Here is a 115,343-nt window from a genome sequence, read left to right as displayed (position 1 = left end):
ATAAGTCTTTCAGCTTAACTGAAATTGTCTGACTCGCATTATAATTATACACTTTTGTATTATAATCATAGTTCTTGTTAAGACTTACATACTCCGTTTGAACTTGGTTCTGCGGAATATTTTTCTTTAGAAGAAAATCCAGTACTTTATCTACAGCCTTATCATTTTCAGATTTTACGGCAGCCGCATCTTTCCCCTGAGTCTGAACTCCCAAACTAATAGTTACTTCATCGGGTACAACAATAACTTTACCTTCACCTGTTACTCCAACGGTTGGTTCTATTTGCTGCGCATGTGCTAATGTGGTCATAGCCGTAATAGCTAGAATTAAAATAGTTCTCATAATTGATAGTTTTTTTGTTCGTAATCATATAGGCAAGAGGTATGCCATTATAGCTTCCCGGTTTTGTTAAGAATAAATAAAATAATTATAGGAATAGCTAATAATCCCACCATCAATGTATTAGCCGGCAACAATATCGGAAGCATTAACAAAGTAATAACATAACCACCTACAGCTCCGCCAAAATGTGCATCGTGGCCTATATTATCATTGTTGGCCCGCATCCCATAAATTGAATACAACAAATACCCTATTCCAAAAATATAAGCTGGTATAGGAATAGGTATAAAAAACATATACAAACTCATATCTGGATTGAGCAGAATAGCAGAATATAAAATTCCAGATACTGCCCCACTAGCTCCAACAGCCGTATAATGGTATTCATCTTTATGAAAATAGTAGGATAAAAGATTACCTAAAATAAGACTACCCAAGTATATAATTATAAACTGAAAATTACCTAATAGACCTATAACTATAGGAGCAAAAAAATAGAGTGTAAGCATATTGAAAAACAAATGCGAATTGGTCACATGTAAAAAACCCGAAGACAGTATGCGTATATGCTCCCCCCTACGTACTGCACCCGTATTAAATTTGTACTTTTCAAAGAACGTGAAGTCTTTAAAGCCCTTCATAGAAATCAAAACATTCACTGCGATTACGGCAACTGTAACCAAATTCAAATCACCCATATTTTCCCTTATTTAGCCTCAAATATACCTATATTTGCGCAAAATTTACCGCTCATGCAATGGCTTATATTTTGGCTTGTTTACCCGCTTTTGTGGCTGTTATCGCGTCTACCTTTTTGGTTATTTTATAAGGTTTCTGATTTAGTTTATATACTTATCTATTACATCGTAGGTTATAGAAAGAAAACTGTTCGATTTAATCTTAAAACCGCATTTCCTGATAAATCTGAAGCCGACTTAAAACAAATAGAGAAGAAATTTTATAAGCATATGGTCGATATGTTTTTAGAAATGATCAAATCTATATCTATATCTGCCGCTGAACTTAAAAAGCGCTTTGAATTACCAGATTTGGCTATTATAGATAAGCTGGCTAAAGAACGCCGAAGCTCTATTATTGTAATGGGCCATTATGCAAGTTATGAATGGCTTACTGCACTTCAATTTTATTTTGACCATAGCGGGTACGGCATATACAAACGAATTAAGAATAAATACTTTGATAAACTAATTAGAGACATTCGGGGAAAGTGGAATTCTGAATTACTAGCTAACAAGGAAGCTACTTTCATAATTAAGAAGCAACAGCGCGCAGGTAAAATGGCTACGTATGCATTTATTGCAGATCAATCGCCAAAAAGCAGAAAAAATCAATATTGCACCTCGTTTTTAGGTCAAAATGTACCATTTTTTACAGGTATTGAACGTTTGGCAAAAGCTGAAAATATGCCTGTGCTGTATCTTGCGGTAGATAAAGTTAAACGTGGTCACTATAAAGCCGTATTTAAAGTAATCACCGAAGACCCGCAATCTCTCCCTGATTACACAATTACCGATTCTTTCATAAAAAACCTTGAGGAGCAAATATATAATGCTCCAGAATATTACTTATGGACGCACAAACGCTTTAAGCATGCGCAATAAAAAAATCTCAATCACTACACTTGTAATGATTGAGATTATAAATTTTTAATTCAGATTATTAAATAGATGCTACCTTCTTAATCTCTGCGATCATATCATCAGCAACTTTATCTGCATCAACTTGTGATGAAGCTTCTGTGTAGATACGAATAATAGGTTCTGTATTTGATTTTCTTAAATGCACCCAATGCTTTTCAAAATCTATTTTCACACCATCTATCGTATTTACATCTTCATTTTTATAAGTCTCACTTATAGTTTTTAAAATTGCATCTACATTTAATTCTGGCGTTAATTCTATCTTTTTCTTACTCATATAATAAGCAGGATAGCTTGCTCTAAGCTCACTTACTTTTATTTTCTTTTTGGCAAGATGCGTTAGAAACAATGCTACGCCTACCAAAGCATCTCGACCATAATGTGATTCTGGATAAATAATTCCACCATTACCTTCTCCACCTATTACAGCTCCTACTTCCTTCATTTTTGTAACTACATTTACTTCTCCCACTGCAGCAGCGTGATAGTTACCACCGTGCTTTTCTGTAATATCTCGCAGTGCTCTTGACGAACTTAAATTAGATACCGTATCGCCAGACTTTTCACTTAAAACATAGTCAGCGCACGCAACAAGTGTATACTCCTCACCAAACATCTCACCAGTTTCATCTATAAAAGCTAAGCGATCTACATCTGGATCAACTACAATTCCCAAATCGGCTGTTTCTTCTTTTACTAAAGCACAAATATCTCCCAGATGCTCTTTTAGAGGCTCTGGATTATGCGGAAAATGACCATTAGGATCACAATATAATTTAACCGTATGAACTCCTAATCGGTCTAAAAGTAAGGGAATTGCGATACCTCCTGTCGAGTTAACTCCATCTACCACAATTTTAAAATTGGCAGCTTTAATAGCTTCTTCATCAACTAGTTCTAAATCCAGAACCTCATCGATATGAATATCAATGTATGCGTCATTTTTATGTATTTCTCCCAGATGATCCACATCAATGTACTCGAGATCTGCAGATTCAGATAGTTTTAAAATTTCTGCACCCGCTTCTGCGTTCAAAAATTCTCCATTACTATCTAGCAACTTCAGAGCATTCCATTGTTTTGGATTATGCGAGGCAGTCAAAATAATTCCGCCGTCTGCATGTTCTAGTTTTACCGCTACTTCTACTGTAGGTGTAGTAGATAAATCAAGATCAATTACATCAATACCCATACCTACCAATGTTTGCATAACCAACTGCTGTAACATTTCTCCACTTAAGCGTGCATCTCGACCCACAACTACTCTATGAGTTTCTTTATTACGTTGATTTTTAATAAAGGTGCCATAAGCTGATGCAAATTTTACTGCATCGATAGGAGTAAGATTTTCACCCGGCTTCCCTCCTATGGTTCCGCGAATGCCAGAAATTGATTTTATAAGTGTCATATATTTTAATTCAGAATTTTAAACCTATTTAAGTAACGTTACGGGTTAAACAGTAAACAAATATAGCCATTCACATCGCTACCGTAACTTGATAATTTGTAATTTAAGCCTGTGAATTATTTAGCGCATATTTATTTATCTGGAGATGATCCCCTTATAACAATGGGTAATTTTATGGCCGATGGTATAAAAGGGAAACAATACAAAACTTATTTACCTCAGCTTCAAAAAGGTATTTTGCTTCATCGCAGTATAGATAGCTTTACAGATTCTCACCCTATTGTTAAACAAAGTACAAAACGACTTCATAAAAAGTATAGTCATTATAGCGGTGTAATTGTAGATATTCTATATGATCACTTTCTGGCAAAAAATTGGAAAAACTATTCTGAAAAACCTTTAGCAGGCTTTATTGAGCATTTTTATGATAGTCTAGATGAGCATTTTGAATTACTTACTCCCGGGATACAGCGTATGGTTCCTCATATGATTGCAGATAACTGGTTGTTGAGTTACAAAGATATTAGCGGCATAGGCACCGTATTATATAATATGAATAGACGAACTCGTAATATTAGCGGGATGGATCGTGCCGTTGAAGATTTACAGTTGCATTATCATGATTTTGAAGATGAGTTCACGCGCTTTTTTGAAGAACTGAGAGCCTTTTGTATTCAAAAAATAATAGAATTAAATACTGTTTTCAGTATAAAATAATTTCTTTATGATTAAAAAATATTCTTATAAAATTTATAAATCTCAAATCCTCTTTTTAGGATTTGTTTTAGTTATAGCCTCTATTAGTTGTAAGTCTGAAAAAATAGTTAACCGAACAATTAATCGTGGTAAAATCGCAGATAGTATTATGGTGGTGTCTGCCAGAGAGGAAGCTTCACGTATAGGTGCTGAGATTTTAAAAAATGGCGGTAACGCTTTTGACGCACTAATTGCTGTAGATATGGCTCTTAATGTAGCTTACCCTTTTGCAGGAAGTATAGGCGGTGGTGGTTTTATGGTTTATAGAAAAGCTAATGGCGAAACGGGTAGTATAGATTACAGGGAAAAAGCTCCAATGGCGGCTACCTCTACCATGTATCTGGATGCTGCCGGTAATCCCATAGATTCTTTAAGTAGACAGGGACCGCTTGCGGTAGGTGTACCCGGTGGAATCGCAGGAATGTTTGCTATACATCAAAAATTAGGTTCTATGCCTATGGAAGAAATACTTAAGCCTGTTATTGAATTAGCTGAAAACGGATTTACAATTACTGAAAATCAATTAGGTCGATTTAATGCATACGCTTCTCTATTTGAACACGTAAATGGTAAAGAAATTTTATTTTCTAAAGGATTTCGTCCTAGTGATTCTATAAAAATTAAAGCCAATACTTTATTTAAAAATTCGGCGTTAGCAGCCACTTTAAAACGAATTTCAAAAAATGGTGAATCAGAATTTTATGATGGGGAAACCGCTCAAATATTGGTTGATTTTATTCAAAAACATAATGGAATTATCACTTTAGAAGACCTTAAAAGCTATGATGCCGTTTGGCGGGATCCTATTGTTGCAAACTATAAAGATCTTAAGCTAATAGGTATGCCTCCGCCTTCTAGTGGTGGTATTGCATTAGCGCAAATATTAAAGATGATTGAGCCTTATTCTATAGCTCAGTATAAGCACAATTCATTAGAAAGTATACAGTTAATTACAGAAGCTGAACGTCGTGCGTACGCTGATCGTAGCTTTTATTTAGGAGATCCAGATTTTAATACTATCCCTGTTGACAGTCTCTTAAGCGACCGGTATAATTTAAAACGTATGGAGAGTTTTAGCTTTAATGAAGCAACACCATCTTTAGAGGTTGAACGTGGGGAATTATCGGGTTATGAATCTATGGAAACAACACATTTTTCTCTTGTAGATCAATTCGGAAATGCGGTGGCTCTCACAACTACGCTTAATGGGGCTTATGGCTCAAAGTTGTATGTAGACGAATTAGGTTTCTTTCTCAATAATGAAATGGATGACTTTAGCGCTAAACCCGGCGTACCTAATATGTTTGGACTCATAGGTGCAGAGGCTAATAAAATAGAGCCACAAAAGAGAATGCTAAGTTCGATGACTCCTACGATTGTCGAAAAAAATGGGAAATTATGGATGACAGTAGGAACTCCCGGAGGTTCTACGATTATAACTTCGGTATTGCAAACAATTTTAAATGTAAGTGATTTTAATATGGGTATGCAAGAGGCCGTAGATGCTCCCCGATTTCATCATCAATGGCTACCTGATGTTGTAACATTTGAGCCCAATGCTTTTGGTTCAGACTTATTGAAGCAGCTTGAAAATAAAGGATATATTATTCAGCAGGAAAACAGTGTGATTTTAGGTAAGGTTGACGGAGTTCTTGTACTACCAGACGGTCGCCTAGAAGGTGGTGCAGACCGTCGTGGTGACGATACAGCAGTAGGTTTTTAAACTAAATAATAACATTAAAAGTATATAATTTATATTATAACCTAAATAGTATATATTTTATATTATCATTTAATTAGTATATATTTGATCAAATTTAATTTGTTTAATGCGCGCAGTACTCACAGGAGATATTATAAATTCTCAATCTAATAATGATTGGCAACCCCTCTTGAAAAAGGTTTTGTCACATTATGGAGAAGAACCAACGCAGTGGGAACTGTATCGGGGAGATAGTTTTCAATTAGAACTTAATCCAGATTCAGCATTAGTTGCAGCAATACATATAAAAGCTGCTATAAAAACGTTTTCAACTCTCGACGTGAGAATAGCGATAGGTTTAGGAGATAAAAAACATCATGCTAAAAAAGTCACCCAAGCAAATGGTACTGCATTTGTAAATTCAGGTACTGCGTTTGATGCTATTAAAAAAAACACGCTAGTTCTAAAGTCTAATGACCTGCAATTTGATAGTATTATAAATCTAATGCTAAGTCTTGCTACTTTAACTATGGACATATGGCCACCGGTAACAGCATCCATAGTTAAAACTCAATTAGAAAATCCACAGGCTAATCAAACCGAATTAAGTTCTTTACTAGGTAAATCTCAAAGCGCTATTAGTAAAGCTCTTAATCGCGCCGGTTATTCAGAAATTAGCGGATTGCTTCAATACTACTCACAAATTGTAAAACAGCACAAATGTTAACACTTGCTATAAAGCTAATTCTCGCACACATAGTAGGTGATTTTGTATTGCAACCTACAAAATGGGTTAACCATAAAATAAAATATGGTTATAAGTCAAAATATTTGTTTGCACACATAGCAGTTCATTTGGCTGCCCTTCTCATAGTACTTCAATTTAACCTCAAGTATATAATAGGCATAATTGCTATACTAATAACTCATTATATAATAGATGCATTAAAAATAAAATTCACTACAAAGAAAAATAGCAGCAAGCTCTTTATAGCAGATCAGCTGGCACATCTGGCAGTAATTTGTAGTGTTGTATATGCTTACCATCCATTTGTAATCGATCTTGATTTCATTTATAAACCAGAACTTTTACTATTAGTTACATTAGCTTTTTTTGTTACGTATGTCACAGGAATTTTGATGCGCTTATTTCTCAAACCCTGGCAAGATGCTATTGACCCGCAAAATAAATCAAAGTCCAATACAATAAAAAACACCTCATTAGCCGGTGCAGGCAAAATAATAGGTATGCTAGAACGTCTCTTTGTGTTTGGTTTTATATTACTTAATGCGTGGTCTGCAATAGGTTTTTTAATAGCTGCAAAATCTGTTTTCAGATTTGGTGATCTCACCGAAGGAAAAAACAGACAACTTACCGAATACGTACTTATAGGGACTCTACTTAGTTTTGGTATTGCAATAGCAGCTGGCCTTCTGTATAATTATCTTACAAAAGGTATACTATATACGTAAGAAATAGACTTCATTTACGACTTATACCCAAGTAATTAAACCCTACTTCTACGTGGAAAAATATTTGAAAATAATTGAAGATTCATTTGTAGGATACTTTAATTATCTTTTAAATGAAATTACAAATCCGGGATGGACAAATTATTTATACTGGCTTATAGTTTTATCTCTACTTGTTTTTGCCTTAGAATTATTAATTCCGTGGCGCAAAAAACAACCCATTATACGCAAAGGGTTTTGGCTTGATACTTTTTACATCATATTCAATTTTTTTCTATTCTCACTAATAGGTTACAATGCCTTGTCTAATGTAGGAGTCGAACTCTTTAATGATTTTTTACGTCTATTTGGTATTCAAAATATAGTATCTATTGAAGTACAACATCTTCCTGTATGGGCTCAATTGCTTATTATGTTTATAGTTGCAGATTTTATACAATGGAATGTACACCGTATGCTACATCGAGTTCCTTGGTTATGGAAATTTCATCAGGTTCACCATAGTGTAAAAGAAATGGGTTTTGCCGCTCAATTTAGATTTCACTTTATGGAAACATTAGTCTACAAAAGTGTTCAATACATCCCATTAGCAATGATAGGATTTGGTATTGAGCAATTTTTTATTGTACATATGTTTTCTGTGTTTGTAGGGCACCTTAATCACGCAAATTTAGATTGGAGTTACGGAAAGTTTGGATATATATTTAATAATCCGCGTATGCATATATGGCATCATGCAAAGCAACTTCCTCCACAGCATAAATACGGTATGAACTTCGGACTCACATTAAGTATCTGGGATTATCTGTTTGGCACTGCCTATGTTCCCGAAAGTGGTAAAAATCTGGAAATCGGATTTAATGGGGATGAAAAATTTCCAAACGATTTTGCAAATCAGCTTACATTTCCTTTCAAAAAATCTAAAAACAATTAGCTTTCTTTTGCTTTAGGAAAGTAAAATAACTTTCTATTAGAAGTATTTGGCGCTTTGTATCAAAGGTTACATCAAATTTTAAAATCGTTCTTTATTTTTATAAAAAATAATAGATTATGATAGTTAAACAATTTGAATATAAGCCGCTTTCACATTTTTCATATGCACTATTATGTGGTAATGAAATTGCTCTAGTAGATCCAGAGCGTGATTCATCTATGTATTACAAATTTGCAGAAGAAAACAATGCAAAAATTGTTGCTGTATTTGAAACGCATCCTCACGCAGATTTTGTAAGCTCTCATTTACAAATCCACAAACAAACCGGTGCTATATTATATACTAGCAAACTGGTAGATGCAGACTATCCACATACTCCATTTGATGCAAATGACTCATTGCAAATAGGCAATGTAAATTTTAGTGCATTAAATACCCCGGGACATTCACCAGACAGCATAACGATTGTTGCTAAGTCAGAAAATAAAGTGGCTCTTTTTACAGGAGACACATTATTTATTGGAGATGTAGGGAGACCCGACCTTAGAGAAAAATCAGGAAATCAAAAGTCAAAGCGTTTAGATCTTGCTAAAGCTATGTACAATACCATACAGACGCAATTTACAGATTTTAGTGATGATGCTATTGTATATCCCGCTCACGGAGCAGGTTCTTTGTGCGGTAAAAATATGAGTTCTGAAGGTTCAAGTACCTTAGGAGAGCAACGCGAAACAAACTGGGCATTTAAGACACAATCACAAGATGCATTTGTTAATCACCTACTAGATTCTCAACCATTCATACCTCATTACTTTGGTTTTAATGTTGATTTAAATAAAGCTGGTGCTGAGAATTTGAATACTTCTATTTCCAATAAAGACGTAAAGCTTCAGGATGAAGAATTGGAAAGCAAAGAGCTAATCATAGATACACGTAACGAAGAGATATTTAAGAAAGGTCACAAATCAAATAGTATTAATATTATGGGGCTTGAGGAGGCTCATAAATTTGAAACCTTGTTAGGCTCTATTGTAAAACCCGAGGAACCCTTCAGTCTGGTTGCTACAAGTTTTAATCACGCAAAAGAATTACTCAGTCGTGTTTCGAAAATAGGTTACGAAAACCAACTTAAAAGTATTTTCACCTTAGGAGATACAACCTGGAATAAATTGGATAAAATAGATCTGCAAGATTTTAAATCGAATAAAAATGATTATACCATTGTAGATATCAGAAATCAAAGTGAAACAAATGAAGGCACTTTTTTTGAAAATGCTATTACAATTCCTCTGCATGAATTAAGAGAACGTGCTACAGAAATACCTACCGATAAACCTATTGTAGTTCACTGTGCCGGAGGATACCGTAGTGCTGCAGGAAGTAGTATTGTTGCTCGCGAATTAGATCAGGTTGCAGTTTATGATTTAGGAGAAGCAATAAACCAATTTAAATAAGGTAGAATTTCTCCTTTTAAATTTTCACAGCTTTTAAATCGTCAGCAAATTAAATCACACCTATGTAACTCGTGTTACGTAACGCAAATGCAAGTTTGACTTTATTTGCCGACTTACAATTTGAAATTATTCAAAATATAATCACTATGAATTTAATATATGAACCCTGGCCATGGTATGTTGCTGGTCCGCTCATTGCTCTTACCATGTTTATATTACTATATGTAGGTAAGCAATTTGGTCTGTCTTCAAACTTACGCACGCTCTGTTCTGCGTCAGGCGCTGGTAAAGCTTCAGATTTTTTTAAATTTAATTGGAAAGAAGAGCGCTGGAATTTGATCGTGATGATAGGAGCCGTAATTGGAGGGTTTATTGCCTCTCAATTTATGTCTAACAATACTGTAGAAATTGCACCTTCTGTAGTAGAAACACTAAATGGATATGGTATTTATAGTGCCGGGGAAGCCTATATGCCTACAGAAATTTTCAGCAATGAAGCGCTGTCAAATCCTCTAAACTGGTTGCTTTTAATAACCGGAGGGTTTCTAGTAGGTTTTGGAGCTCGATATGCGGGTGGTTGTACCAGTGGTCACGCAATTTCTGGGTTGAGTAATTTACAGTTGCCATCACTAATTGCTGTAATTGGTTTTTTTGCAGGAGGATTGATTATGATCCATTTTATTTACCCATTAATATTCATATCATGAAAACTATAGTTTATTTACTCATAGGTACCTTTTTCGGAATTATAATGTATAAATCTGAAGCTGCATCTTGGTTTCGTATTTATGAAATGTTTGAATTTGGTTCATTTCATATGTATGGCATTATAGGTTCTGCTTTAGTATTAGGCGTAATTGGTATTCAAATCATTAAGCGTTTTAATATAAAAGCAATTAATGGAAACGAAATGAATCTCAAACCGAAGAATAAAAGCGTAGCTCGATATGCAATTGGCGGCACCTTATTTGGTTTAGGTTGGGCATTGGCAGGAGCTTGCCCGGGACCTATGTACGTGCTAGCAGGAGCGGGATACTTGTCTATTCTAATCGTTATAGCAGGTGCCTTATTAGGTACATTTATCTACGGTATCATAAAACATAAACTGCCACACTAAAACTTTTGGCTATTAGCATTGTCTTCAACAAGCTCATAATTAATATAAAAGCATTTTCAAATCCCTATATGAAGATGCTTTTTTTTGTTCTTAAATAAGCAAATTTTAAGGATATGCTTAGTGGGTTAAGTTTCCTATTTTTGCGGTAAATCATATGTTATGCTTATTATAGGAATCGCCGGTGGTACCGGAAGTGGTAAAACCACTGTTGTTAATCAAATTGTACAAGAATTACCAGAAGGAGAAGTTACCGTTATATCACAGGATTCTTACTACCGCGATAATTCGCATCTGAGCTATGATGAGCGGGTAAAAATAAATTTTGATCACCCTAAGTCTATTGATTTTGAATTGCTTTGTGCGCATCTTGAATCGCTTAGAAGAGGAGAAACAATAGAGCAACCTGTTTATTCCTTCGTAAAGCATAATCGTACTAGTGACAAAGTTATTACGCACCCGCGTAAGGTGGTGATTGTAGAAGGAATTTTGATACTCACGCATCCCGAAATTAGAGATCTATTTGACATTAAAATCTATGTTCACGCAGATTCAGATGAGCGCCTTATACGTAGGCTAAAGCGGGATATAGCAGAACGCGGTCGTGATCTTGAAGAAGTGTTAAGTAGATATCAAACGACACTTAAACCTATGCATCAACAATTTATTGAACCTACTAAAGAATATGCAGATATTATCATACCTTATAATAGGTATAATAATGTAGCGATAGATATTGTGCGTAGTATCATTAATCAACGCTTGGTTTAATTAAATTTATTACCTGTGTCTAAACTCAAAGAACTTCGTCAGAAAAAGTGGTTTCGTGTTCTGGGAAATAAGTATATACTTATTCTTCTCATATTTACGGTATGGATGTTTTTCTTTGATACGAACTCCTGGTTCATTCATAAAGAATTAAATGACGAAATAGAAAAACTAGAGGGTAATAGAGCTTACTTTAAAGAGGAAATTAAAGCAGACAGAGAGCAGATTAATAAATTGAAAGATAGTCTGGAGTTAGAGCGCTTTGCACGTGAAGAATATTTTATGAAACGAGACAAAGAGGAAATCTTTATAATCGAATATGAAGACAGTCTTAAAACTGATACCAATAATGAATAAAAGTTTATTTTCAGAATTTGAACCGGTATCTGCTAAGGCATTTAAGCAGAAAATTCAATACGACTTATCTGGAGCAGATTATAACGAGACTTTATTATGGTCTAGTCCCGAAGGAATACATGTAAAGCCTTTTTATCATCGGGAAGATACTCAACCTGTAAGCATTCCCGGTCATCCAAAAAACTGGTCTATTCTTGAAGAAGTGTATATTTTAAATGCTAAATCTGCTGCCTTAAATGCTTCTTCATTACTTGATAAAGGAGTTGAAGCGCTAAGTTTTAAGGCTGATGCTAAATTTAATATTGAAGATTTACTTAATCACCTTCCGAAGAAAAAACTAACCTTAAATTTTTCATTTAGTTTTCTGGATCCTGATTTTATTAAGTCGCTTTCTATACAAACTCTAGAAATGGGTTATAATTCCCATTTTAATGTTGATATTATTAGCAATCTAGCTCACTCAGGTAACTGGTATATAGATCTTAAATCTGACCATAAAGCATTAGAAAACATTCTTTTAAACACGCATAACGATAACGTTATAGGTGTAGATATGTCTTTATTTCATAATGCGGGAGCTAATTGCATTCAGGAGTTGGCTTATGCCCTAGCCCAGACAAATGAATATTATACCTATCATTCTGAAAATCTGCGCAGTCAAACAATCAATTATAAAGTTGCAATAGGTTCAAATTATTTTTTTGAAATCGCAAAAATAAGAGCACTTCGATTATTACATGCTACTCTAGCCGATGCATATGGTTTAAATGAAAATTGCCACATTATCGCTCAACCGGCTACCCGCAATAAAGTTTTGTATGATTATAATACAAATATGTTACGCACGACTACGGAATGTATGAGCGCAATTCTTGGAGGTGCTGATGCTATTTGTAATCTTGCGTATGATTCAATTTACCACAAATCAAATGAATTTGGGCAACGTATAGCACGTAACCAACTGCTGTTATTAAAACACGAAAGTTATTTTGACCTAGTTTCTAATCCTGCTGATGGCACGTATTATATTGAAACTTTAACGAAGCAATTTGCAGAAAAAGCTCTCGATTTATTTAAAGAGATCGAAGCCGGTGATGGTTTTATAAGCCAACTCATAGCTGGGAAAATTCAAAAGAAGGTCAAGGCTACAGCTTTAAAAGAGCAAGAAGCATTTAATGTGGGCAAAAAAGTGCTAGTAGGTACTAATACATATATAAATTCTGAAGATCGTATGAAAGAAGATCTTGAATTGTACCCATTCTTAAAAATGAATCCTCGCAAAACCCTAATCGAGCCCATCATTCAAAAAAGACTTGCCGAAGAGGTTGAACAAAAAAGATTACAGGATGAATAGAAAAAACCTTCAGAATCTAAGCTTAAAAAATCCTGTGGCTCCAAAAAATCCAGCTACAACTACCGCTTCTACTGCAGAGGAAATAACTCTTAAAAAAGAGTATTCTTCATCAGATCTGGCAAATCTCGAACACCTAAATTTTGCGGCAGGTATTCCGCCATTTTTACGTGGACCTTACAGCACGATGTATGTGCGCAAACCGTGGACCATAAGACAATATGCCGGATTCTCCACCGCCGAAGAAAGCAATGCTTTTTACAGAAGGAATCTAAAGGCCGGTCAAAAAGGACTTTCTGTAGCGTTTGATTTAGCAACACACCGCGGTTACGATAGTGATCACGAGCGTGTAGAAGGTGATGTAGGAAAAGCTGGTGTTGCAATTGACTCTGTAGAAGATATGAAGGTACTCTTTGATCAGATACCACTTGATAAAATGAGTGTTTCAATGACTATGAACGGTGCCGTATTACCTATTATGGCATTTTATATTGTCGCAGCAGAAGAGCAAGGTGTTAAACCTGAATACTTACAAGGCACAATTCAAAATGATATTTTAAAGGAGTTTATGGTACGTAATACCTATATCTACCCACCTACTCCATCAATGCGCATTATCTCAGATATATTTGAATTTGCTTCTAAAAATATGCCCAAATTCAATACGATTTCCATTTCTGGATATCATATGCAAGAAGCTGGTGCGACTGCAGACATTGAGTTAGCTTACACTCTTGCCGATGGTTTAGAATATATTAAAACAGGCTTGGCAGCTGGTATGACCATAGACAGTTTTGCTCCACGTCTCTCCTTCTTTTGGGGAATAGGAATGAATCATTTTATGGAAATTGCAAAAATGCGAGCAGCAAGAATGCTCTGGGCAAAAATCGTAAAACAATTTAATCCTAAAAATGAAAAGTCACTTTCCCTTAGAACGCATTGCCAGACAAGCGGATGGAGTCTCACAGAGCAAGATCCCTTTAATAATGTAGCACGCACAGCAATTGAAGCTACTGCTGCGGTCTTTGGAGGAACTCAAAGCTTACATACTAATGCGCTTGATGAAGCCATCGCATTACCTACAGATTTTTCTGCGCGTATAGCTCGTAATACGCAGATCTATCTTCAAAAAGAAACCGAAATAACACGTACAGTTGATCCGTGGGCAGGTAGTTACTACGTAGAAAAGCTTACTCAAGAAATCGCAGATAAAGCTTGGAAACTCATTGAAGAGGTTGAGGAATTAGGTGGAATGACTAAAGCTATAGAAAAAGGAATTCCTAAACTGCGTATTGAAGAAGCTGCTGCAAAGAAGCAAGCTCGTATAGATAGTGGTCAGGATGTTATTGTAGGTATTAACAAATACGCTTTGGAAACCGAAGATGATATTGTTACACTTGAAGTAGATAATGATGCGGTACGTAAATCTCAATTACAACGATTATCTGAAGTAAAAACATCACGCGATAGTACTTTGGTTGCAAAATCACTGGCAGCCCTTACTGAATCTGCAGAAAAAGGAACCGGAAATTTGCTAAATTTAGCTGTAGATGCAGCTCGTAATCGTGCTACATTAGGTGAAATATCTTCAGCCTTAGAATCGGTATTCGGGAGGTATAAAGCAGAAATTAAATCATTTACAGGGGTGTACAGTAAAGAAGTTAAGAAAGATCCTGCCTTTGAGAAAGCACGGGAACTAGCAAATCATTTTGCTGAATTAGAAGGAAGAAGACCGCGTATAATGATTGCAAAAATGGGTCAGGACGGTCACGATCGAGGCGCAAAAGTAGTTGCTACCGGCTATGCAGACGTAGGTTTTGATGTAGACATAGGTCCATTATTTCAAACGCCTAAAGAAGCTGCAAAACAAGCTGTTGAAAATGATGTGCACATTCTTGGAATAAGTTCGCTGGCTGCAGGGCATAAAACACTCGTTCCCCAGGTGATTGAAGAATTAAAGCGTCTGGATCGTGAAGATATAATGGTTATTGTGGGAGGCGTAATTCCTCGTAAAGATTATCAATTTTTATTTGATACCGGTGCTGTAGCTGTTTTTGGGCCCGGTTCAAAAATTAGTGATGCAGCCATTTCCATACTTAATATCTTGATGCAAAGTTTTGAAGAATAGATAGATCAGCTTTTTAATAAAAAACCTAACACTAAAATTAATCGATACTATGAGCTATACCGATAAAATGTTGCGTGACGATGCATTAAAAGGAAAAACAATAGTTGTTACCGGCGGTGGTAGCGGACTTGGTAAATCGATGACAAAATATTTTTTAGAATTGGGTGCCAATGTTGCTATAAGCTCTCGAGATATTGAGAAACTTAAAACAACTGCAGCAGAACTTTCAAAAGATACCGGCGGATCTTGTTTTCCTGTACAATGTGATGTAAGGGATTATGCTCAAGTAGAAGCAATGCGCGATTCTGTAATTGAAAAATACGGTTCTGTAGATGTGCTATTGAACAATGCAGCCGGGAATTTTATATCTCCTACAGAGCGTCTTTCGGCAAATGCATTTGATGTGGTTATAGATATTGTTCTAAAAGGTAGTAAAAATTGCACATTGGCTTTTGGAAAACAATGGATAGATCAAAAGGAGAAAAATAAAACTATTCTAAATATAGTTACCACCTACGCGTGGACGGGATCTGCCTATGTAGTTCCCAGTGCAACTGCAAAAGCCGGTGTATTGGCAATGACCCGATCCTTGGCTGTAGAATGGGCAAAATATGGAATTCGATCTAACGCAATAGCGCCAGGCCCCTTCCCTACAAAAGGGGCTTGGGAACGATTACTTCCCGGTAATCTTGCTGAAAAATTTGATCTTTCAAAAAAAGTACCCCTACGACGCGTAGGAGATCATCAAGAACTTGCAAACCTTGCGGCGTATCTGGTATCAGACTTTGCTGCTTATGTAAATGGAGAAGTGATTACAATTGACGGTGGTGAGTGGCTAGAAGGTGCCGGCCAGTTTAATCTGCTTCAGGATATTCCTGAAGAATTATGGGATCAACTTGAGGCTGCTGTTAAAGGCAAAAAGTCAGAATAATTTGGTTCAGAATAAAAAAAATATTTCCTAGCTTGATTATAAAAGGATCCATCTATTAAAAAATTGAGCGCTTGCGAATTAGGGTTAGTGGTTGTTTTCTAAACTTTTTAACGCAATGTAAAAATGCATTTTATTCAATATAGAATAAAACCTGTTAACAAAAAGCATTTTAATTGCGGGTTATAAATCGTACTTTCGCTCTTCAATTTTTAAGATTTCTATGGGTAAAATTATAGCTGTTGCTAATCAAAAAGGTGGTGTAGGCAAAACGACCACATCTGTTAACCTTGCGGCATCCCTGGGTGTTTTAGAGAAAAAAGTTCTATTAATTGATGCAGATCCACAAGCCAATGCTACATCGGGCTTAGGTCTTGACGTAGAAAGTATTGAGATAGGTACTTATCAACTATTAGAACATTCTAGCCCTGCAGAAGATGCTATAATGAAGACAGATTCTCCTAATCTGGATATTATACCCGCACATATTGATCTTGTCGCTATAGAAATTGAACTAGTTGATATGGAAGAGCGCGAGTACATGATGCGTAAAGCTATTCGACACTTAAAAGATAGTTACGACTATGTAATTATAGATTGTGCGCCTTCATTAGGACTTCTTACTCTTAATGCGCTAACTGCTTCAGATTCGGTAATAATACCTATACAATGTGAGTATTTTGCATTAGAAGGACTGGGTAAATTATTAAACACCATTAAGAGTGTTCAAAAAATTCATAATTCTGCTTTAGATATTGAGGGTCTATTACTTACGATGTTTGACTCCAGATTACGCTTATCTAATCAAGTTGTTGAAGAAGTTCAAAAGCATTTTGATGAGATGGTTTTTGAAACCATTATACAACGTAATGTGCGATTAAGTGAGGCTCCAAGTTATGGAGAGAGCATTATAAATTATGATGCAGGCAGTAAAGGAGCGGCAAATTACTTAAGTTTGGCAGAAGAGATAATTACAAAAAATAACGCATAACAATGGCTAAAGCATTAAAAAAACAAGCCCTGGGTCGTGGTCTTTCTGCATTGCTAAAAGATCCTGATAACGATATTAATACTGCGGGAGATAAAGGTGCAGATAAGGTAGTAGGTAATATTGTAGAATTAGAACTTGATCAAATTGAGGTCAATCCGTTTCAGCCTAGAAGTAGTTTTAATGAAGATGCTTTAAGAGAGTTAGCTTCATCTATTAGAGAGCTTGGTGTAATACAACCTATTACGGTTAGAAAAATAAGTTTTGGTCAATATCAGCTAGTTTCAGGAGAGCGTCGTTTTAGAGCTTCAAAATTAGTAGGCTTAGAAACCGTACCTGCTTACATACGTATAGCCAATGATCAAGAATCGCTTGAGATGGCTCTTGTTGAAAATATTCAGCGAGAAGATCTTGATCCTATAGAAATTGCACTTTCTTACCAAAGACTTATAGATGAAATAAATCTTACGCAGGAGCAAATGAGCGATCGCGTAGGTAAAAACAGATCTACAATTGCAAATTATTTACGCCTTTTAAAGCTTGATCCTATTATTCAAACCGGGATGCGAGATGGCTTTTTATCTATGGGCCACGGAAGAGCCTTAATTAATATTGAAAGCACATCAGATCAATTAGACATCTATGAAAAAATCATAGAAAACTCTTTATCTGTTAGAGCTACTGAAACCTTAGTTAAAAATTACAAAGAAGGAAAAGGTAAAGCGACTCCTGTTAAAACCACGGTTCCTGAATTTATAAAAGAAGGTAAAGAGAAGTTCGCTTCTTACTTTGGGGCTAAAGTGGATGTAAAAGTTGCTCAAAAGGGCAATGGAAAACTAATAATCCCGTTTTCTTCTCAGGAAGACTTTGAGCGACTTAAAAAACTAATTTCAGGTGCACAATAAACTTACATTAATTGTATTTCTACTTATTAGCAGTTTCAATTTTGCACAAACTGTTGAGGAGAATGAAGAACCTGAAATTATTGCACAGGAAATAGATCCTGTTTTTGAAGAATATGATCCGCTCAGACCAGCTAAGGCAGCTTTCTATTCTGGAATTTTACCTGGTCTTGGACAAGCTTACAATGGCGATTATTGGAAAATACCACTGGTTTACGGTGCTGTAGGTACGGGTGTGGGAATTGCTGTTTATAACCACGATCTTTTTCAAAAATACAGAACGGCATACAAAGACCGAATTGCAGGACGTATCGATGAGTTTACCGTTATTGATGAAGACGGAAATGCAACGCAGATTTTTACTGAAGATCAATTAATAAGTGCTCAAGACTTCTACCGTCGTAATAAAGAACTTTCAATACTTATAACTGCAGGTATTTATGTCCTGCAAATCATTGAAGCAAACGTAGATGCTCATCTCTCACAATATGAGGTTGAAGATCGATTAAGTTTTGCTCCATTTTTTCAGCGCAGTGATTTTGACTTTTCAAATACCGTAGGAATGCGCATAACTTATACTTTTTAAATTATGAAAATTGCCCTTCTTGGTTATGGCCGTATGGGAAAAACCATTGAGAAACTAGCTGTTGAACGCGGACATTCTGTTGTTAAAAAAATTGATCAAGGTGATACTTATGATTTTGCAGATGCAGATGTCGCTATAGACTTCAGTGTTCCTGATGCAGCTGTAGATAATATTAGTATGGCTTTAAAATCTGGTGTACCTGTTGTTTCCGGAACCACAGGTTGGTTAGATCGCTATCCCGAAATGGTTGCCCTTTGTAAAGAAAATAATGGAGCTTTTATATATGCTTCAAACTTTAGTGTAGGCGTGAATATCTTTTTTGAGCTGAATAAAAAGCTGGCTCAAATGATGAAAGCACTTGATAGCTATAATGTAAGTATGACCGAGGTGCATCACATTCATAAATTAGATGCTCCTAGTGGTACGGCAATTACTTTAGCCGAAGGTATCATCGAAGAATCCTCTAAAACAGACTGGATTCTAGATAATGAAGAGTCTGATAAAATTACCATTAAAGCAGTGCGTGAAGCAGAAGTGCCGGGCACTCATACAATTACTTATCAAAGTGATGTAGATGAAATTATGATTGAGCACAAAGCGCATAGTCGTAATGGATTTGCATTAGGCGCTATTATCGCTGCAGAGTGGTTAAAAGACAAAAAAGGGGTACACACAATGAAAGATGTATTAAATCTTTCATAGATATATTTTAGAATTTAAAAAATAAACCGATGACAATGACGCAATGGTTTTTATTCTTTATAGCCGTTCAGGTAATACATTTTCTGGGTACCTGGAAGTTATATAAAAAAGCAGGTCGCCAACCTTGGGAAGCAATTGTACCCGTATACAATGCTGTAATACTTATGAAAATCATAGGTAGACCGTGGTGGTGGACAATTTTACTGTTTATTCCTATCGTAAATTTAATTATGTTTCCGGTTATATGGGTAGAAACTGCACGTAGCTTCGGAAAAAATTCTAATACAGATACTGCACTTGTAATTCTAACTTTAGGTTTTTATCTGTATTATCTCAACTATGCAGCTCCAGTAACTTACAAAACGGATCGATCTTTAGTTCCTAAGAGTTCGTCAGGAGAATGGACAAGTTCAATTCTTTTTGCGGTTGTCGCCGCCACAATTGTGCACACCTATGTGATGCAACCATTTACAATTCCTACAGGTTCTTTAGAGCGTACCTTACTAATAGGAGATTATTTATTTGTAAGTAAATTTCATTATGGTGCCAGAACTCCAATGACCACTGTGAGTTTCCCTATGGTTCACGATACAATTCCCGTATTGGGGATTAAATCCTATTTAGATAAGCCCCAACTCCCCTACTTTAGACTACCCGGCTTTCAAAATATTAAACGTAGTGATATAGTTGTTTTTAGCTGGCCTGTAGATACGGTTAACCGTTTTTACGGTCTTGATGATGGAAAATATTATCAAAAACCTATAGATAAGAAATCTAATTACGTAAAACGCGCTGTAGGTATTCCCGGCGATAGTTTAAAAGTCGTTGACGGTAAGGTATATGTAAATAATAAACCTTTAGAACTTCCAGATCGCGCTCAATTACAATACAGTTATCAAGGAACTTCTAAGGGAAGTGGCTTTAATGCTAAAAACCTTTACGATAGCTATAAAATTGTAAACCTTCAGTTTTTTAACAGCACCCAATTTGCTACTCAGTCTATAACAGATGAGAATGCAGAACGTTTCAGAAATCATCCTAATGTAAGTTCGTTAGAACGCATAATAGCTCCCGCAGATCAAAAAGATCAGTCCATTTTCCCTAAAGGAAATGCAAGTCTTGGAAATCGGGACCAGATTGCATCAGTTTACATTCCGAAGAAAGGCACTTCTACTCCTATTAACGTTGATAACATAGCATTATATAAGCGACTTATTGAAGTTTATGAAGGAACCGAAATGGGACATCCTCAAACTATAAGTATTTCTGGTAATCAGGTCTTACTTGATAATGCTCCTTTAACACAATATACCTTTAAACAAGACTACTACTGGATGATGGGTGACAACCGTCATAACAGTGAAGACAGCCGCTTCTGGGGGTTTGTTCCAGAAAATCACGTGGTAGGTAAACCTGTCTTTATCTGGTTTAGTTGGGATAGTAACGGTAATGGTATAATGGAGAAAATTCGTTTTGAAAGGTTATTTACCACAGTGGGTGGTAATGGACAACCGGTTTCCTATTTCTTATATTTTGTAATTGCGCTTGTTGCTTATTTCGTTATTTCAAAAGTCTTAAAGAACAGGAAGACAAAATCATAATCTTCAATCATTTGAGCTACAAAAGCATCAATCCTACGGGATCTGATGCTTTTTGTTTTCTATATCATAAAAATTCAGAATTTAACATATATTCTTGGGTATTCCTTACGGTGTTTTTTAGATTGTCAACTATGGAAACAACGGATAAAAACATAGAACGTAAAGTAAAAAATAACGATACTGTAGCTGTACATTACACGGGTAAACTGTCTAATGGTCAAATTTTTGACAGCTCTGTAGATAAAGAACCTCTTGAATTTCAAATGGGTCAGGGTCAGATTATACCTGGTTTTGAAAAAGGATTGATGGATATGTCTATCAATGAAAAGAAAAGTGTTACGATTCCTGAAGCTGAAGCTTATGGAGAAGTACGCGAAGACTTATTTCAGGAAGTACCTAAAGCAGACTTACCTCCAGAAATAGATCCACAAGTAGGTATGGGATTAGTTGCTAAAAATCCTGACGGAAGTGAGCGTCAATTGCGTGTTGCTGAAGTGCGTAATGAAAGCATTTTAATTGATGCCAATCACCCACTTGCAGGTCAAGATTTAACTTTTGACCTAGAAGTTGTAGCAATAAAGTAGTAAAAAACATATTCATTTAAAAAGCTCGTAAGCCAAGTGTTTACGAGCTTTTTTTATGTAGCGCTTTCAAAGTTAATTCTGATTTAACATAATTATAGGACTTCAAAAAAAATAAATCAAAATTATAGGGGTTATGCATACCTAACTAAATGAATAATTATGAGAACAATTAATACAGTTGCCCTATTAGGAGTAACTATACTTAGCGTATCGTGTGTATCAAAGAAAAAATATACTGAGCTTCAAGGTCAATATGATAACACTCGAGTAACCCTTACTAAAACACAAGTTGAAAAAGAAGAACTAGAAGCTAAATATAGTGCCATCGAAAATCGAGTTGCAGATTACAATTCTAAGATTAACTCTTTGCGTGATGAAAATTACAATAAGCTTGATCTTGTTGAAAATATTGCAGCCATATCAGAGAGCACTAAAGATAAAATGCGCGCTACTTTAAAGAATGCAAATCAACAGGAATTGTCTGGAGCAAAAACTTTAGAAGATTCAATGAATCTAGCAATATCCTATAACCTAAAGAAAAATCTTGATCAGAATGTAACTTCTGATGAAGATATTCAGGTAGATATTGATGAGACGGTAGTGATGATAAATGTTTCAGATAAATTATTGTTCAATAGTGGAAGCTATCGAGTAAGCAATAAAGCAGATAACTTACTAAAACGACTAGCAGATGTTATTAATTCTGAACCAGCTATTGAGGTAATGGTCGAAGGTCACACCGATGATCAAACTGTAAAAGAAGGCGCATATATTAAAGATAACTGGGAGTTAAGTGTGGAGCGTTCAACTGCAATAATTAGAGAACTACAAGACAAATATGGTGTAGATCCTAAAAAACTTATTGCTGCCGGTCGTAGTAGTTACTTACCGTTAGTAGACAATGCATCAAAAGAAGATAGAGCAAAGAACAGACGTACACGTATTGTTATACTTCCTAATTTAGATAAGTTTTTATCATTAGTAGGAAGCGCTAACTAGAAAATAGATATATTTTATATCACAAAAACCCGCCTTTAAAGGCGGGTTTTTTTATTGAAAAAATTTGAGCAAGTATCCATTTTAAAAATCAAAATACTTAAATTCATTTCTTTAACACACCTAATGAATTTTCCCTTATGCATCTAAAAGATTCCGCGTTTTATAAATTGGTTTTAGAAGAACATAAATTCAATTTTGGAACACTCTACTTTTTTGATTCTATTATTGTTTCTGAAATTAATGAAGGAGTTTTGTTTGATTATCAAATGGCAGAGGAAATTAATGAGCAGAAAAATAAATTTTATACACTATCCAATCAAGATCTTGATTTCATCTCTAATCGGGTGAATAACTATGCGCTCATACCGCAAGATTGGATGAAGTACACTGAGAAATATAACTGCTTTAAATCGTACGTCGTGGTACCTTACAGCAAAACTGCAGCTTCAAATATTGATGTTGAAAAATTCTTTTATAAAAAACCTATAATATCATTAGATAACCTTGTCGAAGCTTTTGATTTTGTAAGCCTGCCGGTTCCTGAAAAAAATTAAAAAATTTAATTTAATTATAAAAAAAGCCCTGCGTTGCAGGGCTTTTTTTTTTTTGAAATCCGTTTCTATAATTCCTGATTTGTGGGTCTTATTAATATTTCATTTACACTACTATGTTCGGGCTGAGTAAGAGCATAGTATATAGAATCTGCAATATCTTGTGCCTGAAGCGGCGTTAAGTCTTCAAATTGAGACATCATATCTTTAACATCCTCATCGGTGATCGTATCGGTCAATTCTGTTGAAACAAAGCCTGGTTCTATTGAGGTTACTTTTGTATTGTATTTTGGTCCCATTTCTAAACGTATACCTTCACTAAGCGCTCGTACAGCATATTTTGTGGCACAATAAACGGCTCCAGCAGGCATAATTTTTCGTCCGGCAACAGATGATATATTTATTATATGTCCAGATTTCTGTTCTTTCATATCCGGTACCACACTGGCAACACCATTTAATACCCCTTTTATGTTTACATCAACCATTTTATCCCATTCATCAACTTTCAAGTTTTCGATAAACGATAGCGGCATTAGGCCCGCATTATTAACAAGTACATCAACTTTACCAAAAGTCTTGTGCGTTTGCTCAATAACATTTTTCCAGTCATCTTTACGGGTTACATCTGCAGTAATCACTAGTGCTTTTCCTCCATCCTTTTCGATAGTATCTTTCAACTCTTTTAATCGATCTGTACGTCTGGCAGTTAAAACTACATTTGCGCCAGCCTTTGCAAGTGTCTTTGCCGTCGCCTCACCTATTCCACTTGAAGCGCCTGTAACTATTATATTTTTATTTTGTAAGCTCATGATATAAATTTTATTTGAGTTACAAATCTATTTAAATGAAGAAGCTCTCGAATTGATTTATGTTAGGTGGTATCGTAAACTAACACTAAATTCTGTTAAGCCTTGTTAAATGGAGGTTTCGAATTATTAGAAGCAATCTCTTTACGTATTCTACTCAAAGACTCTGGCTTTATTCCCAGATAACTGGCAATTTCATAATTAGGTACCCGCTGCTCTATACTTGGATACGATTTGCAAAAATCGAGATATAAATCTGCACTTTCTTTTTCTAATGCATTCTGAATTCTACCTGTAAGACTTATAAAGGCACGTGTAGTTTTAATTCTAAAAAAGCGTTCAAATTTGGGAATTCTGCGGTATAGTTCTTCAAGGTTTTCTTTTTTTAAACCGAAAACTACCGAATCTTCAATACACTCTACAGTGAGTTTTGCAGTCGTATTATTAAAAAAGGCTTTAAAATCACTTATCCACCAATCTTCAATAGCAAACTGAACGATAGATCGATCTCCATTTTCTGAAGTATGGTATGCCTTTATACAACCTTTTACTACATAAAATTCAGTATCCACGCGAGACCCTGGAATTATTAAAGCTTCTTTTCTACGAAATTGATGCAGACTTAATATGCTTTTAAATTCGTCAAACTCTTGATCAGTTATCGAAATTATTTGATCTATATGCTTTCTTATTGAACTATACATCAAGGAAAAATTCTAAGAAATACACTATTTAATTACTCGAAAATATACTTATTATTAAGTAATATTTAAGAAATTGATAAGCATATTCAATATACATTTAATCTTTTAACACCACATTTTATGGATATAGCAATATTAGAAGTTTTTATCATACTTGGATTGACGATATTCTTTTTTGTTACAGAATTATTCCCTGTAGATAAGATCGCTATATTCATTATTGTATCACTAGTCTTACTAGGTTTAGTAACTCCCGAGGAAGCAATTAGTGGTTTCTCAAATACGGCTACCATTACAGTACTCTCCCTCATGATAATAGCAATTGCACTAGAAGATAACGGTGTTATTGCTTGGTTTGCTCAAGGTTTGCAGCGATTGAGCATTTTACCATTGCTTGTTCTAATTCCTACATTTATGTTTATAACTGCAGGTATTTCAGCATTTATAAGTACTACTGCCGTTGTAATTGTTTTCATAAAAATTATTTTTCAGCTGTCTGATCGATTTGGGATTCCTGCCGGAAAACTTCTGCTACCCGTTTCCTTTGCAGGTATTTTAGGCGGAAGCTGTACGTTGATGGGTACTTCAACAAACCTTATTGTTAATTCAATAGCTCAAAATCGCGGTGTAGAGAAATTAGGTTTTTTTGAATTTGCCTGGATGGGTGGAATTTTTCTTGCGACGGGAATACTTATCGTTACCATAGGATCGCGTTTTCTGCCTAAAAAAGATCCTACTGAAAGTCTGGAAATGGCCTATGAAATAGACGAATTAATAACTACCGTATCAGTAGCTGCAAATTCGCCCCTCGTAAACAAAACGATTAAAGAAACTTTTTTAAAAGAATCTGGTGATGTTACCTTACTTAAACTTGTTCGTAATGGTGTAACAACTAATGCTCCTGGAAAATATATAACACTCCTACCCGGTGATGAGCTTGTTGTGATGGCAGACATAGAAAATCTGGAACGCATTGTCTCATCTGAGAAAAAAACAACTACCGAAAAGCCTGAAACAGATGAAAAAATAGCCGTTGAAGAACTTACAGATGGTATTAAAATCGAAACGGAAAAAGAAAAAGAAAAGGAAAAAAAAGAGGCTATAGCCATTCAATTATTGGAAATTCTAGTGCTTCCAGGGTCTGTTTTTCTAGGTAGTACATTAAGTGATCTTAAGCGATTTAATCTTAGAGGTATTTTACCTATAGCAATAAAGAAGCGGAAAAATCTTAGAAATACTAAAGAGCGTCTCATTCGTAAAAATCTAGACCAAATCCGTATAAAGCCGGGAGACCGAATTCTATTAGAGACAGATAAGTCAAGCATAAACGAACTCAATAATCTAGAGGGTGTTGTCATATTAAAAACCCACGAGCCATTCCAACCTAAGGATAAGAATAAAAAATATATCGCCACGCTCATTTTACTTGCTGTTATTGGTCTAGCTGCGGGAGGTGTATTAAGTATTTTGGCAAGTTCATTAACAGGATTAGCATTACTTCTGGCAACAAATTGTCTCGAGATGAATAAAATTTACACCAAGGTAGATTGGCAAATATTCTTTCTACTTGCCGGTATGATACCCCTAGGAGTAGCAATGACTAATAGCGGAGCAGATATTTGGCTGTCAGACCAGTTACTAGTTTTATTTGAAGGAAAAGATAAACTATTTATATTGGGTGCAATTTTCTTAATTACAATGGTAATGAGCGGTAGCGTATCAAATAATGCGACAGCTGTGATTATGACACCTATTGCTATATCGGTGGCCGCAGGTTTAGAATTACCGGCAAAACCTTTCTTACTAGCGGTTATGTTTGCTGCAAATTTTAGCTTCTTTACTCCAGTAGGATATCAAACTAACACACTTATCTACAATTTAGGGATTTATAGGTTTAAGCATTTTCTTTTTATAGGTGGAATACTGTCAATAGTTTTATGCATTCTGGGCACATTATTACTATCCACATTGTTCTAAAATAGCCAGATTACCATTGAAGAATTAATCCTAAATAGGAATTTTGCTTTCAACCTTGAAGATTTAAGGTTCAGTAAAGTTGGATCAATATCACTAGACTTAGATCTCTCAAATTAAATAAGGTTGTAAATTAAGTAGTTGCGCAAAATATTCACTTTGCTGTGGCTACTTTTGATATAAATATCCATACTTTAAAATTTCTGAAATTCTTGTTAAACAAATCTAAAGCTAATAGTGTGTAAGAAAATAATACATGTACCTTTGCAGTCTGTATGAAGACCCCGCTATTAAATAGGTTAAATAACAATTTTAAAGAACTTCTTATAAAATTGTCAAAGTATAAATCGGTTCAAAAGATTAATCTTTTTTCCCGTTTCTTCTCCATAAAACTTCATTCAGTAATGAAGATTAAATGGGTAAGATATCCAGTACTTGCATTAGGTGGTCTTTTCCTTATTTTTTCTTTATTCTTCTTTAGTGTTTATACCGGAATCTGGGGTTCTCTACCTTCAAGATATGAATTAACTCATCTAGAACAATCTCTTGCCACTCAACTTGTTGATCGTAATGGAGAAGTCATAGGTAAGTATTATATTTTTGATAGAAGACCTATTGCTTTCAGTGAGATTCCAAAACACCTTAGAGACGCTTTAGTCGCTACCGAAGATGTGCGTTTTTACAAACACGACGGTATAGATAAAGTGAGTTTACTACGTGTATTTTTTAAAACATTACTTCTTCAGGATGATTCTGCCGGTGGTGGAAGTACATTAACACAGCAACTTGTAAAAAACATTTACAGTCGTCGGGAAGGCGGAGCTATTAGCTTGGTAATTTCAAAATTTAAAGAATTTATAATTGCTCAGCGACTGGAAGATGTTTATGAAAAAGATGAAATTTTAAATCTTTATTTAAACACAGTTCCTTTTCCTGACAATACCTTCGGAATAGAAAGTGCAAGTCAAAAATTCTTCAATAAATCTACTGAAGACTTAACGCTTAGTGAATCTGCCATTCTTGTAGGAACTTTAAAAGCAAATAACAGCTACAACCCAAGACTTTATCCAGAACGTGCAAAAGAACGTAGAGATGTTGTATTAAAACAGATGTTACGCTACGATTATCTTACACCGAAAGATACCATAGGTATGGAACGCGATACCATACAACTTAACTATCAAAAACATTCAGACATAGGGATTGCACCCTATTTTAGAGAGCTTATACGGCAAGAAGCACGAGAAATTTTAAAAAATTATAAAAAAGAGGATGGTACTGTTTACGATATGTATCAAGACGGACTCACGATACATACAACCCTCGATAAAAATCTTCAGGAGTATGCTGAGGCAGCAATGAAAGAACATATGGCTGAGTTACAAGCCCAATATGTAAAAGCATATGGTAATTATGCTCCTTGGAAAAAAGAAGCTATTCTTGAACCTAATATAAAAAATCTGGATCTGTACAAAAGATTGCAGAAAGAAGGTCTCACCGAAGAGCAAATAAATGACTCTTTAAATACTAAAGCAGAACGAAAAGTATTTGACTGGAATTCAGAAAAAACTGTTCAAAATATTTCTGTAAGAGACAGTATCTCACACTATTTATCGCTGTTAAATTGCGGCTTCTTAGCATTAGAACCGGAAACCGGTGGGGTTCTCGCCTATATAGGTGGTATTGATTTTACAAACTTTCAATATGATCACGTAAGTCAAAGTGAACGAATGGTGGGATCTACTTTTAAACCGTTTGTATACACCACAGCTCTAGAAAATGATATTGAGCCCTGTACATACTACAGTGCAGATCAAGAAGTATATTATTTTAACAATAAAAGTTGGTCTCCAGCAAATTCTGGTGGATCAGACAGTACAAGTGTATCCTATTCATTAAAAGGAGCTTTGAGTAATTCGGTTAATACCGTTGCAGTTAAAGTACTGTTAGATGTAGGAATAGATAATGTAATTGCACAGGCAAAACGAATGGGAATTTCTAGCAAATTGCCCCGTGTACCCTCCTTAGCTTTAGGAACTGCACAAATTAAAATTCGTGATTTAGCCTCCGCATATACTTCCTTTTTAAACAAAGGAAAACCTATGAAAACCTATTATATCACAAAAATTGTAGATAAAGCAGGAAAAACGATAGTTGATTTTAAGCCAGTTACTCCAGAAAAAACGGTGATGCGCAATTTTACCAGAGAAGCTATGGTACAAATGATGCGCGGGACTGTAAGTGAAGGGACTGCATCCCGACTAAGGTACAAGTACAAGTTAACAAATGACATCGCAGGAAAGACCGGTACTACTCAAGATAATAAGGATGGGTGGTTTGTAGGTTTAACACCGTATATGGTTGCAGTGACCTGGGTAGGAAATGATGATTATAGAATAGGTTTTAGCAGTACCGGTATTGGAGCTGGAGCTAATTCAGCATTACCTATTTATGCGAAGTTTATGCAGCGAATGAATGCAGATACCACGTATACACATTTAACTAAGCAACGTTTTCCCAATCCGTCTGGATCGGTCTATGAAGCTATGAGATGTGCACCAATTGTGAGAGATAGTACCTCACAGGTTCAGACATTTTTGTCTAGCATTTTTGGAGGCACAAAAGAAGAAGTAACGACAAAAAAACAAGTTTATCTTGATGATAACGGGACAATTATAAGAACCGAAAATGAACCTGTAGATAATGATGAAGATCTAGAATTTACAGAGGATAGTAATCAAGATGATTCAGAAAAAGATAACACTAAAAAAGGATTCTTTTCGTTTCTAAAAAGGAAAAACAAGGATGAGGATAATTAGGATGATTCTCATTAGAAGGATAGCGTAAAATTGCCTTTAATGCCAATAACTTCATAAAGTTGCATTAAAATTTTGATTTAACGAATATCCATGTTATACTACATCCTATTTACATTTAAAAAATAAATTTTCATATGAGACAACTCAAAATCACCAAGCAGGTAACCAATCGGGAATCAAAATCTTTAAATACCTATTTACAAGATGTAAGTAAACTCGATATGATTACTGCTGATGAGGAGGTCGAGTTGGCACAACGCATTCGGGAAGGCGATCAAGTAGCTTTAGAACGATTGACGAAGGCTAATTTGCGTTTTGTGGTATCTGTTGCTAAACAGTATCAAAACCAAGGTTTAAAACTACCAGATTTAATTAACGAAGGAAACGTAGGTCTTGTAAAGGCTGCAAAGAGATTTGATGAAACTCGTGGTTTTAAATTTATTTCTTATGCGGTATGGTGGATTCGCCAATCTATTTTACAAGCAATATCTGAACACTCTAGAACAGTACGTTTACCGCTTAATAAGATAGGTACAATAAGTAAAATTAATAAAGCCTTTTCTTATTTAGAGCAAAGTTTAGAGCGTCCACCTTCTGCAGACGAGATTGCTAAAGAATTAGACATGACTGTAGCTAAGGTTAAATTAGCTATGAAAAACTCGGGACGTAACCTATCAATGGATGCTCCATTTAAAGAAGGTGAAAACGATTCTAATCTTTATGATGTATTGAAGTCAGGTGAATCACCTAACCCAGATGCAGATCTAATGCAAGAATCATTAGGAACTGAGATTGAGCGCGCTTTAGAGACGCTTTCTCCCCGTGAATCTGATGTTATTAAACTTAACTATGGTTTAGGTGGTGAACAACCACACACCCTTCAAGAAATTGGAGAGATGTTCGACCTTAGTCGTGAGCGCGTACGTCAAATACGTGAAAAAGGCATTAGAAGATTACGTCACACTTCAAGAAGCAAAGTGCTTAAGACTTACTTAGGATAAATAAGTATAAATACTGCTAAAATAAAAAAGGGACTTCGTATTACGAAGTCCCTTTTTTATTGCCTTTACTTTTATTTACTCAACAGTTATACTGAAGGTTTGTTCTACATCGCGCTCTCCGCCAGCATTGGTTAAAGTTCCTTCAGCAACACCTGAAGCATCTTTATTTGGCTCGTGAATTAATGTCACTGTAAAACTGCCTGAAGCAACTGCATTAGCTTGTAATGAAAAAGTTAAGCCAACAGGATTTGTACTTCCGTTAGATAAATAATCATTTTCTGTATCAGTATACGTTACAGAAGCACCAAGGTTGCTAGAGAATTGATAAAAGAATTGGTGCTCATCAGACTCCTCCTCTATTTCTTCGTTAATTAATTCGGCTGGAGATACAGTTTCATTTTGAAGTGTAATAGCTCCATTATAAAGCATTCCTGCTTGCAATGGTCCAGATACAGACAATACTGGGGCATTAGGTCCATCACCGTCAAGGTCAATTGATTTCAGTGTAACTACATCACCTGTTGTTGGAGTCAAAACGACTTCAACTGTAGTTATTACTTCCTCTTCATTAATAATTTCTGGTGTCGAGTCATCATCAGACGAGCACGAGTTTAATCCGATAAGTGCAATAAGACTTAAGATTGAAATTTTGATTGTTTTCATAGTTATCATTTTGGTATTAATAATTAATTTTTAATTGTATTCTAAAATTTCTACCTAAATCATCAACGAAGTAACGCTGACGATTTAAATAATCTCTGTAGGAAGTATTCAATACATTATCAATATAAAATCCTAACGTAAGTTTAGATTGCTTGTAAATATTCAAGTCTATTGATGATGCAAAATGAAGTAATGAATAAGCAGCTGGCGGTTTACTTACAGCAACAGACTCTGTAACCTCCTGGCCACCATCATTGACATACGTAATATCAAAGTCATTATCAGGAAAACGTGTTTGCTCAAAAACACTTTGATTGCGCAAGGAAATACTTAAATTATTCCATTCAGTTTTAAAGAAAGAAAGTGTAGTATTAAGATTAGGAGCAGGCATATCTATTAGCGGTCTTTCGCGGTCAAGATCCTCCCCGTTTACATATGCAAAAGATGATTTTATGTCAAATTCCTGAGAAATTCTATATCTAGCTTCAATATCTAATCCATACAAGCGCGCATTTACCTGCGCATACTCATATACGGGGAAAGCTCCTCGGTTTGTAAATTGTAAGCCATTAGGTTCTAAAATTATAAAGTCGTCAATCTGATTATAAAAAGGATTTAAGCTAAAAGAAAAATCTCCTAGTTGACCATTAAATTCGACACTCGCTTTATAAGACTGTTCTTTATCTAACCTAAGATCTCCTAATTCTATAATTGCAGCAGAATGATGTAAACCATCACTAAAAAGCTCGGCCGGATTTGGAGCTCTTGAAGCAGTACTTAAGTTAAATTTTAAATCAAAATCTGAACTTAAATCATAGTGAGCACCTACAGTTGCCGAGAAGTTACTATAATCAAAAATTGGATTAACCAATAGCTGATTATCTATACGATCTACCACTAAGTCTCCGAAGTCTGTTTCATAATCTCGTTCTTCCCACCTACTGCTCTGGTAATACTTTTGAGCATCAATCTGGCTATAGTCATACCGTATCCCAGCATCCAGACGTAAATTATCGTTTAGATTAATATCTACCGTTGAATACGCTCCAAAACTATACATTTCATAATCAGGTATTAATCTTCGAATCCCAGTATTAGGGTCTGGAAAATTTTCTTGATAAGAACCCTCCAAGCCTAAATTTGCCTTTAAATCTGTAGCTGCATCATACAAGAAATTGGTAGCTAAAGTATGGGTTGTCAATTGTAGATCTAATGATGCTTTGTCTTTATCATCACCCCGGCGTATGTCAAATTCTTTTCGGTTATTTTGCTGAAAAGAATAATCCAGACTCAATTTACCGGCATTTTCAAATCTTTTGAATACACTTATTTTGGCAAGATGATGTTGCACATCTTGTTTTGGAGCATCTATACCATAGGTGAAATCTGATATAGAATTAGGCGTACCACTGTTAATAGCGCGCACTAAATCACTTACACTACCTATGTGACTTGCCCGTAAAATACCCACTTCAGAATCGTAAAAGCTGTAGTAAACATCAAAACCGTAAGTGAATTTATTAAGACCAAAACCTAATGAAAAATCACGTTCATTTAAACCGGTATTTGACAAAACATAATCTGGACTTTCTAAATCTCCAGCAAATTTAGTTGTACCCTGACTCAGAAAATAAAGTCCGGACTTGTATGCTTTTAATAAACTCGTTGTGAGTCCCAGGCTTCTCCCATTTGATGCTCCGCTAAGAATAGTTTTACCAAACAATGTGTCTTTTGAAGGAGCTTTAGGTATATCTGTCACAATCACGCCACCTACAGCATCGCCACCGTATCGCAAAGCACTTGCCCCTTTCACCACTGTAATAGATGAAGCCGTATTTAAATCTAAATTAGGCGCGTGTTCTACACCCCATTCCTGATCCTCCATTCGTGTACCGTTATTAATGATAAGCACACGACTACTATGCAAACCTTGTATAACCGGTTTTACGACTGTACTACCGGTATTAAGAGAAGAAACACCAGCAACCTCCCGCAATGCATCACCTAAGCTTGCATTACTGTATTTTTCTATAGTTGTACTGTGGAGCACAGTTTCAGCAGAGGAAGATGACCCTTTATTTACATTTTCACCTTTTACAGTGACTGCATTTAATTCTTCGGTGTGATGCTCCAACTTAAAGTCCTTAGACAAATTGCCATTTATATCAACACTAAATTCTGCAACCTCACATTCGGGATGAGTAATTGTAATTGTATAAGAGCCTGCACATAAACCATCTAATGTATACTTGCCATCAAAATCTGAAATAGCGTAGATATCATATCCATTGACACTTAATGTTGCATTAACGAGGATATTTCCGTCGTGAAAATCACGAACTGTTCCTGTTAAGGTGTTATCACATTTTTGGCTATGCATATGTATTGTAAACAAGAGCAATAGCACTAAACTGAAAATTTTCATAGTAAAGTATTGAGTAAATCCTGAATATGGGAATCAGTAAACTACTTTTTGTAATGAGTAGTAGATCAAATTATTAAAAACCCATTCTTAGGCTGATAAAGCTTTGAATAGTTTGTAAATAATAAATTACTGAAAAATGAAGTCTACATGAGCACATAGACTGAAATGGCCTTAAGCAGCCATTAGGTTAAACTGTAGGTGGTGCCTTGTTTAGCGAAATTCCGAAAGGAAAACGTTTAACCTTAATAAATTCTTTGTAGAAACTTTTGAAGCTATAAGTTGATTCTGGAGCAGTTACGTGAAATTCATAAGCTACCGGTAACGATAGATCAAGCGACTTTTTATTGTGTTGTGTATGCAAACAAAGCTCGCAATGACTCCCTTTTACAGAATCTTTTGTATGTGAATAGGTATGTAGGTCTAATACTTTAAATGAAAAGAAGGCAAGTATCAGGAATAAACTGATAGTAGATTTATATATGTTGCCTTTCTTACTCACTCCCCAAATTTAAATAATCAATTGAGATTACTATTAAATATTTTAAAAACTATGAAATAAACTAACGATAAGCTGTCCTTTTGTGGCAGCTTCTGTGATTTCACGCATGTATGCAAATTCAAATCGGAAGGACTTGCTGATTTCATATCCTAACCCTCCAAAAAGCCAAGTTCTATCATACAGATTTACTGTGTTATTTCCGGTTTGTTTTTGACCATTTACAAAAACTTCACCGGCTGTCCATAAATAAAATGTATTAGGAACTAATTGTGCATTATTCAAAGGTAATTTGACATTTAATGCATACCGATATCGCGTTCTAAAATCCTGATCTTCTACAAAGCGCTCTTCAACACGTAATCGATGACTAAAAAGAAGTCTATTTCCTATTTTTTGACCCCAAAGTAAATCTTGGTAAAGTCTGTTTTCAATACTTTGAGAATTATCTTCTCCCGGTGTACCCGAATTAAAATAGGAATATCCCGCTACTAATTTTAAGGGAGTGTTTTTGATATTATAAGTAAGACCGGCGCGTAGTATTAATTGTTGAAAATCATTTCCCACTTGATAATTACGATGTTGTACATCTCCCATTACCCCAAATTCACTCGAATCAAACTGCGTACTAAAAAAATAACTATACCAGGCTCCGAGTTCACTATCTCCTACCTGAGCAGAAACTGTTTGTATGTGAATAAATAGACTAAGTAAGACAGCAGTTGCTGTAAATCTAAAATTGATTTTCATTAAAAAGGAGCTTATTGAGCGGTTACACTTGCGTACATTTGACTTAGCTTAAGTCGTAGTTTACGATTGTAATCTTCTTCTAACCAGTTCTTATAATTCTTTGTGTTTTTCATAATACAATAGGAATACAAGCGTATTCTATATTGTATTTCATCTTTTAATTCTCTGGCAAGGATACGTGCATCAAAAATATCTTCAGAATTCTCAAACACAATTTTAGCGTGTTGATCAATAGATCGCTCTAATGCTTCTTTAGATTTAAGACCTTTTGCAAAAACATCCTCGTATTCTTTTTTAATATCAAAAGAAATGTCTTCACTTTTACTAAACTCAGCTCGCAGTTCTGGAGGCATTACGTATTCAAAATTGCGCTCAATCTCTTCATCGCTAACAAGATTTTCTAAGTAAAAATCAGGATATAAAAATATATCGTTCCAGTCCATCGGGGCATCCCATAAACCAAAACGCGCCATATTATTACCCAAATCAATTACTTCAAATTTCTTTTTGTCAGGAAGTACACGAGAACCCCTACCTATCATTTGAAAATATAAGGTAAGTGAACGCGTCGCTCTGTTTAAAATTATCGTTTCTACAGAAGGTTCGTCAAAACCGGTTGTCAAAATACTCACAGATGTCAAAATTGCATCTGGGGTGTTTTTAAACCATTTTAAAATTTGCTTACGCTCTTTATTCGTATGGGTATTATCAAGGTGTCTTACATCATACCCCGCTTCTCTAAAAGTCTCATAGACATAGCGTGAGGTATTTATACCATTATTAAAAATAAGCGTTTTAGTACCTTTTGCCTGTTCTTCATAAGCTGCAAGCAATTTTTCCTGCATACTTTGATTGGTATATAAGATCTCAGAAGATTTTACAGTATAATCCCCATTAATACCTACTTGTAAAGTTTTTAACCCTACATCATAGGTATGCATATTGGCTTTAGCTAAAAAGCCTTTTTCTATCAATGATCCTATACTTTCACCGATAATAAGCTTTCGGTAATTATCTTTCATAGGCAACTTCACATTGGAGCTCAATGGAGTTGCAGTTACGCCTAAAATAAAAGCATCTTTAAAATAGCTAAAAAGCTTTCTAAATGAATTGTAATGCGCTTCATCAATAATAACCAGACCTATATCTTTAATATCTATTTGCTCATCTTGCAAACGATTATTTAAAGTTTCAACCATAGCGACATAGCACATATAGTCTTCATTGCCTTCAAGCGTTTTAACCTTACTATTAATGACCATATTAGGTACATTAAAAGTTTTAAGCATTTTTGAAGTTTGTGCAGAAAGTTCTATTCGGTGCGTAAGGATTACCACCTTTTTTTGTTTCTCACGTATGTATCTGCGTACGATTTCTGAAAAAATTACAGTCTTTCCTCCACCAGTTGGAAGCTGATATAAAAGATTAAAATCGTCAGAAGATTCTTCTATACAGGTGAAGATTCTATCAAGGTCATTTTCTTGATAACTGTATAATTCTTTGCCGCTGTCTGTATCCTGTCCTATTGCCTTATCGCTCAAAAGTAGCTGTGTTTTGTAGTGAATCTTGCAAATTTAAGGCATTTAAAGGGCTTCTCACAAGTTTAAATCAGGAATTAAAATATTTGTATTTTGCACATCTTTTCAGAAAAAAATTATTCACAGAAAATCACCTGTTTCAGGAGGTTACGATCTAATTTAAATTTGTTGATTAAAACTTAAAAAAATTAGCACTTCATAACTCAAAAAAATACCTAATCTGTTACCTTTGTGACAACATTAAAATATTCATTTTGAAGAATCAAAAAGCGATAAAAATATTAAATAAGCTCATCGGTGAAGTTGAGCAGAATGGTATTATTACAAATACTGTTGTTGAAGATTTACAAAATCTAAGACCTTACGCTATAGAAGAACAACGTCCTTTAATAGCAAAAACTATACGTCTGGTTTTTGAACATATTGAAGCGTACCAGACTTTTGATATTCCTATTCCTGAAGAAGAACCTATAGAAGGTTATGAAGAATTACTTGAAGAAGAAGAATCTACTGATCCTGCTGAAAGTTTACTATACCTTTTAAACTTATTGGCTGAGCCAGAAAATAAAACTAACCGACTTGATTTGAGAGCTTACGTTGAAGCTTTACAAACGTATGCTGAAGAGAATTAAATTTTCTCTTTAATTACTACATAAAAAAACACCCGCTGCCGCGGGTGTTTTTTTTAAATCCATGTTACACCTCTACTTTTTTTGGAGGCTTAGATGGTCTTACTTCTATTTTGCTAGGCAGTGCACGTGGATTCAACTTTAGTAAATCTACAATGAGTTCTCCAATATCTTCACTTTGAATCTTCCAAGCATCTTCTTCTGATGGATTGTGATCATTAAAATGTGTAGCAACAGATCCCGGCATTATCGTTGAAACCTTAATATCATCATCTCTAAGATCAAGCATCATTGCTTGCGTAAAGCCAGTTACACCAAATTTACTGGCGTTGTATGCGCTACCGCCAGCAAAAAAGTTTGTGCCGGCTAAACTTGAAATTGTAAAAATATATCCTTGTGCTTTTTTCAGATGATCTACAGACGCCTTTACACTATAGAATACTCCTGAAAGGTTTGTATCTATGGTTTCCTGCCACTGCTCAACAGACAAATCCTTGATATTTGCAAAATGACCAAGACCTGCATTAGCTACGAGCACGTCTAACTGACCAAATTTCTCTATCGCCTTCTCAACCGCTTGTTCCTGGCTCTCATAATTGCGGACGTCTGCCTCCACACCAAGAACATCTGCCTTACCACTATATTTATCCTGAAGTTCTTTAGCAACATCCGTTGCATTCTCAAGTGATCTACTTGTAATAACCACCTTCATACCCAGTTCTAGAAGTGCTTCTGCAACTCCCCTTCCTATACCTTTTGTACCTCCTGTAATAAGAGCTACCTTGTTTTTAAATTTTTCCATAGCCTAAAAATACCGCTTAATTCGTGGGACTCGAAAACACAAATTTTAAAGTTTTCCTAAAACTGTATTAAGGAATAGATATAAAGTCTTACAACATTGTTATACTGTAATTCAAGAAGTATATTTGCAAAAAAATAGTCGATGACTTCAGAACATAAAAAAGAAAAAAAGTCCAGACTACAACTGCTACACCAGTATTATAAATATACCGGGTTTTATTCATTTGTAGGAGGAAGCCTTAAAAAAGCACTTACACCACTTGTACTTTTTATAATTGCACTCGTATGTGTACATTATTTTGTTATAGATATAAATGATTTACTAATTAAAATGACAAACACCTTCCCTCCTTTTTGGGTACTGTTTGTATTTTTTCTTTCGGAAAGTATTTTGGGTTTGATTCCACCGGAAATTTTTATCGCTTGGAGTGATAAAATGCCAGATCCTATTCTTTATCTTTCGCTTATAGCTGTACTCTCTTACGCCGGAGGTATAATAAGTTATTTTACAGGACGTGCTTCTACTCGTATTCATGCGGTTCACGAATATTTAGAAGTAAAAATGTCGAAGCACTTAAAAAATGCGCGTAAATGGGGTGGTTTTTTAATAGTTGTAGGCGCAATATTACCTGTACCATTTGCAATTAGCAGTCTCGCAGCAGGAATGATTAAATACCCTTTTGTAAATTACTTATTATTCGGTTTACTTCGATTTGTACGTTTTGCAATTTATGGCGTAGCAATCTTTAATTTAGTAGAATGATCAAGACCTTTAAGATTATAAGTATTTTAGAAGGAATCTCTCTTCTTTTAATTTTATTTATCACAATGCCTCTAAAGTATATTTTTGATTATGGTCAACCAAATCAAATTATAGGAATGGCGCACGGTATTCTATTTTTGGTGTATATAGTTCTAGCTATTGTTGTAAAGACAGAGCTTAAATGGAACTTTAAAACATTGCTCATAGTTTTAGCGTGTTCAGTAATTCCATTTGGCACCTTCTGGATGGACAAAAATTATTTACCTAGAACTGCTTAATCACTACGGAAAATTTTTAGGCTTAACCATTAGATCAATAAACTAGTTATAATGAAATTGTATTCTTTTTATTTTCTACTATTTATTAATCTATTTGCATATGCTCAAAATTCAAAACAGCTAGTTCTATTAGATACTATTAATGATGGGTTTGCATATGATATTCGCTATGCAACGTCTAATAATTTTTTGAAAGAAGCTTTTTACGATTGTGCTGCATGCTATTTAAGACCTGAAGTTGCCAACGCACTTAAAGAGGCCAATCATTATTTCTGTGAAATGGGTTATAAAATTGTTTTATTCGATTGCTATAGACCTGTAAGTGCTCAGAAAAAGATGTGGAAAGTTTTTCCCAATCCGCAATATGTAGCCAATCCTTATAAATCTGGTTCTGTTCATAACCGTGGAGCTGCAGTTGATATTAGCCTGGCTAAATTAGATGGATCTCCTGTTGATATGGGTACAGATCACGACTTCTTTGGCAGAGAGGCTCATATCGATAATACTTCGTTGCCAAAACAAGTACTCCAAAACAGAAAAATACTTCAGGATGGTATGCGCAAATTCGGTTTTGAAACTATACGAACCGAATGGTGGCACTTTAATTACAAGAAAAATTATTCCTACCAAATTATAGATTTTAATTTTGAATGCAACTAAATTTTATCTTCACATGGTTCATTTCTTAAATTTATAAAACCCTAGTTTAACTCTCCAAAATCTTGAGAATTATCAAGTAAAAATCCGTTTTAAGTAAATTAAACGCATTTTTATACGATGTTTTGTGATATTTCAACATTATATATGCTAATATTTAGGCTGTAGCCGTTAAATATTTTAGATAAAAAATGTTAAAACTCTTCCATTTAGACCCATAATTTCCCAAACTACTGTTAAACTAAAAAAATAAAAAACCAAGCCTTCATTATACACGTAAGTTTCTATAAGTATTAATAACCAAAGAAATTCAAACGTTATGAAAATGAAAAAATCGATTGAGGTAAAAACTCAAACTGTAGGTAGAAACCGCAGAAACTTTTTAAAGGTTAGTGGTTTAGCTATTGCCGGGTCAGGTTTATTACTCGCATCTTGTAGTGACGATGACGACAACGGAAACATGTTGGGCGGTGGTGATTTTGATCTTGGGTCTGGCGATGTAGGTGTTCTTAATTATGCATATGCACTTGAACAATTAGAAGCAGCTTTTTACACAAATGTTGTTAATGGATCTTACTATGCAGGTGCTAGTGTTGAGGAGAAAGCTATTCTTTTAGCTCTTTACAATCACGAAGTAAATCACCGTGAGTGGTTTAAAGCGGCAATTAATGCAAATGTTCCTGATGCAGATGCTCGACTAACTGCAGATTTAGAATTCGATTTTAGTTCGGTTAACTTTGATAATAGGGATTCAGTACTAGGTACGGCTAAGGTTCTTGAAGATACGGGAGTTAGTGCTTACAACGGTGCGGGACAATACATTCAAACGCCATTATATCTAACACTTGCAGGTAAAATTGTATCTGTCGAAGCGCGTCACGCAGCAGCAATACGCTCACTAATTAGTGGCAGTGCAGATTTTACAGCATTTGCAGGTGACGATATTATAGATTCTAATGGTTTAGATCTTGCAGCTTCACCAGAAGAAGTTCTTTCTGCCGCGGGTGGATTTTTTGTAACTCCATTTACTTATAAAAATCCAAAAGCATAATCACTAACCTTAAAAAGATACCAAAATGAATATTATAAAATTTTTAGACGAATTCACAACTGATCAACTTCAAGCTCCTATGAGTTCAAGAAGAGCTATGTTTGGTCAATTAGGAAATATTAGTAAAAAAGCAGCTATGCTTGCCGTTCCATTTGGACTGGCAACTATGGGAAACAAAGCTCAAGCACAAAGTTCATCAGATGTTACTGCAGTTCTTAACCTAGCACTTACTCTAGAATATTTAGAAGATGAGTTTTACGACCTTGCATTACAATCTGGAGTTTTAACTACTGCAAAATCGCAAGCAATATATGCTCAAATTGCAAAGCACGAATCTCAACACGTAACATTCTTAACAAGTGCAATTGAAGCTCAGGGAGCTACACCCGTTGCTAAACCAACTTTTGATTTTACTGTAGGTGGCGCATTTGACCCTTTTATGAACAATGCAAACACGACTCAGGCAACTGCATACGCACAGCTTTTAGCTTTAGCACAAGCATTTGAAGATACTGGTGTACGTGCATATAAAGGCCAGGCAGCAAATTTAATTGGCAATGACGCTGTACTTACTGCGGCCTTACAAATTCACTCTGTAGAAGCACGTCACGCTTCAGAAATTAGAAGATTGAGAGGATTAGAAGGATGGATTACAGGCAACCAACGAGGAGAAGGTATGCCAGAGGCTACACAAGCTGTTTACAATGGTGAAGAAAATGTTACTCAAGGTGGTGTAGATGTTACTACCTTAGGTTCTGGTACACCATTTAGTGTAGATTCTTCTACGCAAGCTTATGATGAAATACTTACAGGAGATCAGGCTGTAGAAATTGCAAGTCTATTTATTGTATCCTAAATTCTTTTATTCTGAAAATGATATTAGAATATTGAAATAAAAAAAACCCGATGTTTTACATCGGGTTTTTAATTTTGTATAAAGTAGAACTATTTTTTCTTAACAACAGTTGGTTTTACTGGTTCATTAAGCTTTTTAGTCAACTCCAAAGACAGTGCAGAACGCTCAAAAATCATTTTTCCTGCTCCACCGTCAAGTACAACTGTACTTTCATTAAGTTCTAGGATCTTCCCGTGAAGACCACTTTTTGTAATTACCCGATCACCGCGTTTTAAAGCTTCTCCAAACTTCTTTTCATCTTTTTGGCGCTTCATTTGTGGTCGTATCATAAATAGATACACAACCACAATCATTAGCAATATGGGTAAAAAACTTGTTATTTGTTCCATTTAGTGGTTCTTATCCGTTGTTTGTAGGTCCTTCTTCAGACTTTACAAATGCGGTTATTTTTACAGTTTCAGTTCCTTTTTCTGTGTTCGCTTTAATAGCTACAATTTTAGTAACAGCGTTCATACCACTACCATTGTATTTCACTAATAATTCTCCAGTTTCTCCCGGAGCAATAGGTGCATCAGGAAAACTAGGTACTGTACAACCACAAGTACTTGTAGCATCAACAATAACTAATGGCGCTTCACCTGTATTTTTAAATTTAAATACGTGTTCTACGTTTGTACCACGTTCTATATTACCAAAGTCATATTCACTTTCTTCAAATTCCAATGTTGGGAAACTTGTAGCATTAGCATCACGATTTGCTGCCATTTCTACGTTTTTACCTTTGATCTTTTCAGAAGCGTTGTCTTTACAACCTGTAAATGCTAATGCAGCAACTAAACCTGCTGCTAGAAATACTTTTTTCATAAATTATAATTTTTTAAAGGGTCTCAAAAATACAATTTTATTTATTACTCGATAAGCCCTCTTCCGGCTTTGTTAAGTCTGCCTTCCTTTTTATATTTCTTCACTAAACGGTCGAGCACTCCATTTATAAAGATGCTACTCTTGGGTGTAGAATATTCTTTAGATAATTCTAAATATTCATTGATTGTCACTTTTATAGGAATAGATGAGAATTTCAAAAATTCACAAAGTGCCATCTTAATTAAAATTTTGTCTAAAGTTGCTATACGGTCTTGATCCCAGTTAGGCGTATTCCCTAAAATTTCGGCTTCAAACTCTTCATCATTACGAGAGGTACGCAATAGAAGATCCTTTGCATATTGTCTATCTTCTTCATCCTTGTACAACTTTGGAAGAATTGTAGATTCTGGTGAGTTAGGTTTTAATTTAGACAGACGTTTAATAATTGTTGTATTTACAACCGGTAAATCATCTAACCAAGTAAGTCTGTAATCTTCTAAATATTCGTAGAGTTTGTCATTAGGCGCAACAAAATCTGTAAAAAATTGAATTACAAAATCTCGATCTTCTTTATAGCTTGTTTCAGCTATATTCATATAATCTGCATAAAACTCACTGCTGGTAAGACTTTCGAATATAAGTACTACGTACTCACTGTCTAACCTCCAGTTGTTCAGTTTAGCCTTTTTAAGTTCTTTTTGAAGTAGTTCGTTTTCAGAAAGATTTACTAAAACCTTATTATTGACAAACTTTAGATTGGGATTTTTGTCAGACTCAGTGGCCAACATTTTTTGTTGAGATTTCTCCAGGTAGTCTTTCGCGTAAGCGTGAATTTCTACTAGCAAATCTACCATTACCAGATACAAGTCGTACATCTGCGCCGTACTCGCATTCATAAATTTTTCCTCCTTAATCAAATCCTGATTTTCAGATTGACTTAAGGCGTAAAGCGCTTGCATTACTTTTATGCGAATGTGCCTTCTATTGAGCATAGCTTTAAAGAACTTTTGATTTTTAATATCAATTTTTTTGAGGTTTAGAATCAATATGACAATGATCCTCAAAAACGCTGCAAAAATACATGATCTCTAAGAGTTCTTAGCAAGGTATTTTGTTTTTTATCTCAAAAAACTCATCGCTTCAAATACAGTCTAATCGTTTACCTTTGCGGGGCTCCTAATAAATGGACTTTTTTTACTGAAAAATTGTCTTTGCTGAGCAGATTAATAGATGCTATGAAAGAACTGCAACACCTTAATAAATACTTTAAAAAATACAAGTGGAAGCTTTTTATAGGCTTCTTCATTGTTCTTATTGCTCGCATTTTTGCCATACTTACTCCTAAATTCTCTGGAGATATGATTAAGTATGTTGAGAATTATATGACTAACGGAGGAGATCTGAGTGAACTAAAACATCAATTATTAATTACTCTTTTCTTACTCTTAGGCTCAGCCTTATTATCTGCATTTTTCACATTCTTGATGCGCCAAATGTTTATTGTAGTTTCCAGATATATCGAAGCAGATTTAAAAAATGAGGTGTACGAGCAGTATCAAAATCTATCTTTAAACTTTTACAAGAAAAATAGAACCGGCGATTTAATGAATCGCATTAGTGAAGACGTTAGCAAAGTGCGCATGTATTTAGGACCTGCAATTATGTATGGGGTTACAACTGTTATTCTATTTGCAACGGTAATACCATATATGTATTATACAGCTCCTACCCTAACCTTGTATGTGATAATCCCGCTGCCTATATTATCTGTTGCGATATATCAATTAAGTAAATTAATACATACCCGCAGTACAATTGTTCAGCAATACTTATCCCACTTAAGTACATTTACTCAAGAATCCTTCAGTGGTATTGGAGTTATAAAAGCATATAGCCTAGAATCTCAAACTTTTGATAATTTCCAGGAACTTTCAGAAACCAGCAAGCAGAAAAATCTGGATCTTGTAAAAGTTCAGGCTTTCTTTTTTCCGTTAATGATTGCGCTTATTGGCGCCAGTAATTTACTCGTACTCTATGTAGGTGGTAAACAATATATAGATGGTACAATTCCCGATCTCGGAGTAATTGTTGAGTTTCTTATTTATGTAAATATGCTTACCTGGCCCGTAGCATCTGTAGGCTGGATTACGTCACTGGTACAGCAAGCCGAAGCTTCTCAAAAACGTATAAATGAATTTTTGCAGGAAAAGCCCGAAATCGTAAACTATACGGATGCACACACACCAGTTGATGGTAAAATATCATTTGACAATGTGACTTTTACCTATGACGATACTAATATCACAGCGCTAAAAAATATTTCTTTCACGATAGAGAAAGGAGAAACTCTAGCCATTATAGGTAAAACAGGATCGGGTAAATCTACTATCCTAGAACTTATAGCGCGACTTTATGATACTAAAGAGGGACTTATCTCAATAGATGACAAGGAAATTGAAAAGTTCAATTTAAAAGATTTGCGTACCAGTATTGGTTATGTACCGCAAGAAGCCTTTTTGTTTAGTGACAGCATTAAAGAGAATATAAAATTTGGAAACAACAATGCTACAGATGAAGAAGTTGTAGAAGCTGCAAAAAATGCTGTAGTAGATAAAAACATCGCAGAATTTACAAAAGGGTATGATACCATTTTAGGGGAACGAGGAATTACGCTAAGTGGTGGACAGAAACAACGTGTATCTATCGCTCGTGCAATTATTAAAGATCCGCAGATCTTACTATTTGACGATAGTTTGTCTGCAGTTGATACAGAAACTGAAGAGGAGATTTTAGCAAACCTAAAGCGCATATCTACAACTAAAACAACTATACTTGTTAGTCATCGTATATCATCAGCAAAAAATGCCGATAAAATAATTATACTAGAGGATGGTGAAATTATTCAGCGAGGAACACATAACGAACTTGTAAAACAAGCTGGCTACTACCAAGAACTCTACCGAAAACAACTAGACGAAAAAGAAATGGAATAATAATTTTGTACACCATTTAATTTTTTTCCATTTTTGGGTGCATAAAGCGTATCAATTAAACCAAGATTATGAGCAATAATGAAATGAAGGGGAATGATGAGATATTCTCGAAAGTATTAAGAGCAGGAAGACGCACTTACTTTTTTGATGTACGTTCTACACGTGCAGGAGATTACTACTTAACGATTACCGAGAGTAAAAAATTTACTAATGATGATGGTTCTTTTCACTACAAGAAACATAAAATCTATTTATACAAAGAAGATTTTGAAGGATTCTCTGAAATTTTAAATGAAATGACTGGTTATATTCTTAATGAAAAAGGAGAAGAGGTTATAAGCGAACGTCACCAGGCAGATTATACTAAAGAGGACGAGTCTGAAGTTCTGGTAGAAGAACAATCTGCTAAAGCATTTACAGATATCAGTTTTGACGATATTTAAAAATTAAATTAAGATTAGAAAAAAAACCGCATTTATGCGGCTTTTTTTATGCAACAAAATCAAAGAATACTCAATCAATTAAAGCGAGAATAAGCTTAGGCTTTCTTACTCAATCTTTTATTAATTTAAGGTCCCCTTGGCTTCCGTTCTTGCGCTATGAGTTTGTGATAAAATTGATATATTTAACACAACAATAATCTTTAAACATTCCGCAAACGCACAAAAAACATTTTATGCAGAAACACCTAATCAACCTCTTAATTTTATTTTTTTCTTATACTTTTTGTAATGCCCAGGTATCTAACCCTACCTTAGATTATTACCTTCCAGATGATGTAACATACGATAGTGCAATTCCGAAACCACAAGATATATTAGGTTATGTACCGGGAACCTGGCACGTAAGTCACGATTTACTTTTAAATTATATGGAGAAAATGGCAGATGCTTCTCCACGTATTACTATAGAACGTCGAGGCCTTACCTTTGAAGGAAGACCATTAGTTCTCCTTACCATTACTTCTCCAGAGAATCACGCAAATATTTCAACGATAAAAAAGCAGCATTTAGCATTAACTGATGCAAATGCACAAAGTCTGAATACAGATACTATGCCTATCGTTACCTATCAGGGAATGAGCATTCACGGTAACGAAGCCAGCGGATCAAACGCAGGACTTTTAGCTGTTTATTATTTGGCAGCAGCTCAAGGTCCAAAAATTGATTCAATATTAAAGAATACGGTGATTTTATTTGATCCTTCTTTTAATCCAGATGGTTTACAACGCTTTTCGTACTGGGCAAATACCAATAAAAATGTATCGCTAACCGCAGATCCTCAAGATCGCGAATATGATGAAGTATGGCCTGGTGGTAGATCTAATCATTATTGGTTTGATCTTAATCGGGACTGGTTACCAGCACAATTGCCAGAATCTCAAGCACGTATTAAAACCTTTCACGATTGGCATCCTAATATCTTGACAGATCACCACGAGATGGGTAGTAACTCTTCATTTTTCTTTCAACCGGGGATTCCTAGCAGAACCCACCCACTAACTCCTAAATTGAATCAAGAGCTTACTGCAGAAATAGGTACCTATCACGCTAAAGCTTTTGATAAACTTGGTTCGTTCTATTACACAGAAGAAGATTATGATGATTTTTACTATGGAAAAGGGTCAACATTTCCAGACATCAATGGTAGTATAGGAATTCTGTTTGAACAGGCCAGTTCTCGCGGACATTTGCAAGAGACTGATAATGGGGTATTGACATTTCCATTTACAGTACGTAATCAGTTTACAGCATTCTTATCAACGATTGAAGCTGCACAGGCTATGCGCACAAAACTACTGAATTACCAACGTGACTTCTATTCAAATTCTCGTAATGAAATTGCCAAGGATGCATACATCTTTGGAAGTAAAACAGATCCTGCACGAGCTACGCTCCTGGCCCAATTACTAGAGCGTCATCAAATAGAAATTTATAGAGCTAAAGAAGATTATAAATCAAAAGATGTTGAATTTACTACAGCTACTAGTTATGTAGTTCCTAAAAATCAAAAACACAGCCGTTTGCTTAACGCTATGTTTGAAAAGCGAACAACTTTTGAGGACAGTTTATTTTATGATATTTCGGCTTGGAGCTTCCCACTTGCGTTCAATTTAGATTTTAGTGATGCTGCACCTACTTCAATTACTGGTACTAAAGTAGATTCAGTTAAATTTGAGCAACCATTAACTTTAGCACGAAGCGAATACGCTTATCTAATGCCGTGGGGCAATTATTATGCACCAAAGGCTTTAAATAAAATATTAAATAAGGGAATACGTGCTAAGGTAGCTATGCAACCTTTTACATTAGCCGGAAAAAAATATGACTATGGGACAATTTTAATTCCCGTTCAAGGTCAATCACTTAATGCAGATAATCTTAATGCATTTTTAGATAGTGCCGCAAAAGACTCTCACCTTTCTATTGATGCTGTTAAAACAGGCTCTACTCAGGGTATAGACTTAGGAAGCAGACAATTTGAAGCATTACAACCTCTTAAAATCGCGTTACTCGTAGGAGAAGGAATTAGTTCTCTAGACGCAGGAGAAATATGGCATTTACTCGACACGCGTTTTGATGTTTCCATCACAAAAATAGATACACGCAATCTAGATAGAACAGATTTGTCTAGATACACCACTCTTATTATGCCTGGTTCTTGGGGATCATCAATAACCGAAGAATCTTCAGAAAAAATAAATACTTGGGTGCGTAACGGCGGCACCTTACTTGGGTTCAAAAACTCTGCAAAATGGCTTAAAAGACAAGGTCTCATAGATTTCTCAACTAAAGACACAGAGAATCCTGCTGAAAATGTAACCTTTGAGCAACGCAGGGATTTTAACGGCGCTCAAGTTATAGGGGGTGCTATTTTTGAAGCAAAATTAGATCGCTCTCATCCTATTGCTTTTGGCTATGATTCAAAAACTATAAATTTATTTAGAGATACGACTCTTTTTATTGAAGCAGATGCTACGAGTTACAAAAATCCAATTCAATATACAGAAGAACCTCTAGTAAGCGGTTATATTAGCCCTATAAATCTGGAAGCCATTAAAGAAACGCGGCCTTTTGTTCATCAATCTGCAGGTCGTGGAGATGTATTAATATTTACAGATAATACTAATTTTAGAGCATTCTGGTACGGAACTAACAAACTGATGATGAATGCACTTTTCTTCAGTAAGACAATGTAAAATCCTTTTTGAAATATTAAAAAAACCGCAAGTTCCTTGCGGTTTTTTTTTGCTTTGTACTTAAATCAAAATTGTCAATCACATTTAAATTCAGAATTAAGGAAGCCACTGTAGAGAGAAGTTCCAATAAAATGTTAACTACCCATAGGAATATTCATTTTTGAGTTAATTTCATTGATACAAATTAATTTCAATCCTATAAATAAGATTCGCTTATTACAAATCCTTATCTTCATGTCCACAAAACCTTTCTCCAAAAAAAGTGAACAAAAAATATACGAGTGTGATGCGTTTAGTATTTATAAGGATAAAATAATTCAGGGGCAATACAGCGCTAATGCCGAATCCCGAAAGCATTTATCGTCAAATTATAATTCTAGAGCGAGTGAAAATTATTCACGACTGTTGGTTTTTAAATTCAGTATTAATCAGAAGGATAATGAGCTACCTATAGGTGATGATCACTGGATAATAATAGATACCGAAAAAGAATCGCCACTTTTCACATTTGGAAAAAGAAGCGATTCTAAACCCGAGAATTGTTCAGGCTATCTTCCTGTAAATTACGAGTACACATTTTTACTTGACGTTTCGCCGGTTTTAGATGCATTCAAGAAAAAAGGATATTACACCACTTTTGATGGTACACGTATTGCCAAAGCAGGTTTTAATGGTTTTTATATTGCTGGCGAGTCTAAACCACTTACTTGGGATTTTGTAAATCTCGAGGAACGTGGCTTAAAAATGCAACCCACCTCAACACCTCATATTTACAGCATCACATTACTTTTAAATCCGTTTAACGATGCTCAATATGAACGTAAGCATTGGAAACTTTCCGAAGATATTTCAGATAAACCAAAATACCAATCCGATCAGATTCTAGTTGATACGCTGTATAACTTATCTCTTGAAGAGGCTATAAAAAATATTGAGCCAGATAATACCTTACGTACAGGAGCAAAATGGAGCGGCGTATGGACGCGAGATGTGAGCTATAGCATAGTTCTTGCGCTAGCGTATCTCGAACCTGAAGCTTCAAAAACCAGTCTGAGAAGAAAGGTGAAAAATAAACGTATCGTTCAAGATACTGGTTCTGGTGGGGCCTGGCCGGTTTCTTCAGATCGCACAACCTGGGTTCTTGCTGCCTGGGAATTATTTAAAGTTACCGGAGATACTAAGTGGATTGATGAAATATACCCAATAATAAAAAATACTCTTGATGATGATTTTAAAACACTTTATAATCCGCAGACTGGTTTATACGGCGGGGAATCGTCATTTTTAGATTGGCGGGAGCAAACCTATCCAAAGTGGATGTCTAATGCAGACATTTATGCATCACAAAACTTAAGTACAAATGCTGTGCATTATAAGGCATTATCTATATTCGTTGAGATTTCTAAGCTTAAAGGCAAAGAATATCAAAGCTATGAAGAAAGAGCAATAAAAATAAAGAAGGCTATAAATACAAATTTGTGGCTCAAATTTAAAGGCTATTATGGGCATTGCCTGTACGGAAAAAACGATTTTCTACTCTCCCCTTTTTTTGAAGCTTTAGGTGAATCGTTAACGCTTTTATTTGATATAGCCGACACTAAACGAGCGAAGTCCATTCTCTCAAAAGCACCGCTGACTCCTTTTGGGACCACGTGTATTTACCCACAACTACCAGGCATTCCTCCTTATCACAACAATGGCATTTGGCCATTTGTTCAAGCTTACTGGAATCTGGCTGCAGCAAAGCATAAAAATGAGGCTGTTTTAAATCACGGTCTTGCAAGTATGTATAGATCTGCCGGTTTATTTTTAAGTAATTATGAGAATATGGTTGCTGAAAATGGTGATTTTGCCGGGACTGAAATTAATTCTCATCGTATGTTGTGGAGTATTGCAGGTAATCTCGCAATGGTTTTTCGTGTATTTCTAGGAATGCATTTTGAAGTTGATGGATTGTACTTTAGTCCTGTAATTCCGAAAGCATATTCGGGGACACGTAAGCTTTCAAACTTCCAATACAGAAAGGCCACAGTAGACATCACAGTTATAGGACACGGTTCAAAAATTAAGAGCGTTACACTTAATGATAAAAAAGTTACCAAAGCTTTTCTAGCAAACAATGCTAGTGGTAAACAGAATCTAATCATAGAATTGAATAATACAGAATTTAATGATTCTAAGATAAATAAAGTTGAAAATGCCTTTGCACCTTCCACTGTACACGCACATAAAACAGCGAGCGGAATACAATGGCAACCAGTAAAAAATTGCTCCCATTATCTTATTTATAAAAATGGAAAATTCTTAAAAAGCACTACGAAGACTAAGTTTGATACCACGGAAAGTTCCTATGGTAATTATCAAATTAGTGCTTATAATTTTGATAAGATGGAAGGTTTTGCCAGTGAACCCATAATTCTGAGTTCTACTGAAAAAATTCTTCAGCTTGAAGATTATGCTGAAATGTCTGACTTAAATTATACGAACTATACGGGAGCTGGTTTTGTAGAAATAAGTACAAAAATGAATAGGAAGATTAAAATTCCTATCTTCTTGCAAAAGGCAGGTAGATATATTTTAGATTTTAGATACAGCAATGGTAGCGGTCCCTGGAATACGGGTAATAGTTGCGCAATACGCAGTTTAAAAGTAAATAAGAGTTATTGTGGAGTTATTGTATTTCCACAACGTGGAACTGATGAATGGTCAGATTGGGGTTACTCTAATTCATTAGTCATAGAACTAAATAAAGGAGAGAATACTATAAGCTTACAGCTGAATGCTTTTAATAAAAATATGAACGGACAAATTAATACGGCAATGCTTGACACTATGCGACTTCGATTAATTGAAAATTTAGATAATAAGTAGAATTCATTTAAAAACAGAAAAACCGCCCAAAAGGCGGTTTTTCTTTATAATTAGATTAGAAATCTAATTACATTAAATCTTCAAGTTTTTTAATAGTATCTAATGATTTTTCTACCTCGAGCATTTGATTTGTAATAAGAGATGTGATCTCTGGAGTAAAATGATTTTCATTCTCTCTCAATACCTCTTTATACTCTTCAACACTTGCTTTTTCTCCACGAATACATTCTTCCAATATAGACTCATCTGAATCTGAACTAAATGCATCCTTAATATTCATCCAAGTTCTGTGTACAGCACCTGTAGCACTACCAGACTCGATTGGTTTTTCATTTAAATTTATAATAACATCACTCAATTCTGTAGCGAATCTGTTTCTTAACGCTGCTCTAACTTTCAAGTACTCTTTAAGGTGACCATTTTCAGCTTTAACCATAGCTTTTTTGTAACCTTGTTCTGCATCATAGTTCTTTTCTAAAAGACCTTGTAAGTTAGAAACTAAATTTTCGTGTGATTTTTCTCTTGCTTCTTCTATTGTAGTTTTCATAATTTTTTGATTTAGTGTTAATTATTAGAATTGAAAGTCTAAGTTAATTTCCGCTTCACTTTTTTAAGGTTTGGAACAAATTCTTCTTTAAACGACCTTTTGTTCTTTATCCAGTCATAAGCGTAATAACCTACTTGGGCAAGTGTGATTAATCTTAGTATCTTTCTCATAATAAACGTTTTTATAAAAATAATTTACTTTCAGAGCATTATTAATAATATTAATATATTTTAACTCGCGGACGTTAAAAATTATTAACGCCTCTCTATGAACTTATAGCGAATAGATTAATGCTGCATAACCTGGGATATCTAACTTACCAGTCCATGGTCTGTCATCGGTTTCTGCCTCCTCTATTCTAAGATTTTCAACATCTGTATCTGAGAAATCATTATCATAGCCTTTCCATACACTATTAATTCTCAATTGCCAGTTTGTTCCTTCATCTATACCTATTCCATAATCTCCATAATCTGCATTACTAAAATTGAGAATCACCAGAACAGGTTGTTCATTTTCACCACCTCGTATATATGCTAGTATTTTAGTTTCAACATTTAAATGAACGATAGTTAAATGCTGTCCGCGTAAACCATCTGTTCCATCATAAAAGCCTGTACGCAGTTTGATAATATCTCCTACTAATCTTGAGATTCCTTTGAGACGATATTGTTTGTCCCAGTCCAATCCTTCGGTATCTTGAAAATACTCATCTTCAATAAATTCCTGTCCCTGAAATAACATAGGAATACCCGGCGCTGTTAGTGTCAACACTATACCTAGCAATGCTCGTTTTTTTGCAAATTGACTTTCTGCATCACCCGGTTGTATTTCTTCCGGGACACGAGCTTTCCCGTTGGCAACTTCATCGTGAGATTCAGTATAAACAATACGTCTAAAAACATCCCCGCTATAGGTACAAGCTAAAGCATCTGCAACAGCTTGTAAATCGCGTGAATCATCACTTACACTCGTAAGAACTTCCCGTACAGGATGTACAAAATTCATATCCCATTGAGAACCATAACCTATTCCACCATCTTCAATAGCGTTTGTTACGATCTCTTGACCCTTAAGATCCTCTGCAATTGTCAAAATGTGCGGATACTTTTCTTTAAGTTCCTGATTAATTTCTCGCATCATTTGGTTTCCTTCTTCGATAACAGCATCGTCACCTAGTCCACCATCTTCATAACGTATATACGCGGTAGCATCGAGTCTTAAACCATCACAATGGTATTTTTCAATCCACATAAGTGCATTATCTCTCAAATACTGGCGTACCTCATCTCTACCATAATCGGGTCGTGTATCTCCCCAAGGTGTAGAACTGCGGTGGTCGTTATAAAAATAAATTCCCCCTTTGTCATTTTCGCTCCACCCATCAAACTGCCATAAATCCACATCAGAAGGGCCAAAATGATTATAGACAACATCCATAATAATTGCTATTCCTAATTTATGTGCTGCTTTTACAAGTCTTGCTAGTCCGTCTGGACCGCCATAATCTTGTTCAATAGCAAAAGGATGCGCCGGGTTATAACCCCAAGAAATACCTCCGGCAAATTCAGCCACAGGTAAAAGCTCAATACAATTTATACCCAAGCCTTTTATATACTCTAGTTTTTCGATAACATCATCAAAAGTCCCTACAGCATCCGGACTTTTTCTGTTGAAAGTTCCTACGTGCAATTCATAAATAACGAGACTATTCCAAGATGGAATAATAAAGTCATCTCCTTCCCAATCAAAATCGAGTGTTTTTATTATAGAGTTTCCGTTGCTGTTTGTAAGTTCAAAAGCATAGGGATCATTTCGGTGTAAAACCTGTTCACCATTATGAATTATAAATTTATATTCATCCCCCTCATTTGCGTCATCGGTAGTGGTAGCCCAATACCCATTTTCCTCTAACTGCATTTCTAATGATTCGTTATTCCAATCATTAAATGTACCGGTTACAAATACCTTGTCGGCATTAGGAGCCCATACTCTAAAAGTTGTAACACCTTCATTTAGCACAGCACCCATGCCGGGAGATTTTTGTATAGCAATTTCCATAGTTGTTAGTTTTTTTTCAAAAATACCCGAAATATTATGCTGAGTAATTTGTTTATGAATTGATTAACGCCTACGAAAAAGTTAAATGGGAATACCTTAAGAGTTGTAAGAGAATTTTCAACAGTGTTATATTTTATTGTATGAATTTAGAATTAAACCTAGTTTAGCCGTTTAATTTAAATTACACATTATGAAAATCTGGTTATCCCTAATCTGTGCCCTAACATTATTTAGTTCTTGTTCTAGTGATGATAGTTCATCTGAGTCAGAAGCTGAAGCATTTGTAAGAAATGAAGCAGAAATTAATGCTTATTTAGAAGCTAATGATTTAACCGCTACACGCAGTAGCACAGGTTTGTACTATATTATTGAAACGGAAGGAACAGGAGAATCTCCTGAAAAAAATTCTACAGTCAAAGTAACTTATACAGGTTATTTACTTAACGGAAATATTTTTGATCAATCTAATTCTGAAGTTGAATTTAACGCTGGAAGTTTAATACCAGGATTCTCGGAAGGCTTAACGTATATGAAAGAAGGCGGACAAGCAGTATTTCTAATTCCTGCTCGTCTAGCTTATGGAGCATCCGGTGCCGGCGGAAGTATCCCCGGGAATACTGTAATCCTATTTGAAGTGAATCTTATTGAAGTTTTATAATCCTCATAAAATTTTATAAAGTAAAAAAGCGACTCAGTGAGTCGCTTTTTTTTGGTAAATAGTTCTAAAAATTTACTTCTCAAACTGTTGTAAAGTTTTAACTATTATAGCTACACAATCTAGCAATTGATCTTCTGTCATTACCAGTGGCGGAGCAAAGCGTATAATGTTTCCGTGGGTAGGCTTTGCAAGTAAACCGTTTTCTTTTAACGCCATACAAATATCCCAGGCTGTACTGCTATCTTCTGTATCGTTAATTAAAATAGCATTTAATAAACCACGACCACGAACTAAATTCACAATCTTACTTTCAGCTATATATTCATTCAATTTAGATCTGAAAAGTTCACCTAATACACGAGCGTTTTGAGCTAGCTTCTCGTCTTTAACTACATCAAGAGCAGCCATAGCCACTGCTGAAGCAATAGGATTACCTCCAAAGGTAGAACCATGTTGTCCCGGCTTAATTACATTCATCACTTCGTCGTCTGCAAGTACTGCAGAAACAGGGTATGCACCACCAGATAACGCTTTACCTAGAATTAATATATCTGGTCTGCTATACGTTTCTTGACGCTCACAATGTCCCTCACAAGTACAATTACCACAAACAGCAAGTAATGCTCCGGTTCTGGCGATACCTGTTTGAATTTCATCTGCAATAAATAATGCATTGTTTGCCTCACAAAGTGCCTTTGCCTTCATTAAGAAATCTGAAGCTGGAGTAAATACACCAGCTTCCCCTTGAATAGGCTCCACTAGAAATCCTGCAATATTTTTATTCTCTACTAATGCGCGCTCCAAAGCATCAACATCATCATAAGGTATTTTTATAAAGCCTGGCGTATACGGACCAAAGTTTTTACGAGCGCCCTCATCATTTGAAAAGGAAATAATTGTAGTTGTTCTTCCGTGAAAGTTATTTTCACATACGATTATTTGTGCTTCGTGCTCCGGGACACCTTTCTTCTCATATGCCCATTTACGAGCTATTTTAATCGCTGTTTCTACAGCCTCTGCTCCCGTATTCATAGGTAGCAACTTATCAAACTGAAAATAATCTGTTGCGTAAGCCTCATACTTACCTAACATATCATTATGAAAAGCCCTGGAGGTTAATGTAAGTGTCTCGGCTTGCTTGCTCATTGCTCCTACAATTGCAGGATGACAATGCCCTTGATTAACAGCAGAATACGCCGATAGAAAATCATAGTATTGCTTGTCTTCAATATCCCATACATAAACGCCCTCGCCTCGCTTTAAAACCACAGGAAGTGGATGATAATTGTGTGCGCCGTGTTTTTCCTCAAGAGCGATTGTCTCTTGTGAAGTGAGTTTTTGTGCAGTAGTCATTGTGTACTTATTTTAAGGTAATCTCTTTACGATTCCTGCTTGTGATGCCTCTAAGAATAAGACATCCTCAACAGGAGAGAAATCATCCTAGTTGAGATGCTGCAAATTACTAAAAATAAAATACGCATCTAAATAATACCCTAGACTAACACGCTTATTCATTTTGGTTCTACATAGTATTTTGAGTCTTGACAAACTATACCTTTTATTCCTACATACTATTAAAGATAGCGATGGTTAATCTTCATAATTATTCTATTTTTGCCTCGTGTCAAGAAAAAAGAACTCCAGAAAAATTTTCCCTAATGTACTTGTTACAGATGCAGGTGCTAAGGGTAAAGCCATAGCAAAAGCTCCAGATGGGCGGGTTATATTTATAAATAATGCCATACCGGGAGATGTTATAGATGTACAAACTACAAAACAGCGTCGCGCTTATTTTGAAGGTACAGCTATTAAAATTCACGAATATTCATCAAAACGTACAGAACCAGCCTGCAAGCACTTCGGTACTTGTGGAGGTTGTAAGTGGCAGAATATGCATTATGACTACCAGCTCGAATATAAGCAGCGGGAAGTAGTAAATAACTTGCAGCGTTTAGGTAAAATTGAGCTTCCTAAAGTAACTCCCATTGCAGGTAGTAAAGAACAATACTTCTACCGCAATAAAATGGAATTTTCATTTAGTGATAGCAAGTGGCTTACCTTAAAGCAAATTCAAAGCGATGAGATAATAGAAGACCGTAATGCATTAGGTTTTCATATTCCCGGGATGTGGGATAAAATTCTGGATATAGATAAATGTTGGTTACAACGTGATCCTAGTAATGCCATTCGCAATGGGGTAAAAGAATTTGCGAGCCTTAATAATATACCCTTTTTTAACACCCGTAATCAGGAAGGTTTATTACGTACCTTAATGATACGTACAACCAGTATAGGTGAGTTAATGGTTCTCGTTCAATTTTTCCACGATGAGGAAGCACCACGCGAACTCGTAATGAACTATCTTAAAAACACATTTCCCGAAATTACATCGCTTCTGTATGTAATTAACGAAAAAGGGAATGATACAATCTATGATCAGGAAGTAATCTGCTTTGCAGGGCGTGATCATATTTTTGAGGAGATGGAAGGTTTAAAATTTAAAATTAACGCCAAATCATTTTATCAAACTAATTCTGAACAAGCCTACGAATTGTATAAAATTACACGTGATTTTGCAGGTCTTACCGGCAATGAAAACGTGTATGATTTATATACCGGTACAGGTACAATCGCACAGTTTGTTGCTCGAGATGCTAAGAAAGTTATAGGTGTCGAGGCAGTGCCAGATGCTATAACAGCAGCTCAGGCAAATGCACAATTAAACGGCATTGAAAACGTTGAGTTTTATGTGGGTGATATGAAAAATGTATTCAACGATTCATTTTTAAAGATGCACGGTCAACCCGATGTGATAATCACAGATCCGCCTCGTGATGGGATGCACAAAGATGTAGTTGAACAATTAATTAAGATAAAAGCAGATCGTATAGTGTATGTAAGTTGTAATAGCGCTACTCAAGCACGCGACCTCGCATTACTCGACCCTTACTATAAGGTTCAGCGCGTTCAGCCTGTAGATATGTTTCCACAAACCCACCACGTAGAAAATGTGGTTTTATTAAAATTGAAATAACCGGGTTTAATGATAAAAAAATGGCTCCTTTTAATGTTAGCTATTCTAGCTCTTTCACTATCGTGTGAGCGCGATGATATTTGTGCAACCAGCACTCCTACCACGCCTCAGCTAACAATGAGTTTTCTAGATGCAGATAACATCAATGAAACCAAATCATTAAATATCAATATTTATAAGAGGGATAAGTCAGATAGTATTACTTATACTGATGCCTCCACCGTACAAGTCCCGTTACGTACAGATACAACAGCTACTGTATTGGTTTTTGTGAAAAATCCCAATAATCTGGTGGCTGCTGAAAATCCTAACAATGCAGATACACTTATTTTTACCTACACTCCGCAAGAGACATTTATAAGCAGAGCCTGTGGGTATAAAGTGGTATTTAATAATTTAAGTATTCAAGTTAATCCCGGTTCTGATGGCCGATGGATTGATGATTTTATAATTAATAACAGAACTATAGCAGATGAAGACACCACACACGTTTTTATTCGTCATTAGTTTTGTGTTACTGGGGCTTTCAGAAATGAATGCTCAGCAACAGGGAATTGAAGTTGAAGACCCTCTTGATGAAGTATCCTCAGATACCACTGCAACTCGTACTAAAACTGATAAATATGGTTTGCGTCTGGGCGTAGATTTAAGTAAACCATTACGTACACTTCTAGATGATACGTATCAAGGTTTTGAAATTGCCGCAGATTTTAGAATTAGAAAAAGTTATTATCTGGCCGCTGAAATAGGTACGGAATCTAAACAATATAACGAAGCTAATTTTGATTCTGAAACTCAGGGAAGTTATATTAAAGCTGGTTTCAATTATAACATTTATAACAACTGGGCAGGAATGTCAAATCTTATCTATGTAGGTTTACGTGGTGGATTCTCAACATTTAGTCAGGACTTAAACAGTTATACCATTTATACTACAGACACTTTTTTTGAGCCAGACTTACGAACAGATGCTCGTAGTTATGACAACTTAAATCTCATTTGGATTGAGTTACAATTAGGCATGCAGGTAGAGCTTATAAACAACCTTTATCTTGGCGTTAACGTACAATTAAAGCGAGCTCTTTCTCAAAAGGAACCAGAAGATTTTGCTAATCTTTTTGCACCCGGCTTCAATAAAGTGACTACAGATAATGTTTACGGCGCGGGATACGGTTATACGTTGTCCTACTTTATACCCATTTTCAAGAAGTAATTTACTTTAAAATATGGGCTTACGTTCGCGTATTTCAGTTATAAATAGTTTTATTAAGCATCCTGATGATATCGTATTTTCAATATCTAATTGGGAAAAACTAAAATATCTGATTGCTGCTATAGCCTATGATTTTGGTATTGCATTTTTATTTATAATTATAATGAATGCATTGAGTCCGGTTTTAGAACCGTACGAAAATCTTTTAAACGCAGAGAGTTATACAATTTGGGTTTCTATATTTATTATCTGCATATTCACACCTTTTTTAGAGGAAACCATATTCAGATTACCACTTAAATATGAACGGAATTTTTTATTTAGAGGGATTAGTTATTTACTGAAAAAAGACCTTGCCATATTCTGGAAAAAAAATCTACGTATAATTGTTTACATCTTCGCAGCTACCTTCGGATTTGTACATTTAGGAAACTACACAAATACAGACTTCATTTTTTATGTTCTCGCTCCTATTATTGTAGGATCTCAGTTATTTGCAGGAATGATTTTTAGTTTTTTAAGACTAAAACTGGGCTTTTTATGGGCAGTACTAGGCCACTTTTCGCATAATTTCATTCTAATAATGCTGGCCTTTTTATTTTTTCACAATGTAGAACGTGACTTGGTCGATAATGAAAAAGTACGTATTAAAACCACAGGTATTGCTTTTACTGTTGAGCGTAATCCATCTTTTTCTTGTGACACGCTACAAAATGGAAATCTCCTATGTCTCCGTGCAGAAAATATAAGTCTGCAAAGTATAATTGATACGTTATACCCTAACCAGTTATTAATCATAAGAGATAATGATCAGCTTGATTTAAATCTGTTTAGCAAAACCGCTGAAGGTTATTCAAAAAAAGTGTTTATTGAAGTATTGAAAGAAAATTATACGTTCAAGAAAGCTGCAGATACTTCATCTTCTCGCTAATAGTATAGTAACTTTGAATTTATGTATAAAGAAATTAGCAGTATTCATAATCCTACAATCAAGCAACTGGTTTTACTTCAGGAGAAATCAAAAGAACGCCGTAAAAAGGGCCTTTTTTTAATTGAAGGAATTCGAGAAGTCAATCTGGCATTAAAGTCGGGATTTGAATTAACTGAGGTTTTTTACTGTGAAGAAATAATAACCCAGGATGCATTAGAAAACCTTAAAGAGGTTCTTCCTGACTCTGTATCTCAAGTGATTGTAAGCGAAGAAGTTTATAAAAAAATCGCTTATCGATCTGGTACTGAAGGTTTATTAGCCTGCGCGAAGTCAAAGCCCAACAGTTTAGAAGATTTAATACTTCCTGAAAACCCACTTATACTTATTGCTGAAGCTCCAGAAAAGCCCGGTAATATAGGTGCTCTTTTACGTACCGCAGATGCAGCGGGTGTTGACGCATTTATTTTGGCTAACCCCAAAACAGATCTTTATAACCCAAATATTATTCGTTCTAGTGTGGGCGGGTTATTTACAGTTGATATTGCTACAGGATCTACGCAAGAAGTGATTCAGTTTTTAGAAGCACGAAATATAAATTGTTACGCAGCGATCCTGCAGGAAGCGATCTCCTATGAAAAGCAGGATTTCACAAAACCTACTGCTCTCGTTGTGGGTACTGAGGCAGATGGTTTATCTCAAGAATGGAGAACTCACGCTACCCAAAATATAATTATACCTATGCAGGGAAGCCTCGACTCTATGAATGTGTCTGTGGCAGCTGCTATTTTAGTTTTTGAGGCGCGTAGACAACGCGGTTTCAATTAAAATTCACTTTTATTCTTATGAATCCAACTACTGTATTTTATATAATTATAGCGTTTATAATTATCAGTTTTGCAATTGATCAAATTCTGGATTGGCTCAATGCAAAACATTTTGATGATCCTATACCTGCAGAATTAGCAGATGTATATGACGAAGAAAATTATCGTAAATCTCAATCTTATAAAAAAGCGAATTCTAAATTCGCTGCACTCTCAAGCGGCTTTATGCTATTGGTAACTTTAGTATTTTTCTTTGTTGACGGGTTTGCTTATGTAGATACCATTGCGCGTTCCATAACTGATAATGAAATATTAGTCGGTTTAATTTTCTTCGGAATAATACTAATAGGATCAGATATTTTGACAACGCCATTTAGTTATTACAAAACATTTGTCATTGAAGAACGCTTCGGTTTTAATAAATCAACCCGGGCTCTATTTTTTGCAGATAAACTTAAAGGTTGGATAATGACTATCTTAGTTGGTGGTGGTTTACTCGCCTTAATTATTTGGTTTTACCAATTAAGTGGCAGTTCTTTCTGGATATACGCCTGGATCTTATTTGCAATTTTTGCATTGATAATGAATATGTTTTACGCCAAGCTAATAGTTCCTTTATTTAATAAGCAAAAACCTCTTGAAAAAGGATCATTACGAGAAAAAATAGAGGCTTATTCTGCCACTGTCGGTTTTAAACTTGACAATATATTTATCATTGATGGTTCTAAACGCAGCACAAAAGCTAATGCCTACTTCTCTGGTTTTGGTTCAGAAAAGAGAATCACACTTTACGATACGCTGGTTAATGATCTTGAAGATGAAGAGATCGTAGCCGTATTAGCTCACGAAGTTGGTCATTATCGTAAGAATCATATTATAATAAATCTCGCCACTTCAATAGTACTTACCGGTTTCACTTTATGGTTACTTGGCATTTTTGTAAGTCAGCCTATATTTTCTGAGGCATTAGGAGTTACAACACCCAGCTTTCATGTAGGATTAATCGCTTTTGGTATTCTTTATACACCTATCTCTGGAATTACCAGTTTCCTTATGAATCTCTTATCTAGAAAATTTGAGTATCAAGCAGATGATTTTGCTAAAAACACATTTGCCGCAGCACCATTAATTAGTTCGTTAAAAAAATTGTCCCGCAATAGCCTTAGCAATCTTACACCACATCCTTTATATGTGAAATTTCAGTATTCACATCCTACGTTATTGCAACGCTATCAAAATTTATCTCAGGTCAAGTAAATTTCGGTGAAATCAATGCACAAATATGTGCTGATAGAATAGCATTGGTACTGCTTTTGCAGTTGATTTTCTATTATATAATTGTACTTTTAGATTATGACTCCGGTAGATATAGAAAAAGAAAATAAAGAACTTACCAGACGCTACAAAGAATTGTTGCGTATAAGTTATCGCACGCTCTCTGATGATGATAAAAAAATGATCAGGAAGGCGTTTGAAGTAGCCGTAGACGCGCATAAAGATCAACGTAGAAAGTCTGGCGAAGCTTATGTTTTTCACCCACTAGCTGTCGCACGTATCGTAGCCAGTGAGATTGGGATGGATGCCACTTCGATTGCAGCAGCCCTGTTGCATGACGTTGTAGAAGATACTTCCTATACGTTAGAAGATCTAGAAGAACTTTTTGGCCCTACAGTTGCGAGAATAGTAGATGGTCTTACAAAAATATCTAATCTTAAAAAGCATCACGATGCATCGTTGCAAGCAGAGAATTTCAGAAAAATGCTGCTTACTATTAATGATGATGTACGCGTAATAATTATAAAAATCGCAGACCGTTTGCATAATATGCAGACAATGGATTCTATGCGACCAGATAAGCAGGTTAAAATTGCTAGCGAGACATTGTATATTTATGCACCTCTTGCGCATCGTATAGGGCTTTACAATATTAAAACCGAACTTGAAGATCTGGGTCTCAAATACACAGAGCCCGAAGTGTTTAGGAGCATTTCGCGTAAAATGAAAGAGACCAAAGAGCAGCAAGATCAATATATCGAAGAGTTTACAAAAGCCGTTCAAAACTCTCTTGATAAAGAGGTTCTGGATTATGAAATTAAAGGAAGGCCAAAATCTATTTATAGCATACGTCTTAAAATGCTTAAACAGAATATTCCTTTTGATGAAGTCTACGACAAATTTGCAATACGTATAATCTATAAGGGAACGCCTGAAAGTGAGAAATTTTTAGCCTGGAAAATTTATTCTATTGTAACAGATCACTTTAGACCTAACCCTACCCGACTACGGGATTGGATTTCTTCTCCTAAATCTACCGGTTATGAAGCACTTCATATTACGGTAATGGGATTAAAAGGACGTTGGGTCGAAGTACAGATTCGATCTGATCGGATGAATGAGATTGCAGAAAAAGGATATGCCGCTCATTATAAATATAAACAAGGTCCTACTACAGAAACCGAAGAAGATCAAACCCTGGACCAGTGGTTAAATCGCTTACAGGAAGCTTTAGAAAGTAATGAGACAAATGCAGTAGAATTTGTTGAACAGTTTAAACTGAATTTATACAACAAAGAGATATTTGTATTTACGCCTCAAGGTGAACTAAAATCACTTCCTAAAGCGGCTACTCCGCTTGATTTTGCTTTTAGTATTCATACTGAAATAGGTATGCATACCAGAGGTGCACGTGTAAATGGAAAATTAGTTCCGTTAAGTCACGAATTAAAAAGCGGAGATCAAGTTGAAATTATCACCTCAGAACACGCAAGACCTAATAACAACTGGCTTGATTATGCAACTACCGCACGGGCTCGTGCAAAAATAAAATCTTCTTTAAAAGATGAGAAGAAAGTAATTGCAGAAGATGGTAAAGTAATTCTACACAGAAAGCTACGCTCACAAAAAATCTCTCTTGATGAGAATATTATAAACGAGATGGTTCTGTATTTTAAGCTTAAAACAAGTCTTGATTTGTTTTATAGAGTGGGTATAGGAACCATTGATAATAAAATGATTAAAGAGTATGCCGCGTCGCGCAGTAATGCTTTTGTAAGTTATATTAAGAATAAAATACGCAAGGCTCCTGTAGCCGAGCATGTAGATAAAGATGAAATTACAGACAAATACGATATGCTCGTATTTGGTAAAGATGAGCAAAAGTTAGACTACTCGCTGGCAAAATGCTGTAACCCGATACCTGGAGATAAGGTGTTTGGATTCACAACAGTTTCTGAGGGGATTAAAGTACATAAACAAAATTGTCCTAACGCTATTGCGCTTCAAAGTAACTATGCGTATCGCATAATCCCTGCGAAATGGATTGACTCTTCGGCGCAAGAATTTCAAGCAGATCTCGAACTATCAGGAATTGATACATTAGGCCTTGTTAATGGAGTTACCCGAGAAATTTCAGAACATATGCATGTGAATATGCGAAATTTAAATTTCACTACACACGATGGTATATTTAAAGGAAACATTACCGTAATTGTGAAGAATAAAGAGCATTTACGCAGGCTAATAGAAAACCTCAAAAAAATAAACGGTATCGACAAAGTCATACGTCTGTAAATACGTAACTTTGCATCTTCAATTATGGGACCGAAAGCAACAATAAATAAAGATCAAGAAGTCGTTAAAAACGTCTTTACCAAGTTTCTCGAAGAAAATGGTCATCGTAAAACTCCAGAACGCTATGCGATTCTACAGGAGATTTACAATTACAAAGATCACTTTGATATTGAGACCTTGTATATAAGTATGAAGAATAAAAAATATCGTGTTAGTAGGGCAACTCTCTACAATACGATAGAATTATTACTTTCATGCGGTTTGGTGCGTAAGCATCAGTTTGGGCAAAATCAATCACAATATGAAAAATCATATTTTGATAAGCAGCACGACCACGTAATACTTACAGATACAGGAGAGGTTATAGAATTTTGCGATCCTCGTATTCAGTCAATAAAGAAAACCATCGAAGAGGTTTTTAATATCGAGATTAATAAGCACTCGCTCTATTTTTACGGTACACGTAAAAAAGATATTATAATTAATAACACAACCGAAGACAACAACGCATAAATGGCAGTAGATTTACTTCTTGGTCTCCAATGGGGAGATGAAGGTAAGGGCAAAATTGTAGATGTTCTTACAAAGGATTACGATATTATAGCACGCTTTCAAGGCGGTCCTAATGCAGGTCACACTCTTGAGTTTGATGGTATAAAACATGTCTTACACACAATACCTTCTGGGATATTTCATGAAAATGCAATAAATCTTGTAGGTAATGGAGTTGTGATTGATCCAGTAATATTTAAAAAAGAGCTTGACAATCTAGCTCAATTTAAATTAAATATCAAAGAAAAATTATTGATTTCGCGTAAAGCGCACTTAATATTACCTACACATCGCTTACTTGACGCAGCTTCTGAAGCTTCAAAAGGAAAAGCAAAAATAGGTTCTACTTTAAAAGGTATAGGTCCCACTTATATGGACAAAACCGGTAGAAATGGTATTCGTGTTGGAGATTTAGAGCTTTCAGACTGGAAAGATCGTTATGCAAGTTTACGTGATAAGCATATCGATATGATCGATTTTTATGACGCTAAGATTGAATACAATCTGGACGAATTAGAAGCAGAATTCTTTAAAGCTGTTGAAGTTCTTAAAGCACTTACTTTTATTGATTCTGAAGAGTATTTATATCAAGCGCAGCAAGCGGGTAAATCAATTCTTGCAGAAGGTGCACAAGGTTCTCTTTTAGATATTGATTTTGGAACGTATCCTTTTGTAACATCATCAAATACTACTGCAGCAGGTGCTTGTACTGGATTAGGTGTAGCTCCGGGTCAAATTGCAGAAGTTTTCGGTATTTTTAAGGCTTATACTACACGTGTAGGATCTGGCCCCTTCCCTACCGAACTTTTTGATGAAGTAGGCGCCACTATGGGTCGCGTAGGTAACGAATTTGGAGCTACCACAGGTAGACCAAGACGTTGCGGATGGCTTGACCTTGTAGCACTTAAATATGCGGTGCGCGTAAATGGTGTTACACAATTAATGATGATGAAAGGTGACGTTTTAAGTGGATTTGATACTCTTAAAATCTGTACACATTATAAGTATAAAGGGGAATTAATAGAACACCTTCCTTACAATATCGAACCAGAAAATGTAGAACCGGTTTATTTTGAGATGAAAGGATGGTCAGAAGATCTTACTAAAATGAAAGGTGATGCTAAACTTCCTTCAGAACTTAATGAGTACATTGAGTATCTTGAGAAAGAATTAAATGTCCCTATCAAAATAGTATCTGTTGGACCAGATAGGACACAGACTGTTTATAGATAAATATTAAAAATCCGAAGTTTAAACTTCGGATTTTTTTTGCGCTAATTTTCTGATATTCTTCACAGTTACGCACTCGGCATTAACTTACATTTGTCTGGCAAGCTTTGCTGTTTTTTAGAACTTAAACGATCTCATCTATGAAAATTTTTCAGTGTTCAAATTGTAATAATCCTGTATATTTTGAGAATACTTCCTGCGAAAAATGTGAAAACAGTTTAGGATATTTATTTAGTTCTGAATCTATACTATCTTTCAAAAGTGCAGATTATGCCGTCTCTAAAGCTGGAGTTGAATTAACATACTGTGCAAATTATAACCAGTCTGCTTGCAACTGGCTTGTTCCTGTAGATTCAAAAAATAAATTTTGTGAAGCCTGCAGTACAAATCATATGATTCCTGATTTATCTATTCCTGAAAATGAATTAGACTGGCGCAAAATTGAAGCTGCAAAACGTAGGTTATTTTACAGCTTGCATAAATTGAATTTAAAAACTGAATACATCATTGACGGGGAAAAGCTAAAGTTGACTTTTGATTTCTTAGCTCCTTTAGAACATGATCCTACAGCTGTAACTACTGGTCACGACAATGGTTTAATTACTCTCAATATTAAAGAAGCTAACGCAGCACATAGAGAATATATAAAAGAACAGCTGGAAGAACGTTACAGAACCCTGTTAGGTCATTTTAGACATGAAGTTGGTCATTTTTATTGGGATGCTCTTATTAAATCTGACCCTAAAATTTTAAAAGAATTTAGAAGTCACTTTGGTGACGACACGCAGGATTATGGTGAAGCCTTACAAGAACATTACAAAAACGGAGCTCCCGCAAATTGGCGTGAGCAATTTATAAGTTCGTACGCAACTATGCATGCTTGGGAAGATTGGGCTGAGACCTGGTCCCATTATATGCATATGATGGATATGCTTGAGACAAGTTATAATTTTGGACTCGAGATAGATCCAGAACTTAAAAAAGTACCCAATCTTGATGTAAGTTGTGATTTTGATCCGTATTTAGAAAAAAGTATGGGAAAAATTATTAAACATTATTTGCCACTTACCTACGTAGTAAATTCTTTAAACAGAAGTATGGGTCATGCAGACGCTTACCCCTTTATAATTTCTGAACCCGTAATAAAGAAATTAGCATTTATTCATAAATTAGTAAATTAACGCAAAGCATAGTACATATGTATGAGGTCGAATTAAAAGTTAAACTGGAGGATTATTATTTAACTAGAAAAAATATCCTAAAAATACAACCTACCTCTACAATTTTGTATGAATATTTTGACCGGTATTATGATCTCAATGATACTTTAACGAGAAGCGAACAAGAATTACGGTTACGCACAAAAACCAATTTGCTCACTTCCCAAGAATCGCATTTCTTAACATTCAAGGATTCCCCATTTGATCTATACAGTAAATCAAAACCAGAATTTGAAAGTGAGATCATAGAACCAATAGCTATAGATAGTTTACTTAAAAAACTGAATTATACAGAAAGCCTGAGTTATAAAAAAAACTGTGAAGTATTTAATGTGGTATTTGAAGACAATGAACTTGAAGTTTCATTAGTTAAAATCCGCGGGCTTAAAGATTCTTTTCTAGAAGTTGAAACATTAAGTGAAACACTAAGCAATACTTTAAATCTGCTGAAAATGCTTCATCGATATTTAACTGAAATTAAGTTATCAGAAAGTCAAATTTGCACAACGTACTATGTTGATATGCTTAAAGAAGTACGTGAAGCAGAATAACCTTATTTAAAACCGCATTTTCATTTCTACCTAGAATTTGTTTTAATAGTGAAATGCGAATACGATCTAGAGTGGAAATTCCGTTATATTTGCGTCAAAATTCGCTATGCCCAATTTTTTTAGAAATACCATTATTTTTATAATTCTGTTTATTACAACTTATACTTCTGCTCAAGAAGGTAAGGAATTAAATATTCAGTCTGATATAGAACAAATTGACGAAGTTAAATATCCCGGTGCTATTGTAATGTATAAAAGCACTAAGCAAGTATACATACAGCACGAAGGGATAGAAATGTGGTGTGATCTTGCCTTTAATTACAAGGATGAAAATTTTGTAAGAGCGATAGGTAATGTGCGTATGAATCAAGGTGATACGATCACTATGCGTAGTAATTATGCAGAATATAACGGGGATACACAGTTTGCCTGGGCTTCAGGAGGTGTTAACCTACAAACTCCCACGGCTACATTAGATACAGATACACTTTATTTTGACCGTATAAAACAGCAAGCATATTATAGAAATAAAGGAACCCTTAGAGACACCACTAGTGTAATCACAAGTAAAATAGGCCGTTACTTCTTAGATCAAGACAAATATTCTTTCGTTCAAGATGTAGTGGTTACAAATCCGGAATATGTAATTAATAGTGATCAATTAGACTTCTTTTCAGAAAAAGGAATCGCCTATTTATATGGACCTTCAACTATAACAAGTGATGCGAGTGTTGTTTATTGCGAACGCGGATATTATGACACACGTAACGATAATGGATACTTCGTTAAAAATTCAAGAATAGATTACGACAATAGAACGGTGTATGGCGATAGTTTATATTTTGACAGGCCTACTAATTTTGCATCGGCAACTAACAATATTAGGGTTATTGACACCGCTAATAAAAGTATAATTAAAGGTCATTACGCTGAAGTATACAAAGCTAAAGATTCTGTATTTATAACTAAGAGAGCGGTTGCAATTACAGTTCAGGATAATGACTCTATATACGTACACGGAGATCGATTGGTGGTGACAGGTATTCCTGAAAAGCGAATTGTGAGAGGATATAATAATGTACGCTTATTTAAAAGTGACTTAAGTGGTAAGTCTGATTCAATCCATATTAATCAAGAAACTGGTCTCACGCAAATGCTGGGGAAACCAATTTTATGGAATGGTTTAAGCCAAATGACCGGTGATACAATACATTTAAGAAGCAACGTCGTTATTGAAAAATTAGATTCACTTCACGTATTTAAAAATGCGTTTCTTGCCCAGCAAGATACTATTCCGCTATACGATGACCGAAGGAATAAAGCCTATAATCAAGTCAAAGGTGATGACTTATACGGTTCATTTAAAGACAATAAACTGCATCAACTAGATATCATCAAAAATGCAGAAAGTATAAATTATATGCGTTCTGAAGATGGAGTGCTTCAAGGAATAGACAAAAGCAAATCTGCTTCAATCTCTGCTATCATAGAAAATAATGAGATCACTGAAATAACAAAGCTGAGACAAGTTGATGGTGATGTATTTCCGCTTTCATTATTTGAAAAAGAAGCCAGGCAATTTCCTGGTTTAAACTGGCGAGGTGAGGAACGCTTACTAACTAAAGAAGATATATTTAAGGGAGAAGCTCCATTTACACTTACAAAAATTGAGGGAATACCTTTACCCGAGATTGAAGAAGACTTTTTTGATAATTCGATACCCGATAATAAGTTAGATATTCCTGATGCATCACAACTTAGCCCTTCAGATTTTAAAAACCGCGAAGAAGATGCTCCTGCCATAGGTGTACCGGTTAATGAAAAGGCAACTGTAAAGAAAGACACTTTAACTGATACAAAAACGAAGAGTTTGTTGAAGGAGAAAGCTCCTGCAAAAACTAACGATTCTACTCAAACAGAAAATTAGATGAAAAACGATTTTCTAAAATATCAGGCTCAAACGAGTCCGTATCCACTTGGATTAGAAATTTCACACGCATCAGGATCCTACATTTACGATACTAGCGGTAAGGCCTATCTGGACTTTGTTGCCGGTGTTTCTGCTGTAAGCGTTGGTCATTCTAACCCAAAAATTTTACAAGCAATTAAAGAGCAGTGTGACAAGTACTTACACGTGATGGTTTATGGAGAATATGCTCAAGGACCTGCAGTCGAGTTAACCCGATTACTCGCTGCAAATTTGCCAGATCCTTTAGAACAAACTTATCTAGTAAACAGTGGTACTGAAGCTATAGATGGAGCTATAAAACTCGCACGACGAGCTACCGGAAGAACTCAAATTATTGCCGCAAAAAATGCATATCACGGAAACACATTTGGTGCTTTAAGCTTAATGGATTTTGAAGAGCGCGTTGCACCATTTAGACCAGTGATCGGCGATATTTCACACATAGGTTTTAATAATTTTGAGGATCTAACCAGTATTACAGAACAAACTGCAGGTGTTGTGCTAGAAACCATTCAAGGTGGAGCCGGCTTTATTCAGCCACAAAATGGGTGGTTAAATGCTGTACGTGAACGCTGCAACGAGGTAGGCGCACTATTGATTCTCGATGAAATACAACCGGGTTTCGGGAGAACGGGAAAACTTTTTGGGTTTGAGAACTATGATGTTATTCCTGATGTAGTAGTTATGGGAAAAGGAATGGGTGGCGGAATGCCTATAGGAGCTTTTACAGCTTCCCGAAATCATATGCAACTACTTTCAGATAATCCCAAGATGGGACATATTACCACTTTTGGCGGTCATCCTGTCATAGCAGCAGCTGCACTAGCTACCTTAGCGCAGATTTTAGAATCGTCGTTAATGGATGAGGCTTTAAAAAAAGAGCAACTATTTAGAAAACTATTAAAACACAAACTTATAACTGAAATAAGAGGGAAAGGCCTTATGCTTGCAGCTATTGTAAACACAGGAGCTGTTGCTAACCTCGCTATTTTAACTGCTCAAAATGAAGGTCTAATCCTATTCTGGCTGCTCTTTGAAGAAAAAGCTATACGCATTACGCCACCTTTAACAATTTCAAATGAAGAAATTGAAAAGGGTTGTCTTATTTTACTTAAGGTATTAGACAAAATAGCGACTAATTAATCCAAATTTTCAATTTAGGCTTAATTGTTGATTATTTTGTTAACAACAATACTAAAATTGAATTGGGCGTCGGACGTTCCTTTTTACTTTTATATTGGAAGAAATTTTAAAAAACCCGTGTATGAAGTTTAATCAAGAACACGAAGAAGATAATTTCCCACTCACCCGTTTTGAATCTATGTTAAAGACAAATGATGTTCTTTTCTTCGATTCGGATGATTTCGAAAATATTGTTAACCATTATCTGGAGAATGGTAAAATTGCTCTGGCAAAAAAAGCCGTCAAGCTTGGTCTTGACCAGCATCCTTCATCATCTAATCTCAAATTATTTAAAATTGAAATTTTAATATTTGAAAACAAATTAGAAGATGCAGATAAAATGCTTGCCGAACTTTATGAGCTGGAGCCACAAAACGAGGAAGTATATATTCAAAAAGCAAATATCTATTCAAAACAGGATGACCATATAAAAGCGATCGAGCTTTTAGAAATTGCATTAGAACTAACAGATGATGATGCAGATATTTATTCCCTTATAGGAATGGAATATCTTTTTATGGATGATTATCAAAATGCAAAATTCAATTTTATGAAGTGCATTGAGGTAGATGAAGATGATTACTCTGCTCTATATAATGTAATTTATTGTTTTGATTTTTTAGAACAACATCAAGAGGCTATAGACTATCTAACGATGTTCTTAGATAATAATCCCTATTGTGAAGTTGCCTGGCACCAGATTGGTAAGCAGTATTTTGATTTAAAAAAATATCAAAAAGCTTTAGCTGCTTTTGATTTTGCTATCATTAGTGATGATACTTTTATAGGCGCTTACTTTGAGAAAGGTAAAGTTCTGGAGAAGTTAGGGCGATATAATGAGGCTATCGAAAACTATCAAATCACATTAGGCCTTGATGATCCTACTTCGTTTGCCTATTTACGCATGGGTAAATGCTATCAAAAACTTCACGCAGATGATCTGGCCATTACGTATTACTTAAAGACAGTTAAAGAAGACCCGTTATTAGATAAAGGATGGATTGCCATTACTGATTTCTACACCAAGAAAATGGATTATCAAAATGCGCTATATTATATAAATAAAGCCATAAATATCGATGAAGATAATGTTCTTTACTGGAAGCGTTATGCAAAGATTAATAACCGCCTTAAGTTTTATGAAGAAGCAGAACGTGGTTATAGCCGAACATTGGAATTAGGTAATTATGAGTTAGATACCTGGTTAACTCGTTGCGATATTTTAATCAATCTTGGCGAATTAGATACTGCAGTTCAAAATCTAATTGAAGCTCAGGCATTTTACAGTGAATCTCCAGAAATAGAATACAGACTTGCCGGTTTGCATTTCACACTTGGAGATGATGACAAAGGTCATTTTCATTTAGAGAACGCACTTAAAATAGATACGGAGTTTGATATAATTCTGGAAGAATTATTTCCCTTCGCATATTCTAAAAGATCTGTATTAGAAAAAATAAAGCGCGCAAAGAATTCTTAATTGTTTTCTTACATTTGAGGCATAACCTCTATAACCAATGTCTCAAAACAGATCGCTGCTTAATTATGCAGTAGTTACTTTAAAAGGCTTAGCTATGGGTGCTGCAGATGTAGTACCCGGTGTTTCCGGCGGAACAATAGCTTTCATCGCCGGTATATATGAAGAATTAATTTCTACCATAGACAAACTTGATATTTCCTTCTTCAAATGCTGGAAGAAAAATGGTTTTTCTAATGCAGCTGAAGAGTACAATTTAAAATTTTTGGCTGCTCTCTTCTTAGGGATTGCCATTAGTATTCTTTCGCTGGCAAAACTTATCACCTATCTTCTGGAAGAACATCCGCTATTGCTATGGGGATTCTTTTTTGGACTCATAGTAGCGAGTATTGTGTATATCGGTAAACAAATTAAAAGCTATAACCTAGGTGTTTTTATAATTGGAATTGCAGGGGTTGCAATATCCTATTATATTACAATTGCAGAACCTTTAAGTGCAGGTGCAAGCAACTGGTTTATATTTCTTAGTGGGTTTATAGCCATAATCGCAATGATCTTACCTGGAATATCAGGATCGTTTATTTTATTATTATTAGGTTCATATGCCATTGTTCTCGGGACTGTCCGTAATTTTGTAGACGGTCTAATTGCTATGGATTTTACAGCCATTAAAGATGCCGCTATAAAATTATTTTTATTTATGCTAGGCTGTATTATAGGTCTTAAGGCATTCTCAAAAGTGCTAACCTACTTATTTAAAAACCATCAAAACCTCACTCTCGCACTGTTAACCGGTTTTATGATAGGCGCTTTAAATAAAGTATGGCCTTGGAAAGAAATTTTATCATATCGTACAAACTCCCACGGAAAACAGGTGGCACTTTTGGAAAAAAGTATCTTACCACAAGATTTTGATGGAGATCCAAAAATCATTTTGGTAATAGCTTTGGCAATTATTGGCTTTTTGACTATTTTCTTACTTGAACGTTTCGCCAATTCCAAACAAAAAAATGCAATCTAATAAACATCGGTCCTTTTCAGATAAAGTCTGGTTAGTTCTTAAAGGTCTCGCTATGGGTGCGGCTAATAAGGTTCCCGGAGTTTCTGGAGGTGTCGTAGCGTATGTTGCAGGATTTTACGAAGAATTTATTTATTCACTTCAAAAAGTAAATAAAACCGCTTTTAAACTTTTATTAGCCGGTAGAGTGCGCAGTTTTGCCCGTTTTGTAAATGGGAGATTTTTATTTCTTCTCATTTTAGGAATGATCATTAGTTACTTTAGTGTTTCAAAATTACTCGACGTTGCAATCGACTTGTTTCCATTGTATGTGTGGAGTGCCTTCTTCGGGATGATAATAGGTAGCGTTTATATTATCGCTAAAGATTTTAATGAATGGACACGATCTAATCTTATTATTCTTTGTCTGGGAATAGTTGCTGGTATTGGAATAAGCTTATTAAAACCGGCAACTCAAAATGACAACTTAATTTTTGTTTTTTTCTGTGGAATTATTGGAGTTTCGGGTATGACGCTCCCTGGACTATCAGGATCTTTTATTCTAATTCTTTTAGGCAATTATGTTCTACTCTTAGTAGATTCAGTTAATGCCTTGTTTGATACAATTGCAGATATTCTTCACGGAGATTTTTCATTTATAAATAATCCTTTTAGGGTGCGCCTCCTAAAAGTTATGGCAGTTTTTACATTAGGATCTGCAACAGGATTGGTTACATTATCAAACTTTCTTGCCTATTTACTAAAGCGATATAAAAATCAAACAAACGCAGCAATAATAGGTTTTATAACAGGTTCTCTTGGTGTTGTCTGGCCCTGGAAAAAACCAATATTCGAGCTCAATTCATTAGGAACTATAAAATATGACCGTGTGGGAGATCCTATTCTTATGAATTATAATCGGTTTATTCCCACTCATTTATCTACTGAAAACCTTATCGCTATCTTGTTTATATTTATAGGAATTATAAGTGTGGTAGCACTGGGCAAATATGGGGAAAACACCCGTCGCCAATAGAATAATTAATTTATCTTTAGATCGTTAAAACACAATTAATTACTTTTAGAAATAAAGTATAATTGCAAGCATCTATTATGATTAAATTAGGGTTGATAGGTAAAGATATAGACTACTCATTTTCAAGATTATACTTTACTGAAAAATTTGAGAAAGAAACAATTGAAGCAGACTATTCAAATTTTGACTGTAAATCTGTGCAGGAGCTTAAAGAACTTTTCGAGACCAGAAAGGACTGCTTAGGATTTAATGTCACCATACCCTATAAGGAAAGTGTGGTTCCATTTCTAGATGAGATGAATAAGCATGCGAGTGCTATAGGTGCTGTAAATACAATAAAAAGACAGCAAAATGGTAAATTAAAAGGCTTTAATACTGACTATTTGGGATTCAGAAAATCTTTACAGCCTTTTTTAAAATTGAAATCTCACAATCACGCTTTAATTTTAGGAACCGGTGGGGCTTCAAAAGCTATAGCGTATGCTTTAGAACTTGAAGATATAACCTATAAATTTGTTTCACGATCTCCTAAAAAAGGTCAATTTACCTACAGTGATCTTACAAGCGCTGTTCTTTCGAAATACACGCTGATAATTAATACAACTCCCGTAGGCACCCACCCTAACGTTCTAGAATGTCCAAAAATATTATATCGAGCATTAACTAAAGATCATTTACTGTATGACTTAGTTTATAATCCTGCTGAAAGCCTCTTTTTGAAGAATGGAAGAATACAGGGAGCTAAGACAACTAATGGTCTAGAAATGCTAAAACTACAAGCAGAAGCAGCCTGGGAAATCTGGAATTAACTACTGCCTGCAAACTCACTCTTGCTATTTGAACAGTTAATAGTATCTTTAACTCAATAAATTAAGCACCTTAACATTGAAAGAAATGTCTGAAGAAAACAAAGCATCTAAAACCGAAGAGCAAACCGAAGTAAAAAAAGATAGCGCTTTGAAATCTGACTCTAATACTGAAGCAGCTAATACAGAAACAAATTCTAAAACTGCGGATATTGCTGAAAAGCAAAATGAAGAATTAACAACTGAATCAATAAATGTAGTACAAAGTGCTAAAAATGTTGATGAAGATGAGGATGAGGATTTTGCAGAAGAAGATGATGATGAGGATGAAGATTCTACAGACTTAGAAGCGGCACTTAGTAAAGATGTAGAAGATGAATCTACACAAGAACGTCATGCCATTCCTGAAAAGGATTATGATAGTCTAACTAAGCAAGAGCTGATAAAAGAGTTTAAGAATCTTCTGAATAATTATAATGTACAAGCTATAAAAGAGCATGTAAACGCATTAAGAACATCCTTTATTTCAAAATTTGAAGAAGAGCAGGATGAGGCTAAAGAAAAATTCTTAGAAGAAGGAGGTAATATTATTGATTTCAGATATTACAATCCTTTAAAGAAAGACTTTAACTCTCTTTATTATGAATATCGTGATAAGCGCAATAGTTATTATCAAAATCTCAAGAAAGATCTTAATGCAAATTTAGAAACTCGCACAGCTTTAATTGAAGAGTTAAAAGAACTTAAAAATGAGTTAGGTGGTGAAGATAGCATCAATACTACATTTGATAAATTTAAAGATATTCAAGATAGATGGCGTAATGCAGGTAATATTCCGCGAGATCGTTATAACCTGGTTTGGAATAACTATCATCACCACGTCGAAAATTTCTACGACTTTCTTCATTTAAATAGAGAATTTAGAGATAAAGATTTTAAGGATAATCTCGATAAGAAACTTAAACTTATTGAGCAAGCAGAGGAATTAACTAAAGATTCTGATGTTAACAGAGCCTTTAAGGAGTTGCAAATGCTTCATAAAATTTGGAAAGAAGAAATAGGCCCTGTATCTAAAGAATATAGAGAAGAAATCTGGGAAAAGTTTAGTACTGCTACCCGAAAGATTCACGATGCGCGTCAAGATTACTTCAAAAATATTGATAAGATATTTGAAGAAAACCTTGAGAAAAAGCAAGAGGTTATTTCAAAAATTGAGGCTATTGCAAATAAACCTTCGAATTCACACGGTGGATGGCAAAAGCAAATGAAGGAAGTAAATACGCTAAGAGAATCCTTTTTTGAAATAGGAAAAGTTCCTAAAAAAGACAATGAACCTACTTGGAAAGCATTTAAAAAAGCAACAAGAGAATTCAACCATAATAAAAACGGATTTTACAAAGATCAGAAAAAGGAGCAATACGATAACCTTCAGAAAAAATTAGACTTAATACAGCTGGCGGAAGAAAATAAAGACAATGAGGACGTACAAGCTACCATTGATTTAATGAAGCGCATACAGGCTGATTGGAAAAAAGTAGGTCACGTTCCAAGAAAAGACAGCGATAAAATTTGGAAGCGCTTTAAAAAGGCTTGTAACCACTTTTTTGACCGTCTACACGCTGAAAAAAATGAGATTTTAGAAGAAGAAAAAGTTAATCTTGAAAAGAAAACCGCACTTCTCGAAAAGACTAAAAACGTTAAGTTAGAAGGTACTCCAGATGAAAATCTTAAAGCTATTAAAGCTATAATTAAAGAGTGGAAGGATACTGGAAGAGTACCTCATTCTAAAAAATCTATAGAACAAGATTTTAATAAGGTTTTAGATGGTTTATTTAAATCGCTAGATCTAAGTAGAAAGGATGCCGAACTCATAAAGTATGACAATCGTGTAGCTTCATTAGCAGATCAAGATGGAAATCACGCCCTAAATAAAGAACGCTTTTTTATAACCAAAAAGATAGAAGAAAGTCGCGCCGAAATTAATCAGCTTGAAAATAATTTAGGTTTTTTCCAGCACGTGGCAGATGATAATCCACTTGTTAAAGAAGTGCATAAAAATATCGCAGAGCACAAAAAGACATTGGAGATCTGGAAAGCTAAATTGAAAAAGCTTAAAACACTTTACTAAAATCTAATATTATGAAATGTCTACTTTGTAATCACTCTGCTGATTTCTTGGGTAGGTTTCAGAATAGAAATTATAACAGATGCACTTTTTGTGCATCTGTTTTTTTAGATACAAACGACCATCCTAACCTTAGCAAGGAAAAAGAGAGATATAACCTACATCAAAACAACACCGATAATTCGGGATATTTAAAATTTCTTTTCCCCCTACTCGATGCTGTTTCTAAAAATCACACACCTGCAGATCTGGGGTTAGATTACGGTTCTGGGCCTAATCCGGTTTTTACTAATTCATTGCAACGCAAGAATTATCAAATTGTATCTTATGACCCCATTTATGCAAATACACATACTTTCACTGATAAAAAATACAACTACATTGTATGTTGTGAAGTGATAGAGCATTTTCATAATCCACAAATCGAATTCAATAGACTTCGCGAGCTGCTTGCTAATAAAGGAAAGTTATATATAAAAACAAATCTCCTACTCGAGACTATAGAATTTAAAAACTGGTGGTATAAAAATGACTATACTCACACCTTTTTTTATACTGAAAGAGCCTTGTTGTATATCAAAGAGAATTTTGCATTTAACGATTTAAAAAATCATAAAGATTATATTGTTTTTGAAGCATAAAAAAAGCCCGGTATTTCTACCGGGCTTTTTTTATTATAATGACAAGATTAGTTTTTGTAAAGGTATAATGAAGATACACCAGTAAGCGAATTATTAACTGCAGGTGTCGCTGTTCCAGAAGTATTACTAGATACTGAAGAAAAAGCCAATACTCTACCACCACCGTTAGCTAGTTCTGCTACATAAACAGCATCTGCTTCTGCATCATAAACAACATTTACTGGGTTACCTAACAACGTTGATGCACCAGAAATACGTATTTGATTAGTTAGCTCAAGAGTTTCACCGTTTGCAACTGCATTAAATTTTGTGTTAAAGTTAGATATTACGTGAATTGCTCCATCTGTATCAAAATTTCCATCAGCTGCAGCAGCGATATCAGTTAATACCATTGTGTCACCATCATAATCAAGACCATGGGTACGCACAATACCTTCAACAGCCACACGCTTAGATGCACTTATAGAAGCATCCGACGGATTGCTTGATAAAAAGTTTGTAAATACAGCCAATTCATTTGTAGTATCTACAACTGCATATAGATCGTTGTTTACAAATTCAATTCCCCATAAAGGAAAATCTACATTTATTGTTCTGCTCAACGTAAATGATCCATTAGAACGTTCAAATACAAAAAGTCTATTATTGTTTGCAGTATTATCAGAAACCACATAAAAATTACCACTTACAGCTAAATCTCTTGCACTCTGCAAAGCTGCTGGTCCAGTAATATCGACATTTAATGATGCTGTTGTAGATACAAGATCACTTATGCTAATGTAAGTCTGTAATGAATTTTGAGTTGCTCCACGAGATGCAATAGTAAAGCTATCATCTTCTGGAGAATAGTAAATACCTTCAGCATCTGTTGCTGTAGTAGTGTATACAGTAGCTTCGTTAGTTAAAAGATTGTATTTAGTAACGTTTCCATCTGCGTGGCTTGTAGCATATAAATCTGCAGTGCCATTATTCATATCTGTGGTGTTATCGTCATCATCACTGCACGATGTTAAAGCAAATACACCAAGTACACCTAAATAAAGAAATTTTGAAATGTTCATAATTGAATTTTAGTTTTTATAATTATTAGTTCATTATATAAACGAAAATTAATTAATTATGGTTTTGCTCTGGAATAGTGAAAATCCATCCTCAAAAACCATTAACAATCAACATATTAAAATTCAGTTAGTTGTATTTACAAGTGTCTTTAAAGTTAACGTATCTTTAAGTTATGATTATGAAAGTTTAACGCATTCCATAATTAATAAATAGGAATTTCATACGTTGTTTTAGCTATTTTCAGGTACTTTTCCTTTGATGTTTTTAAAAAAACTGCGTAATTCAATCATATCCTTAGTGATATCTCCTGTCGGATAGAATAAATCCCCTATGTGATGTTCCTTATCTTTAAAATTCATAGTAACAGGTAATATGGGTACTTGGGCTTTTAATGCGATATAATAAAAACCTGTTTTCCATGTGTCTACTTTTCTTCTAGTACCTTCTGGAGACAGTGCAAGTCTGAAAATATCTTTCTTTGCAAAAAGTGCAGATATTTGTTCTACCTGATTTTGACCTTTTACTCTATTTAATGGTGTTCCTCCTAAGCTTCTAAAGAATATTCCAAACGGCCATTTAAAAAGTTCTTTCTTACCTAAAAAATTTATTTCTTCATCAAGCACACTTCGAAAAATAAGTCCCATATAGAAGTCATGCCAACTGGTATGTGGCACCGCAATGACTACCATCTTTTTTACGGAGCTAGGGAAACTACCGCGTATGTGCCAGCCAAGAGCTTTATAAAGTCTTTTTGAAATCCAACCCATTAGTTAATGTGTTGGGATTTTATAATATTTCTAGCGTCTTCCAGATCTTGAGGAGTATCTATACCTATTGCTGGAGAATCTGAAAACACCATTTTAATGCGTTTACCATATTCTAAGTAGCGAATGGCTTCAATCTTTTCTGATGCTTCAAGGTTACGCATAGGAAGACTGTAAAAATCGAGCACCGCTTGCTTTCTAAAGGCATATATTCCTTTATGTTTATAATAAGTTACCTCAATTTCTTTATCTCTGGGATAAGGAATAGGTGCTCTTGAAAAATATAGTGCAAAATTATTATGGTCTACAATTACCTTTACGTTGTTTGGATTTTCGATTTCTAGTATTGATGAGATAGGCGTCATTAAAGATGCCAAATCTATAGAATCTGCATCATCTTCATAAAATACTTCTAGAACATTGCGCATATCTTCCTCATTAGTAAATGGCTCATCTCCTTGAACATTTACAACGATGTCTACATCCAGATCCTTTACGGCTTCAGCAATACGATCGCTTCCACACTGGTGTTCTTCAAGACTCATTATGACTTTACCTCCATACTCACCTATCGTATCAAAAATGAGTTTGCTATCTGTTACAACATAAACATCATCAAAAAGTCCCGTCTTTATAGCTGCTTCATAGGTGCGAATAATAACTGGTTTCCCTTCTAAATCCTTCATTAATTTCCCCGGAAATCGAGATGCCTCGTATCGTGCAGGAATCATAGCTATAACCTTTAACTTTTCTGTCATTTTGAATTTATATTTGAAATAGATTGCAGATTAATATCAATTAAAATTGATTGAATTACTCAAATTAGCATTTTAATCTTCAATAAACATATCGTCTTTGAAGCCTATTAGATATAATTTTTTACGAGCTCGAGTTACTGCGGTATACAACCATCGTAAATAATCTTTGTCCATCCCATTAGGTAAATACGGCTGTTCAACCATTATTGTTTCCCATTGTCCACCCTGAGATTTATGACACGTAATCGCATAAGAAAATTTTACCTGTAGGGCATTAAAAAATTTATTATTCTTAACCTTAAGAAAGCGTTTATATTTAGAAGTTTCATCGGCATAATCTTTCATAACTTCCTGATAAAGCTGATTTCCCTCCTCATAGGACAACGATGGGGTTTCCGAAGTAAGTGTATCAAGAAGTAAGACCGTTTCAAAAGGAGCGAGATTAGGATAATCTGTCATTTGTATTTTTACTTCCGCAAAGCGAAAACCATACAGCTCTTTTATATTGAAAATTTCTAGGATTTCTATAATATCACCATTTGCGATGAAGCCTGCATCACTTTTTGTGTCTAACCAAAAGTAATTGTTTTTAACCACCATAAAATAATCACCGGGGCTTACTTCTTCCTCCTTAAATAATATACGAGAGCGTATTTGTTGATTGTACAGATTTGCACGTTTATTAGATCGTACGATAATAGCTGTACCTTCGTTACCATATTCTTGATACGAATCACTTAAAGAATCCATAATTTCATGACCATCTATAAGACGCACCACATCATCTTGATTACTTAAGTCAAATCTAAAATCCTCATAGAGTTGGTCATTAAGAAATTCTCTCATACGCGTGGCATTTTTTAAAATACCACTAGTTTCTGCCTGACGCATAACTTCATCTAACTCAATGCTTAATACTTTTTTATTAAACTGAAGTTCTAAATTTCTAGCGTCAAGAGCCGGACTTAAATCCATTTTCACAGGTGGTAATTGTGCATTATCACCTATTAAAAGGAGTTTACAATTATGTCCACTATATACATATAACATGAGATCGTCAAGAAGCGATCCATTTTCAAACAATTTTGATTCTGAAACAGAATCAGAAATCATTGATGCTTCATCCACTATAAAAAGAGCATTTCGGTGTTTATTTTTCTGTAGGGTAAATGACACACCTCCTCCACGCTCTTTCTTAGGGTAATAAATTTTTCTATGTATAGTTTGAGCAGCTTCATCACTATAGTTAGAAATAACTTTTGCTGCCCTTCCTGTGGGTGCTAATTGAACAAAAGACATTTTTATTTTCCACAAATTCTTAACAATTGTTCCTATAGCGGTTGTTTTACCGGTACCGGCATATCCTTTTAAGAGATAAATAGTATCATTTTTAGGGTCTAATAAAAACTTACTAAGTTGCTGTAAAAGAATATCTTGCTTTAAAGTTGGGGCAAATGGGAAATCTTTAAGAAGTAATTTATAAAATGCTTGATGGTCCAGCTCCATACGTATTTATTGATGTTGTAAAGATAGTAATGAATTTTTGGGGATATCCTTTAACGATTAAAAAAAAATTGTAGATTTGTCGGTAACCATTATTAAATCTAAAACCACACATCGAATGAAATTAGTAATTCAGTTATTACTTTGGGTTGTTATCGGAGTATTAGGATATCTGCTTTTTAACTCTGTTTACGGCGAAGTTAAGTTTAATGACCTTAAAGTTGCACGCTATCAAAAATCTGTTGATAAGCTTAAAGACATTCAAAAAGGACAATTAGCTTTTAAACAAATTAATGGCAAATTTGCCGGTTCTTTTGATGAACTTGTAAAATTCTTAGATACTGCAGAATTTACACTTACAGAACGTCGTGATACATTAGTACTTGATGAGGAAGCAACAAGACGTTACCGAGTTGATACTAGAAAAGAAATTACTATTATAGATACATTAGGTAAAGCGTCTATTAAAGACTCTTTATATCAAGGAACAGATCGTTACAAAACGATGATGAATGTTCCGGGTACAGATAAGCAATTTGAAATGGAAGCAGGAACCGTTCTTAAAAATGATGTTCAAATTCCAGTATTCGAAGCTAAAGTTTCTAAAGACGTTATCTTATTTGATCAACCTAAAGATTACGTTGCTAAAGAAAAGCAAGTTATATCTGTTGAAGGTGTAAATGGAGCATATTTATCTGTAGGTTCTATGACTGAAGTAAGTACCGCAGGTAACTGGCCTCAAAGTTACGGTGACAGTGAAGATTAATCCTCTGGTAAATTCAGAACTTAATATATTATCCATCCAAGTTAGCTTGGATGGATTTTCGTTTTATATCCATAGTGATAACTCTAACGAACCTATACATGCAGAGCATTTTGCATATAAAAATGTTACAACTGCAGAACAGGCTTTAATCGAGATTCAACAGCTATTTGAAAATTCTGCAATATTACACAATAGCTTTAGTAACGTATCTGTTGTTTATGCAAACGAATTATATACAATCGTTCCCAAACAGTTATTTGACCCTAAAAATCTCACGGATTATTTAAAATTCAATACAAAAATTTTAAAAACAGATTTTATAGTTTATGATGAATTAGAAAGTCTAGATCTTATTAATATTTATGTACCCTATACAAATATTAACAACTTCTTTTTTGATCATTTTGGCACCTTTACCTATTACCACAGTCAGTCTATATTAATTAAAAATATACTTCAGGATTCTACAGTTAGTGCAGAACCACAGGTCTACATTCAAGTAGGGCTCAAAACCTTTGATCTATTAATTTATGAAGGTAAGAGCTTGCTTTTGAGTAATCACTTTAAGTATACTACAGATGCCGATTTTGTTTATTACATTCTTTTTTGTCTTGAACAACTGGCATTAAACCCAGAAGAAATCAAAGTTAGTTTTAAAGGTTTTATCGATACAGAGGATTCTAAATATCAATTAATCTATGCGTATGTTAGAAACGTAGAGATCGTAGAGACTGTAGAAGAAAATCAGTTAAATTATGCTTACTTGAAATACAACCTTAACTTATGAGAATTATAAGCGGCACCTTTAAAGGAAGACGTATTAGCGCACCAAAAAAATTACCGGTTAGACCTACAACAGATATGTCTAAGGAGTCGTTATTTAATATTTTACGTAATAGATATAGCTTAACACGAATTACTGTTTTAGATCTTTTTTCTGGTACAGGAAATATAAGCTATGAATTTGCTTCCCGGGGTGCAGAAGCTGTTACTTCAGTTGATGGCAATGCCGGTTGCGCAAAATTTATTCAAGAGACAGCCAACGAATTTGAAATGAATGTTAATGTCATTAAATCTGACGTTTACAGCTACCTCGCACGTGAAAGCAATAAATATGATATCATATTTGCCGATCCTCCATATGACTTTGAAACCGATCAATTTACCAAGATCGTTGATTATGTGATGGATAATGAACTGCTATTGCCAGATGGATGTTTGATTATAGAACACAGTAAAAATACCAATCTAGAAGATCACCCAACTTTTTTTGAAATCAGAAAATATGGCGGAAGCGCATTCAGCTTTTTTTCTAAATAATTAAAACGATTAGCCAGTAATCAATTTAAAAAAAGAATTGTTTTGAGAAAATAAAAAAAGCAGACCTATAAGCCGGGTTCTGTTCTTATTGCAAGCAATAATACCTTATCATTTATCTAGACAAACAATTACTTGTTTGTTCTATCTGCCTACCCTCCGGCATCGCACGAGACGCACTTAATTGCCGGTTTACATGGCATTGCACCGCATAGAGTTTACCTGGTTTCACTACAGCATTACCTGTACATACTTTCTGTTGCACTAGTCCTTAAATTAATAATTGCTTATTAATCTAGACGGCCGTTAGCCGCTATGCTTCCCTATGGTGTCCGGACTTTCCTCCCTATAGAAATAGAGCGATAAGGCGGTCTGCTTTGACGCAAAAATACACTTTTATACTGAAGAAAATTTGTTTAATAGGGTTTCAAAAAATGTTTATTGTTAATAAGAAAATTGCAAAAAAGACAATTGTGTAGGGCGTATTGAATTCACTATTTTTATCTTTGGGCATCTTAAATCCGAAAACTACTTTCGGTGAAAATTAAAATCAATCTGTGGAGCAATTCATCGTATCAGCCAGAAAATATAGACCTGCGACCTTTAAGGATGTTGTGGGGCAACAGGCTATTACAAATACGTTAGAAAATGCAATTGCAAATAATCATCTTGCTCAGGCATTATTATTTACAGGGCCCCGAGGTGTAGGTAAAACCACTTGCGCGCGTATTCTGGCCAAGAAGATTAATCAGGAAGCAGATGAAGTTGTTGATGAAAATGAAGATTACGCTTTTAACATATTTGAGTTAGATGCTGCTTCTAATAATTCGGTAGATGATATACGTAATTTAATTGATCAGGTACGTATAGCTCCGCAAGTAGGTCAATACAAAGTTTATATTATTGATGAGGTACACATGCTCTCTTCCGCAGCATTTAATGCCTTTCTTAAAACTCTAGAAGAGCCGCCTAAACATGCTATCTTCATATTAGCAACAACAGAAAAGCATAAAATTATTCCTACTATACTCTCAAGATGTCAAATATTTGACTTTAAGAGAATTACAGTTAAGGATATACGTGAGCATCTAGCAGATATTGCAAAACTTGAACATATTACTGCAGATGAAGAAGCACTTCATATAATTGCTCAAAAAGCAGATGGTGCCTTAAGAGATGCATTATCAACTTTTGACAGGGTGGTAAGTTTTTGCGGTAATAATCTTACTCGAGCAGCAGTAACCGAAAATCTAAATGTTCTTGATTACGACACCTATTTTGAGACTACAGATTTAATTTTATCTAATAATATTCCGCAGTTGCTTCTCAATTTTAATGAGATTCTTGCAAGAGGCTTTGACGGACATCACTTTATTGCAGGGCTTGCTTCTCATTATAGAGATTTAATGGTGTGTAAAAACCCAGCTACAATCGCTTTACTTGAAGTGGGAGATCAAACAAAAAATCGGTATCACGAGCAAGCTAAGAAAGCTGATTTTGATTTCTTGATGCCTGCACTTGAAAAGGCTAATGAATGTGATTTAAAGTATCGCACAAGTCGTAATCCCCGATTACTAGTTGAAATTTGTCTTATGCAAATGGCCTCTATCACTTTTGATGGAGAAAAAAAAAAGCTTCTGACTTTATAATTCCGGCTTCTTATTTTAGTACCGAAAATAATAATTCTAAAAATGAATCTTCTGTAGCGAAACAAGTAGGTTCTTCGGTAGTTTCTTCTTCATCTTCAGAAACGATTACCCATAAACAAGAAGAAAAAACAACAAATAAACCTGAATCACAACCTCCTATAAGTTCACCCACTGTACAAACCCCTGTGGGCGGCTATGTCTCCAGTCTTTCAGTTAAAGGTCTAAAGCGTAAAAAAGAAATCCTTGAGCGCAAAACAGTAAAAGAAGTTGATATAAGCCAATTACCGAAAGAGCCATTTACTGAAAATGCATTACTTGCTACCTGGAAGGAATATGTTTCCAAATTGCAAAAAAAAGGGGAGAAAATTTTAGCTTCGAATTTAGAAACAGATACACCTACCTTAAAAGGCACGGTAATACATTTAGAATTTCCGAATGAAACCATGCGTGTCGAGCTAGAACGTGCCCAGCATAATTTATTAGAGTTTTTAAAGCGAAAACTTAATAATTATGACATTACTATAGAAATCACAGTTAATGAAGCTGCAGAACGTCGTTACGCTTATACAACTCGTGAAAAATATGAAAAGCTGAAAGAAAAAAATCCCGATTTAGAAATTTTACGAACCACTTTTGATCTTGATATATAATGCTAGGCCTTAAACTTCCCACAGACCCGCGATGGGTTAATATTGTAGAGATGAATATTGATGATATACTATCTGATCACGCCTTTTGTGAGCAAAAAGCTGCATCAACTGCAATATCACTTATAGTCTCTTTTCCTGAATATACAGAGCTCGTTCAAGAAATGATTGCTTTAGTAAAAGAAGAAATAAGTCACTTTAAGCTAGTTCACGACAAAATTATCGCAAGAGGTAATGCTTTAGGTTATGACAGAAAAGATGATTATGTAAATAAACTACTTAAGTTTTTTCCTAAGGGAGGAAGTCGCACCACACAGCTTGTACACCGGTTGCTTTACGCTGCTTTAATTGAAGCTCGTAGTTGTGAACGATTCAGACTTTTATCACAAGAATTAAAGGATGAAGAATTACGCATTTTCTATCATAATTTAATGGTAAGTGAGGCTAATCATTACACGATGTTTTTAGGCTTTGCCCGTAAATATGGTGATGAGACAGAAGTGAATGAAAAATGGCAGAGTCTCTTAGAATTTGAAGCTGAAATTATGAAAGATCTTAGCAAACAACAAAGCATACACGGTTAGAAATTTCAAACAAAAAAAAACCGGTTCTTAAGAACCGGTTTTTTTTGTTTAAAAGTATGTTGAGTACTATAATTTATAGGATGCAGATAAAGTGAAGTATCTGTTTTTTCCTTCTAAGGCAGAACTATTAACAACATCTACAAAACCAAAATTATAACGAGCATCTATTGATAGACCATCAATGATTTGAAAGCCAATACCGCCTACAGCAGCTACATCATAATTTTTATACGCATCACTATTAAATGAATTCCATACTGCCAGACCTACCTGTGGACCTACATGCACGTTAAATCGTTGTTTATTAAGTTTTAGCAATAGCGGTAATTGAATGTAATCTAATTCTGCGCGTTCAGCATTAGCACTACCAGCTACCGAGTTAGGTTTATTCCCTTGAGCGGAATACAATAATTCTGGTTGAAAATTAAGACTTCCTGTTAATGGAATTTCAGCAAAAACTCCCGCCATAAATCCATATCTACTTAAAGCATCCTCATAATCACCACTTAGTTCAGATATGTTTACTCCTAATTTTGCACCATATCTAACGTTTTGCGCGAAACAAGTAGCTGAAATTGTAAATAAAAATACAAGTAATAATTTTTTCATAATGAGCTTTTAAATTGGTGAAAGCAAATATTGGGCTTTGCAATATTACTATAATTTTAATTTGATCACCTAAACAACTTGATTTTTATCGTTATACAGCGATTTTATAATGCCGTCTGACAACCCAATTTTAGGAACGTGGATATTTTTTGATCTACTCCATTTCATCGCAGATAAATAAATACGCGTAGCAGGTATAATTACATCAGCTCGATCCATATTTAAACCCAGCTCTGTAATACGCTCCTCATAATTATAAGACTGAAGAAATTCATAAAAGCTCACCATATAAAAATACGTTAATGGTTTACCATCTTTTTTTCCACTCAGTTTAAATATTTTATTGATATTTCCGCCAGATCCTATTAAATCAATTTTTGTATGCCCTTTTGTTACTTCCTTTATCCAGGCTTCAACATCTTCCCATACAGTATGCCCTACTAAACCTTCTAGTAGTCTTACAGTTCCCAGTTTAAAAGATTTAGAAGCCACAACTTCTTTATTGCTATAAAGTGTAAACTCTGTACTTCCTCCACCTACATCTACATACAAATAAGAGCGATCTGATGATATCAATGACTGTAAATCTGTATTGGCTATTATTGCAGCTTCATCATTTCCATCAATGATATTAATATTCACTCCAGTTTTCTTATAAATATGTTTTACTACAGCTTCACCATTTTCTGCTTCTCGCATTGCAGAAGTGGCACACGCTCTATAATCTACCACCTTATGAGACCGCATGAGGAGTTTAAAGGCTTCCATAGTATCTGTCATGCGAACAATATTTTCTTCAGAAATTTGTTTTGACTTAAACACATCTGCTCCAAGACGGATTGGCACACGCACTAAAGAACTTTTTCTAAAAATAGGCTCACGCCCCTCTAATTCGATTACATTGGCTACTAAGAGACGAATTGCATTAGAACCTATATCAATTGCAGCATATTTCTTAAACTGAATCATAATCTAATTTAACTTGTTTAAATAATAATCATATGTTGCAAACTGTGATCTAAGGGGTGCCTTATCATTTATGCGATATGCATTATCTTGAGAAGCGGTAATTTCTCGAGCTTTTACATTATCGTTCCAGCAAATTGTGAAAGTGTCTATAATTTCTTTTTTGACATCTTCATCATATATGGGACAAGTTACCTCCACCCTATTATCCAGATTACGAGTCATCCAATCTGATGAAGAAATAAAAACTTTTTCATCACCTTCCTCTCCAAAAATTAACACACGCGGATGTTCTAAAAATTTATCGACAATACTTATTAAATTTATGTTTTCGCTCATTCCCTTAACTCCGGGTATTAAACAACACACTCCGCGTATTATCATATCAATTTTAACACCCGCTTCACTAGCCGCATATAATTTATCGATTATAGAATAATTAGATATACTATTCAGCTTTAAACGAATGTATCCCTTTTGACCATTTTTTACTTTCTTGATTTCGTTATCTATCAATCGGTAAAAGGTGTTTTTAGCGTAATGCGGAGATATTATTAAATGCTGGTAGGTATTGACTATATAATTGGTGTCGAAGAAATTAAACAGCTTACTTAGGTCTTTAAGTATTTGCTTATTAGCTGTAAATAGGGTGTAATCTGTATATATTTTTGCAGTTTTACCATTGAAGTTTCCGGTGCTTATAAATCCGTAACGCTTTAATCTTCCCGCTTCGAGGCGCTCGATTACACACACTTTGCTGTGAACTTTTAAACCGGGGACACCAAAAATAAGCTTGATTCCTTCATCCTGCATTTGATTAGCATATCGCATATTGCTCTCTTCATCAAAACGCGCACGTAACTCAATCTGTACAGTTACATCCTTACCATTTTTCGCAGCATTAATTAAGGCACTAGCTACGTGACTTAATTTCGCCAGGCGATAAATAGTTATTTTAATCGTTTTGACTTTTGGATCTAAAGCAGCCTCACGTAAAAATTTAATTACATAAGCAAAAGTGTGATAAGGTGTATATTGCAGAAAATCCTTTTCAGCCACTTTTTTAAACATACTATCATTAAGACTGATGTTTTTAATAGGTAGAGGCTTTTGTGTAGCATAAAGTAAATCGGTTCGCCCTAAACTCGGGAATCCCATATAATCTTTTCTATTATGATAACGACCTCCCGGAATAATACTGTCTGTATTTTCTATACCTAACTTTTCAAGTAAAAATTTGAGAGTATCTTTATCAATCGATTGATCATGTACAAAACGAACAGGCTCTGCGTCTTCCCGTCCTTTTACACTTTTTGAGAGTTTTTCAATAAAGCTTTTACCCAGATCAGACTCTAAATCAAGTTCTGCATCTCTGGTTATTTTAATCATATGAGCAGAAATCTCGTCATATTCAAAAATACTGAATACCGATTCCAGGTTATAACGTATTAAATCGTCAAGTATCATTATATAATCGATACCGTCCACTTGTGGTAAAACAACAAAGCGATCCAATTCACTGGGGATTTCTACCAGCGCGTGCAATGTTTTTTTAGTTGATGAATTCTTCATCGTTACAGTGAGGTAGGCCTCAAGATCTTGTATACGAGGTAAATCAATATCCTCATTAAGCATAATCGTAACAAGAGCCGGGCTTACCTTTTCCATAAAAAAAGTCTTTATGAATTCGCTGTGCTCCGGAAAATGCACTTCATTTTCTTTAATTATATAGATCCCTTGATCCTTGAGTTTTGAATGTATATTATGAATTATACTTAGACTCTCCTCCTGTTGCTGAATGACGATGCGTGTAATCTTATCCAGAAGCTCATCTGCAGCATAAACACCTAATGCCTTTCTACCTTTCTTTCCTGCTTCAACAATGCGTTTGACGGTTGCGTAACGCACTTTAAAAAATTCATCAAGATTATTAGAAAAAATACCTACAAACCTCAAACGTTCTATAAGAGGAACCGTCTCATCTGCAGATTCTTGTAAAACCCGTGCATTAAAAGATAACCAGCTAATTTCTCTATTTATATATCTTGATTCATCTGCCACAAGCGTAGATGTATTTAATTTATTATCCATTAATTAATATGCTTAGGTTTTACATATAAAGTTGTCTGCCCTTTTTGAATTTTGCTCCAGTCATCTACATCAAATGTAATTGCCGTAAAAGCTGCTGTAGAAACATTATCCACTTGTTTGTCACCATACTGATTTACCCAATAGGTAAGCGCGTTATTATGACCAAAGATCATAAGACGATCAACACGATTATCACATGATTTTATTACGGTATGTAATTTATTTCCGGTGAAATCATAAAGCCGATTATCCAACTCTAGTTTTTCTTCGGGTATTCCTAATTCTTTCAAATATAATACAGCCGTGCTTTTTGCGCGTACAGCATCGCTACTCACAATACGTTGTGGAATCTGAATTTTTTCTCGTATAAAAACACCCATCTTTGTTGCATCTTCGAGCCCTTTTTGGTTTAAAGGACGCATATGATCATCAAGATCAAATTCCCAAGACGATTTAGCGTGACGTATCAAATAAAGTGTTTTCATAAGATGTGTTTTATGGTGCAAGACGTTCTAACTTCCAATTCACACCACCCGGTGTGTATCGTAATCTGTCGTGAAGTCGGTTTGATCTTCCTTGCCAAAATTCAAATTCTACAGGCTTTATGACAAAACCTCCCCAAAAATCTGGCTTCGGAATTTCCTTTCCTTCATATTTTGTTTCTAGTTCTTCAAGTCTTTTTTCCAGATATGCCCGATCTGCAATTACATCGCTTTGAGGAGAAGTCCAAGCGCCTAATTGACTTCCTCTTGGCCTTGATTGAAAATACGCAGTTGAAACTTCTTCTGAAACTCGCTCGGCTACTCCTTTAATTATTACCTGACGCTCAAGATTAGGCCAAAAAAAAGAAATACATACGTGTGAATTATGAGATATTGCTTCTCCTTTCTCACTCGTGTAATTGGTATAAAATACAAAACCAGCCTCATCGTAGTTTTTTAAAAGTACTACTCTGCTTTTAGGAAAACCGTCTACACCTATCGTGGCTACAGTCATTGCATTCACCTCATCAACTCCGGGACTCTCTTCTACTTCCTTAAACCATTTTTTAAATTGATTAAAAGGATTTGCATCACTATGCTCCTGAGTTAACGTATTCTTTTCATAAGATTTTCTGTAACCGCCTAAATCTTCTGCCATAATATGTTTTTACAGCAATTTACATTAAAGCCTAACAATGTTAAAAGGTCCTAACAATCTTTTACATTTATTTAAAATGTATCTATTTTAACGTTAGTCATCAAGATTTTCAAAATCAAAGACCTTCCCGTCATCCGCAATTAAAACATTATCAAATTCTAATTTAGCTTCATTAGCAAACAGCGTGAGATCTGGATAACGGGTACTATAATGACCTAAAATCAAATATTCTACATTAGCTTGTTTAGCCATCATTCCTGCTTGTCTAGCTGTCGAATGCCCCGTAGGTTCTGCTAATTTTGCATGTGCTTCCAGAAAAGTAGATTCGTGATACATATAACTTGTACCCTGCAATTGCGGGATATTATCTGGTTTATAGACCGTATCACTACAAAACGCATAACTTTTAGGAGTATCTGGATCAAATGTGAGCTGCTCATTGGGTATGACGGTACCATCCTCGAGGATCATGTCTTTACCCGATTTTATTTTCTTATAATATAAAACATCGATCTCTTTTTTAAGAACCGCATTCATATTTAGCTTGCGCTCTCCTGCTTTCTCCTTAAAAAGAAATCCGTTTGTATAAACCCGGTGTTTTAAAGGAATTGTCTCTACGGAAACTTTATCGTCTTCATAGATAACTTCAGGTTCTTTAGAAACTAATTCGTGAAAATATAACGGATAATTAGTCCAGCTGTTAGAAAGTTTAAGCTGAAGAGTTATTGCTTCTTTAATACCTTTAGGACCGTATACGTGGAGTTCTCCTTCTCGATTAAGCAATCTAAATGTTGAAATCAAACCTACTAAACCAAAAAAGTGATCCCCGTGTAGGTGTGAAATAAAGATGTGCTTGATCTTAGAAAATTTGACTTTATTTCGTCGTAATTCTACTTGTGTTCCCTCTCCACAATCAATAAGAAAAAGATGATTTTTTATCTGTAGTACTTGTGAAGTGGGATTCGTAAAGGTTCGTGGTGTGGCTGCATAACAACCTAATATGGTAAGCTTCATTAATTATTGCTGAAAATTATTTAAGCAGAAAACGCTTATAACTATTTATAACTGGTAAACAACGGTACATTAACGGTAACCTATTGTATAGCTCGTTAAGTTAGGCTTATTATAGTAAAAAGTAATCAGCTTTTATAAAATTAGCTTTTTATTAGAAACCTAAATCCCGCTGAATCTCTTCTAAATCAATTACATCTTTTGCTTCTTCTAACGTAGGCACTACCATTAATTCTTCTGGTACTCGGTCAATCTGTGACACTTTGTTTACTAACACAAATGACTTCTGCCCAGCTCTTTGTGCATTAGATATTTTTAAAAATGTAAGTAATTCTTCTAAAGAAACATTTTCGTATTTTAATAAATCGATGACTAAGTTGACATCGGCGTATGCTTTAGGAACAATAAACTCTAAAAATGAAGCAAATTCTTTTATACCATCTTCCTCATCTGCAAGAATAGTATAGGTATCGTTTTGAGTAATTATCATTATTTCTTGATTTTTGAAGCTAGCAAATAAATGACTGCCATACGTATAGCAACTCCATTTTCAACTTGATTAAGAATGATAGACTGTCCACTATCTGCAACATCACTCGTAATTTCTACCCCACGGTTAATAGGTCCTGGGTGCATAATTACAATTTCCTTATTTAAAGAATCTAGCAACTCTTTATCTAACCCGTACTGCTGAATATACTCTCGTGTTGAAGGAAAATAGCTAATATCCATTCGTTCATTTTGAACGCGTAGCATATTTGCAACATCGCACCATTCTAGAGCTTTTCTAAGATTTAATTCAACCTCCACGCCTAGCGATTCTATATACTTAGGCATAAGAGTTTTTGGTCCACAAACTTTAACCTCAGCTCCCTGAAGCTTAAGAGCAAAAATATTAGATAAGGCCACTCTACTGTGGAGAATGTCACCTACTATAACCACTTTTTTACCGCCAACGTCTCCTAATCGTTTCTGTATAGAATAACTATCTAACAACGCCTGCGTAGGATGCTCGTGCGCTCCATCACCTGCATTAACAATACTAGCCTTTATGTTTTTTGAAAGAAATACTCCGGCTCCGGGATTAGGATGCCTCATAACAACCATATCTACTTTCATAGACAATATATTGTTAACGGTATCTATTAAGGTTTCCCCTTTTTTGACTGAAGATGCTCCTGCAGAAAAATTTATCACATCTGCACTAAGTCGTTTTTCAGCAAGCTCAAAGGAAAGTTTTGTACGTGTGCTGTTTTCAAAAAACAAATTTGCGATCGTTACATCTCGCAGAGAAGGAACTTTTTTAATAGGACGGTTAATTATTTCTTTAAAATGATCAGCCGTTTTAAAAATAAGATTGATATCTTCTTTTGTGATATACTTAATCCCCAATAAGTGATCTACACTTAACTCGCTCATTCTGTAAGGTTAATTTGTGCGATTTTTATCTCCGTTAATTTATTCTTCAATTAGATAGACACTATCTTCTCCTCCATTCTCAATCCAACTTACTTTTACTTTTTCACCGTTTATAGCATCTACCTGTCGTCCTCTATAGTTAGGCTGTATAGGCAAATGTCTGCTAAAGCGGCGGTCTATAAGGGTAAGCAGTTCTACTTCTCGTGGCCTGCCAAAACTTTGAACCGCTGTAAGCGCAGCATTTATACTTCTTCCCGTATAGAGAACATCATCGATAAAAACTACATTCTTATCTTCGACTACAAAAGTAATTTTGGTTTTATTAGCCTCTAATGGCTTATCCCCTCTTCTAAAATCATCTCTAAAAAATGTGATATCCAGATATCCCATTTTTATATCTGCAATTTTATAATCTTCTTCAAGGAGTTTTTTTATACGTTCTGCTACGTATACACCTCGCGGTTGAATACCTATAAGTACCGTATTTTTAAAATCGCGGTGATTTTCAATAAGTTGACAAGCTAGTCTATTAAGAATAATATTTACTTCTTTAGCATTAAGTAAGACTTTTTGACTCATAGTAGGAGTTACGCTTGTTTGGTTAGCAAAGGTATCTATTTTTTTGAACAGAATATTTCAAAATACGCTTTTACTTCTTCTTATTCCGACTAAAAAAAAGAAAAGCCGAAGGGAATAGTTAGAAATAGAAAAAAATACTTTCCTGTTAATAAACCTATTCCTGTAATTAATAGAGCAATTATATAAATCCAATAGCTAGTATGCCACTTCATAATCTACTTTATACCTTGACTGGGTTTTGGTTTAACCCACTTATTTTTTAATTCTAAGAAATTAATTTTAATTGCAGGATCTTGAGGTTCTAGCACATTAGCTTGAAAAGAACGCTGAAGAATATCTTCAATTAAATAGTCTTCTTGAACATTCTTAGGATCGTAAATTTCTTTTAAGGAAATATCAAAAAAGCTTGCTGTTGTATTCAGGAAAAAGGCTTTTAACCCACTTCTGTAATCTTTTATTAACTCAAAAGTTGTAGATCCCGTTTGTCTATACATAAGCTTCACAAGAATTTGACCTTCGGTACGGGTTAGTTTTTTTAACTGAGCTCCAAACTCATCCTCTACATACCGCTGAATAATTTTAGTGTATTTTTTTTTGGCGCGCTTCGATTTCATAGAATCTAATCGTTCGTTAAGCTCTACTAAGCGTTCTCCTGCGAGTTTTGCGTAGGGCCATACTTTACGTGTTTTTCTACGTAATATTAAATAGCGTCTACGGGCATCATTATCATTAAATTTTAAACGCCCCATAACAACTACATCATCTAGAAATATTGCTTTGCGGGCTACACTGTCACCTTCAACAAAATAATATTCTACTGTCGAAGTATCAGTCTCAGTAGTAGTTTCTTCTATAGTCTGTGCACTTAAAATACTACTCAGAAGGAGTATAAAAAGGGATAGTATCTTCTTCAAATTTTATTTTTCATTATAATGATCTAAAACTGTTCCAAAAGTAAGCAATCGACCAGATTGCATTGCGAAATTGCTATTAATATTCTTACTTTCGTAGAAAATTGAACTTATGTCAAAAAGCATTTTAAATAAAGAATCACTGGATTTTCTTGAATCCTATTTAAATAATGCCGCACCTACAGGTTATGAGTGGGAAGGTCAAAAAATATGGATGAATTACCTTAAGCCATATGTTGACACGTTTATCACAGATAATTATGGTACTGCCGTAGGTGTTATTAATCCCGATGCTAAATACAAAGTTGTTATAGAAGGACACGCTGACGAAATTTCCTGGTATGTAAACTTTATAACAGATGACGGACTTATATACGTTATACGTAACGGTGGAAGTGATCATCAAATTGCACCTTCTAAACTGGTTAACATTCATACTAAAAATGGTATTGTAAAAGGTGTATTTGGATGGCCTGCTATTCATACTCGAGATAAAAGTGATGAGAAAGCGCCTAAACTTGATAATATATTTATCGATACAGGTTGCAAAAATAAAGAGGAAGTTGAGAAGTTAGGTGTTCACGTAGGTTGCGTAATTACCTATCCAGATACCTTTACAATTCTTAATGGAGACAAATTTGTATGTCGTGCACTAGACAATCGTATGGGTGGTTTTATGATCGCTGAAGTAGCTCGTCTTTTAAAAGAAAATAGTAAAAAGCCTGATTTCGGATTGTACATTGTTAATTCGGTACAGGAAGAAATTGGACTACGTGGTGCAGAAATGATTACACATACAATACAACCTAACGTGGCTATTGTAACCGATGTAACTCACGACACGACAACACCTATGATAGAAATGAAGACAAACGGCCGAGCAGCAATAGGTGATGGCCCTGTAATATCTTACGCTCCGGCAATACAACAGAAATTACGAGATCTTATAATTGAGACTGCGGAAGAAAAAAATATTCCCTTTCAACGATCTGCGTGCAGCCGTGCCACAGGAACAGATACAGATGCCTTTGCATACAGCAATGGCGGAGTACCTTCAGCATTAATAAGTTTACCACTTCGATATATGCATACTACCGTAGAAATGGTTCACCGCGATGATGTTGAGAACGTAATCAAAATGATTTACGAGAGTGTCCTTAAAATAAAAGATGGACAAAGTTTTAGCTACTTTGACTAGTTAAAATTACCTGTAATTAGAATTTAAAAATGTTCGGGTGGCAATCGTGTTATCCGAACATTTTTTTGTTTCATTTATTTTGAATAGATATTTCACATTTTATTAGTATAAATCATACAAAATTGCTTCTAAATTTGGAATTATGACCATAACAGAATCCAAATTAGAAAAATTACTCAAAAGTCCTGAAGAAGCAGCTCGTATTGCAGATCTTGTTTATGTAAAAGAGGAACACCTCACCATTTGCAGAAAGAAAAAAGGTAAAGGATTTACGTACTGCAAGGATGATAAAATCATCAAATCTAAGCCTGTACTTAATCGTATTAATAAACTGGTAATACCACCAGCCTGGCAAGATGTTCTAATTTCTGAACCTGCAAATGGTCACTTACAAGTTGTAGGTCGCGATGATAAAGACCGTAAAGTATATCTCTATCACGAGACTTGGAATAAACTACGTAACGAGACAAAGTTTTTAAAACTTGCCTCGTTTGCTAACATTTTACCTCAACTGCGTAAGCAGGTAGATAAAGATCTGGATGAGGTGCAAATGACCCAGCGCAAGGTTCTTGCTCTTGTTATACGGTTAATGGAAGAAACACATATACGTGTAGGTAACGCTTGCTACGCAAAACGCAATCAAACCTATGGTCTTTCCACACTACGCACTCGACACGTAAAAACTACAGAAAGTGATATTCGATTTGAATTTGTAGGAAAAAAAGGTAAAGAGCATAAAATTAAAATCACAGATCCCGAGCTTATAGATCTTGTGAATCAATGTGAAGAAATACCAGGCTGGGATTTATTTCAGTTTTATGATGAAGCAGGAGTTAAACATCATATTGACAGTGGTATGATAAATGACTATATACACGAATTAAGTGGAGATTTATTTTCAGCTAAAGACTTTAGAACTTGGGGCGCCACAAAAATCTTCTTTGAGTCGTTAAGAGAAAGTGGTTATGTTTCCGAAGAAAAGCAAAATGCTAAGAATATCCTTACTGCTTATGATGCTGCGGCTAAAGGCTTAGGAAATACCCGCAGTGTTTGTAAAAGTTACTACGTACATCCAGTAATTCCTGAAGCTTATGCAGATGGCTCAATTACCCCTTATTTTGATAAGGTAGATAACGTAAAACTGAAACCAAACTCATTTATTTCTAAAACTGAAACGGTTATTACCGAAATGCTGGGAGATTACGAGATTAGTTTGTAGTTACTTATTTTATTTCTACACAATTTTAGTACTGAGTTTAAAAAGTAAAGGTCACTACATAACGTTGCACACTTCAGTTTAAATTGAAATACAACAGCAATTTATTAGGTTTTATTTAAGGCTACGACAACCTCGCTTTTTTCAATTTTTGACTCATTTACAGTACCTTTGCACACTTGAAAAAGAAAATGGCAGAAACACAAGAATACATTGAGGTTTATGGGGCAAGAGCTCATAACTTAAAGAATATAGATGTCCAGATTCCCCGAGAAAAATTAGTCGTTATTACAGGACTTTCAGGTAGTGGCAAAAGTTCGCTCGCATTTGATACGATATATGCAGAAGGGCAACGCCGCTATATAGAAACGTTCTCGGCATATGCACGACAATTTCTGGGAGGGCTAGAGCGTCCCGATGTTGACCAAATACAAGGTCTTTCACCCGTAATTGCAATTGAACAAAAAACGACTAGTAAAAGTCCGCGGTCTACTGTAGGTACCATTACAGAAATTTATGACTTTCTGCGTCTTCTTTTTGCTCGAGCAAGTGATGCGTATAGCTTTGAGACCGGCGAAAAAATGGTTAGCTATAGTGATGATCAAATTAAAGATCTTATAAAATCTGAATATAATGGTAAACGAGTAAATGTTCTTGCTCCAGTAATTAGAAGTCGAAAGGGACATTACCGCGAACTATTGGAACAAATTGCCAAACAGGGATTTGTAAAAGTTAGAGTTGACGGAGAGATTAAGGATATTGAGAAAGGAATGAAAATTGACCGGTACAAGGTGCACGATATTGAGATCGTTATCGACCGGTTAAAAATAGAAGATGATAAGGATCTTGACAAGCGTCTGATGGAAACCATTAACACTGCGATGTATCACGGTGAAGATGTAATGATGATTTTAGACCACGATTCTAATGAGGCACGCTATTTTAGCCGAAGCCTTATGTGCCCTACCTCAGGAATATCTTATCCTAATCCTGAACCTAATAATTTTTCATTTAATTCGCCTAAAGGTGCTTGTCCTAATTGTAATGGGATTGGAGAATTACGCGTAGTAAACATCGATAAAATAATTCCAGATCCTAAACTTTCAATAAAAGCGGGTGGTTTAGCTCCGCACGGTACTCAAAAAAGTAATTGGATTTTTAAACAACTTGAGATTATTGCGCAACGGTTCGATTTTAAATTAACAGATCCCATTAGTGCTATTCCAAAAGCGGCTTTAGATATGATTCTCTATGGTGGCAATGAAAAATTTACAGTAGACTCTAAAGCACTAGGTGTAAGCCGAAGTTATAAAATAGACTTTGAAGGAGTTGCAAAGTTTATTGAGAGCACTTACGAGAATAATGATTCCGCATCTTTAAAAAGATGGGCTAAGGAATATATGGAAAAAGTAGAATGTCCGGTTTGTGAAGGTTCACGCTTACGCAAAGAGTCACTTTACTTTAGAGTTCACGGTAAAAATATCGCTGAGCTTTCAAATATGGACATTCTAGAGCTCGCAGCTTGGTTCAGAGATGTAGAACCTAATCTTTCAGAAAAACAAACCGCTATTGCGACTGAAATTTTAAAAGAAATAAATGCCAGGCTTCAATTCCTCGTAGATGTAGGCCTTACCTATTTAAGCCTTAATCGTAGTTCAAAATCATTATCTGGTGGTGAAGCACAACGTATACGTCTGGCTACCCAAATAGGATCTCAGCTAGTGGGTGTGCTTTATATCCTTGACGAACCAAGTATAGGTTTGCACCAGCGAGATAATGAGAAGCTAATAAACTCGCTAGTTGCTCTTCGTGATTTAGGTAATTCGGTACTTGTTGTGGAGCACGATAAGGATATGATTGAGCGAGCAGATTATGTTATCGATATAGGTCCTTTTGCAGGAAAGCACGGAGGCGAAATTATAAGTGAAGGCACACCAAAATCCTTACTTAAACAACACACCTTAACTGCTCAATATATTAATGGTGAGAAAGAAATAGCTGTACCTGAAAAGCGTAGAAAAGGTAACGGTAAATCAATTGTACTCAAAGGAGCTACCGGTAATAATCTGAAAAATGTGAATGTCACGTTTCCTTTAGGAAAAATGATTGTTGTTACAGGTGTTTCGGGTAGTGGTAAATCTACACTCATAAATGAGACCTTATATCCTATTATGAATGCGCATTATTTTAACGGTGTAAAAAAACCGGCGTCATATAAAAGTATTAAAGGTCTTGATGAATGTGATAAAGTAATAGACATTAATCAATCTCCTATAGGCCGTACACCTCGCTCAAATCCTGCAACTTATACGGGAGTATTTGGAGAAATTCGCAGTCTCTTTGCAAAAATACCCGAATCCCTAATTAGAGGATACAAGCCGGGACGCTTTAGTTTTAATGTTGCTGGTGGTCGTTGTGAAACTTGTAAAGGTGGTGGTTTACGAGTTATCGAAATGAATTTTTTACCAGATGTTTACGTGGAATGTGAGACATGTCACGGAAAACGTTTCAATAGAGAAACCTTAGAGATTAGATATAAAGGGAAAAGTATTGCTGATGTGCTTGAAATGACGATTGATGAAGCGGTCCCATTCTTTGAGCATATTCCTAAAATATATCGTAAAGTAAAAACTATACAAGATGTAGGTCTTGGGTATATTTCATTGGGACAGCAATCTACAACCCTATCTGGTGGAGAGGCACAACGTATTAAACTGGCTACCGAATTATCAAAAAGAGATACCGGTAATACGTTCTATATACTTGATGAACCTACCACAGGATTGCATTTTGAAGATGTACGTGTTTTAATGGACGTATTAAATCGTCTTACCGACAAAGGAAATACCATGCTAATTATTGAACATAATATGGATGTAATAAAACTTGCAGATCATATTATCGATATTGGATATGAAGGAGGTAAAAATGGAGGTAAACTTGTAGCTAAGGGAACTCCCGAAGAAGTAGCTAAAGATAAAAAGAGTTATACAGCTCAGTTTTTGAAGAAAGAGCTAAATTAGAACACTTCCTAAATAATAAAAATCAAACTCTATATATGAGAAATGAAAACAAGCCTAAGGGCTGGAATGAGATAAAAACAAATGATTCTTGGGCCCTATTTAAAATTATGGGCGAATTTGTAAGCGGTTTTGAAAAACTAAGTAGAATAGGACCTTGTGTTTCTATATTCGGAAGCGCGCGTACAAAACCAGATCAAAAATATTATAAACTGGCTGTAGATATTGCAGAGAAAATTGTTGATAATGGCTATGGTGTAATTACTGGTGGAGGTCCCGGAATAATGGAAGCTGGTAACAAAGGTGCTCACTTAGCCGGTGGAACTTCAGTAGGATTAAATATTGACCTTCCTTTTGAACAACACGATAACCCATATATCGATGCAGATAAAAGTATAGACTTCGACTATTTTTTCGTTAGAAAAGTAATGTTTGTTAAGTACTCTCAGGGCTTTGTTGTGCTTCCAGGAGGTTTTGGAACTTTAGATGAATTATTTGAAGCAATCACCCTAATTCAAACCCATAAGATCGATAAGTTTCCTATCATTCTGGTAGGTACCGATTTCTGGAAAGATCTATTAGCCTGGATACGTACTACCCTACTTGATTCTTTTAAAAATATCAGTGACGCAGACGTAGATTTAATTTATCTGGTAGATACAGCAGATGAGGTTTTAGAAGTTCTAAATAATTTCTATAACGAATATGAGTTAAGTCCTAATTTTTAATTTGTAATTAAAAAACCAAAAAGACAGCATTTGCGTTAAGTATGTACGTACTTAACGCAGTCTTTTAACGCATATTCAACTATCCCCTAATTTGACAATTCCTCAATACATCAACTTATGAAGACGTTTTTAAAAACGCTTCTATTTACACTCCTTCTACTTCCAATAACATTGGTAGCACAGAACCGTATAAATATATCTGCACGATTATATGAGGATACTAAAACACTTGTGATTCAGCAAGAAATTTTCTTCGTAAATACATCTGATGATTCACTGGAGACGCTTTTCTTTAATGACTGGGCAAATAGTTTTGCTTCAAAACAATCTAAGCTAGCTAAACGGTTTGCAGAAAATTACGATCGTAGATTTCATCTAGCATCGACTGAAGCCCGAGGTAGCACTAAAATAAAATCTATTTCTGACTCTCAATATCAATTATTAGATTTTAAACGAGTCAAAAAATCTGAAGATATTTTAGAAGTTAAATTAAATGATGCTCTAGCTCCCAGAGAAACCCAACAGATCTTTTTGAATTACGAAATACATATTCCAGACGCACGGTTTACAGGGTATGGAGCGTTAGATGATGGAGATTTTAATCTTAAATATTGGTTTATAGCTCCCGCTGTTTATGATGGAAGCTGGCAGTATTATAGCAATAAGAATCTCGACGATCTTTATATGGTCCCTACCGACTTTAGTATTGATATTTCGTTTAAAAAAGATTATTTACTCATAAACGAACTCAAGCAGAAACAAAATAAGATTACTGAAAGCTCTGAATACAAAACGGTTCATCTCGAAGGTGATAATAGAAATAATACTACAATATACTTCAGACAAAATTCAGATTTTTTAGAAACTCAAACCGATGCTGTTACGGTTATAACTAATATTAGCAACTCAAAAGTTATTCCCGAAAGAGAATCATTAATCATCGATAAAGTTATAGGGTACTTAGATGAAAATCTAGGAGATTATCCGTTTGAGAAACTGGTGATTTCAAATATTGATTACAAAGAAAATCCGGTTTATGGTTTAAATCAATTACCTGATTTTTTCAGTCCGTTTCCTGAGGATTTTAAATATGAATTAAAAATTTTAAAAACAGCAATTAACAACTACGTTGACCGTACATTATTTATAAATCCCAGAAAAGATAAATGGGTCGCAGATGCTGTAAAGATGAATATCATGATGCGGTATATGGATGATTTTTATCCTAAATTAAAAGTACTAGGAACATTAAATCGTTACTGGATCGCACGGCAGTTTAATATCTCAAAATTAGAATTTAATGATCAATATAATTTGCTGTACATGCATATGGCACGTTTAAATCTTGATCAGTCTTTAGACACACCTAAAGATTCCTTAATTAAATTTAATGTAAATATTGCGAATGCTTACAAGGCTGCCAGTGGTGTCAATTATCTTTCAGAATACCTCTCAGACACACTCATAAATAATAGCGTTAGGGAATTTTATAATGAAAATCAGTTAAAGCTTACCAATCCTGGTAATCTAGAATTAAAAATAAAATCCAAGACTACTGAGAACTTAGACTGGTTTTTTAATGACTTTGTAAAAACCCGAAAAAACATTGATTTTAAGTTCAACGAAGTCAATAAAAATGGTGATTCATTAACTATTCAGCTACGCAATAAAACAGGGATTTTGGTTCCTATTCCAGTATACGGAATGCAGGGCGATTCAATCGTGTCTAAAACCTGGGTGAAGGGATTTAAAAAGGAAAAAGAAATTTCTATTTCTGCTGAAAATATAGATCGGGTTGCAATTAATGCAGAAGGATTTGTTCCCGAATACAATAGACGTAATAATTACAAAAAAATCAATCCATTTTTAGGTATAAACAAACCTTTTCAATTCAAATTGTTTCAGGATATTGAAGATCCTTCTAAAAATCAGGTATTCTTTATGCCGGTAGCAGAATATAACTTCTATGATGGTTTAAAGTTGGGTGCTAAAATGTATAATAAAACCTTATTATCTAAGAATTTTAGTTACAAAATAGAGCCTCAGTATGGTTTTAAATCAGATAAAGTTACAGGAAGCGCAGGCTTTACATATACTCAAAATTTAGAGGAAGGCAATCTCTTCGCAATACGCTATGGCATGTCTGGAGCTCTTTCCTCCTATGCGCCAGATGCACTTTATAAAAGATATTCCCCATTTATCACCTTTGCATTTAGACCCGATGATTTTAGATCAGATAAGCGCCAGTATCTTACTGTTCGTAACATAAATGTGTATAGAGATGAATCTAACTTTATAAGTAATGAGGACCCCAATTATAGTGTCTTTAATGTGCAATACTCAAACAGTAGTCCGGGAGTGATAAATGCCTTAAGCTGGAACACAGACTTTCAACTGGCTCAAAAATTTAGCAAGCTTTCAGTGACCGCAAAATACCGTAAAGTCTTTTTAAACAACAGACAATTTGATCTGCGCTTTTTTGGTGGGACGTTTCTTTATAACGACACCCGTTCAGACGGGGATTATTTCAGTTTTGCAACAGATAGACCTACAGATTATTTATTCAACTATAATTATTATGGACGATCTGAAAGCAGCGGTTTATTTAGTCAGCAATTGATCTTAGCAGAGGGCGGTTTTAAATCTCAGTTAGATACACCTTTTGGTAATCAGTGGCTAACCTCAATTAACACCAGCACAACGTTATGGAATTTTATTCACGGTTATGTAGATGTAGGTTTGATTAAAAATCAAGGAGATCCTGCTCGTTTTTTATACGATAGTGGGATACGTACAGTATTAGTAGAAGATTACTTTGAGATTTTTCTACCTATTCATTCTTCAAATGGCTGGGAATTAGGACAAAAGAACTACGATCAAAAGATTCGTTTCATTGTAACTTTAGATATAGGCACAATGCTAAGTCTATTTACCCGAAAATGGTATTAAGCGTTTTGAGATATCCAAACGACTTCGTTATTTAAATAAATTCAGTAAACCCTTATAATTATTGCTGATTATTGAAAGACCCGTAATTAAATGGGCTTTTATTAAAATATTATCATTTTATTACGAAATTATTGAATTGTGTTTAACGGGTTTTTTCCTTATTTTTGTGAAAATTCATTCAATATATGCACACTCAATCTGAGCCTACTTCTGAAATATCTTTTGAAGATTTTAAAAAAACAGTTCTAGAAGATTATAAAATTGCGGTAACGAGCCGTGAATGCAGCTTATTAGGTCGAAGAGAAGTTCTAACCGGCAAGGCTAAGTTTGGCATTTTTGGCGATGGTAAAGAAGTACCACAGCTTGCAATGGCAAAAGCTTTTAAGAAAGGTGACTGGCGATCGGGTTATTATAGAGATCAAACCTTTATGATGGCAATTGGTGAATTTACGATTGCCAACTTCTTTGCAGGTTTGTATGCTCATACGAGTATTGAAAATGATCCTATGAGTGCCGGAAAGCAGATGGGAGGCCATTTTGGCACCCACAGCCTTGATGAAAACGGAAAATTCAAAAATCTTCTTGAGCAATATAATAGTAGTGCAGACATCTCTCCTACTGCTGGTCAAATGCCAAGATTATTAGGTCTAGCTCAGGCTTCAAAAATTTTTAGGAATGTTTCAGAAACTGAAAAAACAGGCTTATCAAATGATGGTAATGAAGTTGCCTGGGGTACTATAGGTAATGCCAGCACTTCTGAGGGTATGTTTTTTGAAACTATAAATGCAGCTGGCGTTTTGCAAGTGCCAATGGTTATAAGTGTTTGGGATGACGATTATGGTATTTCAGTGCACGCCAAACATCAAACTACTAAAGAAAATATATCTGAAATTCTTAGTGGATTTCAACGTACAGAAACCGAAAAAGGATATGAAATTCTAAAAGTTAAAGGCTGGGATTATCCTGCACTTATTGAGACTTTTGAGCGTGCTGGTGAAATTGCACGTACAGAGCATGTACCTGTTATATTACATGTAACAGAGCTTACACAACCTCAGGGCCATTCAACTTCGGGATCTCACGAACGTTATAAAAATAGTGACCGTCTTCAATGGGAAAAAGACCACGATTGCAATACAAAAATGCGTGAGTGGATGCTTTCTAATCAAATCGCTACAGAAGAAGAACTTACAGAGATTGAAAAAGATATTAAACGTAATGTACGCGAAGGTAAGCGTAAAGCCTGGGATGCATTTCTTAATCCCATCCGTGAGGAGAAAAAACAGGTTACAAATCTTCTAGAATCTTTAATTTCAGAAAGTAGCAACGGACAGTTTATTAAACCTATTTTAAAAGGTTTAGTTGATGAAAAAGACGCTTTGAAGTCTGATTTATTAATAGCTGCCCGAAAAGCATTACGATTTGTTTCTAAAGAAAACACAGAAGCTGTTATTTCATTAAGGAATTGGGTCTCTTCTTATATCGAGAATGAACAACCTAATTACAGCAAACATTTATATAGTGCTAATGATACCAAAGCTATAAATATTGAAGAAATAGCGCCGGTATATGATGAGAAAGCAAAAGATGTAGATGCACGTGTGGTATTGCGTGATAATTTTGATGCAATTTTTAGCAAGTATCCTAACAGTTTGGTTTTTGGAGAAGATGCGGGTACTATAGGTGATGTAAACCAGGGTCTTGAAGGACTACAGGAAAAATATGGCGAATTACGTGTAGCTGATGTAGGTATACGTGAAACTACTATTATTGGCCAAGGGATAGGACTAGCATTACGAGGCTTAAGACCTATTGCAGAAATTCAGTATTTAGATTACATACTATATGCTATATCTACACTTAGTGACGATTTAGCCACATTACGCTACAGAACTCACGGTAAACAAACTGCTCCTGTAATTGTAAGAACACGTGGTCACAGACTAGAAGGTATATGGCATAGTGGCTCACAAATGGGCTCATTATTAGGATTATTAAGAGGTATTTATATTCTTACGCCTAGAAATATGACTAAGGCTGCAGGATTTTACAATGCCCTACTTAAGAGTGATGAACCTGCAGTAGTTGTTGAATGTCTTAATGGTTATCGTCTAAAAGAACAACTACCGCTTAATTTAGGTGAATTTACAACGCCCATAGGTCAAGTTGAAGTAGTTAAAGAGGGTACAGATTTAACCGTTGTTTCTTATGGAAGTACCCTACGTCTGGTAATGCAAGTAGGTAAAGAACTAGAATCGTCTGGTATTAATATAGAAATTATAGATGCGCAATCTTTATTGCCATTTGATTTAAATCACGATACGGTAAAGAGTATTGCAAAAACAAATCGAATATTAGTTGTTGATGAAGATATGCCAGGAGGCGCATCGGCTTATTTAATGTCTCAAATACTTGATGAGCAGAAAGCATTTAAATATTTAGACAGCGCACCTCAAACATTAACTGCTAAACCACACAGACCAGCTTACGGTACTGATGGTGACTATTTTTCAAAACCATCTCCAGAAGATATTTTTGAGAAAATATATGAAATAATGCGCGAAACTAATCCGCAGAAATACCCTGCAATTAGATAAAGATATATGCTACATCCAGGGTTGATGATCAATTTCAACCCTGAATAGCGCATAATTAATTTGTTTTTGTACTTGATGTGAGGTCAGTGGAAAAGTCAAATCTCCTCCTGCTGTGTGAAAAGTATAATTGTAAAGGTTTCTTTTTTTGTACCAAATAGGTTGATTTACGGTTACTGCTTGTAACTTGAATAATTCAATTATTTCGGTTTTTTGATTCCAGACCCCTTTCTTCATAATTACAAATTCAGGAGTTATTTCTAAAGAGAGTGCTCTATACCAGAAATATTGATAAGGTATAACGAGTGCCACGTAAATTATTGAAAGTATACTTGTAACTTCAATTAAATAATTAGGCACTATAAAAGATGCTACTACCCCTGTAAGAAGCAATGGCAATCCCGCCAGGACAATAAGCCTGAAATATAAATAGACTGCAGGTGTAAAAACATATCCGGGCTTGACCTTATAAGTAAAAAGAAACTTCTTTACTTTTTCTACCTGAATACGTTCTAAACCGGGAATTCTGATTTTAGTTTTTGTTAGATCATTTTGACTGCTGGCGATTGCTATTTGTATTTCGTGCAGATTTAATCTTTTCTGAATAGGATTTGTAATAACCCGTAATAACTGAACACGCCTGGGTTTTAAACTAGTCTTTGTATTGGTTTTTAATCCCATTTCTAAATCCAGACTGTCACTGGTCTGCTGAAGCTTTAAATCAAAATACTTGATAAATATTTCAATACAGGATATCAGAAGTCCTAATAAGAAGATGCTTATAAATACAATTGCTGTTAATGCAAATAATTCTATGGGTCTGCTATAGACATCCAGATAACCCCGAACGTTATCGGTATAGCCTTCATTTTGTAAAAAATCAAAATCACTAAGCTGTTGATATACAGAAATGACAAATATGAGGATTAGCCAAACTCCTCTAAAATAATTACTCGTCAGTCCTAATTTTAAGAGCGTTAATGAGGATAATCTATGCTCCCATGCATTTGAAGGGTTAGAGATAAATTCTTTAATTTGAACATCATTTCCTCCGGTATCCTCACCATCTACATTTGCTACTTGCATCAAAACTTGCTGCAAGCTCTTCGCATCTTTCTCCCTAAGTGCTTTGATACTTATTTCTTTGCCACTACTCCCTGCTGTGTCGAGAACTAAACTATAAACTCCTATAACACGCTGCAATAAAGAACGTTTAAAGTAAACCTGTTGTATTTTATTGAAGGGAATGGTCAGGCGTTCGGTACTAAAAACTCCTTTTTGAAGAACAAATTCAGAGTTAGTATAATTAATATTAAACTTAAAACGCAGAAAAGCTACAATGCTATAGATCAACAAAAGCACAATAAAGACTCCAGCCCCTAAAAGGACTTTATTCAGAATTTCACCACTAATTCCTTTTATCAGAAAATAAACGAGTGCTGCTCCAAAAGCTCTAACGAACTTATAAAACTGGGACAGGAATATTAAAATAACTCCCAGTTTGGATTGAATTTGTGGTTCAGAGAATGCTTTATTCATCTATGTCGCTTAGATGATTAGCGACTTTGTTTTTTAATTTTGCTGCAAGTTCTGGCGATAATCCGGGAATATCTATATCACTTCCAGAGCCACCTGCTGTAAAAATATTAAGATTAGAAATTTTGAAAAACTTGTCTAGCATACTTTCTGAAGTAGATATATGCTGAATACGATTAAATGGAATAATTGTAATCTTCTCAAATAAAAAGCCACGTTTAAATGCTATATCATGTTCTCTCAAAGCATATCCCATATTTTTCTGAAACATAACTTGAAAAAAGTATAGTAACCCAATTATTAAAATCACAACTATGCTGAGTCCTAATATTAAGCCACGGACTTCTTTAACTTCACGAAGCAGGTACAATCCTACAAACATCAAAAGTGATGTAATTCCCAAAACAAGAAAAACCTTATACATCCGTTTTATAGATACCGGTGTATAGGTCATTTCTTGATATTCTGGTAAGGAATCGATGTCTACCGGAGCGTTTGTAAACTGATTTTCCATTTAAAATAAATTTGATGTATATTCTAAAAATAATAGAACCTGATCAATTTATCACCTACGGAATCCATTTTTTCTCAAAATTGGGCTTTCTTTTTTCTAAAAATGCATTTCTACCCTCTTTTGCCTCTTCTGTCATATAAGCAAGACGTGTTGCTTCACCAGCAAAAACTTGTTGTCCTACCATGCCATCATCTGTAAGATTCATAGCAAATTTGAGCATTTTTATAGAAGTGGGTGATTTTGCTAAAATTTCTTGTGCCCATTCAAACGCAGTTGCCTCTAATTCCTCATGCGGAATCACAGCGTTTACCATCCCCATTTCATAAGCTTCCTGAGCAGAATAATTACGTCCCAGAAAGAAAATCTCTCTGGCACGTTTTTGTCCTACCATTTTTGCTAAATAAGCAGAACCATAACCGCCATCAAAGCTCGTTACATCTGCATCGGTTTGCTTAAAAATAGCATTCTCTTTTGAAGCAAGTGTAAGATCACAAACAACATGTAAACTATGACCGCCACCTACAGCCCAGCCTGGAACCACTGCTATAACAGCCTTAGGCATAAATCGAATGAGTCTTTGAACATCAAGTATATTTAAACGATGATAACCATCATCTCCCACATATCCTTGATCGCCACGTGCTTTTTGATCACCGCCACTGCAAAAACTGTAAACACCATCTCTAGATGATGGGCCTTCGGCAGAAAGCAGCACTACACCTACAGAAGTATCTTCCTGAGCATTATGAAATGCATCTAATAATTCTGCAGTTGTTTTAGGTCTAAACGCATTACGCACATCTGGTCTATTAAATGCAATACGAGCTACACCATCAGCCTTTTTATAAGTAATGTCTTCGTATTCTTTGACCGTTTTCCAATCTGGTTCTTGCATGTGTTCTATTTTATAACTGCCAAAGAGCGGCAATATAATCGTGATTTAATTATGCGTTATTTTTAAGTTCAATTCCTTTTTCTGAAATTGTTATAACGCGGTCTTTATAAAGAGCGCCAATTGCCTTTTTAAATAATTTTTTACTTATTCCGAAGTAAGCATTAATATCTTCTGGCGAACTTTTATCGTGTACTGGTAAACTACCACCATTACGTTTTAATTCTTCGTAGATAAATTCTGCATTAGGCTCTACACTTCTATACCCTTCTGGCTGAAGAAGTATATCTATTTTATGGTCTTCACGTACACGCTTTACATAACCCGGTAGCCTATCTCCTACTCGGATATCCTCAAAAATTGCGTCTTTATGAACTAAGCCTTGATATTTCTCATTGATAATTACGTGTGCTCCAAATTCTGAAAAATGTGAAACGAGTAAATCAACTTTATCAAATTTTTCAACATCAATATCTTCATTTTTTAGAAACGTATTGAATTTTGAAGAACCCACGAGTCGATTTGATTTCTCATCCAGATACATATAAATAAGATAGGAACTTCCTTCTCGCATATCTGTCACCTGATTTGAAAAAGGAACAAATAATTCCTTATCAATACCCCAATCTACAAAAGCGCCTATTTTTGAAACTGAAGTACATTTAAGGTAAGCAAAACCATTCTTTAAAATATATGGTTTTAACGTGGTAGCAACAGGTCGCTCTTCATTATCTAGATAAACAAAGACCTCGATCTCATCCTCAAGCTCAAATCCTTCTGGAGCATATTTTCCGGGTAATAATACTTCGTTTTCATCTTCATCACGTAGATACAAACCTGGCGCTGTATCGCGATCAATTATCATTTTATGGAATTCCCCGAGTGCGAGCATAATCTTATTTTTGTGTTTTCAAAATTAGGAAAGTAATAGTTATTAAAGAACAGTATTGCTAAAGAATCGGCTTATTAAAATAGCATTATCAGAATAGGTTGTTGACATAAATAAAAAAGTCTGCTAATACAACCATTAGCAGACTTTATAGCTATAGAAGAGAAATCGGTTTATGCGTAAACTTCTTCTTTTCCAAAATGTTTTGTTAGTAGGTAATAAACAACCGCACGGTATTTATTTCGGTTAGATTTACCATAATCATCCATTACTTTGTGTAAACCTTCCATTAATTTAGGACTATCCTCAAGACCTAATTTTTTAATAAGAAAATTATTCTTTACAGTTTCTAACTCAGATTCACTACCTGCAGATACAGTTGAAGAATCTTTATTGTAAATTGACGGTCCGCAGCCAATAGTAACTTTTGTTAGCAAATCCATATCCGCTTCGTGGCTTAATTTTTCTTTTAGATCTGCTGCATATTTAGCGATCATTTCATCCCTTTTACTCATAAGATACTAATGTGTTTAGTTGTTTTTAATTAAGTTTCCTAAATATACATAAAAATAGAAACTCTAAATAGGGACTATCGGATATAACTAAAGTAACCTAGTAAAATCTGATCATTTAATGTACGTGGTGTTTTAATTTCTAAAAGAGCTGGTTTATGGGTAGTTGCATAAAATTTATCTTGAACGCTTTGTAACTCACTTTCTGAACTTGCAACAAAATAATCTAAACCAAACATGGCGCACAAATGAGAAGCATCAAGGTCATGTATAGTTTCAAAATAGGTCTCAAAAACCTTTGAAGTTTTATCGCCGGGTAAAATTCTAAAGATACCTCCACCACTATTGTTTATAAGAATAATCTTAAAATTGGCAGGTATATAAGAATTCCACAACCCATTACTGTCATAAAAAAAACTGAGGTCACCGGTAATAAGTGTGGTAGGTAATTCGCTCCCTACTGCGGCACCTACGGCTGTGGAAGTACTACCATCTATACCACTAGTACCCCGGTTGCAATATACTTTTAAAGATTTATCAATATCAAAAAGTTGTACATATCGCACGGTAGAACTGTTTCCTAATTGCAGTAAACTGTTTGCTCTTAGTCTTGACAGCACCAAGTCAAAGGCTTTAAAATCGCACCAGCCCATCTCTTTTATATAATCTTGGTGCAAGGCATCTCTGCGTTCCCGCACTTGAAGCCAATTCTTTTGATAATCACTATCAGGTACCTGAATTCGATTTAAGAATTTTGACCAGAAGTAATTTACCGGCACCTTAAAATGTTTATTTAGGCAGAAGTAAGTGTCGTAAGCTTTTTTAGGATCTATATGCCAATGCTCTTCAGGTTGATACGTTCTTAGAAAAGCTTTTACTTTCTTAGAAATTATCATTCCTCCTAAAGTAATTAAGATTTCTGGCTGTAAATCTTTAAATCCTTGATCATCCAGCGAACCAATAATATTGTCTGTACGGGTAAAGAAGTTAGGATGATGCGTATTAGAAGTAGTTTCAGTAAACACAAGGACACTTGGATCTGAACCTAAAATATCTAAAAACTGTTGCTCAATAGTGTTAGGCTGCAACACACCTATAAGTATCATTTTCCGTTTTGCCTTACTCCATTTTTCAGCAAATGGTTGTAAATGCTCATCTTGTAAAACAACCGGCTTAGTTTCTTGATCTAAAACGATAGGATCTACCAGTTTTTGCGTGGTTGTGTTATACAAAGGTTCGTAGAAAGGAACATTAATATGAACAGGACCTTGATTTACTAATGCTTTATTAAGTGCTTTATTAATCTCCTGCTGATTGTGTTTTGTCACCTCCCGTTGCTTCTGAATTAATTTTGGATCGGTTACGATCTCATCAGGTACATATTCAGAATACAAATTTGCAGAATAGAGTATGTGATTTTCAAAGACATTACGCTGTCTTATAGTTTGACCATCACCTATATCTATACGTTCTATAGGTCTGTCTGCAGAAATTACAACCAGGGGAATATCACTGTAATACGCCTCTGATATTGCCGGATAATAATTGAGAACCGCACTTCCTGAAGAACAGATTACAGCAACAGGTTCTTGTAACTGTTGTGCAAGACCTAAAGCAAAAAAAGCTGCCGAACGCTCATCTACTATACTATAAGTTTTCATTGCCGGATGTGCTGTAAAACCAATAGTTAATGGAGCATTGCGCGAGCCTGGTGAAATAACTATATGCTTTACTCCTTTCTCAAGACAAAGTAATACTACAGATTGTGCGACGGGTATGGTAGAATAATTCATTAGATCAAAAATACAATAAAGGCGTTATGCTTAAAGAATACTTGCAATGGTTTGTGCTTTATTTACCGTTTCTTCCCATTCATTTACCGCATTAGAATCCCTAGTTATACCACCTCCAATGTATAAATGAGCTGCATGATTTTTATATTGCATGCATCTAAGATTTACAAAAAGCTGCGTAGATTTTGTAAGCGTTTTATAGACCAGGTTTTCGACATTACGTCTGTTCCTAGGTTTTGATTTGTCTTGTAAAATGTTTAGCTCACCTAAGAAACCCGTATAAAATGACCTTGGATAGTGTTCATTATTAAATATGAAATTTTTAGCATCTTCCCGTGGAAAACCACAAACAGCCGGTGTAGGATGCAATGCTTTAAGTAGGGATTCTATAGAAACTTCTGCAGTAGAAAAAGTACCTGTAATGCGTGTCCTTAAATGTAATAAATCACCGGCTCTATGATTTTCTATGCCGTGTCGTTTAAAATTAAGAAGCTTAAAGTTTTCTAGATTAGAGATGATCTCTCTCGTGACTAATTCCTGCTCTTCCTGCTCCTTTGCTCCCCACACAATATCGTCTGAGCTATAGCGTTGAGTGCCTGCTAGTGCTACCGTCTCAAATGATCTTCCATTAATAGATAGCAAGGATTCTGGTGTAGCTCCCAGCCACATCCCAACTTTAGGGTGATACCATAAATAAACAAATGCCGTAGCATATTTAGATCCTAATCTCTTAAATGTATCAAGCGCATTAAAATCTTGTTTATCTATTTTTTGCTTGCGCGAAATAACAACCTTCTGAAGATCTGTATGTATTATACTATCTATTGCTTTTTCAACTAAATCGATATGACTATCCTTTTCAAATTCTGAAGCACGAACTGAAGATAGCTGCTTCGTTACAATGGTATCAAAATTAAAATCGTTAGCATAAATAGGAGATCCGGGTAGGAGAATTGCCTCCTTCTCTGAATCAAAAGGAGCAAATGCAAATCCTTGTTCTTCAAAAGTCCTCGTATAATAGACAGTATTTGTAGATTGAATGAGAATCCCTAATCTATTCTCATTAGGAAATTTATAAACTACAAAGGGTAAGTCCTCCTCTAGTTGTTTATTTACTATTGTGAAAATTTCTTCAGTGGTAATCATACTGCTTTTTTAGGCAACGCAATTGTGGTAAGCTTAACTATTGATATTAACCGCTCTTCCTCATTAGTAATACGTATTTCCCAAAGTTGCGTAGTACGCCCTTTATGTAAAAATGTAGCTCGTGCATATACCATACCTTCAGAAATACTCTTTACATGATTTGCAGAAATTTCAATTCCTCTGATAAAAAAATTAGATTCATCGAGAAAAAACATACTTGCCGCACTTCCTACGCTTTCCGCTAAGGCTACAGAAGCGCCACCGTGTAACACTCCATCTGGTTGGTACACTTTTGAAGTTACAGGCATGGATGCGGTAAGAAAATCATCTCCAATATCTATAAACTTGATATCAAGTGTTTCCATTAAGGTATTTCTGCATATCGCATTGCATTTTGCAAGTGCTTCGGCTTTATTTTTTAATGACATAGTGTTGTTGAAATTGAAGTAACTACTGACTTAAAATAATTTATCAAGGAGAATCAGTTACTTTGTAAAGATACTTAAACCTTAATAATGCACGAAG

General features: G+C 35.0%; 106 protein-coding genes, 1 other RNA gene and 1 pseudogene (2 of these 108 running past the window's edge). 67 read left to right on the top strand and 41 right to left on the bottom strand.

Annotated features, from left to right (window positions below; genetic code table 11):
* Positions 1–343, bottom strand: the 5' portion of a protein-coding gene (locus ABVM53_RS13760) for an SIMPL domain-containing protein (protein ID WP_405327124.1). Its footprint begins 338 nt before the window's first position; only the first 343 of its 681 coding nucleotides appear in the window; it begins with the start codon at positions 341–343; the stop codon falls past the left edge of the window.
* Positions 344–390: 47 nt separating this feature from the next.
* On the bottom strand, positions 391–1,041 hold the full coding sequence (locus ABVM53_RS13755) for a rhomboid family intramembrane serine protease (protein WP_405327121.1): 651 nt from the start codon (positions 1,039–1,041) through the stop codon (positions 391–393).
* Here ABVM53_RS13755 and ABVM53_RS13750 point away from each other — a divergent pair.
* Positions 937–1,965 (top strand): lysophospholipid acyltransferase family protein, encoded by a 1,029-nt coding sequence (locus ABVM53_RS13750; protein ID WP_405330872.1) that lies wholly within the window; start codon positions 937–939, stop codon positions 1,963–1,965. The two genes, ABVM53_RS13755 and ABVM53_RS13750, sit on opposite strands and share 105 nt — an antisense overlap.
* Positions 1,966–2,023: 58 nt before the next feature.
* Here ABVM53_RS13750 and glmM read toward each other — a convergent pair whose 3' ends face one another.
* The gene (gene glmM, locus ABVM53_RS13745; RefSeq protein ID WP_405327118.1) at positions 2,024–3,412 is read right to left on the bottom strand and encodes a phosphoglucosamine mutase; all 1,389 of its coding nucleotides are present in this window, start codon (positions 3,410–3,412) and stop codon (positions 2,024–2,026) included.
* Between the two features lie 111 nt (positions 3,413–3,523).
* Here glmM and ABVM53_RS13740 point away from each other — a divergent pair, with 111 nt between their 5' ends.
* The 21 genes from ABVM53_RS13740 to ABVM53_RS13640 all read left to right on the top strand — a co-directional run bounded on the left by ABVM53_RS13740 (position 3,524) and on the right by ABVM53_RS13640 (position 23,293).
* Positions 3,524–4,129: an ACP phosphodiesterase gene (locus ABVM53_RS13740; RefSeq protein WP_405327115.1), complete on the top strand. Its 606-nt coding sequence runs from the start codon at positions 3,524–3,526 to the stop codon at positions 4,127–4,129.
* 7 nt (positions 4,130–4,136) lie between these two features.
* Entirely contained in the window at positions 4,137–5,891 is a 1,755-nt protein-coding gene (gene ggt / locus ABVM53_RS13735) for a gamma-glutamyltransferase (RefSeq protein WP_405327113.1), read from the top strand.
* Between the two features lie 106 nt (positions 5,892–5,997).
* Positions 5,998–6,597, top strand: coding sequence for a transcriptional regulator (locus ABVM53_RS13730; protein WP_405327110.1), 600 nt, complete (start codon positions 5,998–6,000; stop codon positions 6,595–6,597).
* Complete coding sequence (locus ABVM53_RS13725) at positions 6,591–7,343, top strand: DUF3307 domain-containing protein (RefSeq protein WP_405327107.1); 753 nt, start codon at positions 6,591–6,593, stop codon at positions 7,341–7,343. The genes ABVM53_RS13730 and ABVM53_RS13725 overlap by 7 nt, the downstream gene beginning before the upstream one ends.
* A 52-nt stretch (positions 7,344–7,395) precedes the next feature.
* Positions 7,396–8,277, top strand: a complete 882-nt coding sequence (locus ABVM53_RS13720) for a sterol desaturase family protein (RefSeq protein WP_405327105.1) — start codon at positions 7,396–7,398, stop codon at positions 8,275–8,277.
* 116 nt (positions 8,278–8,393) lie between these two features.
* Positions 8,394–9,731 (top strand): rhodanese-like domain-containing protein, encoded by a 1,338-nt coding sequence (locus ABVM53_RS13715; protein WP_405327102.1) that lies wholly within the window; start codon positions 8,394–8,396, stop codon positions 9,729–9,731.
* Between the two features lie 146 nt (positions 9,732–9,877).
* Complete coding sequence (locus ABVM53_RS13710; RefSeq protein ID WP_405327099.1) at positions 9,878–10,438, top strand: YeeE/YedE family protein; 561 nt, start codon at positions 9,878–9,880, stop codon at positions 10,436–10,438.
* A complete protein-coding gene (locus ABVM53_RS13705; protein WP_405327096.1) occupies positions 10,435–10,848 on the top strand; it encodes a DUF6691 family protein in 414 nt (137 codons plus the stop codon). Before ABVM53_RS13710 ends, ABVM53_RS13705 begins: the two co-directional genes overlap by 4 nt.
* 159 nt (positions 10,849–11,007) lie before the next feature.
* The gene (gene udk / locus ABVM53_RS13700; protein ID WP_371456423.1) at positions 11,008–11,616 is read left to right on the top strand and encodes a uridine kinase; all 609 of its coding nucleotides are present in this window, start codon (positions 11,008–11,010) and stop codon (positions 11,614–11,616) included.
* Between the two features lie 15 nt (positions 11,617–11,631).
* Positions 11,632–11,970, top strand: a complete 339-nt coding sequence (locus tag ABVM53_RS13695) for a septum formation initiator family protein (RefSeq protein WP_371456422.1) — start codon at positions 11,632–11,634, stop codon at positions 11,968–11,970.
* The gene (locus ABVM53_RS13690; protein ID WP_405327092.1) at positions 11,963–13,324 is read left to right on the top strand and encodes a methylmalonyl-CoA mutase subunit beta; all 1,362 of its coding nucleotides are present in this window, start codon (positions 11,963–11,965) and stop codon (positions 13,322–13,324) included. Before ABVM53_RS13695 ends, ABVM53_RS13690 begins: the two co-directional genes overlap by 8 nt.
* Entirely contained in the window at positions 13,317–15,449 is a 2,133-nt protein-coding gene (gene scpA / locus ABVM53_RS13685) for a methylmalonyl-CoA mutase (RefSeq protein WP_405327089.1), read from the top strand. Before ABVM53_RS13690 ends, scpA begins: the two co-directional genes overlap by 8 nt.
* A gap of 49 nt (positions 15,450–15,498) precedes the next feature.
* Complete coding sequence (locus ABVM53_RS13680) at positions 15,499–16,380, top strand: SDR family oxidoreductase (RefSeq protein ID WP_405327086.1); 882 nt, start codon at positions 15,499–15,501, stop codon at positions 16,378–16,380.
* A gap of 220 nt (positions 16,381–16,600) precedes the next feature.
* On the top strand, positions 16,601–17,368 hold the full coding sequence (locus ABVM53_RS13675; RefSeq protein WP_128757107.1) for a ParA family protein: 768 nt from the start codon (positions 16,601–16,603) through the stop codon (positions 17,366–17,368).
* 2 nt (positions 17,369–17,370) lie between these two features.
* On the top strand, positions 17,371–18,270 hold the full coding sequence (locus ABVM53_RS13670; protein ID WP_371456418.1) for a ParB/RepB/Spo0J family partition protein: 900 nt from the start codon (positions 17,371–17,373) through the stop codon (positions 18,268–18,270).
* Complete coding sequence (locus ABVM53_RS13665) at positions 18,260–18,853, top strand: DUF5683 domain-containing protein (RefSeq protein WP_405327082.1); 594 nt, start codon at positions 18,260–18,262, stop codon at positions 18,851–18,853. Before ABVM53_RS13670 ends, ABVM53_RS13665 begins: the two co-directional genes overlap by 11 nt.
* A 3-nt stretch (positions 18,854–18,856) precedes the next feature.
* Positions 18,857–19,555: a 4-hydroxy-tetrahydrodipicolinate reductase gene (gene dapB, locus ABVM53_RS13660; RefSeq protein WP_405327080.1), complete on the top strand. Its 699-nt coding sequence runs from the start codon at positions 18,857–18,859 to the stop codon at positions 19,553–19,555.
* Between the two features lie 29 nt (positions 19,556–19,584).
* The gene (lepB, locus tag ABVM53_RS13655) at positions 19,585–21,156 is read left to right on the top strand and encodes a signal peptidase I (protein WP_405327077.1); all 1,572 of its coding nucleotides are present in this window, start codon (positions 19,585–19,587) and stop codon (positions 21,154–21,156) included.
* 131 nt (positions 21,157–21,287) lie between these two features.
* A complete protein-coding gene (locus tag ABVM53_RS13650) occupies positions 21,288–21,740 on the top strand; it encodes a peptidylprolyl isomerase (RefSeq protein ID WP_371456414.1) in 453 nt (150 codons plus the stop codon).
* A 159-nt stretch (positions 21,741–21,899) separates the two neighbouring features.
* Positions 21,900–22,739 carry an OmpA family protein gene (locus ABVM53_RS13645; protein WP_128757112.1) on the top strand — a complete coding sequence of 280 codons (840 nt, stop codon included), beginning with the start codon at positions 21,900–21,902 and terminating at the stop codon, positions 22,737–22,739.
* A gap of 137 nt (positions 22,740–22,876) precedes the next feature.
* A complete protein-coding gene (locus ABVM53_RS13640; protein WP_405327073.1) occupies positions 22,877–23,293 on the top strand; it encodes a hypothetical protein in 417 nt (138 codons plus the stop codon).
* A 65-nt stretch (positions 23,294–23,358) separates the two neighbouring features.
* Here ABVM53_RS13640 and ABVM53_RS13635 read toward each other — a convergent pair whose 3' ends face one another.
* Both ABVM53_RS13635 and ABVM53_RS13630 read right to left on the bottom strand, forming a co-directional pair.
* Positions 23,359–24,102, bottom strand: a complete 744-nt coding sequence (locus ABVM53_RS13635) for an SDR family oxidoreductase (RefSeq protein ID WP_405327070.1) — start codon at positions 24,100–24,102, stop codon at positions 23,359–23,361.
* A gap of 95 nt (positions 24,103–24,197) precedes the next feature.
* The gene (locus ABVM53_RS13630) at positions 24,198–24,803 is read right to left on the bottom strand and encodes a Crp/Fnr family transcriptional regulator (RefSeq protein ID WP_371456410.1); all 606 of its coding nucleotides are present in this window, start codon (positions 24,801–24,803) and stop codon (positions 24,198–24,200) included.
* Between the two features lie 120 nt (positions 24,804–24,923).
* Here ABVM53_RS13630 and ABVM53_RS13625 point away from each other — a divergent pair, with 120 nt between their 5' ends.
* The 3 genes from ABVM53_RS13625 to ABVM53_RS13615 all read left to right on the top strand — a co-directional run bounded on the left by ABVM53_RS13625 (position 24,924) and on the right by ABVM53_RS13615 (position 30,597).
* Positions 24,924–26,780: an SLC13 family permease gene (locus ABVM53_RS13625; RefSeq protein ID WP_405327066.1), complete on the top strand. Its 1,857-nt coding sequence runs from the start codon at positions 24,924–24,926 to the stop codon at positions 26,778–26,780.
* Between the two features lie 401 nt (positions 26,781–27,181).
* Complete coding sequence (locus ABVM53_RS13620) at positions 27,182–29,596, top strand: transglycosylase domain-containing protein (protein ID WP_405327063.1); 2,415 nt, start codon at positions 27,182–27,184, stop codon at positions 29,594–29,596.
* Positions 29,597–29,730: 134 nt separating this feature from the next.
* Positions 29,731–30,597: an RNA polymerase sigma factor RpoD/SigA gene (locus ABVM53_RS13615; RefSeq protein WP_073097290.1), complete on the top strand. Its 867-nt coding sequence runs from the start codon at positions 29,731–29,733 to the stop codon at positions 30,595–30,597.
* A 75-nt stretch (positions 30,598–30,672) separates the two neighbouring features.
* On the opposite strand, the gene ABVM53_RS13610 is transcribed toward ABVM53_RS13615, so the two are convergent.
* The 5 genes from ABVM53_RS13610 to ABVM53_RS13590 all read right to left on the bottom strand — a co-directional run bounded on the left by ABVM53_RS13610 (position 30,673) and on the right by ABVM53_RS13590 (position 36,472).
* On the bottom strand, positions 30,673–31,260 hold the full coding sequence (locus tag ABVM53_RS13610; protein WP_371456407.1) for a type 1 periplasmic binding fold superfamily protein: 588 nt from the start codon (positions 31,258–31,260) through the stop codon (positions 30,673–30,675).
* Positions 31,261–31,276: 16 nt separating this feature from the next.
* Complete coding sequence (locus tag ABVM53_RS13605; protein ID WP_405327059.1) at positions 31,277–33,685, bottom strand: TonB-dependent receptor domain-containing protein; 2,409 nt, start codon at positions 33,683–33,685, stop codon at positions 31,277–31,279.
* A gap of 187 nt (positions 33,686–33,872) precedes the next feature.
* Positions 33,873–34,184 carry a hypothetical protein gene (locus ABVM53_RS13600; RefSeq protein WP_405327056.1) on the bottom strand — a complete coding sequence of 104 codons (312 nt, stop codon included), beginning with the start codon at positions 34,182–34,184 and terminating at the stop codon, positions 33,873–33,875.
* 42 nt (positions 34,185–34,226) lie between these two features.
* Positions 34,227–34,931 carry a DUF2490 domain-containing protein gene (locus tag ABVM53_RS13595; protein WP_405327053.1) on the bottom strand — a complete coding sequence of 235 codons (705 nt, stop codon included), beginning with the start codon at positions 34,929–34,931 and terminating at the stop codon, positions 34,227–34,229.
* An 11-nt stretch (positions 34,932–34,942) separates the two neighbouring features.
* Positions 34,943–36,472, bottom strand: coding sequence for a DEAD/DEAH box helicase (locus ABVM53_RS13590; protein WP_371456403.1), 1,530 nt, complete (start codon positions 36,470–36,472; stop codon positions 34,943–34,945).
* 251 nt (positions 36,473–36,723) lie between these two features.
* Between ABVM53_RS13590 and ABVM53_RS13585 the strand changes: the two genes are divergently transcribed.
* Positions 36,724–37,101 carry a hypothetical protein gene (locus ABVM53_RS13585; RefSeq protein WP_371456402.1) on the top strand — a complete coding sequence of 126 codons (378 nt, stop codon included), beginning with the start codon at positions 36,724–36,726 and terminating at the stop codon, positions 37,099–37,101.
* Between the two features lie 64 nt (positions 37,102–37,165).
* Here the strand turns inward: ABVM53_RS13585 and ABVM53_RS13580 are convergent, their stop codons facing one another.
* Positions 37,166–37,900, bottom strand: coding sequence for an SDR family oxidoreductase (locus ABVM53_RS13580; RefSeq protein ID WP_405327048.1), 735 nt, complete (start codon positions 37,898–37,900; stop codon positions 37,166–37,168).
* Between the two features lie 141 nt (positions 37,901–38,041).
* On the opposite strand from ABVM53_RS13580, the gene ABVM53_RS13575 reads away from it, so the two are divergent.
* The 5 genes from ABVM53_RS13575 to ABVM53_RS13555 all read left to right on the top strand — a co-directional run bounded on the left by ABVM53_RS13575 (position 38,042) and on the right by ABVM53_RS13555 (position 41,504).
* Positions 38,042–38,662 (top strand): YqaA family protein, encoded by a 621-nt coding sequence (locus ABVM53_RS13575; protein WP_405327045.1) that lies wholly within the window; start codon positions 38,042–38,044, stop codon positions 38,660–38,662.
* Positions 38,659–38,940 (top strand): DUF3817 domain-containing protein, encoded by a 282-nt coding sequence (locus ABVM53_RS13570; protein ID WP_405327042.1) that lies wholly within the window; start codon positions 38,659–38,661, stop codon positions 38,938–38,940. The genes ABVM53_RS13575 and ABVM53_RS13570 overlap by 4 nt, the downstream gene beginning before the upstream one ends.
* A gap of 51 nt (positions 38,941–38,991) precedes the next feature.
* Positions 38,992–39,600 (top strand): M15 family metallopeptidase, encoded by a 609-nt coding sequence (locus ABVM53_RS13565; protein ID WP_405327040.1) that lies wholly within the window; start codon positions 38,992–38,994, stop codon positions 39,598–39,600.
* A gap of 322 nt (positions 39,601–39,922) precedes the next feature.
* Positions 39,923–40,648, top strand: coding sequence for a ferritin-like domain-containing protein (locus tag ABVM53_RS13560; RefSeq protein ID WP_128757128.1), 726 nt, complete (start codon positions 39,923–39,925; stop codon positions 40,646–40,648).
* A gap of 25 nt (positions 40,649–40,673) precedes the next feature.
* Positions 40,674–41,504, top strand: a complete 831-nt coding sequence (locus tag ABVM53_RS13555) for a ferritin-like domain-containing protein (protein ID WP_128757129.1) — start codon at positions 40,674–40,676, stop codon at positions 41,502–41,504.
* Between the two features lie 89 nt (positions 41,505–41,593).
* On the opposite strand, the gene yajC is transcribed toward ABVM53_RS13555, so the two are convergent.
* Genes yajC through nusB form a run of 3 tightly spaced genes read right to left on the bottom strand, consistent with a single transcriptional unit; the run spans position 41,594 to position 43,360 of the window.
* Positions 41,594–41,893: a preprotein translocase subunit YajC gene (gene yajC, locus ABVM53_RS13550; protein ID WP_371456395.1), complete on the bottom strand. Its 300-nt coding sequence runs from the start codon at positions 41,891–41,893 to the stop codon at positions 41,594–41,596.
* A 10-nt stretch (positions 41,894–41,903) separates the two neighbouring features.
* Complete coding sequence (locus ABVM53_RS13545) at positions 41,904–42,368, bottom strand: DUF1573 domain-containing protein (protein WP_405327035.1); 465 nt, start codon at positions 42,366–42,368, stop codon at positions 41,904–41,906.
* A gap of 44 nt (positions 42,369–42,412) precedes the next feature.
* Positions 42,413–43,360: a transcription antitermination factor NusB gene (nusB, locus tag ABVM53_RS13540; RefSeq protein WP_164916303.1), complete on the bottom strand. Its 948-nt coding sequence runs from the start codon at positions 43,358–43,360 to the stop codon at positions 42,413–42,415.
* Positions 43,361–43,603: 243 nt separating this feature from the next.
* On the opposite strand from nusB, the gene ABVM53_RS13535 reads away from it, so the two are divergent.
* The 4 genes from ABVM53_RS13535 (at position 43,604) to ABVM53_RS13520 (ending at position 51,431) form a co-directional block, all read left to right on the top strand.
* Entirely contained in the window at positions 43,604–45,361 is a 1,758-nt protein-coding gene (locus ABVM53_RS13535) for an ABC transporter ATP-binding protein (protein ID WP_405327031.1), read from the top strand.
* A gap of 68 nt (positions 45,362–45,429) precedes the next feature.
* Entirely contained in the window at positions 45,430–45,804 is a 375-nt protein-coding gene (locus tag ABVM53_RS13530; protein WP_128757133.1) for a PUR family DNA/RNA-binding protein, read from the top strand.
* 233 nt (positions 45,805–46,037) lie between these two features.
* Complete coding sequence (locus tag ABVM53_RS13525; RefSeq protein WP_405327027.1) at positions 46,038–48,560, top strand: M14 family metallopeptidase; 2,523 nt, start codon at positions 46,038–46,040, stop codon at positions 48,558–48,560.
* A 234-nt stretch (positions 48,561–48,794) separates the two neighbouring features.
* Complete coding sequence (locus tag ABVM53_RS13520) at positions 48,795–51,431, top strand: hypothetical protein (protein WP_405327024.1); 2,637 nt, start codon at positions 48,795–48,797, stop codon at positions 51,429–51,431.
* A gap of 67 nt (positions 51,432–51,498) precedes the next feature.
* Here the strand turns inward: ABVM53_RS13520 and ABVM53_RS13515 are convergent, their stop codons facing one another.
* The 3 genes from ABVM53_RS13515 to ABVM53_RS13505 all read right to left on the bottom strand — a co-directional run bounded on the left by ABVM53_RS13515 (position 51,499) and on the right by ABVM53_RS13505 (position 54,039).
* Positions 51,499–51,978 (bottom strand): PA2169 family four-helix-bundle protein, encoded by a 480-nt coding sequence (locus tag ABVM53_RS13515; RefSeq protein ID WP_405327021.1) that lies wholly within the window; start codon positions 51,976–51,978, stop codon positions 51,499–51,501.
* A gap of 38 nt (positions 51,979–52,016) precedes the next feature.
* A complete protein-coding gene (locus tag ABVM53_RS13510; protein ID WP_262707469.1) occupies positions 52,017–52,148 on the bottom strand; it encodes a hypothetical protein in 132 nt (43 codons plus the stop codon).
* A gap of 103 nt (positions 52,149–52,251) precedes the next feature.
* Positions 52,252–54,039, bottom strand: a complete 1,788-nt coding sequence (locus tag ABVM53_RS13505) for an alpha-amylase family glycosyl hydrolase (RefSeq protein ID WP_405327018.1) — start codon at positions 54,037–54,039, stop codon at positions 52,252–52,254.
* 190 nt (positions 54,040–54,229) lie between these two features.
* On the opposite strand from ABVM53_RS13505, the gene ABVM53_RS13500 reads away from it, so the two are divergent.
* Positions 54,230–54,697 (top strand): FKBP-type peptidyl-prolyl cis-trans isomerase, encoded by a 468-nt coding sequence (locus ABVM53_RS13500; protein WP_405327015.1) that lies wholly within the window; start codon positions 54,230–54,232, stop codon positions 54,695–54,697.
* A 72-nt stretch (positions 54,698–54,769) separates the two neighbouring features.
* Here ABVM53_RS13500 and rocD read toward each other — a convergent pair whose 3' ends face one another.
* On the bottom strand, positions 54,770–56,050 hold the full coding sequence (gene rocD, locus ABVM53_RS13495; protein ID WP_405327012.1) for an ornithine--oxo-acid transaminase: 1,281 nt from the start codon (positions 56,048–56,050) through the stop codon (positions 54,770–54,772).
* Positions 56,051–56,318: 268 nt separating this feature from the next.
* Between rocD and rlmD the strand changes: the two genes are divergently transcribed.
* The 19 genes from rlmD (at position 56,319) to ABVM53_RS13400 (ending at position 78,055) form a co-directional block, all read left to right on the top strand.
* Complete coding sequence (rlmD, locus tag ABVM53_RS13490; protein WP_405327009.1) at positions 56,319–57,731, top strand: 23S rRNA (uracil(1939)-C(5))-methyltransferase RlmD; 1,413 nt, start codon at positions 56,319–56,321, stop codon at positions 57,729–57,731.
* A 33-nt stretch (positions 57,732–57,764) separates the two neighbouring features.
* Complete coding sequence (locus tag ABVM53_RS13485; RefSeq protein WP_405327007.1) at positions 57,765–58,238, top strand: DUF6452 family protein; 474 nt, start codon at positions 57,765–57,767, stop codon at positions 58,236–58,238.
* Positions 58,204–58,944, top strand: coding sequence for a DUF6048 family protein (locus tag ABVM53_RS13480; protein WP_371456385.1), 741 nt, complete (start codon positions 58,204–58,206; stop codon positions 58,942–58,944). Before ABVM53_RS13485 ends, ABVM53_RS13480 begins: the two co-directional genes overlap by 35 nt.
* Before the next feature lie 13 nt (positions 58,945–58,957).
* A complete protein-coding gene (locus tag ABVM53_RS13475; RefSeq protein ID WP_405327004.1) occupies positions 58,958–59,875 on the top strand; it encodes a CPBP family intramembrane glutamic endopeptidase in 918 nt (305 codons plus the stop codon).
* 21 nt (positions 59,876–59,896) lie between these two features.
* Positions 59,897–60,700, top strand: coding sequence for a TrmH family RNA methyltransferase (locus ABVM53_RS13470; protein ID WP_405327001.1), 804 nt, complete (start codon positions 59,897–59,899; stop codon positions 60,698–60,700).
* A 17-nt stretch (positions 60,701–60,717) separates the two neighbouring features.
* On the top strand, positions 60,718–61,956 hold the full coding sequence (locus tag ABVM53_RS13465; protein ID WP_405326998.1) for a M48 family metallopeptidase: 1,239 nt from the start codon (positions 60,718–60,720) through the stop codon (positions 61,954–61,956).
* Between the two features lie 96 nt (positions 61,957–62,052).
* Positions 62,053–64,269, top strand: a complete 2,217-nt coding sequence (locus ABVM53_RS13460) for a bifunctional (p)ppGpp synthetase/guanosine-3',5'-bis(diphosphate) 3'-pyrophosphohydrolase (RefSeq protein ID WP_128757146.1) — start codon at positions 62,053–62,055, stop codon at positions 64,267–64,269.
* A gap of 24 nt (positions 64,270–64,293) precedes the next feature.
* The gene (locus tag ABVM53_RS13455) at positions 64,294–64,782 is read left to right on the top strand and encodes a Fur family transcriptional regulator (protein ID WP_371456379.1); all 489 of its coding nucleotides are present in this window, start codon (positions 64,294–64,296) and stop codon (positions 64,780–64,782) included.
* The gene (locus ABVM53_RS13450; protein ID WP_371456378.1) at positions 64,783–66,054 is read left to right on the top strand and encodes an adenylosuccinate synthase; all 1,272 of its coding nucleotides are present in this window, start codon (positions 64,783–64,785) and stop codon (positions 66,052–66,054) included.
* 137 nt (positions 66,055–66,191) lie between these two features.
* Positions 66,192–67,232 (top strand): putative zinc-binding metallopeptidase, encoded by a 1,041-nt coding sequence (locus tag ABVM53_RS13445; protein WP_405326995.1) that lies wholly within the window; start codon positions 66,192–66,194, stop codon positions 67,230–67,232.
* Between the two features lie 17 nt (positions 67,233–67,249).
* On the top strand, positions 67,250–67,822 hold the full coding sequence (locus ABVM53_RS13440; protein ID WP_405326992.1) for a hypothetical protein: 573 nt from the start codon (positions 67,250–67,252) through the stop codon (positions 67,820–67,822).
* Positions 67,823–67,928: 106 nt separating this feature from the next.
* On the top strand, positions 67,929–69,749 hold the full coding sequence (locus tag ABVM53_RS13435) for an OstA-like protein (protein ID WP_405326989.1): 1,821 nt from the start codon (positions 67,929–67,931) through the stop codon (positions 69,747–69,749).
* Complete coding sequence (locus ABVM53_RS13430; protein WP_405326986.1) at positions 69,750–70,934, top strand: aspartate aminotransferase family protein; 1,185 nt, start codon at positions 69,750–69,752, stop codon at positions 70,932–70,934.
* Positions 70,935–71,055: 121 nt separating this feature from the next.
* Positions 71,056–72,453, top strand: a complete 1,398-nt coding sequence (locus ABVM53_RS13425; protein ID WP_405326984.1) for a tetratricopeptide repeat protein — start codon at positions 71,056–71,058, stop codon at positions 72,451–72,453.
* A 37-nt stretch (positions 72,454–72,490) separates the two neighbouring features.
* Complete coding sequence (locus ABVM53_RS13420; RefSeq protein WP_405326982.1) at positions 72,491–73,471, top strand: DUF368 domain-containing protein; 981 nt, start codon at positions 72,491–72,493, stop codon at positions 73,469–73,471.
* Positions 73,461–74,483, top strand: a complete 1,023-nt coding sequence (locus tag ABVM53_RS13415; RefSeq protein ID WP_405326979.1) for a DUF368 domain-containing protein — start codon at positions 73,461–73,463, stop codon at positions 74,481–74,483. Before ABVM53_RS13420 ends, ABVM53_RS13415 begins: the two co-directional genes overlap by 11 nt.
* A 77-nt stretch (positions 74,484–74,560) precedes the next feature.
* Positions 74,561–75,292 carry a shikimate dehydrogenase family protein gene (locus ABVM53_RS13410; RefSeq protein ID WP_405330871.1) on the top strand — a complete coding sequence of 244 codons (732 nt, stop codon included), beginning with the start codon at positions 74,561–74,563 and terminating at the stop codon, positions 75,290–75,292.
* A gap of 85 nt (positions 75,293–75,377) precedes the next feature.
* Positions 75,378–77,417, top strand: coding sequence for a DUF349 domain-containing protein (locus ABVM53_RS13405; protein WP_405326976.1), 2,040 nt, complete (start codon positions 75,378–75,380; stop codon positions 77,415–77,417).
* 11 nt (positions 77,418–77,428) lie between these two features.
* On the top strand, positions 77,429–78,055 hold the full coding sequence (locus ABVM53_RS13400) for a methyltransferase domain-containing protein (RefSeq protein ID WP_405326973.1): 627 nt from the start codon (positions 77,429–77,431) through the stop codon (positions 78,053–78,055).
* A 47-nt stretch (positions 78,056–78,102) separates the two neighbouring features.
* On the opposite strand, the gene ABVM53_RS13395 is transcribed toward ABVM53_RS13400, so the two are convergent.
* From ABVM53_RS13395 to ABVM53_RS13380, 4 genes are all read right to left on the bottom strand, one after another.
* Entirely contained in the window at positions 78,103–79,116 is a 1,014-nt protein-coding gene (locus ABVM53_RS13395) for a hypothetical protein (protein WP_405326971.1), read from the bottom strand.
* Between the two features lie 231 nt (positions 79,117–79,347).
* A complete protein-coding gene (locus ABVM53_RS13390) occupies positions 79,348–79,884 on the bottom strand; it encodes a 1-acyl-sn-glycerol-3-phosphate acyltransferase (protein WP_371456365.1) in 537 nt (178 codons plus the stop codon).
* Complete coding sequence (gene kdsB, locus ABVM53_RS13385) at positions 79,884–80,639, bottom strand: 3-deoxy-manno-octulosonate cytidylyltransferase (RefSeq protein WP_405326968.1); 756 nt, start codon at positions 80,637–80,639, stop codon at positions 79,884–79,886. Before kdsB ends, ABVM53_RS13390 begins: the two co-directional genes overlap by 1 nt.
* Positions 80,640–80,711: 72 nt before the next feature.
* Positions 80,712–82,145 (bottom strand): ATP-dependent RecD-like DNA helicase, encoded by a 1,434-nt coding sequence (locus tag ABVM53_RS13380; protein WP_405326965.1) that lies wholly within the window; start codon positions 82,143–82,145, stop codon positions 80,712–80,714.
* Between the two features lie 115 nt (positions 82,146–82,260).
* Between ABVM53_RS13380 and ABVM53_RS13375 the strand changes: the two genes are divergently transcribed.
* Genes ABVM53_RS13375 through rsmD form a run of 3 tightly spaced genes read left to right on the top strand, consistent with a single transcriptional unit; the run spans position 82,261 to position 84,228 of the window.
* Positions 82,261–82,908, top strand: coding sequence for a hypothetical protein (locus tag ABVM53_RS13375; protein WP_128757162.1), 648 nt, complete (start codon positions 82,261–82,263; stop codon positions 82,906–82,908).
* Positions 82,898–83,695 (top strand): DUF3822 family protein, encoded by a 798-nt coding sequence (locus ABVM53_RS13370; RefSeq protein ID WP_405326962.1) that lies wholly within the window; start codon positions 82,898–82,900, stop codon positions 83,693–83,695. Before ABVM53_RS13375 ends, ABVM53_RS13370 begins: the two co-directional genes overlap by 11 nt.
* Positions 83,692–84,228, top strand: a complete 537-nt coding sequence (gene rsmD, locus ABVM53_RS13365) for a 16S rRNA (guanine(966)-N(2))-methyltransferase RsmD (RefSeq protein WP_405326959.1) — start codon at positions 83,692–83,694, stop codon at positions 84,226–84,228. The genes ABVM53_RS13370 and rsmD overlap by 4 nt, the downstream gene beginning before the upstream one ends.
* A 52-nt stretch (positions 84,229–84,280) precedes the next feature.
* Here the strand turns inward: rsmD and rnpB are convergent.
* Positions 84,281–84,604, bottom strand: an RNA gene (gene rnpB / locus ABVM53_RS13360) — RNase P RNA component class A.
* Between the two features lie 178 nt (positions 84,605–84,782).
* Between rnpB and ABVM53_RS13355 the strand changes: the two are divergent.
* Both ABVM53_RS13355 and ABVM53_RS13350 read left to right on the top strand, forming a co-directional pair.
* Positions 84,783–86,524 (top strand): annotated as a pseudogene (locus tag ABVM53_RS13355) (DNA polymerase III subunit gamma/tau).
* A complete protein-coding gene (locus ABVM53_RS13350; protein WP_371456358.1) occupies positions 86,524–87,105 on the top strand; it encodes a tRNA-(ms[2]io[6]A)-hydroxylase in 582 nt (193 codons plus the stop codon). The pseudogene ABVM53_RS13355 and the gene ABVM53_RS13350 overlap by 1 nt, the downstream one beginning before the upstream one ends.
* A gap of 66 nt (positions 87,106–87,171) precedes the next feature.
* On the opposite strand, the gene ABVM53_RS13345 is transcribed toward ABVM53_RS13350, so the two are convergent.
* From ABVM53_RS13345 to ABVM53_RS13300, 10 genes are all read right to left on the bottom strand, one after another.
* Positions 87,172–87,714: a porin family protein gene (locus ABVM53_RS13345; protein WP_371456357.1), complete on the bottom strand. Its 543-nt coding sequence runs from the start codon at positions 87,712–87,714 to the stop codon at positions 87,172–87,174.
* 69 nt (positions 87,715–87,783) lie between these two features.
* Complete coding sequence (locus ABVM53_RS13340; RefSeq protein ID WP_371456356.1) at positions 87,784–88,683, bottom strand: Ppx/GppA phosphatase family protein; 900 nt, start codon at positions 88,681–88,683, stop codon at positions 87,784–87,786.
* 3 nt (positions 88,684–88,686) lie between these two features.
* Complete coding sequence (ppk1, locus tag ABVM53_RS13335; RefSeq protein WP_371456355.1) at positions 88,687–90,771, bottom strand: polyphosphate kinase 1; 2,085 nt, start codon at positions 90,769–90,771, stop codon at positions 88,687–88,689.
* Entirely contained in the window at positions 90,771–91,256 is a 486-nt protein-coding gene (locus ABVM53_RS13330) for a histidine phosphatase family protein (protein ID WP_371456354.1), read from the bottom strand. Before ABVM53_RS13330 ends, ppk1 begins: the two co-directional genes overlap by 1 nt.
* A 10-nt stretch (positions 91,257–91,266) precedes the next feature.
* Entirely contained in the window at positions 91,267–91,911 is a 645-nt protein-coding gene (gene pdxH, locus ABVM53_RS13325) for a pyridoxamine 5'-phosphate oxidase (RefSeq protein WP_405326952.1), read from the bottom strand.
* 93 nt (positions 91,912–92,004) lie between these two features.
* Positions 92,005–92,925 carry a ribonuclease Z gene (locus ABVM53_RS13320; protein WP_405326949.1) on the bottom strand — a complete coding sequence of 307 codons (921 nt, stop codon included), beginning with the start codon at positions 92,923–92,925 and terminating at the stop codon, positions 92,005–92,007.
* A gap of 151 nt (positions 92,926–93,076) precedes the next feature.
* Positions 93,077–93,412, bottom strand: a complete 336-nt coding sequence (locus ABVM53_RS13315) for a ribonuclease Z (RefSeq protein ID WP_128757174.1) — start codon at positions 93,410–93,412, stop codon at positions 93,077–93,079.
* Entirely contained in the window at positions 93,412–94,341 is a 930-nt protein-coding gene (locus tag ABVM53_RS13310) for an aspartate carbamoyltransferase catalytic subunit (RefSeq protein WP_405326946.1), read from the bottom strand. Before ABVM53_RS13310 ends, ABVM53_RS13315 begins: the two co-directional genes overlap by 1 nt.
* A gap of 39 nt (positions 94,342–94,380) precedes the next feature.
* Positions 94,381–94,920: a bifunctional pyr operon transcriptional regulator/uracil phosphoribosyltransferase PyrR gene (gene pyrR / locus ABVM53_RS13305; RefSeq protein ID WP_405326943.1), complete on the bottom strand. Its 540-nt coding sequence runs from the start codon at positions 94,918–94,920 to the stop codon at positions 94,381–94,383.
* Between the two features lie 215 nt (positions 94,921–95,135).
* A complete protein-coding gene (locus ABVM53_RS13300) occupies positions 95,136–95,834 on the bottom strand; it encodes a DUF4294 domain-containing protein (RefSeq protein ID WP_405326940.1) in 699 nt (232 codons plus the stop codon).
* Between the two features lie 109 nt (positions 95,835–95,943).
* Here ABVM53_RS13300 and ABVM53_RS13295 point away from each other — a divergent pair, with 109 nt between their 5' ends.
* The 6 genes from ABVM53_RS13295 to ABVM53_RS13270 all read left to right on the top strand — a co-directional run bounded on the left by ABVM53_RS13295 (position 95,944) and on the right by ABVM53_RS13270 (position 107,539).
* Positions 95,944–97,029 (top strand): M42 family metallopeptidase, encoded by a 1,086-nt coding sequence (locus tag ABVM53_RS13295; protein WP_405326937.1) that lies wholly within the window; start codon positions 95,944–95,946, stop codon positions 97,027–97,029.
* 142 nt (positions 97,030–97,171) lie between these two features.
* Complete coding sequence (locus tag ABVM53_RS13290; RefSeq protein ID WP_371456346.1) at positions 97,172–98,248, top strand: DNA topoisomerase IB; 1,077 nt, start codon at positions 97,172–97,174, stop codon at positions 98,246–98,248.
* Positions 98,249–98,436: 188 nt separating this feature from the next.
* On the top strand, positions 98,437–101,268 hold the full coding sequence (uvrA, locus tag ABVM53_RS13285; protein ID WP_405326933.1) for an excinuclease ABC subunit UvrA: 2,832 nt from the start codon (positions 98,437–98,439) through the stop codon (positions 101,266–101,268).
* Positions 101,269–101,303: 35 nt separating this feature from the next.
* Positions 101,304–101,993 (top strand): TIGR00730 family Rossman fold protein, encoded by a 690-nt coding sequence (locus ABVM53_RS13280; RefSeq protein ID WP_128757180.1) that lies wholly within the window; start codon positions 101,304–101,306, stop codon positions 101,991–101,993.
* A gap of 117 nt (positions 101,994–102,110) precedes the next feature.
* Positions 102,111–104,942 carry a metalloprotease gene (locus ABVM53_RS13275; protein WP_405326929.1) on the top strand — a complete coding sequence of 944 codons (2,832 nt, stop codon included), beginning with the start codon at positions 102,111–102,113 and terminating at the stop codon, positions 104,940–104,942.
* 185 nt (positions 104,943–105,127) lie between these two features.
* A complete protein-coding gene (locus ABVM53_RS13270) occupies positions 105,128–107,539 on the top strand; it encodes a thiamine pyrophosphate-dependent enzyme (RefSeq protein WP_405326926.1) in 2,412 nt (803 codons plus the stop codon).
* Positions 107,540–107,548: 9 nt separating this feature from the next.
* On the opposite strand, the gene ABVM53_RS13265 is transcribed toward ABVM53_RS13270, so the two are convergent.
* The 8 genes from ABVM53_RS13265 to ABVM53_RS13230 form a co-directional block, all read right to left on the bottom strand.
* Entirely contained in the window at positions 107,549–109,075 is a 1,527-nt protein-coding gene (locus ABVM53_RS13265; protein WP_405326924.1) for a PH domain-containing protein, read from the bottom strand.
* Positions 109,068–109,586, bottom strand: a complete 519-nt coding sequence (locus tag ABVM53_RS13260) for a PH domain-containing protein (RefSeq protein WP_405326921.1) — start codon at positions 109,584–109,586, stop codon at positions 109,068–109,070. Before ABVM53_RS13260 ends, ABVM53_RS13265 begins: the two co-directional genes overlap by 8 nt.
* A 55-nt stretch (positions 109,587–109,641) precedes the next feature.
* A complete protein-coding gene (locus ABVM53_RS13255; protein WP_405326918.1) occupies positions 109,642–110,481 on the bottom strand; it encodes a 1,4-dihydroxy-2-naphthoyl-CoA synthase in 840 nt (279 codons plus the stop codon).
* 49 nt (positions 110,482–110,530) lie between these two features.
* Complete coding sequence (locus ABVM53_RS13250) at positions 110,531–111,370, bottom strand: S1 RNA-binding domain-containing protein (RefSeq protein ID WP_128757186.1); 840 nt, start codon at positions 111,368–111,370, stop codon at positions 110,531–110,533.
* A gap of 170 nt (positions 111,371–111,540) precedes the next feature.
* Positions 111,541–111,882 carry a DUF2853 family protein gene (locus ABVM53_RS13245; protein ID WP_128757187.1) on the bottom strand — a complete coding sequence of 114 codons (342 nt, stop codon included), beginning with the start codon at positions 111,880–111,882 and terminating at the stop codon, positions 111,541–111,543.
* Positions 111,883–111,956: 74 nt separating this feature from the next.
* Complete coding sequence (menD, locus tag ABVM53_RS13240) at positions 111,957–113,672, bottom strand: 2-succinyl-5-enolpyruvyl-6-hydroxy-3-cyclohexene-1-carboxylic-acid synthase (RefSeq protein WP_405326914.1); 1,716 nt, start codon at positions 113,670–113,672, stop codon at positions 111,957–111,959.
* 30 nt (positions 113,673–113,702) lie between these two features.
* Positions 113,703–114,818, bottom strand: a complete 1,116-nt coding sequence (locus tag ABVM53_RS13235) for a chorismate-binding protein (RefSeq protein WP_405326911.1) — start codon at positions 114,816–114,818, stop codon at positions 113,703–113,705.
* Complete coding sequence (locus tag ABVM53_RS13230; RefSeq protein WP_405326908.1) at positions 114,815–115,246, bottom strand: PaaI family thioesterase; 432 nt, start codon at positions 115,244–115,246, stop codon at positions 114,815–114,817. The genes ABVM53_RS13235 and ABVM53_RS13230 overlap by 4 nt, the downstream gene beginning before the upstream one ends.
* An 87-nt stretch (positions 115,247–115,333) precedes the next feature.
* Between ABVM53_RS13230 and ABVM53_RS13225 the strand changes: the two genes are divergently transcribed.
* On the top strand, positions 115,334–115,343 hold the beginning of the coding sequence (locus ABVM53_RS13225) for an alpha/beta hydrolase (RefSeq protein WP_405326905.1). It continues 635 nt past the right edge of the window; the window shows 10 of its 645 coding nt (coding positions 1–10); the start codon lies at positions 115,334–115,336; its stop codon lies off the right edge, out of view.

It is taken from the genome of Leeuwenhoekiella sp. LLG6367-2.1 (assembly GCF_045055775.1).
Taxonomy (GTDB): Bacteria; Bacteroidota; Bacteroidia; order Flavobacteriales; family Flavobacteriaceae; genus Leeuwenhoekiella; species Leeuwenhoekiella aequorea.
Note: the sequence above shows the minus strand (reverse complement) of the source record. Positions and strands in the feature narration are given on the sequence as shown.

What these genes read in the sequence shown, in the direction of transcription:
- ABVM53_RS13545 (WP_405327035.1), bottom strand. Translation starts at nt 42,368, where the DNA reads ATGAAAAAAGTATTTCTAGCAGCAGGTTTAGTTGCTGCATTAGCATTT.
- ABVM53_RS13510 (WP_262707469.1), bottom strand. Translation starts at nt 52,148, where the DNA reads ATGAGAAAGATACTAAGATTAATCACACTTGCCCAAGTAGGTTATTAC.
- ABVM53_RS13640 (WP_405327073.1), top strand. Translation starts at nt 22,877, where the DNA reads ATGCATCTAAAAGATTCCGCGTTTTATAAATTGGTTTTAGAAGAACAT.
- ABVM53_RS13260 (WP_405326921.1), bottom strand. Translation starts at nt 109,586, where the DNA reads ATGGAAAATCAGTTTACAAACGCTCCGGTAGACATCGATTCCTTACCA.
- ABVM53_RS13320 (WP_405326949.1), bottom strand. Translation starts at nt 92,925, where the DNA reads ATGAAGCTTACCATATTAGGTTGTTATGCAGCCACACCACGAACCTTT.
- ABVM53_RS13410 (WP_405330871.1), top strand. Translation starts at nt 74,561, where the DNA reads ATGATTAAATTAGGGTTGATAGGTAAAGATATAGACTACTCATTTTCA.
- scpA (WP_405327089.1), top strand. Translation starts at nt 13,317, where the DNA reads ATGAATAGAAAAAACCTTCAGAATCTAAGCTTAAAAAATCCTGTGGCT.
- lepB (WP_405327077.1), top strand. Translation starts at nt 19,585, where the DNA reads ATGACAATGACGCAATGGTTTTTATTCTTTATAGCCGTTCAGGTAATA.
- ABVM53_RS13555 (WP_128757129.1), top strand. Translation starts at nt 40,674, where the DNA reads ATGAATATTATAAAATTTTTAGACGAATTCACAACTGATCAACTTCAA.
- ABVM53_RS13615 (WP_073097290.1), top strand. Translation starts at nt 29,731, where the DNA reads ATGAGACAACTCAAAATCACCAAGCAGGTAACCAATCGGGAATCAAAA.
- ABVM53_RS13400 (WP_405326973.1), top strand. Translation starts at nt 77,429, where the DNA reads ATGAAATGTCTACTTTGTAATCACTCTGCTGATTTCTTGGGTAGGTTT.
- ABVM53_RS13290 (WP_371456346.1), top strand. Translation starts at nt 97,172, where the DNA reads ATGACCATAACAGAATCCAAATTAGAAAAATTACTCAAAAGTCCTGAA.
- ABVM53_RS13520 (WP_405327024.1), top strand. Translation starts at nt 48,795, where the DNA reads ATGTCCACAAAACCTTTCTCCAAAAAAAGTGAACAAAAAATATACGAG.
- ABVM53_RS13470 (WP_405327001.1), top strand. Translation starts at nt 59,897, where the DNA reads ATGTATAAAGAAATTAGCAGTATTCATAATCCTACAATCAAGCAACTG.
- ppk1 (WP_371456355.1), bottom strand. Translation starts at nt 90,771, where the DNA reads ATGGATAATAAATTAAATACATCTACGCTTGTGGCAGATGAATCAAGA.
- ABVM53_RS13480 (WP_371456385.1), top strand. Translation starts at nt 58,204, where the DNA reads ATGAAGACACCACACACGTTTTTATTCGTCATTAGTTTTGTGTTACTG.
- ABVM53_RS13670 (WP_371456418.1), top strand. Translation starts at nt 17,371, where the DNA reads ATGGCTAAAGCATTAAAAAAACAAGCCCTGGGTCGTGGTCTTTCTGCA.
- ABVM53_RS13730 (WP_405327110.1), top strand. Translation starts at nt 5,998, where the DNA reads ATGCGCGCAGTACTCACAGGAGATATTATAAATTCTCAATCTAATAAT.
- ABVM53_RS13475 (WP_405327004.1), top strand. Translation starts at nt 58,958, where the DNA reads ATGGGCTTACGTTCGCGTATTTCAGTTATAAATAGTTTTATTAAGCAT.
- ABVM53_RS13430 (WP_405326986.1), top strand. Translation starts at nt 69,750, where the DNA reads ATGAAAAACGATTTTCTAAAATATCAGGCTCAAACGAGTCCGTATCCA.
- ABVM53_RS13485 (WP_405327007.1), top strand. Translation starts at nt 57,765, where the DNA reads ATGTTAGCTATTCTAGCTCTTTCACTATCGTGTGAGCGCGATGATATT.
- ABVM53_RS13560 (WP_128757128.1), top strand. Translation starts at nt 39,923, where the DNA reads ATGAAAAAATCGATTGAGGTAAAAACTCAAACTGTAGGTAGAAACCGC.
- ABVM53_RS13345 (WP_371456357.1), bottom strand. Translation starts at nt 87,714, where the DNA reads ATGAAAAAATTATTACTTGTATTTTTATTTACAATTTCAGCTACTTGT.
- ABVM53_RS13530 (WP_128757133.1), top strand. Translation starts at nt 45,430, where the DNA reads ATGAGCAATAATGAAATGAAGGGGAATGATGAGATATTCTCGAAAGTA.
- ABVM53_RS13415 (WP_405326979.1), top strand. Translation starts at nt 73,461, where the DNA reads ATGCAATCTAATAAACATCGGTCCTTTTCAGATAAAGTCTGGTTAGTT.
- ABVM53_RS13425 (WP_405326984.1), top strand. Translation starts at nt 71,056, where the DNA reads ATGAAGTTTAATCAAGAACACGAAGAAGATAATTTCCCACTCACCCGT.
- ABVM53_RS13295 (WP_405326937.1), top strand. Translation starts at nt 95,944, where the DNA reads ATGTCAAAAAGCATTTTAAATAAAGAATCACTGGATTTTCTTGAATCC.
- ABVM53_RS13525 (WP_405327027.1), top strand. Translation starts at nt 46,038, where the DNA reads ATGCAGAAACACCTAATCAACCTCTTAATTTTATTTTTTTCTTATACT.
- ABVM53_RS13635 (WP_405327070.1), bottom strand. Translation starts at nt 24,102, where the DNA reads ATGAGCTTACAAAATAAAAATATAATAGTTACAGGCGCTTCAAGTGGA.
- ABVM53_RS13500 (WP_405327015.1), top strand. Translation starts at nt 54,230, where the DNA reads ATGAAAATCTGGTTATCCCTAATCTGTGCCCTAACATTATTTAGTTCT.
- ABVM53_RS13460 (WP_128757146.1), top strand. Translation starts at nt 62,053, where the DNA reads ATGACTCCGGTAGATATAGAAAAAGAAAATAAAGAACTTACCAGACGC.
- nusB (WP_164916303.1), bottom strand. Translation starts at nt 43,360, where the DNA reads ATGCTCAATAGAAGGCACATTCGCATAAAAGTAATGCAAGCGCTTTAC.
- ABVM53_RS13465 (WP_405326998.1), top strand. Translation starts at nt 60,718, where the DNA reads ATGAATCCAACTACTGTATTTTATATAATTATAGCGTTTATAATTATC.
- ABVM53_RS13725 (WP_405327107.1), top strand. Translation starts at nt 6,591, where the DNA reads ATGTTAACACTTGCTATAAAGCTAATTCTCGCACACATAGTAGGTGAT.
- udk (WP_371456423.1), top strand. Translation starts at nt 11,008, where the DNA reads ATGCTTATTATAGGAATCGCCGGTGGTACCGGAAGTGGTAAAACCACT.
- ABVM53_RS13570 (WP_405327042.1), top strand. Translation starts at nt 38,659, where the DNA reads ATGATCAAGACCTTTAAGATTATAAGTATTTTAGAAGGAATCTCTCTT.
- ABVM53_RS13580 (WP_405327048.1), bottom strand. Translation starts at nt 37,900, where the DNA reads ATGGAAAAATTTAAAAACAAGGTAGCTCTTATTACAGGAGGTACAAAA.
- ABVM53_RS13535 (WP_405327031.1), top strand. Translation starts at nt 43,604, where the DNA reads ATGAAAGAACTGCAACACCTTAATAAATACTTTAAAAAATACAAGTGG.
- ggt (WP_405327113.1), top strand. Translation starts at nt 4,137, where the DNA reads ATGATTAAAAAATATTCTTATAAAATTTATAAATCTCAAATCCTCTTT.
- rsmD (WP_405326959.1), top strand. Translation starts at nt 83,692, where the DNA reads ATGAGAATTATAAGCGGCACCTTTAAAGGAAGACGTATTAGCGCACCA.
- glmM (WP_405327118.1), bottom strand. Translation starts at nt 3,412, where the DNA reads ATGACACTTATAAAATCAATTTCTGGCATTCGCGGAACCATAGGAGGG.
- ABVM53_RS13230 (WP_405326908.1), bottom strand. Translation starts at nt 115,246, where the DNA reads ATGTCATTAAAAAATAAAGCCGAAGCACTTGCAAAATGCAATGCGATA.
- ABVM53_RS13245 (WP_128757187.1), bottom strand. Translation starts at nt 111,882, where the DNA reads ATGAGTAAAAGGGATGAAATGATCGCTAAATATGCAGCAGATCTAAAA.
- ABVM53_RS13255 (WP_405326918.1), bottom strand. Translation starts at nt 110,481, where the DNA reads ATGCAAGAACCAGATTGGAAAACGGTCAAAGAATACGAAGACATTACT.
- ABVM53_RS13715 (WP_405327102.1), top strand. Translation starts at nt 8,394, where the DNA reads ATGATAGTTAAACAATTTGAATATAAGCCGCTTTCACATTTTTCATAT.
- ABVM53_RS13235 (WP_405326911.1), bottom strand. Translation starts at nt 114,818, where the DNA reads ATGATTACCACTGAAGAAATTTTCACAATAGTAAATAAACAACTAGAG.
- ABVM53_RS13690 (WP_405327092.1), top strand. Translation starts at nt 11,963, where the DNA reads ATGAATAAAAGTTTATTTTCAGAATTTGAACCGGTATCTGCTAAGGCA.
- ABVM53_RS13390 (WP_371456365.1), bottom strand. Translation starts at nt 79,884, where the DNA reads ATGGGTTGGATTTCAAAAAGACTTTATAAAGCTCTTGGCTGGCACATA.
- ABVM53_RS13610 (WP_371456407.1), bottom strand. Translation starts at nt 31,260, where the DNA reads ATGAAAACAATCAAAATTTCAATCTTAAGTCTTATTGCACTTATCGGA.
- rocD (WP_405327012.1), bottom strand. Translation starts at nt 56,050, where the DNA reads ATGACTACTGCACAAAAACTCACTTCACAAGAGACAATCGCTCTTGAG.
- ABVM53_RS13605 (WP_405327059.1), bottom strand. Translation starts at nt 33,685, where the DNA reads ATGAAAATTTTCAGTTTAGTGCTATTGCTCTTGTTTACAATACATATG.
- yajC (WP_371456395.1), bottom strand. Translation starts at nt 41,893, where the DNA reads ATGGAACAAATAACAAGTTTTTTACCCATATTGCTAATGATTGTGGTT.
- ABVM53_RS13645 (WP_128757112.1), top strand. Translation starts at nt 21,900, where the DNA reads ATGAGAACAATTAATACAGTTGCCCTATTAGGAGTAACTATACTTAGC.
- ABVM53_RS13250 (WP_128757186.1), bottom strand. Translation starts at nt 111,370, where the DNA reads ATGCTCGCACTCGGGGAATTCCATAAAATGATAATTGATCGCGATACA.
- ABVM53_RS13710 (WP_405327099.1), top strand. Translation starts at nt 9,878, where the DNA reads ATGAATTTAATATATGAACCCTGGCCATGGTATGTTGCTGGTCCGCTC.
- ABVM53_RS13575 (WP_405327045.1), top strand. Translation starts at nt 38,042, where the DNA reads ATGACTTCAGAACATAAAAAAGAAAAAAAGTCCAGACTACAACTGCTA.
- ABVM53_RS13275 (WP_405326929.1), top strand. Translation starts at nt 102,111, where the DNA reads ATGAAGACGTTTTTAAAAACGCTTCTATTTACACTCCTTCTACTTCCA.
- ABVM53_RS13455 (WP_371456379.1), top strand. Translation starts at nt 64,294, where the DNA reads ATGGGACCGAAAGCAACAATAAATAAAGATCAAGAAGTCGTTAAAAAC.
- ABVM53_RS13420 (WP_405326982.1), top strand. Translation starts at nt 72,491, where the DNA reads ATGTCTCAAAACAGATCGCTGCTTAATTATGCAGTAGTTACTTTAAAA.
- ABVM53_RS13650 (WP_371456414.1), top strand. Translation starts at nt 21,288, where the DNA reads ATGGAAACAACGGATAAAAACATAGAACGTAAAGTAAAAAATAACGAT.
- ABVM53_RS13395 (WP_405326971.1), bottom strand. Translation starts at nt 79,116, where the DNA reads ATGAACATTTCAAAATTTCTTTATTTAGGTGTACTTGGTGTATTTGCT.
- ABVM53_RS13505 (WP_405327018.1), bottom strand. Translation starts at nt 54,039, where the DNA reads ATGGAAATTGCTATACAAAAATCTCCCGGCATGGGTGCTGTGCTAAAT.
- ABVM53_RS13310 (WP_405326946.1), bottom strand. Translation starts at nt 94,341, where the DNA reads ATGAGCGAGTTAAGTGTAGATCACTTATTGGGGATTAAGTATATCACA.
- pyrR (WP_405326943.1), bottom strand. Translation starts at nt 94,920, where the DNA reads ATGAGTCAAAAAGTCTTACTTAATGCTAAAGAAGTAAATATTATTCTT.
- ABVM53_RS13755 (WP_405327121.1), bottom strand. Translation starts at nt 1,041, where the DNA reads ATGGGTGATTTGAATTTGGTTACAGTTGCCGTAATCGCAGTGAATGTT.
- ABVM53_RS13435 (WP_405326989.1), top strand. Translation starts at nt 67,929, where the DNA reads ATGCCCAATTTTTTTAGAAATACCATTATTTTTATAATTCTGTTTATT.
- ABVM53_RS13350 (WP_371456358.1), top strand. Translation starts at nt 86,524, where the DNA reads ATGCTAGGCCTTAAACTTCCCACAGACCCGCGATGGGTTAATATTGTA.
- ABVM53_RS13340 (WP_371456356.1), bottom strand. Translation starts at nt 88,683, where the DNA reads ATGATTCAGTTTAAGAAATATGCTGCAATTGATATAGGTTCTAATGCA.
- ABVM53_RS13440 (WP_405326992.1), top strand. Translation starts at nt 67,250, where the DNA reads ATGTATGAGGTCGAATTAAAAGTTAAACTGGAGGATTATTATTTAACT.
- ABVM53_RS13265 (WP_405326924.1), bottom strand. Translation starts at nt 109,075, where the DNA reads ATGAATAAAGCATTCTCTGAACCACAAATTCAATCCAAACTGGGAGTT.
- ABVM53_RS13595 (WP_405327053.1), bottom strand. Translation starts at nt 34,931, where the DNA reads ATGAAAATCAATTTTAGATTTACAGCAACTGCTGTCTTACTTAGTCTA.
- ABVM53_RS13565 (WP_405327040.1), top strand. Translation starts at nt 38,992, where the DNA reads ATGAAATTGTATTCTTTTTATTTTCTACTATTTATTAATCTATTTGCA.
- ABVM53_RS13280 (WP_128757180.1), top strand. Translation starts at nt 101,304, where the DNA reads ATGAGAAATGAAAACAAGCCTAAGGGCTGGAATGAGATAAAAACAAAT.
- ABVM53_RS13375 (WP_128757162.1), top strand. Translation starts at nt 82,261, where the DNA reads ATGAAATTAGTAATTCAGTTATTACTTTGGGTTGTTATCGGAGTATTA.
- pdxH (WP_405326952.1), bottom strand. Translation starts at nt 91,911, where the DNA reads ATGGCAGAAGATTTAGGCGGTTACAGAAAATCTTATGAAAAGAATACG.
- ABVM53_RS13380 (WP_405326965.1), bottom strand. Translation starts at nt 82,145, where the DNA reads ATGGAGCTGGACCATCAAGCATTTTATAAATTACTTCTTAAAGATTTC.
- ABVM53_RS13620 (WP_405327063.1), top strand. Translation starts at nt 27,182, where the DNA reads ATGAAGATTAAATGGGTAAGATATCCAGTACTTGCATTAGGTGGTCTT.
- ABVM53_RS13445 (WP_405326995.1), top strand. Translation starts at nt 66,192, where the DNA reads ATGAAAATTTTTCAGTGTTCAAATTGTAATAATCCTGTATATTTTGAG.
- ABVM53_RS13450 (WP_371456378.1), top strand. Translation starts at nt 64,783, where the DNA reads ATGGCAGTAGATTTACTTCTTGGTCTCCAATGGGGAGATGAAGGTAAG.
- kdsB (WP_405326968.1), bottom strand. Translation starts at nt 80,639, where the DNA reads ATGACAGAAAAGTTAAAGGTTATAGCTATGATTCCTGCACGATACGAG.
- menD (WP_405326914.1), bottom strand. Translation starts at nt 113,672, where the DNA reads ATGAATTATTCTACCATACCCGTCGCACAATCTGTAGTATTACTTTGT.
- ABVM53_RS13675 (WP_128757107.1), top strand. Translation starts at nt 16,601, where the DNA reads ATGGGTAAAATTATAGCTGTTGCTAATCAAAAAGGTGGTGTAGGCAAA.
- ABVM53_RS13330 (WP_371456354.1), bottom strand. Translation starts at nt 91,256, where the DNA reads ATGAAAACACTTTATTTGATACGTCACGCTAAATCGTCTTGGGAATTT.
- uvrA (WP_405326933.1), top strand. Translation starts at nt 98,437, where the DNA reads ATGGCAGAAACACAAGAATACATTGAGGTTTATGGGGCAAGAGCTCAT.
- dapB (WP_405327080.1), top strand. Translation starts at nt 18,857, where the DNA reads ATGAAAATTGCCCTTCTTGGTTATGGCCGTATGGGAAAAACCATTGAG.
- ABVM53_RS13705 (WP_405327096.1), top strand. Translation starts at nt 10,435, where the DNA reads ATGAAAACTATAGTTTATTTACTCATAGGTACCTTTTTCGGAATTATA.
- ABVM53_RS13515 (WP_405327021.1), bottom strand. Translation starts at nt 51,978, where the DNA reads ATGAAAACTACAATAGAAGAAGCAAGAGAAAAATCACACGAAAATTTA.
- ABVM53_RS13680 (WP_405327086.1), top strand. Translation starts at nt 15,499, where the DNA reads ATGAGCTATACCGATAAAATGTTGCGTGACGATGCATTAAAAGGAAAA.
- ABVM53_RS13630 (WP_371456410.1), bottom strand. Translation starts at nt 24,803, where the DNA reads ATGTATAGTTCAATAAGAAAGCATATAGATCAAATAATTTCGATAACT.
- ABVM53_RS13625 (WP_405327066.1), top strand. Translation starts at nt 24,924, where the DNA reads ATGGATATAGCAATATTAGAAGTTTTTATCATACTTGGATTGACGATA.
- ABVM53_RS13315 (WP_128757174.1), bottom strand. Translation starts at nt 93,412, where the DNA reads ATGATAATTACTCAAAACGATACCTATACTATTCTTGCAGATGAGGAA.
- ABVM53_RS13270 (WP_405326926.1), top strand. Translation starts at nt 105,128, where the DNA reads ATGCACACTCAATCTGAGCCTACTTCTGAAATATCTTTTGAAGATTTT.
- ABVM53_RS13405 (WP_405326976.1), top strand. Translation starts at nt 75,378, where the DNA reads ATGTCTGAAGAAAACAAAGCATCTAAAACCGAAGAGCAAACCGAAGTA.